The following is an 89,654-nucleotide window of genomic DNA, read 5'->3' on the forward strand; positions in this document are numbered from 1 at the left end:
CAGCGGCCGTGATCAGAAAGCTTCGGCGGGTCCGGATCGTCATAAGGGCACTCCTTTTGGGCGTAGCCGCGGCCAATCCTCATCAAACCGGGGTAAACAGCCGCTTCGCGAAAGTTCATGCTTCGGGCAAAGGGTGACGGGGCCGCTCGAGCTTCCATGTTCCGCTCTCTGCGATCGGCTGACCATGGCGCGACACGTGCGCGTGGCTCAAGGCCGCGAGAAAGGTCCTAGCAGTTTGTCGCCTCGATGATTGAGAGCTGGCTGCTGGGGCCGAACGCCGGATGGACACGGATCACGGACAGTCCCGCCCCCTCCAGGAGCGCTCGGTACTGGAACTCCGTTCGCTCTGCGCCTCCAAAGCAGGCGAGCATATGGAGGTCGAGGACCTTGGCGAAGAAGGGGTAGTCGTCTGGGGGGAGGATCGACTCGACCACGAGCAGCCGGGCATCCCCGCGCATGGACCGGGCGACCGCCTTGAGAATCCTGTGGCAAGCCTCATCGCTCCAATCGTGGAGCACCAGAGAGAGCAAATAGGCGTCGGCCACGGGCAGGTCGGAGTTGAAGAAGTCTCCCGCCACCCACTCCACCCGGCTCTCCCGGCGAGCTTGACGCTCCACCACCGCCGGGCGGTCGAACACCCATCCCCGGACGCCGGGATGGCGGTCGAGGATGGCGGAGAGCAGGGCCCCGCCGCTGCCCCCCACATCGACGATGCGATCAAACCGGGAGAAGTCGTAGGCTTCGGCCACCGTCTCGCTGGTCAGCCGTGCTTGGCAGGTCATCGCCGCGGCGAAAACGTCCGAGTCCTCCCGATGGGCGTCGAGATATTCGAAGTAGGAGCAGCCGTAAACCTCGTCGAACGCGGGCCGACCATTACGAATGCTCTTTTCGAGCGAGCCCCAAGCACGATAGGGCAACTCCAGCGACAGAACGAGCGCCTTTAACGAGCGCGGATGGTGTTCGAGGAGGAGCCGTCCTCGATCGGTCAGCCCGAAGCGACCGAGACTGTCCCGGGCAAACAGGCCGACGCTGGCCAGGGCGCGAAGCAGCCTGAACAAGGAGCTCTCGTCCACGTCCAGTTCCTCGGCCAGTTCCCGAGGGGCGCGATGGCCGGCCTCTAGAGAATCGGCAATCCCCAGCCGCGCGGCCACTAGGATCGCCTGCGACCACCAGTAGCCGGCTGCCATCTGGAGGACGGAAAGCATGTCGCCGGGGTCGGTCGAGCCCATCAGAGATCCTCCGGCATCAGTCCTGGGATCGAGGTCGCTCGGGACGCCGCAGAAGCGCTTGCCGCCTCAGTCGCAAGGGGGAAGGATGGGCCCATAGTAGCGATCAAGGGCATGGGGCGATTGCGTCCAGTAGCTCTCCCGTGCGAAGGGATAGGTGGGCGTGCCTCCCAGCTTGCCGGACGCGGTTGGGATCAGGAGTCGGCTCCAATCCCCGCGAGCCCCCGCGAGAAATAGCCTCCGGCTCGCTTCGCCCAGGGGGAGTCGCGATCCACCCTCCAGCGAGACCAACGTCCCGGGCCGGCCGCGTAGCACGGCCGCCGGCACCATGGCCGAATCCGCCATCACGACGACGACTTGATCCTCCAGGATTTCCTGGAGCGCCGGTTCGTCGACACGCGTCGGCGGTTCTCGCGGACGGCCGGCTTCCAGCTGCCAGGCCAGGCAGTCCGTCGACACCCCGCCTGCTCCCGGCTCCAGTCGCGACCATGCCTCGGCCAGGGTCAACTCTCCGAGCAAGTAGCGGGCGGCAATTTGCCCGGAGCCAAACGCGAGCAGCCTTAGAGGCGAGATGCCGACCCCCGTCCAGCCTTCGAACAGGCACACGGCAATGACGAAGGCCAGGCGCTCCCCGCTGGGACCGCCGGATTCTTGCGGACGGATGGCGGTCAGTGATTCGAGCTGCGCCCTCTGCGGACCGGGCAGTGAGTCGGCCAGATGTCGCAAGGCGTCGACCGCCGGAGGGTGAGCGTCCCACAACCACCAAGCCTGGACCCCGGGCTGGGAAGCACAGTCGCCCGGCACCACGAAGATTGGGTGGCTTGCCTTGGCGATCATGGCCCGGCTGGGCACCGCGTAGCCGGGCGGGGTGGACGCGCCGCTCGCGAACTCCCGGAGCTGCCGAACCAGAGACGCCCCGTCCTCGCCCAACAGGGCCAGACGATGCGCCAGGTGCGCCCGCCCCGACAGGACCGTGTTCGCGATCTCCAGCATGTAATCCGCGTGGGCCTCCGAGAAGTCCGCCATGGCCGCGGCGGACTCCCTCAAGGCCGTGGGCGTCCGCGCGGAGAGGAATAGCGGGACCGGCGGTCGTTCCTCGCCCACCGACCGGCGGGATGCACGAGCCGGTTCCTGGAGGACGACATGGGCGTTGGCCCCGCCGAGTCCGAAGGAGCTCACCGCGGCTACCCTTGGGCCCTTGGACCGCCACGGCTCAGCGCAGTCGAGCAAACGGCATGGCACGAGCGCGAGCTCGGGCAAGGGCGGGTTGCCGTGCAGGTGGGGAACGAGCTCCCGGTGGTCGATCATTAGGGCCACTTTGATGAGCCCGGCGATGCCCGCCGCGGCCTCGACATGCCCGATGTTGCCCTTGACGGAGCCGAGACAGAGCGGCTGCGCTGGGTCTCGCCCGGTCAGAAGCTCGGCCCGGATCGCCTCGAACTCGATGAGGTCCCCCAGAGCAGTGCCCGTTCCATGAGCCTCCAGGTAGGTGACCTTGGCGGGCGCAACTCCAGCCTGGGCCAGTGCGCTCCGGATAACCCTACCCTGTGCGCCCGGGTTCGGCGCGGTCAGCCCGTTCGAATGGCCGCCGTGATTGATGGCCGATCCGCGGAGCACGGCGTACACGTGGTCCCGGTCGTCGAGGGCGTGAGACAGGGCCTTGAGCACCACGGCTCCTCCGCCTTCGCTCCGCACGAAGCCGTCGGCTCGGTTCGAGAAGGCCTTGCATCGGCCGTCGGCGGCCATCGCACCGACCTGAGAGAAATAGATGGTCGGGCCGGGGGAGAGCATGAGGCTGATGCCGCCCGCGAGAGCGATCGAGCAGTCGCCGGCCCGTATGGCCTGGCAGGCCAGATGCACCGCCGTCAGCGAAGACGAGCAACCGGTGTCGATCACCATGCTCGGTCCCTGCAGGCCGAGGAAGTACGAAACCCGGTTCGCGACGATGCTCAGAGAGATCCCGGTGCCGTAGAACTCATCGATCTGGTTCGGGTCGCCGGCCTGCAGCTCCAGGTAGTCGTTCTGATACGCCCCTACGAATACTCCCGTGTCGGTTCCGGCCAGGCCGTCGGGCGCCTGACCGGCGTCTTCAAGGGCCGCCCAGGCGAGCTCGAGGAAGATCCGCTGTTGAGGATCCACATGAGGCGCCTCGCGTGGCGAGACGTGGAAGAGGGAAGCATCGAAATTGTCGATCTTCTCCAGGACGCCTCCCCGGCGGGTGTTCATGCGTCCCCGCCGCGGCGCGGAAGCTTCATATAGCGCCCCCGTGTCCCAACGACTCGAAGGGATCTCCGCGACGCTATCGATGCCCCCGCGCAGGAGACGCCAGTAGGCGGAGAGGCTCTCGCCGCCGGGAAACCGGCAGGCCATGCCCACAATCGCGATGTCCTCCCCCCCGCCCGCGGATGGAGACTTCCTCGGCCCCCTCCGGGGGGCGGGGTCGACGCCCGCCGACGCTCTTGGCTCGGTACGCACGAGGCTCGCGGCGATATGCTCGGCGATGGCCAACAGGCTCGGCCGCTCCCAGGGCACGGTCCGACCCACCGGCCGTCCCAGCCAGGTCTCGAGGCTCTCAATGAGCTGCAGGGTGCGCAGGGAATCGAACCCGTAAGCGGCCAGGGGACGATCAGCATCGATCGACTCCTCGGGCCGGACCGCGTGCGCAGCCACGCGGGCGACAACAAACTCCAGGACCTCTTGGAGCGAAGTTCCCCCCCGCCCCTGCGATTCCTCACGGGGTGCCGGGTCGGGTGCGCGAACCGCTCCTTCGGCGGCGGCTAAGCTCGAGGGCTGCCAGACCCGGAGCGCCTCCCGCCAGCCCTCGCGATGGCGCCGACTCGCTTCTCGCCGTTGAAGCTTCCCGCTCGAGGTCTTCGGGATCGCGCGCGGCGGCAGCAACACCACGACATAAGGCTCGATCCCTTGGGTCGCGACAACCTCCTCGTATATCCGTGAGCAGAGACGGCCCGAATCGGCCTGGAAGTGTTCCGCGTCGCGGGCCAGATTCACTTCGCAGCAGATCCCGAGGCGCTCTTCCTCGTCCACCTCGAGGGCAAATGCCGCTGTGCACCCGGCACGGAGCGCCAAAGGATCGACCGCCTCCACCGTGCTCTCGATGTCCTGCGGATAGTGGTTCCGTCCTCGAATAATGATGAGGTCCTTGATCCGACCGGTGATGAAAAGCTCCTCCCCGTCTAGGAAGCCAAGGTCACCGGTTCGCAGGAAGGGCCCGGTGTCACCCAGGCGAGCCCCGAAAGTCCGGGCGCTTGCCTCTCCCCCCCTCCAATAGCCGCTGGCCACCGAGGCGCCCCTCACCCAGATCTCCCCAACTCTCCGCTCGGCGAGGGGTTCGACGGTGTCGGGATCGACGATGCGAATCTCCTGATCGGGAAGGCTTCGGCCACAACCCACCACCGAGCGGGGGGGCGGGTGCGCTTCGACGTACACCACGCGCCCTCTCTCCAGCTCCCGGGGATCCACGCCACGAACGACGGGGGCCTCCTCGGGCCGTCCCCCGGACACGGTCGCGCACGCCTCCGCCAGGCCGTAGGACGGCCAGAACGCCTCCCGTCGGAACCCTGCGCGCACGAAGGCCTCACAAAAGCGGTTGATGGTGGCGGCTCGCACAGGCTCGCCGCCGTCGATGACGAGGCGCCAGGTCGAGAGGTCGAGAGACTCGATGTCCCCGGGGGCGCACTTGCGGGTGCAGAGGTCGAACGCGAAGTTCGGAGCGGCGCTGACAGTCGCCCGATAGCGGCTGATGACTTCCAGCCAGCGAATCGGGCGTCGGACGAATACCTCAGGCGACATCAGGACCGCCGGCATCCCGACGAAAGCGGGAAGCAGGTGTCCAATCACCATGCCGAGATCGTGAGACGGAGGAACCCACGAGACGATGCGGTCTTCCCGCCTCATTCCCGTCAGGGCGACGATTCCGGCCAGGTTGTGGAAAAGGTTCCGGTTGGTGAGTACGACTCCTTTCGGCTCGCCTTCGGAGCCGGAGGTGTATTGCAGAAGGAGCGCAGTGTCGGGGGAGGAGTCCGGACGGCGCCAGGCCCGAGCCTCCGCCTCCGAGATCCCGCGGATGTCGATCATCCGCATCTCACGCGTAAGCGGATTCCCCTGGAGAAGGGGGACGAGGTGCTGCCCGGCCTCCGGGGTCGTCAGCACGCAGGCTGCACCCGCGTCGTGGAGCGTCCTCAGGGTTCTGGGGAGAGTGCGCGCCAGGCGGTCGGGTTCCGGGGGGTAGGTCGGAACCGCGATTGCCCCCGCGTAGAAGCAGCCATACAGGCTAACCAGGAAGTCCGGTCCCGGCGCGAGGAAGAGCAGGACCCGATCACCGGCCTGGACCTCCTGCTGAAGTACAGCCGCCACCGCCCTGGACCGCCGATCCAAATCGGCCATGGTTAATCGGCTGGTCGCTTCGCCCGGCTCTATAAACTCGAATCCCCCCGTCCCGTCGCGCTCGGCGGCCTCTTCAATGAGAGTCGACCAACTCTCAGGTGCAGAGGTACGCCCTCCGCCATTCCTGGCGGCGAATCCCCTTCGCCCTTCAAGCATAAATATTAACGTGGATGCTAAGCTCCTTCGGCCCGCTGCGCAAATCGCAACCACCGCTAACCACTGACGCTCATTGCGCAAATCGGCCCCCTGTGTAGACCATCTGGAGGAGAGCGATTGCCCACCAACCTGGCTATCGACGACCAGCTGCTCGCGGAAGCCCTCCGGGTTGGAGGGCTGCGACGCCGCCGAAAGGGCGAGGCGGAGCAGGTCTTGGCGCGGAAGGTAGACGAGTTGCTACCGAGCGACGAACAGGTGGCCGCCCCTGGAATCGTCCTTCAGGAATTGCTGGGCGGAATCGCGGAGCGCTCGCAGTACGAGAGGGTGCTGGCAGGGGTGCGGGCAAGCTTTTCCATTGTTCTGGCCACCGAGGGCGATCACCTGAAGGCAGCGGACATCGTCAACGGAGCACCGGCCAAGGCGGTTGTGCGTTCTGCTCCGGATGCCCTCATCGCTGCCCAGGCGCCGAACCGTCGAGGCGGCCTGCTGACTAGGGACGCCGATTTCGCCAAGGTGACCAAGTTTGCCTGCCTCCGGTTCGCGTAAGGTACGGCTCACAGATCGAGGGGAAAAACGGCCGTGTCAGGTGTCTACGCCGTAGGAGGTTTCGAAGCACTCAAGCCCTTGCGCTCTTGAGAGTTCATGAGTCAACCATCAGGTCCTCATCGCCGGTGTGTCTCGTTGGCTTCCAGCCAGGCATAACAGCGCTCCGCTGAATAGGAGATTGTCGACCGGAACATTCAGTCCACTGCCTACGTCAAAGCCCTGCTGGACGAGGAACGGCACACAGAAGAGGATCGCGGCCAAAAGAACAAACAACCCGCTCCATGTCGCCGCCAGGCGTGCCGCCTTGTTGATGAGCAGGCAGATACCGGCAACTAGGTAGACCAGACCGGTCAAGTAGCCCCACACAGAATGGCCCGGAACAAGATTGGGCGTCAGCTCCCCACCGGGGACCCCCGGAAGAAATGCGGGGTGAAGAAGGTACTCCGCGGCGAAGAACGTTAGGACAATTCCAATAACCATGCGGGCCGGAGAGATAAGCCGATGCGCGCCCCTTGTCCACCAGTCCTGCGGGTGCGTCGCGGCAAATGCCAAAGCACCACAGCTGAAAGACAGGTCCCTAAGAGCCAGCGCCCAGCGAAGGTGGTTGAGAGGGGCGGCCACTACGCTGGGGACATGCATCAGTATCTCAAAGCAGAGAAGCATGACTCCGAACAGGCCGGCGGACAGCCCCGCGTTTTTCTGGACCACGATGCTCAAGCCCCCCAGAATGAGGCACGTTCCCACGAGATAGACCCAAAACGCGTGGGCCGGAATCCAGGCAGGTATGATCCGGCCTACTCCGATGGGATCTAGATAGTGGTCTATGCCAAACACGGCCATGGGCATGGCGATGAACACGGGACCACAAAGAATGATCTTATCCAACGCGTTCGCGTGCGGCGGGGCCTTCTTAGTCGCTATGCTCACGCCCAGAGCCAACAGAAACACTGCCGCGAAATAGGGTGCCAAGGGGTCCCAAGAGAGCCAGAGAGGCAAGCCCAATAGCGCGAGATACAAGAGCGAGAGAGTTGTGAAGCTCACGTTTGACGCTCCTTCCTTCCCTTCATCGGCTTAGCAGTGCTCCCGAGCAGAGACATCCAGGTAAGCCTGGTCCCCTTAGACCCGTCCCTCCGACCTCGTGATCCAGTCGTCTAGACGAGAAGCGACGTCACTATAGAGTCGCGCGTCAACGGTAGCGAGTTCGCAGGCGGCGACATGGCATATACCCCAGAGAGCATGTCACGCAAAAGTCCGCCGCTTGAGCTTCGGTCGCAGATGCTCTGCTTCCGGCGGCGGGCTGGTTCGCTTGACGAACGCCTCCCCCGGGCGGTGTGGCCGGCTTGCAGGGCTTAATCCCGCGGGCCGCGCTGCTGTCGATCCATGCGTGAGTCGAGGGTGCCAGTTCGACCAGCTGGCTGAATGGAGTGTCAGAACATGGACGGCGTGGCGTGGATCCTCTTCGGCGGTGATGAGAGGGGGCCAGCGCTCTTGCCCTAGGATGACGCACTGCTCCTCCCCCTCACCGCAGATACACCTATGTACGTATATGCGTTAGCCGTTCTACGTATATAGGTTAGAGCAAGAACGCATCGATGTGATCTTCCGCCCTTGACCGCGACTAGCCCCTCAAGCACCATGCATCAAGGCCGACGAGTTTCCTCCGACCGCTGGCCGCCGAGGACAGTTGAGCGAGGCTGGCGAAATTCTGCGGTCTTACATCCGCCTGGTCGGGCGGCTCAGCGGAGCCGCGTCGGTCTCCCTCTACGTTCCTCCTGGGTCGGGAGGCGAGAGTGAGATCCTCATTCACGAAGGTCGTCTCGAGCCCCTTCCCGAACTGACCGACGCCAAGAGGGCCGAGGAGTTCCAGAACCGCATCGGCGCCGAGACAGCCAGCCACGACGAAAGCACGATTCGTCTAACCAGCCGACTCGCCGGAGGCATCCTCTGTCGGATCCCGCTGCGGTGGGTGACGCTGCGTCCTGAAGAAGAGGTCCAAGGGCCGGAGCGACGCAAGCGTGATGAAAGACCTCGCGAGGAGATGACAGCCTTGATTGGGATGCGGTTCGAGGCAGATGCCGCCACGGACCCCGGCCCTGGCCGTCCAGGGTTCCCCACCGCCACTGACAACCTCGGCGATGAGAGTTGGTGGAAGGAATTTCTGGGCATCGCCGCCGCCTTCGCGACTCATTCCCGCACGCTCTCCAGAACGCTCCTCGATCAAGTGACAGGCCTTCCGGAACGGCCCGAGTTCCAGGCCCAGCTGGAGGCAGCACTCACTCACGCCAAGAGGACAGGCCTACCGAGCATCCTCCTGCTCCTCGGGCCGGACGACTTCGGCTGGGTCAACGAGCGGCTGGATCGTCGCTCCGGTGACATCGTCCTGCGGGAGATCGCGACCGCGCTTCGAGCAGGCCTTCGTAGCCATGACCATGTCGCGAGGTACGGCGGCGCCATCTTCACCGTCATCCTGCACGATATGCCGATTGCCGATGGTCGGATGGTGGCGGAGAGCCTGGTGCATCGGTTGGGCGATCAGCGATACCACGGCGGCCTCCTTCGTTTGGAGTTCAGTGTGGGAGTGGCGGTTGGCGACCCGGAGATTCCTCCTCCGGAGCTACTCCGACGCGCAGATCAAGCGCTCAGCGCGGCCAAGCGTGGCCACGCCGGCAGCGTCCGCATCTGGGAGAAGGGGTCCGACGTTGAGCACGCGGGGAGCCTAGACCGGCTGCAGGGGATCTTCACCGGCGACAAGGCCAAAGACTACCGGAACATGGGCCTCCTCCTTGACTCGGTGGTTGCGGTGGCGGCCTCGACCGACAGCGCCCAGCTGGCGAGAAGCTTCACGGAGCGGCTCTTCGGGACACTCAACGCTCGGCGGGTGGCTGTGCTCGAACGCTCCGCGGGGGGCACCCTCGAGCTGCTCAGCGGCATGGAGAAGGCAGGCGAAGGCGGTCAGGTGTTCCAGGTAACCGAGCGCGATCTCGCCATCGTCGAGCGGGCCTGCCAGGATCGCAGTTTTGTCTCTGAGACCAGGGCTGAGGGGGAAGGACTGTTGCTCTGCGCGATTCCTCTTTCCCTCCGGGACCGATGCCTCGGCGGCATCGTACTGGAGGTGGCGTCCGCGCACCTCTCCTTCGAGGGTTCAGACCGGCGGTTCCTTGATGCGCTGGCCTCACAAATGGCGGTGGCGCTCGATCGCGCGCGGCTCATCGAGCGGGAGCGTCAGCGGCAGCAGCGGGAGAAGGAACGTTTGGAGACCGAGGTCAAGGACCTTCAGCGTGTCATACACAGCTCTCGGCTCGCGTATCGGTCGCCAGCCATGGAGTCGGTCGTGGCTACGGCACGGAAGGTTGCGTCCACCGACACCACGGTGCTGATCACGGGAGAGAGCGGCACGGGGAAGGAGATGCTGGCCCACACGCTCCACGAGCTCAGCTCACGCAGCGAGAAGCCGTTTGTCGTGATCGACTGCAGCGCCATCTCCCCCACTCTCATCGACAGCGAGCTGTTCGGGCACGAGAAGGGGGCGTTTACGGGGGCCCATGCCCGGAAGCCGGGCCGGCTCGCGCAAGCCCAGGGGGCAACGGTGTTCCTGGACGAGATCGGGGACCTCCCCCTCGACCTGCAAAGCAAACTCCTGCGGTTCGTGCAGGAAAAGCAGTTCACGCCCGTCGGGAGCGTGGTGGCGCGCACGGTCGATGTTCAGATCATTGCCGCGACCAACGCCGACCTGCGGGTGAAAGTGAGACAGGGCAAGTTCCGCGAGGATCTTTTCCACCGTCTGAACGTTGTGTGGTTGCACGTGCCGCCGCTGCGGGAGCGCCGAGAGGATATCCTGCACCTAGCGGGCATCTTCCTGCACCAGTTCGCTGCCCTGTACCGGCGGCCGGCTCATCACTTTACTAGCAAGGCGGAGCGGGCCCTCCTAGCTCACCCGTGGCCGGGCAACGTGCGCGAACTCGAGAATCTCATCCTCACCTCGGTGCTGTTTTGCGACGCTCCGGAGGTCGATGAGGACGATCTGGAAGGTCTCCGTTCCACGCATGGCCCCCCCCAACGCGGACCGGCTCGGATGACGGCCCCGCCTGCTCTGACCTCCTTCGGAGAGGCTGTGGTCAGGCCGGAATCCTCGCGCGACGGGTTGGAACCGGCGGCCCGGCTACGGAAGGCCTTGGCGGACGAGATTGCCGCGGCCCTCAGTTTCGGGCAGGCCGGACTCATTCCCATCGGAAAGTGGCTGGCGGAGGACTTGATTTTGACCGCCGACCGACTCGCGGGCGGCATCTCTCGGCGCGGCGCTGAGCTCCTCGGACTCCCCGACACGACCTACCGGCGCCAATTGCAGAGCGCGGCCAGAAACCGTGCAGCCGGAATCTCCGTCCGCTCCGCATGTTGGCCCGCAGTGCTGAGCGTGCTTGAAGACTTCATCCAGGCCCGACAGGCAGGGACGGACGCGTGCCAGTGGGCAGAGGCCTGTCTGCTGGTCGAGACCAAGTCCGCGGCACCCGGCGATCTGCAAGCGGCAGCCGCCCTTCTCGGGGTTACCGAGCCGACGCTGCTGCGCCGAATGACACAGCTCGCCCACCATTTCTGAGAATCGGCGCGCCGAAATACTGGCGCATTGCCCCCCTCCCCCACCCATCCCCCTCATCACCGCCAACCCCTAACTCATAAGCCGGTTGCGGGATGTTGCTCTCTGGTCCGAGCTCAGGGTCGTGGCACCGCTCTTGCTTCCTGAGCGCTCGCCAGGAAAGGACCAATGAACCAGAGACCCCGAGGTCGTAGGCAATACTTTGTTGGCGGCGTCGTTGCCCTTCTCATCTCAGTTGGGGCTACCCATGCCCTTCCCGCCCACGGCCACGGGTACTCCCACCGGAATCGGGAGAAGATCAGCGCCAAAGCTTCCGAGCAAGCAAACGAAAAAGGGGCCTCCACGGTCGACGTGATCGTGCGCTTTCGCCAAGCCCCGGGAAACCCCGAGCACGAGCTCGTGAGGGGGTTCGGGGGCAGGGTCGGGCACCACTTTCGTCCCTCCTCCCGCTGGATGGCGGTGCGCATCCCCGCCGCGAAGCTTGAAGAGCTCGGGCGCCACCCCGCGGTCGAGTTCGTGGCCAGCGATGCGGCGGTGAGGTCCAAGCTGGACGTGGCTCGACAGGCCGCGGATGCGCCCCCGCTGGGCGTGGCCGAGAACGTCCTAAAAGGCGCGGGAGTCACGATCGCCGAGGTCGATTCCGGAGTTGCGCCGCACCCCGGCATCCAGACCTTGATTGCTGCTGTTGACTTCGTTGGGAGCTACGATCCGAGCTTCTCTCCCGCGAATAGCGTCGACCCAAATGGCCATGGCACCCACGTCGCAGGGATCCTAGTGGGTACGGGCAGCAACTCAGACCAGAATCGCCTCGCGGGCATCGCCCCCCAAGCGAGTCTCGTCTCGGTTCGGGTACTCGATGGCAACGGCGGCGGCAAGGCCTCCGACGTCCTCGCCGGCCTGCAGTGGGTCCTCGCCAACAAGAGCGCCTTCGGCATCCGGGTCGTCAATCTGTCGCTCGGGCACCCCGTCTACGAACCAGCCGCCCTCGATCCCCTCGTTCAAGAGGTGGATAGCCTCTGGGACGCTGGCATCGTCGTCGTGTGTTCGGCTGGAAATGACGGACGCTCCGGAGACGGGACGATCAGTAGCCCCTGCAATTCCCGCAAGGTCATCACCGTCGGCGCCCTCAACGACCAGCACACGCCGGATACCGCGGACGACACCGTCGCCTCCTACTCTTCCCGGGGGCCCACACGCCTCGATCTCGTGGCCAAGCCTGACCTCCTCGCCCCGGGGAACAGGATCGTCTCCGCTCGCGCGGCCGGTTCCTACCTCGACCTAATGTTCCCCGACCGGCGGGTGGCGGGCGATCCCGCCCAACCCAACGACCTCCAGTACTTTGAGCTCTCCGGGACGAGCATGGCGGCACCGATGGTCTCGGGGACGGCCGCTCTCATGATTGAGCAGGAACCAGGCCTGAATCCGGGGACGGTCAAGGCGCGGCTTATGCTCTCGGCCACAAAGGCGGCGGTGGGGAGTCCCTTTACGGTCGGAGCCGGAGCCCTGGATATCCTGGGCGCTCTCCGCGCGACCGGACAGGTCGCGGATGCTCCCTCCCCGCTCGTGTCCGCGGACGCCGCAACCGGCCAACTGGTGTTCGAGAACCCGGCCGTGCTGTGGTCAAACAGCTCTTTCTCCCTCATGACGCTTTGGTCGCCGGCGATCCTCTGGACCGACCCCACCCAGTGGAACCAACCCCTGGTTTCTTCCTACGGCGTGCTCTCGCCGGACACTACGGTATCCCCGTACGTCCCCATGTTCCCGACGGTCGTGCCCACGGCCACGATCTGGCCCGAGAGCATCCTGTGGAGCGAGGCCGTGATCTGGCCCGATGGCCCCGCTGACATGCCCGTGGACAGCCTGGACGTGTTGGTCGACGATCCCTAAGCAGCGCGCAGAATCATATCTGAGAGATGGTCATCCGTCGTTTCGAGGCGCAACGTGACACAACCCGCGATGGCAATACTAGACACAATTAACGTGCTGGCGGGCCGTGCGAGCTCCCCCCAGCGGCGCTTGGCCCTGCTCGCGGGCCTCGAAGGCTCAAGCCCCAAGGGCCCGGGCCGCTGGCTTAGCAGCTCGGGCTTTGAGGTGGTCAGCGCCGACGACTTCGCGCACGCTCTCGAGCTCTTCGATCGGCTCCGCCCGGATATCGTCCTCGTGGACATGACCTTCCGCAACATCAACGCGCAGGGCCTCTGCCGGGCCTTGCGCCAGCGGCCCGACCGCTCGGACGTGCCGGTACTCGCGTACTGCGCAGGCCGCCAAGACGTCGAGGCTGCCTTGGAGGCGGGCGCCAACGATGTCCTCGAGCGCCCCTTCCACGGCCGCGTGGCCTGCCTGCGAGCCCTACAGCTCGTCCGGCTCGCCCAGGCATCCTCCGAGTTGGGTGGAGCGCGGGCGGAGATAGAGCGCCTCCGGAAGGCCAATGAGGAAGAGCGTCGCGAGAGGTCGTGGCGTGAGCACTTCGATGCCCTCACCGGCCTGCCCGACGGCGAGCGCTTTGAGCGCGCACTCGAAGGCGCCCTCGGGGCCGCGTCCGAGAAGAGTCAGGTGACGGTGGCGCTCTTCGACATCGAGCATCTCGTCATCGTCAACACCCGGCTGGGGCGCGCTCGAGCCAATTCCGTTCTGCAGCAGGTCGCACAGCGTCTCGTGGCCGGGCTCCGCTCCGAGGAGGTGTTGCGCTCCACTGCCGGCCCGTCGATGTCGATGGCGGCTCGCTTGGGGGGTGGACTCTTCGCGGCCCTGCTCACGGGGCTACCGGGATGGCAGGAGGCCAAGGGCATCGTCCGCCTCTTGCTCGACCGCCTCTCTGGCCGTTATGTCGCAGGAGCAGAGGAGATCCTCCTGTCCGCAAACGTTGGTGTAGCCGTCGCCCCCAACGACGGGCTGACCGCCGAGAGCCTGCTCCAGAAGGCCGAGCTGGCGGTTCGGGAGGCCGGGGAGAGCGGCGGTGCAATCCGCTTCTATCGACAGTCGGCTCACCGCATGACGGAGCGCAGCCGCGCTATCATCCGGCTGCTCCCCAGTGCGCTGGCTCACGGTGACCTTCGGCTGCATTATCAGCCCTTCGTTGAGGGGTCGTCGTCGCGCATCTGCGCGGCGGAAGCGCTCCTCCGCTGGGAATGCCCGGAGCTTGGCCAAGTCCCACCGGCAGAGTTCGTCCCCCTGGCCGAAGAGGCCGGCCTCATGGTATCGATCGGCACCTGGGCGCTCCGGACAGCTTGCCACCAGGTCCGGAGCTGGCTCGACCAGGGCCTCTCTCCAAGCCGGATCTCGGTCAATGTCTCGCTCTGTCAGCTCATGCGCGGCGATCTTGCGCAGGTCGTGCGCGAGTGCCTGGACGAGACCGGCATCGACGCCTCCCTGTTGGAGCTCGAGCTGAGTGAGCGCGGGGTACTGCGAAGCGATCCAGAGATCCTGCGCCAGTTGCACAGCATCCGCGATCTTGGGGTGCGGCTAGCCATCGACGACTTTGGCACCGGAAACTCCGCGGTCGTGTACCTCAAACAGTTCCCCATCGATGTCCTTAAGATCGACCAGTCGCTGATACGGGGAGTTGCGAGCTCCCCCGAGGACGCTGCCATCACGAGCGCCACTATCGCCATGGCCCGCCAGCTTGGCCTGCGGGTGGTAGCGGAGGGCGTGGAGGAGGCGGGCCAGGTGGACTTCCTGCGCCGCCACGGGTGCAGCGAATACCAGGGGTTTCTCTTCTCACCTGCCGTCCCTGCGGAAGCCTTCGCCGGGTTTCTGCGGAATGGACTGGCTTCGGATCCCATTTCATGACCCGTCTTGAGAGGAACGGAAAGATGACAGCCGCTCACCCTCGCGTCCGAATCCTGGGATCCCTGGCCCTGACCACTCTGTGGTTGGCCGCGCCCGCCGCGGCCGCTTCCCTCCGACCCATCCGCTTCGATCACCTCTCTTTGGAGGAGGGGCTCTCGCAGTCCACGGTCATGGGGATCGTTCAGGATCAGCGCGGGTACATCTGGCTGGCTACCGAGGACGGCCTCAACCGCTTCGACGGCGTCTCTTTCAAGGTGTACAGGCACGATCCGGCGGACACCGCTTCCCTGCCGAGCAGCTTCGTGTGGGGAGTGGAAGAGGACGCCTCCGGTGACCTATGGGTGGCTACGAGCGATGGTCTGGCCCGGTGGCAGAGGGCCACCGATCGCGTCGTGCGGGAAGAGAAGCTGGCCGGGCGACATATCCGGGCGCTGCGCTTTGACCCAAAGAAAAAGGCGCTTTGGATCGGCACCCGCGATACGGGGCTGCTCCGACTCGATGTCACTTCTGGTGAGCTGCGTCATTACGCGCACGATGCTGCCGACTCAGGGAGCCTCAGCGACGATCGGATCTACGCCATCTACCTCGACGGCCAGAGTCGGCTCTGGGTGGGCACCGACGGCGGCCTCAACCTCCTGGGCGACGACGGCAAGCGATTCGAGCACTTCATCCAGAACCCAGCTGAGCCCTCCAGCTTGAGTGATCCCAAGGTGCGGGCCATCTTGGAGGACGACCGGGGCGCGCTCTGGGTAGGCACCTCCACCGGCGGTCTCAATCGCCTGAATGCCGCCACCCGTCGCTTCGATCACTTCCGGCACGATCCGAACACCCTCGGGAGCCTCGCTCACGACCAGGTGCGGGCGATCCTTCAGGACGCGGACCATCGCCTATGGGTAGGCACCGGCCAAGGCCTCGACCTGTTCGAGCCGAGCCGCCAGGCGTTTGCTCACTACCGTCACGATCCCACGAACCCGTCAAGCCTGGCCGATGAGCACGTGCTGGCCCTCGCCCAGGACCGCGGCGGGGTGCTGTGGGTGGGGACCAGGCTAGGGGGGGTGCACAAGTGGAACCCCTTGAGCTGGCAGTTCGGCCACGTGGCCCCCGATGCCGAGAACCCGACCGGACTTGGCAGTGGCCACGTCACGTCTTTCTCCGAAGACCGGACGGGCCGCCTTTGGATCGGAACCTTCGACGCCGGGCTGTACGTCATGGAGCGCACGACGGGGGAGATGGCTCCCTATCGTCACGACGCGAAGAACGAGCGCAGCCTGGGCAGCGACCAGGTCATGGTCTTGCGGCACGACCACCTGGGCAATCTCTGGATCGGCACTCTCGATGCCGGGCTCAACCGGTTCGATGCCGCTAGCGGCCAATTCAAGCGCTATCGGAGCGATCCCAAGCAACCGGAGGGCCTCAGCGCCAACGGCGTGACCTCCATCCTGGAGGACCGCGAGGGTAAGTTGTGGCTCGGGACCTATGGTGGGGGTCTGGAGCAGTTCGAACCCGAGAGCGCGCGTTTCACTCACTTCCGGTTTGATGCCCGGAACGCGGCGAGTCTGAGCGGAGACCGGGTCTCAAGCCTCGCGGAGTCGGCTGACGGCCATCTGTGGATAGGCACCATGGAAAAGGGGCTGAACCTGCTCGACACCCGGACGGGCCGCTTCCAACGCTTCGGGCACCGGGCAGGGGACTCCGGCAGCTTGGCTTCCGACGCCGTCCACACCCTCTTCGTGGATGCGGCGGGTGGCCTCTGGGTCGGCACGCACGGCGGCCTCAGCCACCTCCCCCCAGAAGGGACGTCCTTCCAGACCTTCACGACCCGGAACGGCCTCCCTAGCGACGTCGTCTATGGCGTGCGCAGCGACCAACAGGGTCGTCTCTGGCTCAGCACGAACAACGGCCTCTCGTGCTTCGATCCTCGCAGCGGCCAGGTCACCAACTACGACGTGAGCGATGGGCTTCAGAGTACGGAGTTCAATTTCGGCGCTTGGCACCAGAGCCCGAGCGGGGAGCTCTTCTTCGGCGGCCTCAACGGATTCAACGTCTTCCGGCCCGACCGGCTCCGCCGTACGGCCGTGGCGCCACCGGTCGTGCTGACCTCGGTGAGTGTGGGACATAAGCCGGTTGCGGGTCCGGCCGATGAGACCAGACGCCTCAACCTGGGGTTCCGCGACAAGGTCGTGGGCTTCGAGTTCGCTGCCCTCGATTTCAGCGCGCCCCACCGCAACCGGTTCGCCTACAAACTCGAGGGCTTCGACCCCGACTGGGTCCCCCTCAACGGGCGACGGAGCGTCACCTACACCAACCTCAATCCCGGCCATTACAGCTTCCGCCTGCGCGCGGCGAACCGTGATGGTCGATGGAACGAGGACGGACTGGCGGTAGGGATCGACGTGGCAGCGGCGCCCTGGGCGACACGCTGGGCGTTCACCGGCTACTTCCTCTTGCTCGGCGGGAGCGTGCTGGGACTGGTCCGCATTCAGCAACGAAAGCTCGACCGGGAGGCCGAATACGCGCACATGCTCGAGGTCCGGGTCGAGGAGAGAACGCGCGAGCTATCCGAGCGGCAACTTGAGCTGGAGCGAGTGAACCACAACCTCGCCCAGGCCAGCATCACCGACTCCCTCACCGGCTTGGCCAACCGTCGCTTCCTCACCGAGTACCTCGAGAAGGAAGTGGCGCTCCTCCACCGCCGCTACCGCCGGCTAAGCGAGGAGACACCGCCGGTGGAGCTGCTCGATCTCGCCTTCCTAATGATTGATCTCGATCACTTCAAGACGATCAACGATTCCGTTGGCCACGCCGCGGGTGACGCGGTCCTGCGACAAATGAGGGAGCTCTTAGAGTCCGTCAGCCGCAGCTCGGACATCATTGTCCGCTGGGGAGGCGACGAATTCTTGCTGGTGGCCAGGGAGCTGAGCGGCGACGGTCTGGCCGAGTTGGCGGAGCGGATCCGTCATCGGTTGGCGCAACACGCCTTCGACGTCGGAGAGGGCCGAGTGGTGAGGACCAGCTGCTCGGTCGGCTTCGCCTGCTACCCGTTCTTCAAGGAGCAGCTCGACGCCCTCAGTTGGGAGCAGGTGATCAGCGTGGCCGATCGGGCTCTATATGTCGCCAAGGCCAGTGGTCGCAACTCGTGGGTCGGCTTCCACCCCGGCATCGCCGCTCTCCCCATCCAGAGCCTCTTCAGCTCGATTTGCCACGGCACCCAGCAGCTGGTGCGGGACGGAGCCCTGCGGGTGTCGAGTTCCCTGACCGGCCTCCGCAATCTCGTCTGGGAGACCCCGGCCCGGGAAACGGCCAACGGCTAGGTTCCTCACGCCCTAGGCTCACCGAAGGCCCGCGCTTAACTGGATAGGTACGGGTCCAATGAGATACTTGCGCGCGGTTCGCTAAGCGGGGCCGCGCTCCGTGCCACCCATACCAGGACGTGGACGACGCCAAGGAGCTCGGCCCTGGGCTTGGGCGGCACCGCGGTGCAAGGGCCGGGAATCGTGATGGCGTCTCTGGGCCCGCATCAAGGCCAGGCGCTGGCCCAGAGGAATCTCCAGCTTCTCGGCCGGCTTCATGGTGTAGTCGAAACCGGGGAGCGTGACCCGGGGGAGACGGGTGCCGAGGACCCGTTCGATGCGGCTCACGTTGGCTTCTTCCTCGGGCGACACAAAGAGGAAGGCGTCGCCCGTCAGCTCGACCCGGCCCGTCCGTCCCACGCGATGGACGTAATCCTCCGGGGAATTGGGGACGTCGAAGTTGATGACGTGGGAAAGCGCCTCCACGTCGATGCCTCGGGCCGCGATGTCGGTGGCGACCAGAACCGGGAACTTGCCGGCCTTGAAGTCGCTCAGGGCCGCGGTCCGTTGGGCCTGGCTCCGGGTGCCGTGGATGCGCCCGGCGGACACGCCGTTGCGCGCCAAGTAGTCCGCCAAACGGTTGGCGCGGTGCTTGGTTCGGGTGAAGGCGATGACGCTCCGGATCTCCCCTCGCTTGATGAGCTCGACCAGCAGTGCGGACTTCAGCTGAGCCGGCACGGGGTAGGCTGCCTGCGTGATGCCCACCGCCGGGGTCACCTTGCGCTCGAGGCTGATGGTGGCCGGGTCCCGAAGCAACTCCCGGGCCAGGGTCACGATCTGCGGAGGCAGGGTGGCCGAGAACAAGAGCGTCTGCCGCTTGGCCGGGATGTGCTTCAAGATCCGCTTGATGTCGGGAATGAAGCCCATGTCGAGCATGCGGTCGGCCTCGTCGAGGACTAGCGTCTCCAGGCCCTGGAGGCGGGCATACGGGAAGCGGAAGTGATCGAGCAACCGGCCCGGGGTAGCGACGATGATGTCGACGCCCCTGCGGAAGGCATGCTCCTGGGGGCCCATGCCAACGCCGCCGTAGATGGCGGCCGCCGAGAAAGGCGTGTGCACGGCTAGGGCCTTGGCATGGTCGGCGATCTGCTGGGCCAGCTCTCGCGTGGGGGTCAGAACTAGGGCCCGAGTCGTTCCCCGCGGCTTGCCCGAGAGGCTGTGGAGGATGGGCAGGAGGAAGGCCGCCGTCTTACCGCTCCCGGTGGTGGCGCAGGCGAGAACATCGCGACCCTCGAGGGCCGGCGGAATGGCCTCCTGCTGGATCGGTGTGGGACGCGGAAAGCCGAGCGTGCGGACGCCACGCACCAAGTTGTCGTGGAGACGGAGTTGCGCAAAGGGCAAGGGAGTAAGACCTTTCGACATGACCGGCCATTGGGTTTGAAGAACGGGGGAGTGCCGGGAGGCCGCCGTCCGCGCGGCTCCCTGATGGAGCGCGAAGCACCGTCAGTATCTCACATCCCCGGGCCCAACGCGAATTCGACGGCTGGGGGGCTCAGTCCGGAAGCCACGGTCGCCCCGTCTCAAGAATCGGGTCTACCTTGATCGCCTCGAATGGTCCCTCCCCGATCAGGCCTAGGCGGCGATCACCTCGGAGGGGCGGAGGAGGTGCTGGCGGTACTCACGCCGCTCGGCCGGACCGAGAGGGCGTCGGGGAGCGGGGGCGCGTCGGCAGTGACGGCCACGTTGAGCCGAGTACCGCAACTGCTTGTTCTTTTGCATAGCCTCCGGACACGCTATCCTCTGTGCGCGGCAAACCAGTGTCACCAAAGGCAATATCACCCGTAGAGACTCCCCACGCAGGGCTTGCCCGCGCGGACCCAGCCCGGAACGCGGGGGGGGGGTTGCTCCTCATGGTGACCGTCGTTGCCAGCGTTCTGTTAGGGTTCCGGCCCGGAGTCTCTCCCGCGCAGCCCGGGCTTGATCCTTCTTGCGCGTTTGCTGCCAACTACGCAGCTGTGCGAGGCCAGCGTTGGGGACAAGAGTTCATTTCCACTCGCGGGCCATACGGCTGGGTCCTGCAGCCCGTGGATCTTGGCGACATTGCGCCGTACTGGTTCCTAACCCAGATGGTTCTCGCCGCTGGGCTAGGGGTCGCGGCGGGAACCTATGTGTGGTCGGCGCCGGGGTTGGGGAGGGTCGGGCGCGTCCTGATGGGCCTGTCCCTGACCTACGTCGTGCACCTTGCCTTTTGGGACGAGTACCGCTGGTTCGCCTTGTTTCTGCTGCTCTTCCTCTTGGGTGTTCATGGCCAAGGCCGAGTGGGCCTCTTCGCGTCTGCCTTGGCCAGTGTCCTGGCGGGCTTCTTTCTCCTCATGAGGGTCTCGCTTGGCGTGGGCGCCCTCTTGGCGGTTGGCCTAGGCTGTCTGCTCCAGCGACGGGCCTCAGCAGTTATCTCTCGTCTGCTGTTAGTCAGTGGGTTTTTTTCCGCTGGCCTGCTGGTTCCCTGGGCGGCGCGATATGGCACTACTCGCGGTCTGGCGACTCATCTCGTTGTGAGTAGGGCGATTGCTTCAGGCTATTCCTCGGCCATGAGCCTCGCCCTGGAAGGTTGGGAGGTGGCGGCCGGGAGCTTCCTCGTCTTCTTCCTGCTTCTGGCCGCGTGGGCCGTCTTTCAGAGGCACGGCCGGGCATGTCTCTCGCTCGCCGGGTGCAGCTTCCCACTGCTGGTGACCTGGAAGCATTCCGTGGTTCGCCAAGACGTACACGCGAGAGTCCTCGTCCTTTTCGGGCTTGTCATCGTAGCTGTGCTCATCACCGATTCACTGACCGCGGAGCGTAGGTGGCGTGCTTCGCCCATCCTCGCCGGGGCTGTTGTGTCTTTGCTTGTGGCTTGGCTTCACTCTCCTGTCGACGACGGCCCTCCGGTGCAGACCTTGGTAAGAGCGCTGACCCAACCCCTCGGCCTGCCGGGGGTCGCGGGCTTGGAAGCCCTGGTTCAACTGCAGCATCATCGTGCCCATCTTGCCCAGCTTTCGATAAGAGCGCTCGAGCCGCTCGTGCTACCTACGGCTGAACGCGCGGTTCTCGCAGATTCCACGGTAGACGTGTACCCCTGGGAAGCTAGCTATGTGGCCGCCAATCATCTGAATTGGGCGAACCGCCCGTTTCCGACCTCCTTTCAAACCTACAACCCAGCGCTCGATCGGCTGAACGCGTCATTCTTCGACTCCCCGCGCCGACCGCAGCGGTTGCTGTGGCACAAGACCCCGGGCGAGCTTCTCCGCACACCGGGCGCAGCCGGCGTCGCCAGCATCGATGGCCGACACCTCTTTTGGGACGAGCCGCTCACCCTGGTGTCCATATTGAACCACTACGAGTTGGTGAGCGCCGGGAGTGTGTTCCTGCTTGCACCAAGGGCGGAACCGCGCTTCCTGTCAAGACGGCAGATCGCGACGCTCACGGTCCCGTGGGGGGCCTGGACCCCGGTCCCCGACCGGCCCGGCGTCATACTCGCTGAGATTGGCCTTCGACGTCCCCCATCCGCTCAGCTCCGGCGTTTGCTCTTTCGGGAGGAGGAGATGTCCATTGACGTTCGATTCAGAGCCCGGCGGATGATTCACTGCCGCTTCATTCCGGACCAGGCTGCCAGCGGGCTGTGGATCAGCCCGCTTCCCCACAATGCAGCTAGCCTGGAGGCCCTGCTCAGCGGGGCACTCCCCGAACAGGGGCAGGTGGCAGAGATCCGGTTCTGGAACGGGTGGCGAGGAGTGTCGGCACCCGATCTTCGCATCTCATGGGTGAACTTGGAAACGCGGGCTTTCAGCGCGTCGAGTCCCCTCGCCGTTTCCGACCGAGTGACCCCGTGAACCGGCAAGATCCTCGGTGCGGCTGCAATTGAGGTACTTCGCCCCCGAGGATGATCCCCCCAAAAAGGAATCAGTCCCCTCAACACCTGCAGCCAGGGGCGGGGATGGCCGCACCTCCCTCAACCCTCTGGTTGAGGCTAGTCGGCACCAATGCAGCCCCTCGGGCCGCACTCCACGAGAGGCCAATGGACTTCCAGCGCCGGATGCCATTCACATCCCGAGTCCGCCGGCAGCTCCTGCCGTCCTTCCGGATGCGTCGGGCGAGAGACTCGACTAAGATTCACGTCGACCCGACCCCTCGGGGGGCGAGCCACTCGAGGCGCGCACCCTCCGCGGGCGCGTCCACCGGGGACGGGCGGGCGGGGCCGCGAACGGCGGCCCCTCAGTCACGAGCGGGGTTACCTGGCTCAACGTGCACGCCATCACGGACGGTTCGGGCGTTGCCGGCACCGAGTTCACGCGCTTTGCGGCACAGGGCGCGGCCGTGGGGCTGTGCTGCTCGGTCACTGGGTAGCCCGTTTCATTGCTCGATTTGCGAGAAGCCGCCGGAATCGATTCCAGATCCGTGGCGGGGCACTGGGCTGGCCTCCCCGGTGGAGCGGAGCCACCGATCAGCGCCTACTGCGGGCTGGGCAGCCCAGGCGGAGCAGGAAGGCCGGCCGGTCGATTCGTCGATTCATCAAAGTCCACCGAGCAACGCACCCTTTGCTTCCTGAAGGCGATGTCATGAAGACCAGTTACCCTCAACAAAGCTCCGCACAAAGGCGACTACGCTAGCGCGCATGGTATCGCGCTCCCTTGTCGAGACTCTGCTTCCGCGACGGCCCGAGCTCGACCGTGCCGCCCGCGCGCGAGTTCTCTCCGACGTCACCGACTTCGTGCAGCAGGCACTCGCCATGGCGCCTTGGCATTTGCGCATTGGCGTTAACGTTCTCACGCTGTGCCTAACCGCCTGGCTCTCAATCTACCTTGGCCTCACGCGTCTCCGCGCCATCACCCACGACATGGGAGAGCGTGCAATCGAGCTCTTTGAACGCATGCCGAATCCTGCTCCGGGTCTGGTCCGGCTCTACCGCTCGCTAGCCATGCTCGCCTTCTACGACCATCCAATCGTGATGGCTCTAATGGGGATCGAGTCCAGCGAGGAGCGTCAGACCCGCTTTCGAGAGCTACGCCGAGGACTGGACGCAGGGATTCGATGAGCCCGTCTTATCGGCTTGATGGACCGGTCGAGACCGCTTGCGATGTCGTCGTCATCGGCTCCGGTGCCGGCGGAGCGTGTGTTGCCGCAGTGTGCGCGGAGGCCGGTCTCGACGTCATCATGCTTGAGGAAGGCCCTTTCGTGCCTACCGAGCAAAAGCCGGCCCGCCTCACCACCGCGCTGCTGCGTCAGTGGCGCTGCAGCGGGCTCACCGCGGCACTCGGGCCGACGCCGGTGGCCTATGCCGAGGGTCGCTGCGTTGGCGGGAGCACGGAGATTAATGCCGCGGTGTTTCAGCGGACGCCGGACGAGCTGCTTGAGCGCTGGGCCCAGGACTATCGCATCGCCGATTTCGGCGCGGCAGCGCTGGCACCGCACCTCGATCGCGCGGCGAGAGTCGTTAACTCTTCTCTGACCCGGGGTCCGCTCGGTCGCGCTTCCGAGATCCTGCATGAGGCCGGAAGGAAGTTGGGGTGGCGTGCCACCCCCCTCGAGCGCGGCCAGCGGCATTGCGTCGGCACAAACATGTGTGCACATGGCTGCCCCACCGGCGCCAAGCAATCGATGAGCAACACACTACTCCCGGAGGCCCTGGCGCGGGGTATGCGCCTCTTCGCGGAGTGCCGCGCGACCCATCTGGTCGTGCGCGGTCGCCGGGCGATCGCGGTCGAGGCGATCGGAATGGGCGCGGACGGGCGGCGCCACCGAGCCACTTTACGACCTCGACTCGTGTTCCTCTGCGCGGGGGCCATCCACACTCCGGCAATCCTTCGGCGGAGCGGGCTCAAGCGCCACGTGGGCGATACCCTGAGGATGCACCCGACCCTGAAATGCGTGGCGCTCTTCGACAAGCGGGTCGGGGCGTCTGACAGCCGGTTTCCCCTGTATGCGATCAGCGAGTTCATGCCGGATCAGCGACTGGGTGGGTCGATTGTGACGCCCGGATTCTTTGGCATGATGTTGTCGGATTACTGGCAACATCGGAAGGATCTGGTTGCGGCGATGGACCGGGCGGGGGCGTATTACGCTATCGTTCGGGGTCAGGGCGTGGGCCGCATCAGGACGCTGCCGGGGGCGGTCGAACCAGTCGTTAGCTACAGGCTGGCGCCCCTTGATTGGGAAAACCTCGCAAAGGGGCTTGCCCGTATCGGTCGCGCCATGTTCGCGAGTGGCGCCACCGTCGTCTATCCCAGCATACGCGGCCACGCCGGGTGGCGCCGGCCCGAGGAGTGCGACGAATTCAATGTCAGGGGGCTACCGCAAAATCGAACCAGTCTAATGACGGTCCACCTGTCCAGCTCGTGCCCGCTGGGAGGTGACGATAGGCGCTCGGCAACTGACTCCTTCGGCCGCCTTCATGGCCACGAGAATGTCATCGTGGGCGACGCCAGCCAGCTTCCGGAAGCGCCCGGGATCAATCCCCAGGCGACGGTCATGGCGCTCGCTTTTCGAGCCGCAGAGCATGCCTTGGCTGGAGGACACGAGTTGTCTCGTCGCGCTTCTGCAGAAGCCAACCGGTGAGCGATCGGAGGATACTCGCCCGGTACGACGCGATCACGGTGGTGGAGACCGATCTAGACCGCGCAGAGCACCGCGGCGGTGGCCGCCGGGTGGGTCTCACGAGCCCGAGCCCGCCGATGGCACTGCTGACGACCGTCTAGACCAAGCCGGACGCCCCTTCGAAACCCGAAGTAGCGGGAAAGTAACGGAACCGCCCGCCCCCCCCGTTCTCGAGGAGGGACTTGAAAGCTGTGACTTGAAGGCTGTTGACATTCTCGCCCGCCTTAGGCTATAACCTGACTCCTCCCTCCGATCGCTTTAGGTCTTTAATCGTCCGCGGGTGGACGGCGTGATGGGACGACGCGCTAACCCGACGACTCCCCGACGAAACCCCGCCTCGCCGTTGCTGGCCGTTGGTCTCGTCTGCTCTCTTGCCCTCGCGGGGCCCTTCGAAGTGCGGGCCGCGACGCCCAGCCCTGCGCCGTCAGGCCCCACGTCTCCGGGCTTGGGGTCCGACGAAGATCCCGACATTCCGCCCTTCCTCCGCGACATCGACAAGGAGACCTACCTACGCCTCCGCGATGCCTTCATCGGGATGCTGCGGGGGTTCGACGACGCGAAGCTGCTCCCCTACAACCCGCGCCAAAGAGCGCTCGAGTTTTTGGAGCGCCAGCCCAAGTTCAGCGTGACCGCCCGTCCCACCACCCTTCCTCTGGCCAGCACCACGACCTGGACCGCGATCGGCCCCGCACCCATCCCCAACGGGCAGACCGAGGGCGTGTCGAACCCCGTGACCGGCCGCATGACCGCCCTCGAGATCGATCCCACCAATACCAACCGGATTTATCTCGGCACCGCTTTCGGAGGCGTATGGCGGTCCCTCGACGGAGGGACGAACTGGACCCCCATCTTTGATAGCGCTCAGTCCCTCGCCATTGGCGCCTTGGCTCTCGCTCCCTCCGACCCTACGATCCTCTACGTTGGCACGGGGGAGGCGAACGGCTCGCTAGACAGCTTTGCCGGGGTGGGCCTCTACCGCATCGACGCCGCTCCCACGACGGCGACCCTCGTGGGGCCGATCAACCCCGTCCGGAACTACACCGCCGGCGACGGCACCACGCCCATAAGCAACCCTGTCTTTAACGGTCGGTCCGTCAGCCGGATCCTCGTTCACCCCACGGACCCCGCCACCCTGTTCGTGGGCACGGCAGGGGGGGTGATCGGTGAAGGGGGCGACGTTGCTTTGGGCGGCAGCATCCCCCCCCTGGGCATGCGGGGCCTTTACCGCCTGGGCAACGCCACGGGAGTGCCTGCCTCGGTCACGGTCGTCAAGCTGGCCGTCACCACCGCCGGCAGTGGCTTCGACACCCCGAACACCGGAAACCGGAACGTTTCCGATCTCATCTTCCCTGACCCCGCGGATCCCAATCAGCTCGGGGTCTGGATCCAGGGCACGGCCAACCCCAGCGACGGGGGCATCTACCGCTCCAGCAACGCCCTGGCTGCCACCCCCACCTTCAGTCTTGTTCAGGGCACCACGGCGCCCGGTTCGGGAACCGTGCGGGGAGTCTTCGCCGGCTACAAGCAGGCCTCCACCCCGAACCTGGTCATCTATTCCGCGGCCGGCGAGTCCGTGACGGGGACGGGCTGCAACGTCGCTGGAAACGCGGGCGCCCTTAGAGTCTCGATCGACGGGGGTCTCACCTGGTCGGCCAAGCTCGCGGGCGGGGGCGGTTTCTGCGGCAGCCAGTGCTTCTACAATTTTGGCCTGGACGTAAGGCCGGGCCCCAGCGCGGCCGTGACGGACGACCTCCTCTGGCTCGGTGGAAACATCACGGGAGGAACCACTCCCCCCTGCGCCCGTCTCCACGCCAAGTCGACCGATGGGGGGGCCACCTTCACGGATTCCGCCACCGGCCTCCACGCGGACACCCATTTCATAAAGGTCGATCCCGGCAACCCCAGCGTGGTCTATCACGGCAACGACGGGGGCATCTTCAAGTCGACCGACGGGGGGGCCTCCTGGGTGAGCCTCAACAGCAGTCCCTTGAGCGCCACGCAGTTTCAGAGTGTGTCCACCCACTCTGCGGACCCCAAGTACTCGATCGGCGGCACCCAGGACAACGGCACCAACATGTACACCACGGCCGCGGCCTGGAACCGTATCGACTTCGGGGATGGCGGCTACGCCCGCATCGACCAGAGCTCGGCTTCCACCTCCACCGTGACCATGTACCACACCTATTTCAATGCGACCAACCAGCTGCTGGGCTACGCACGTGTGAACACGACCAGCTGCGCAACCGACGGCGGATGGTCGTTCAAGGGGCAGTATTCCGGCGGCGTTGATGCGACCGTTCATTGCGATGGCAGCACCGACACCTTCAACGGCATCAGCCTCGGCGACAACGTGAACTTCTACGCGCCTGTGGAGCTTGGCCCGGGGAACCCCAACACAGTTTACTTCGGCTCGGACCGTCTCTATCGTTCGACCAATCGTGGGGACACGGCCACACTGGTGAGCCAGGGGCCGATAACCGCCAACGTTCCCATCGACACCATCGCCATCTCCCGCAAGAACGACAGCTTCCGGATCGTAGGCCTGGGCCTTAACGTCACCACTGGGGTGGTAAACGGCCACGTCTGGGCTACCACCACCGGCTCGAGCACGCTGACCGACGTGACCACAAACTTGCCGACTCCACTAAAACAGGTCCTGCGAGCGGTCTTCGATCCCAACGATGCCAGCGGAAACACGGCCTATGTGTCGCTCGGTGGGTACTGGGGCAATGCTACCGGGCACGTCTACAAGACGACCAACCTGACCGCGGGCGCGGCGACGACCTGGAGCAGCGCCTCCGGCGGCGGCCTCACCAGCATTCCCGACGTGCCCGTTAACGGGCTGGCTATCGACCCTTTCAACTCCAACCACATCTTCGCCGGCACCGACATCGGGGTGTACTACTCGGCCGATGGGGGCGGGAGCTGGAACCCTCTTGGCTCGGCGCTCCCCCGCGTGCCCGTCTTCGAGCTGACCTTCAACAGCGACACCAACCCGGCGACGCGGGTACTCCGCGTCGCCACTCACGGTCGTGGCCTCTGGGAGATCATCCCACCTCCGGCCGCGACCGCCGATCTCTCCATCACCAAAACCGACGGCCAGACCACGGCCGTGCCCGGCAATCCCCTCACCTACACGATCGTGGCCGCCAACGCCGGCCCCGACCCCGTGACCGGGGTGACGGTCACGGACACTCTGCCCGCCGCCCTCCTGGGGGGGGCCTGGACCTGCGCCGGGGCCTCCGGTGGGACCTGTACTGCGAGCGGGGCCGGCAACATCAGCGACCTCGTGAACCTGCCCAATGGGGCGAGCGTCACCTACACCGTGAGCGGGACGGTGAACCCGGCGGCCATGGGGACCCTCGTCAACACGGCCACGGTCACGCCCCCGCCCGGGGTGCTCGACCCCAACCCCGGCAACAACTCGGCCACCGACGTGGACACACTCACGCCCCAGGCCGACCTCTCCGTTAACAAGACCGACGGTTTGACCACGGCCGTGCCCGGCACGAGCATCATTTACACGATCGTGGCGGCTAACGCCGGCCCCAGCACCGCGAACGGGGCCGCGGTCAGCGACACCCTCCCGGCCGCCCTCACGCTGGCGACCTGGACCTGCGCGGGGGCTTCGGGGGGGACGTGCACTGCGGGCGGGGCGGGAAACATCAATGACCTCGTGAACTTGCCCCCGGGGAGTCACGTGACCTACACCCTGACCGGCACCATCGACCCGGCGGCCACGGGGAGCCTGAGCAACACGGTCACGGTGGCGGCCCCGGCGGGAGTGACCGACCCCAACCCCGGAAACAACGCGGCCACCGACACCGACACCCTCACCCCCCAGGCGGATCTCTCCATCACCAAGACCGATGGCCGGACTACGGCCGTGCCAGGCACGCGTCTCACCTACACCATCGTGGCCACCAACGCCGGCCCCAGCACGGCCAACGGGGCCACCGTCACGGACACCCTCCCGGTAGCCCTCTCCGGGGGGACCTGGACCTGTGTCGGGGCCTCGGGCGGGATTTGCACGGGGAGCGGGACCGGGAACATCAACGACGTTGTGAACTTGGCAAATGGGGCGAGCGTGACCTACACGCTCAGTGCGACCATCGACCGAGCGGCTCGGGGAACCCTGACCAACATGGCCACGGTGGGGCCCCCCGGCGGGGTGACCGACCCCAACCCCTTGAACAACACGGCCACTGACACCGACGCCCTGCTCAAGAACGAGCGGCCGGTTGACTTCGACGGGGACGGTAAGTCGGATCTGACCGTCTTCCACGGTGCCGACGGCCTCTGGTACATCAAGAGCTCCTCGACCGGCACCGTAACCACCGTGGGCTACGGCGGCTCCGGATACGTCCCCGTACCCGCCGACTACGACGGGGACGGGAAGACCGACCTCGCTGTGTACCATCCCCCCTCTGGGCTCTGGTTCATCCGCTCCTCCTCGACCGGCACTGACACCTCCACCGGGTTCGGGGGAACGGGCTACGCGCCGGTGCGGGGCGACTTCGACGGCGACGCCAAGACGGACCTGGCTGTGTTCCACGATGCCACCGGCCTGTGGTTCATAAAGTACTCCTCCACGGGAGCCGTAATCTCGCTAGGTTATGGGGGCTCCGGCTACATCCCGGTGCCCGGCGACTATGACGGGGACGGGAAGACCGATATCGCCGTCTACCATCCTCCGACCGGGCTGTGGTTCATTCGCTCCTCCTCGACCGGCACTGACTCGACCACTGGGTTCGGAGGAACGGGCTACACGCCGGTGCGGGGTGACTTCGACGGCGACGGCAAGAACGACCTGGCCGTGTTCCATGCCGCGAGCGGCCTGTGGTTCATCAAGTACTCCTCCACGGGGACGGTGGCCACGATCGGTTACGGTGCGACTGGCTACATCCCCGTGCCAGGGGACTACGACGGGGACGGCAAGACGGACATCGCGGTCTACCACCCCCCCTCCGGTCTGTGGTTCATCCGGCTCTCCTCAACGGGCACCGACATTTCCACCGGCTTCGGGGGCCCCGCGTTCACCCCGATCAACTAGCCCACCCTCGGGTCGACGCCGCCCTCCTCGACTCCCGACGCCGCACCGGCAGCGGTTAGAGGCGGGTACTCCTTCGTCGCAGTCGAGGCAGCGAGCTGCGCGGAGAGCCTGGCGGAAAGCGGGTGGGAATCGAAGGCACCTGAACTCGTCACACCCGACGACACTAAGTCACGCGAGACACAAGAGTCAGGGCGTTAACCCTCGTGCGCCTGCACCACGTGACACCGCTTCGCACTACGAACCCCTACAGAACCCGTACACCAAGTGGGTGCGTACCGCCCCGGCGCTCAGGTCCTCCCCCCCCGCCTGAAGCGGTCCGGCGCCGGACCCTGGGTCGCGCACCGTGGTCATCGCATTCGCTCTCGCAGCGAACTCATCAAGCCGGAGCCGTTCTCCATCTGCAGGCCATGCACCAGCAAACACCGCGCGTCGCAAGCCCACAACGACCGCGCCGACCGCCAAGTGTGTACACTCTGTCTCGGAGGTGAAGATGCGGATCTTCCCTATCCTGGCGGTACCGACGTTGTGCGTGTCCGTCGTCTCGTTCGCGTGGGGCGACAAGAAGCTCAACGACGTGATCGCCAAGGCCGAAGCCCAGTTCGCCAGGGGCAAGGAGGACGAAGCCATCAAGATCCTGCAGAAGGCAGCCACGCAGGCACCTCGCGACCCGGAACCGAAGCTTGCGCTCGCGCGTCTGTTCCTGAGGCTGGGCAAGCTGGATGAGGCCAGCAGGGCGCTCGGCGATGCCCTGGCCTCGGACGCGCCGCCGAACGTGCGGGCGCGCGTCCTTGCCGCCCGGTCCGCTCTCGCGTTGCGGGGCGGGACCGCAGCGGACTCCCTCACCCTCGGCCGAGAGGCAGTCGAAGCCGAGGCCATGATGGACAGCCTGGCCGCCCTGGCCGGCGCCCAGGCTCGCCTCGGCGATCCCGCCGCCCGCGAGACGGCTGAGCGGGCCGCACAAGCGGCCCCGTCGTCCGCCGCCGCCCAGATCGCACGCGGCGACGCCCTGCTAGCGGCACGGATCTTCCCCGACGCCGAGGCCGCATTCCAGCGCGCCTTATCGTTCGACGCACGCTCGGGCGCCGGAGCAAGGCTCGCAGTTGCCCTCGCCGCTCAGGGAAAGGCCACCCCGGCCCTCGAGGCGGCTCGCGCGGCCGTCCAGGCGGACGCGCATTCCGGGGAAGCCCTAGCCGCGCTGGCCCTGGCCCAGCTGGCCAAGGATCCGCTCGACACGGCGAGCGAAGCCATGGCCGCGGTCCAACAGGCCGCCTTCCTCGAGCCGAAGAACCCAGTGGTCGAGTTCACCGTGGGACGCGTCTTCGAGAGCCGCGGGCAGCTCGCGGATGCCGCGGGCGCTTACGCCAAGGCCGCGGGCCTCGACCCAACCTGGGCCGCGCCGCCGGTCGCGGCCCTGGCGCTTCTCCTTCGGCAGGGCGACGCGACTGCCGCCTTTGCCGGCCTGCGCGTGCTGTCCGACGACCTCAAGTCCTCGGGAGAGGCGCAATGGCTGCTCGGCCGGCTCCTCCTGCGTAAGGAAGACTGGCGAGGCGCAAAAGCAGCGCTCGACGTGGTCACCGCCGCCATGCCGGGCGTGGCCGAGGCGCAAGCGGCGCTCGGCACGGCCGCCTACCACGTCGGCGAGCTCAAACTCGCCGCTAACGCCTACGGCCGGGCGGTCGCGCTCGAGCCCGAGAACCTCACCTATCTGTCGAACTACGGGCTGTTCCTCGGTTACGACGATCGACTTGACGACGGCCTGGCCGTTCTGCTGAAGGTCACCGGACGGCCGGACGGTCAGGACGCGGGGGCGTTCATCAACCTCGGCTGGATCTACCGCCACTTCCGGCCACCCCGCGTCACCGAGGCCGTGGCCGCCTACGAAAAGGCGCTGAAGCTCGAGCCGAAGAACGCCAAGGCGGCCCTGGGCGTGGCCCTCAGCTATCGCGCGGGTGGACAGTGGGCGCGCGCGATCACCGCCTACGAGCGCGTGTCGCAGGTCAACCCCCGGCTCGACGGCGAGGCCCTGCTGGGCACTTCGTGGTGCTACTTCCGCGCTCGCGACGACTACAAGGCCCGCTTCTTCGCGGGCCTGGCGGCGAAGGCGGGCGTGGACGTTGGCCCGCTCCGCAACGCGCTCCTGGGCCCGGCGAATGCGGGGGCGGCGACGCTGAAGACGGCGGACGAACTCAACGAGCTCGTCCTCCAGCTCGACGAGAAGAACGCCGGCGAGCAGGCGCTCGCCGCGCAGCGACTGCTCGGTTTCGGCCGGCCTGCAGTACCCTACCTTGCCTCCGCGCTGGGTCACAAGGACACCGCCATCGCGGTGCGCGAGACGATCGTCGCCGGCCTCGGCAAGATGGGGTCCGCCGCGCGCGCCGCGCTGCCGGAGCTCGACCGGTCGATCAAGGCCGGCCCGCACGGGAGCGGCTCCGAGGCCTCGCCCGCGGAGAGAGCACGCGAGGCGAACCTGATTAGCGCCATGCAGGCGGTCTCGGTGAAGATCCGGGAGAATTGACGTGAAGATGAGAGCGCCGAACCGGCGCAACTACCCGGCTTGGGCGCTGGTGGTCCGTAGCTAAATAGAAGAGCCAGGGTCACCTCGAACGGCATGAACCGCCCGAGGTTTCCTACCATCACCCAGCACCCGTGAAGGAGTTCTGGATCGCGAGTAGGCCTTCCCCGCGTTTAAAGCACCATTGTCGAGCAGCGCTTATAATATACGGGCTGCCGGGCTGCCCTGGGCGGTCTCCCGCCCAGGGCTCCCACGGATCCTGGCGCGCGAGAGCCGCATCCGGCGGGTGGCCGACGGTCCTCTACGAGGTCCAGGTCACCTCGACGCGGATGCTCCTGGGCACCGAGGATCTCGAAGGCAGGTGCTCGGCAGCGCCGTAAAGGAGGCCCAGTGAGGGCGGCGTTTCTGCTCGGTGTTCTCGTGACGCTCGCGGCCACGGCCGCCGCCGTCTTCGTTTACTTCGCGGGAGGCTTTGCCCCCGTTGCGACCGGGGCGGCGCCGATGCCCTTTGAGGAGACGCTGGCGACGAGGGCGCTTCACGCGCGGATCAAGAGAGAGATGCCGAAGGCGGTGCCCATCGACGCGAGCGAAGCCAATCACCTCGCGGGCGCTCATCTGTATCTTGAGCACTGTGCCGTGTGCCATGGCCTTCCGAGCAAGACAGTGACTGCGATCGCGCGCGGTGAGTTCCCGAAGCCCCCCCAGTTCTTCCACGGCAATGGCGTGACGGACGATCCGCCGGGCGAGACCTATTGGAAGATTGCGAACGGCATCCGCCTGACCGGAATGCCGGGCTTTGACAACAGCCTCACCCAGACGCAGATATGGCAGATGTCGCTTCTGCTCGCGAACGCGGACAAGCTCCCTGCTTCCGTTACCGCGCTCCTGGCGGGGCAGCCCCAGGCGCGACCCGGAAATTAGCGCTACTCGGACGATCGCGGCCAGGGGCCCATTGTGGTACGGCGCTTCCTTTGCAACAGTGCTCGGAGCAGCGGGGTCTCACGGTGGCGAATCGCGAGAAGCGGCAAGGGGCTCCTTTCTTTCGGGCAAAGTAGAAGAAGCCCTCCGATCGAGTACTTCGAGGGAGGAGCCCTATGATCAAGTGTGCGCTAGTCATTGCCGTGTTGCTGGCTCTTTGTTCGTGCGCTCTGAATCCGTTTGTCCTCAAAGACTACCCGCCTCAGCTCGGTTGTGAGCAAACGACGGTTCCCCCGAACCCGGATTGCAAGCAAGCAACGGTTGAGATTCAGTTTTTGGGTGTGGATGGGTTTCTCGTTCGGCGAGGTGAGGACAGCTTTATAACCGGGCCAATGTACTCCAATCCGTACCTCCTCGAAGTTGGTTCACAGAAGATCCACACCGATACCCTTTTAATCGACGCACTTCTCCCGGACGTAACCAAGGTGAGCGCGATCTTTGTGGGTCACTCGCACTATGACCATCTCATGGACGTGCCCTATATAGCGGACCGCTACGCTTCAAACGCGACGATCTACGGAAGCGCGACAACGAAGCACATCCTCATGGGGGATCGCGGTGTTTCGAGCTCCGGAGCGAAAAGCCTTTACGACACACCGGACCGAGTGCAGGTAGTCGACCCTGTCGCATACCGTTGGACGCCGGCCCCTCAAGGCTCGGTCCAATGGACCGCAGTGAAGAATGCCTCTGGGCAAAGGACAAACATGCGGTTCCTCGCGATCGAATCCGAGCACTCGCCGGTGTTCAATCCGCGCGTTCTGTCACAAGTCAAACTGTTTGGGTTGATTCCACTGCGGCTGCCAGCTCCAGTCAAAGGCGAGAAATACACGCCATGGCGAGGGACGCTCGACCACGACCTAACCGAATTGCCGGAGACCGCTGCGGAGTGGGTGATGGGGCCCGTCTTTGCTTACCTGATTGATTTCTTGGGCTCCGACAGCAAGCCGGTCTTCCGCGTGTATTTTCAGGACTCCCAGGCGCGAAACCCACGCGGGTCCATTCCTCGCGGACTCATAGATGGGAAGTCGGTCGACGTGGCCATCCTGTGCGTGGGTGGTGCCCGTTACGTTCGTGGAGCACCACAGGCCATTATGGAGAATACCCGAGCCAGCTATTTTCTCCTTGGGCACTGGGACGACCTATTCGTCCCTCAGGCAGCTCCGCTGCCGGGAACGAGCTGCCCGGTACCCGCGCATTACCGAGAGTTTCCGACAGAAGACACAGGTGGTTTTCTGGGGGTGGTCAAAGGCGAACTCGCACACTTGAAAGAGAGCGGGGTGAAGAGCGGGTTCTGCGTACCCTACCCTTGTGCCCGACTATTCTTCAACGATTCTGGCCAGCGGCTGGGGGCGGGTAGAGAGTATTGCCAGAGTACTGCTGAGTAAGGCTATTTGCTGCGACGAAGCAAGCTGCCAGGTCACAAGTAGAACCCGCACCGAAAGCACACCAAGAGGGGTGAGAGCTACGAACGCTTCGCCGTCGCACTCGTTGAGTCAGCAGGTTGCGCGGAGAGCTTGGCGGAAGCGGGTGGGAATCGAACCCACCGCTCCGGGGGTCAGCCCGGAGCCGAACGGCTTTGAAGGCCGCGCGAGTCACCAGACCCGAATCGCTTCCTCAGGGCGACCTAGTCTAGCAGGGCAAGGGCGGCTACAATCGTCGTGGCCCAACCGATGGCGCGCCCTCCTAAGAAGCTCAGCCGAACCCTACCCCCGCATCGCCGGGCCAAGGGAGCAACCCGATCCAGCCTCATCCGTCGCTTCAGAATGTCTAGCCGTCGCAATGCGATTGCCCCTGCCGTCGAGCGTATTGTGAAGGCGGTGAGGGGCGCGGGCTTGAGCCATGACCAGCGGCTCGACCTCGCGGTCGCGGTTGCCGAGGCCCTATCCAACGCTGCCGTCCACGGAAACCGGCTGCGGCCGGGGTCCCAGGTAGGGATCACGGTTCGTGTCACACCTCGCCGCCAGGCCGTAGTGGAGATCAAGGACTCAGGCCAAGGGTTTGACGTTCTGCATGTCTCCGACCCCACTGATCCCTCCCACATCCTGAAGCCGGCGGGGCGGGGCGTCTTCCTCATGCACCGCCTTGTCGACCAGGTAGAGTACGATCCGCCCGGCAACCGCGTCCGCCTGGTCGTGCGGACCAAACCTTAAGCCGTCCGGTACTACGTCGTACCGAGACGTACCCAGCGACCGGGACCGCGGCCGGGGCCAGACGACAGGAGCGGCAGCAACTTGAGAACCTCGCTGCCTTGCCAACCCTTGGCCCCGTTCCCTCCGCTCTGAAGAGGCCCTCATGCAACAACGCTTCCAGTTCTTGACCATCGAGAACGACGGCGTAGCGGCTCGCATCATCCTTCGCCGCCCGCCCCTGAACGTGCTGCACCTGGAGATGATCCAGGAGCTGAACCGGGCTCTGCGCGGGGTCCGGCCGGAAGGGGGCCTGCGCGCGATCGTTTTCTCCGCCGAGGGCAAGGCCTTCAGTGCGGGAGTTTCGGTCGAGGACCATTTTCCGGGTCGTGCGGCGGCGATGTTGGACGCATTTCACGAGATCTTCCGCCGTCTCCAAGCTCTCTGCTGCCCGACGATCGCAGCCGTGCAGGGGGCAGCGCTGGGTGGCGGCTGCGAGCTGGCCGGCTTCGCGGACTGGGTAATAGCCAGCGAGACCGCCACCTTCGGCCTCCCCGAAATTAGGCTCGGATCCCTTCCTCCGCTGGCGGCCGTGCACTTCCCCCACCGCATCGGCCGCGCCCGCACGTTGCAACTCATGCTCTCCGGCGAAACCCTGGGGGCGCGAGAGGCGGAGCAAATAGGCCTCGTTGACCGCGTGGTCCGTCCCCAGCGGCTCGGGGCCACTGTGGAAGAGACGGTCGAGCGCCTTCGGGAAAAGAGCGGACCCGTCCTCCGCCTCGCCAAGCAGGCCGTGCTCCTCGCTGAAGGCCAAAACTTCGAGCATGGCCTCTCCAGAGTGGAGCACCTCTTCCTCAAGAAGGTCATGAAGACACGCGACGCGAAAGAAGGTCTGCGCGCGTTCCTCGAGAAACGCCCTCCAGAATGGACGCACCGGTGACGGCAGTTGGATGGGTGGACTCGAGACCGGGGCTTTAGGTCAACCGACCACTTCGCGCGCGAAGGCCTGACCCAGCTTCGCGACCAAAGGGGCCATTCTCGACGCCGCTTCTTCGCTTAGGCTTTGCTGATCCGCCGGCGCGCTCGCTTCCCTCATCCACTCCCTCGCCATGGCCGCCGTGGCCTCCACATGGAACTGGAGGCCCAAGGCGCTCCCCAGACGGAAGGCCTGGTGTGGGTAGAGCTCGGAGGAGGCAAGCTGGACTGAGCCCTGGGGAAGGTCAAACGTGTCCCGGTGCCAGTGGAGGGGCGCGAAGCGCGACGGCCAGTCCGCAAGCCACGGATCCTCGGCCAGGCGAATTACCGGCCACCATCCGACCTCGGGCGCAGGCCCCGCGTAGACCCGTGCGCCTCCGGCCGCAGCGAGTAGCTGGCTGCCCAGGCAAACGGCGAGGGTCGGAAGCCGAGCGTTCAGGGCCTCGCGCAGGAGCGCGATCTCCAGCGAAAGGAAAGGAAAGCGGTCGGCCTCGTAGACGCCCATGCTACCGCCCATCACGATGAGCCCCCCGTAGCCGCCGAGGGAGCCCGGAAGCGAGTCAGGAGCGAGACGGGTGTCGGTCCTGAGCCCGGCGGCACCGATGGGCTCAGCGAGCGCGCCGAGCGGCTCGGACTCGCTGTGCAGGACAACCAGGATGCGTTTCACGGACGGGCAGCCTCCGGGATCACGCCTCTCGTCAGAAGGCCTTCGACAGCCCGGTCAGGAAGGCTACCCGGGGACCGAGCTGGCCCTCGTTGACGTAGCGATAAGGGACGAAGAGAACAAAACCGTAAAGCGAGACCTCGCGGGACACGTTCAACCTTAAGCCCGGCGTCAGGTAGACAAACGTGCTCCCGGTCGAGGGGACACCCTGGGCCAGGTACCGGTTTCGATCCTCATGAAAGAGCTTTGCCTGCAGCGAGGCGGAAAGGCTCTTGCTAAGGGCGCGAGCCGCGCCGGCGACCACGATAGCCTGGTTGCCGAACCGGTAGTCCAGGCTGTTGGTGGTGGTCGCCTGGTACGAGCCGGCGAGGGACCATCGGAGGTGCATGAGCTCGGCAGGCAGAGAGTATTGAAGCGAGGCCACGAAGTCCACGGAGCCCGTGCCCGGCTGGAGGGTGGGATCCTGTATTCCACCGCCGAATTCCCCGCCGATCCGGTAGGGCCCGGTGGGGAACTTGATGGAGAGACCACCGACCATGCCTCGGAGGCCCAGGGCGGAGCGAAGACCGAGGAGGACATCCCCCACGCCGGTCGTACCGTACTCCTGCTGCAGACTCCCGTGTGAGACCTCGTGCGCGTGCCAGGTGGCAACGGGCAGGGAAGCCACCAGATTGAAGCGGCTTGCGAGGCCGTATACCGCGTCGAACTGGACTATCCGGTCGTAGCCGTTGATGTCCCGGTGGAAGGCGGGAAAGATCAGCTGATGCTCAAGATCCACACGCGGCCGAAAGACGCTGTCGACTTCCTGGCTCCCCCGCAAGAGCAGCCCTTGGTCGGTGTAGCCGAAAGACAGGTCCAGTCGAAGTTTCTTCTTGGCGATCAAGCCGTTATCGCCCCGGGTGAGGAGAGAGCAACTTGAGGAGTCGCAAGGCAGCGCCGGGGATCCGGCACTCAATAGCCCGATGCCCAGCACGGTCACGAAGAGGGCTCTGCCTTTCGGCGTCACCCGAGATGGCCCGTCTGTTCCCATCCGTCTTGTCATTGCCGTTCCGCTAGTGGATGACGAGCAACCCCTTGAAGGCGAAGTTCGTGGGTGCCCCGGCGTCATGGAAGGCGCAGATGATTCCGCTCCGCGTGATCGTCACCGTGCCGTTTTGCCCCGGTTCCAGCGTCGGCAACTGGTTCATCTCCGGGCAGTCCCCGTCGCCCAACTCCAGCGCCGCCTCGAACTTATGCGCCACATGGTCTTCATTCGTGACCTTTACGCCCACCGGTGCATCAAGATGCAACGTCTGGGGATCCACGCCGGCGGCGGACACGGTCACGGCCGGATTGGGGGACCTCGGCTGGGAGGGATCGAGCAGGGAATTCGTGGGCGGCGCCGTTATGCTGGAGCCGCAGGCGGTTGAACAGAGAAGGGCAAGCACAGCCGGCGCGTGGCGGGGGCGGATGAGCTTGGCCGCGGAGGCTCCGCGGCCGTGCCGGCCGCCGAGGACAAAAACCCAATCCACGGACACAGGATAGCCCTTTCTGGGCACGGCCACACGCGCGTCGCCGCCGCTTGCGTCGCTCCCGCCCTGGAACTACTTCGCGGGCATGTCCGTCTTCAAGATCCGAAGCAACAACTGAAAACGCGAGCGGATCCGCTGCAGCTCGCCCCGGTTCGCCATCGCGACCCGAAGCAGCTTTGCGTTTCCGCGCGGCGTCAGCTTCACGTAGACGCGCCTCCGGTCGTCTCGCCCCTCCTCCCGTCTCACCAGTCCCAAAGAGGCGAGGCGGTCAACGAGGCCGACGGCACTGTGGTGCCGAACCTGGAGACGTTCGGCCAGTTCACCGATGTTGAGTCCCTTGCCCCCCCGGAAACCCCTGAGGGTCAGGAGGGCCAGGTACTGCTGAGGTTTCAAACCTGCGACGCGACCGGCCTCTTCGCTGAAGCGGAGGAATTGGCGGAGGGCGTAGCGGAACCCGGCGAGGGCCTCGTACTCCGCCTGGCTCACCTTGGGGGCCCTCGTCAACATGGTTCTCCGCGGCCCTCCCACCCTGCGCCGCCCATTATAGGGGAGGCGGGGCCACCCCGGATTTGGGGAAGGAAGGGGTGAGGGGCCCTTGTCATCATATCGTATTCCGATATATATTGAGCATGGACATGAAGAAGGATGGAGGGGAGCGGCTGGGCGACTTCACGACCACGCCCCGGGTCCTTCTCGTCTCTGCCATCGCGCTTGGGATCGGCGCCCTGAGCGCCTTTGTCGCCCTCGCCCTACTCCGCTTGATCGGGCTCTTCACCAACATCTTCTTTTTCCAGCGCTGGGATGTCGCCCTCGTCTCCCCCGCGAGGCACCACCTGGGGCTCCTTGTGATCTTGGTGCCGGTCCTGGGGGCGCTCGTCGTGGGTCTGATGGCCCGTTACGGCTCCGAGCGCATCCGGGGTCACGGCATTCCCGAGGCCATCGAGGCCATCCTGCTCAAGGGCGGGAGGGTGGAGCCCAAGGTCGCGCTCCTGAAGCCTCTCTCCGCCGCAATCTCGATCGGATCTGGAGGGCCGTTCGGAGCGGAGGGGCCCATCATCATGACGGGAGGCGCCTTTGGCTCGATGGTGGCTCAGCTCTTCCACCTCACCAGCACGGAACGGCGCACGCTGCTGGTCGCGGGAGCGGCCGCGGGGATGGCGGCCACCTTTGCCTCCCCGTTGGCGGCGGTACTGCTGTCGGTCGAGCTGCTTCTCTTCGAGTGGAAGCCCCGCAGCCTGATCCCGGTGGCCATGGCCACTGCCATCGCGACCGCGGTCCGGCACCGCCTCCTCGGCGAGGGCCCCCTCTTTCCCACCCCAGCCCACCCGACCTTCATCGGCTCCGAGGGCCTGCTGGCCTGCGCACTCGTGGGTTTGCTGGCCGGCGTCCTCTCCGTCCTCTTGACCCTCGCCGTATACGCAGCCGAGGATGCGTTTGCCCGCCTGCCGATCCACTGGATGTGGTGGCCGGCGCTGGGAGGCCTCGCCATCGGGGTGGGGGGCCTGATCTTCCCCCAGGCCCTGGGGGTCGGCTACGAGACGATCGGCGGGCTTCTCCAGGGCGACGTGCCCCGGCAGGTGATCCTGGGGGTCCTGCTCGTGAAGTCGGTGATCTGGGCGGTATCGTTGGGCTCGGGCACTTCGGGCGGGGTCCTGGCCCCCCTCCTCATGATGGGGGGGGCGCTCGGCGGGCTGGAGGCCGCCTTCCTGCCTGGGGAGGGGGCGGGCTTCTGGCCCCTGGTGAGTATGGGGGCCATCTTGGGCGGAACCATGCGCTCCCCCCTCACGGGCGTCATCTTTGCGATCGAGCTCACCCACGACCTCAACGTGGCCCTCCCCCTGCTTCTTGCCGCGGTGGTCGCCCACGCCTTCACCGTACTCACCTTGCGCCGCTCCATCCTCACCGAGAAGGTGAGCCGGCGCGGCTATCACCTGAGCCGTGAGTACGCGGTCGATCCCCTGGAGATCCTATTCGTGCGGGAGGTCATGCGCACCAACATGGCCGCCCTGCCCGCGCGCATGAGCCTTCACGAACTGGCGCTCTCCCTCCACGGCGCCCACGATGGGCGGGGCCAGCGCCTCTACCCGGTGGTGGACCAGGTGGGCCGCCTCGTGGGGGTGGCCACCCGCAGGCGCCTCCAGGAGCTGATCCGGGCGGCGGGGTCCGAGGCCTCGAGCCGCCGGCTCGGAGACGTGGACCTCACCAAGGCGGTCGTCGCCTACCCCGACGAGCCGTTGCGGGTGGTTGTCTACCGGATGGCGGAGACCGGGCTCACGCGCTTTCCGGTCGTGGACCGGGAGGACCCCGGAATGCTGGTGGGCCTGATCTCCCTGCGGGATCTGCTCAAGGCCAGGGTCCTGAACCTGGAGGCGGAACGCCGGCGGGAACGCGTCCTGCCCCTGCACCTCCTCTTCCCGCGGCGCTCGCATTCGCGTACGGCCGTCAACCCACAATCGCTCAACAAAGGAGGGTGAAAATGGAACACGTGCTGCCGAACCTGCCTTATGGCCTGAACGCTCTCGCCCCCCATCTCTCGGGGGAGACCCTCGAGTACCACTGGGGGAAGCACCACCGGGCCTACGTCGACAACCTGAACGCACAGATCATCGGGACCCGCTTTGCCCGCTACACGCTGGAGGAGATCGTCCGCCGGTCCGCGGGAACGATCTTCCACAACGCGGCCCAGCACTTTAACCACAGCTTCTACTGGAACTGCCTGAGCCCACAGGGGGGCGGCGAGCCGGACGGGCACCTCGCGGATGCGCTCCGCAAGCGCTACGGTTCGTTTGGGGCTTTCCGCGCCACCTTCGCCAAGAACGCTCTCGCGCTCTTCGGTAGCGGCTGGTGCTGGCTGGTCTGCAGGGAGGACGGCAAACTGGAGATCGAGGAGGCGCCGGATGCAGACTGCCCGCTCACCTCGGGCGCCACTCCCCTGCTGACCTGCGACCTTTGGGAGCACGCCTACTACATCGACTACCGCAATGCGCGCGCCCGCTACCTCGATGCCTTCTGGAGGTTGACGAACTGGCGCTTCGCCGAGGAGAAATTCGTGGCCGCCGAGCAGACCGCCGAGACCACCCGGGCTTAAGGGCGTCGCCGTCCCGGATAGGCTTGGAAACGAAGCTCCCGTCAAGCCCGAATTCGCGCGGCAGAGCGGGGGACTAGCAACTCCCACCGCGGGGAATCGTGAAGACACCTCGTCCGGCCGGGACCGGTCCAGAGGGGCCGGGAGCCCGTGTTTGGCTTCCCGCCCCCGGGTGAACCCGCCCCCGACTTAACCCTGAACCGGAGCCGGCGGCTTCCCCGGAGCCTCGGGGTTGGGCTGCCCGTCCTTTTGGCCGCCGCGCCGGCCGCGGTGGCGATGGGAGTGGTGAGCGGCCTTGAACGCATCAAACTTCGTCTTTTGGTCGGGGGTCAGGGTGCTGGCCAGGCGGGTCTCGAAGGCCGTGTGCGCGGCCTTCATCTTCTCCCGATGGTTCTTCAGGGCCAAGGTGGCCTCCCCGACGGCGGTGGCATCGGGATTCTCGGCGCTCATCGCCGCCTTCAAGCGCTCGTGCAGCTGTTGGTGTTCCTGCCGCAGGGGCTCGACCTCCGCCTTGTGCTGTTCGAACAGGGACTTCCAGGTCGCCTGCTGGTCCGCGGTCAGACCCAAGTAGTCAGCAGCGCGCCCCAAGCGTCGCTCCCCGCCGCGGCTTTGGCCGGTGTCCGCCGGGGCCCCGGCGCTCGCCGCCATGACCGGGGTCACGGCCAGAGCGACCCCCAAAATACTGATTCCAAAGCTCTTACTATTCATTCTTCTCCTCCAGCACCATTCCTTTAGACACGGGGACCGCCTATCGCGTTGAAACACATGCAGGATTACCCGGACGGGGAACACCAGGTTCGTGGGGGAACCTTCCTAAATCGCTGGCGCGCAAGGCGTTTGGCGAGAGCTCAGGGGCGGTCATTCAGGTATTTTAGCCAGCGGGTGACGAGCTGATGTTGCGGGCCTTTGGCCGCCTCGTAGCTCCGAGCGTAACGGGCGAAGCGCTCGCGCTCGCTTGCCAGGGAATTGGCTCTTTCACCCGTCGCCTGGGCATCGAACATCAGCCTGAGCGCCACGAAGAGCGCCCCGAGGTCGTCGCCCTGGGCATCGAGGTGCCGGTTCAATGAGGTGAGGGCCTCCCCTCGACGCCCCGCCATGGCGTAAGCCAGGCCGAGGCTGCGGTCGAGCCCTCGGTCGCCCGCCGCTTGCGCCTCGCCCAGCAGCTCGACGGCCGCGTCGGGGTCGTCCGTGCGCAGGAGCGCCTCCCCCAGCAACCGGCGGAGCCGGGGCGCGCCGCTCTCCACGGCCAGGGCCGTCTGCCAGGCGCCCACCGCCTGGGCGTCGTCCCCCCCCGCGGCCCGGCAGGCGCCCATGAAGAACGCCGCGGCCACAAACTCGGAGGATTTCCGCAGCGCGTGTTGAAGCTGGGTCTCGGCCGGGCGAAGCTCGCCCCGGGCAAGGTAGGCGAGGCCGCGCAGGAACGCGACGTCGAGGCTGTCGCTGGTGACGTCCTTGAGGTCATCCAGGACCGCCTCGAGGCGGCCAGAGGCCGCGTGGGCCCGCGCCTCCTGGACGGCCCGGGTGGCGGGCGGACCGACCAGGGTCTCCAGCCGCCCCAGGAAATACGCGACCACCTCGGGCCGCAGAGCGTCCGTACGATCAAAGCGCGGAAGCACGGGGCCGAGCTCGCGGGCGGGCATGCGCCGCGCGGGCCCAACCTCCCCCTCCACGGAGGCGAGCCGCGCTCGCACCTTGAAGGGGCGCAGGGAGCTCACAGCCGGATGATCCCCGACCGAGAGCGAGGCGCGCGCAAAGTAGTCGCCAGGGGGAAGCACACCGACGTCCAGAACGGCTTGGAAGGGACGGCGGCGGGGCGCCGCTTCGGGCGGGCCCTCCGGGGCTTTGACCTCGAGCAAGGGAGGGCCTTTGGGCTCCTCCGCGACCTCGAAGGTCACGCGCGCCCCGGCCAGGGGGGCCGCCTCCCGCGCATAGATCTCGACGAAGGCCAAAAGCTTTCCGTCGCTCTCGGGTGCGATTCGCACGCGCAGCTCGGTGCCCTCGCCGGGCTCGGAAAGCACGAGGTCGCCCATTTCGATCCCGGAGACGGCCTGGAGCCCGGCTTTCAAGCGATGCTCCACGCTCCCCCGTCGGCCGCGCGCGTCGAGGGCGGCAACCTTGAGTGTGTAATCACCGGCCGGAACCTCGGCCGCGGCCAGGAACGACCGTGATTCCGGGAGGGCGGCCGTGCCGCTCGCAACCGCCCCCCCCTTCCCGTCGAGGAGCACGTAGGCAAGCTTGACCGAGCCCGCACCCGCTTCGCCGCCGACCTCGGCATTCAGCAGAAGGCGTACCCCTGGCTTTGCTGGATCGCGGCCGTTGTAGGCTGTGACCCGCAGGGGGAGCTCGCTGACCGCGAAGGGCGAACGCAGCAGGCGGCCCAGCACCTCGCTCGCATTGACCAGGGACGCGGCGTGAGGGATCCGCACAAAGGGTCGGGCGCGGGCGCTCAGGCCGCTCCCCCCCACCCGAACCCGCACCTCGTGGGAGCGATCGTCGCGGTCCGCTTCCTCCGGCTCGAAAGCGAGCACGTAGTAGCCCGTCAGCTCGCGCGCGATGCGATCAAAGACTCCCTCGCCCGTGCCCGCGATCCTGAAGACGCGGCCGCGGGTGAGGGAGGCGAGGGCGTCCAGGCCCTGGCCCAGGTGCTGCGCGTCTTCCATCTCGCCGGTCGCGGGAGCGGCGCGGCTGGCGTCGGCCACCGCATTCGGCTCGACGCGCACGACGTAAAGGGTGACCCGGCTCGCCTCCGCGGTCTGGGCGATCTCCCGGATGGCCGCGGCCCGCTGCGGGTCTAGGCCCTGGGACAGGAGCACCACCGTCTTGGGGCCCTCGAGGCCGCCCAGAGCCGTGAAGAGGCTGCGCAGGGTGTCGAGGGCAACGTCGGAATTGCGGCGGAACTCGGTGGAAAGCCCGCGCGCCTCCTCCGTGAGGATGGCGACGCACGCCTCGTGGTCGCGCAGGGGCAGGGTCGGCGGGCACTCGCGGACCAGAACCTCGCTCCAGCGGGAGGGATCGTCGTCGAGAGCAAGGGACTCCGTGAGCCCCAGGCGCCTCCCCGAGACTTGTCCGCGGGCGACCACCCGCGCGAGAGCACGCCGCACCTCGGCGTGCTCGGCGGTGAGCTCTACCCGGGACCCGGGGGGAGGGAAGGTCAGAAGGCCCACGCGGTCTGCCGGCGTCAAGCGGTCGAGAAGACGGTCCGCAGCGGCCGTGACCGCGCGCAGGGGGCCGGGGCGCGTGCTTCCCTGGTCGACGGCGATGACCACCAGCCGCCCCCTCACCGCACCCTCGTTGGTGCTGTAGGCGGCGGGCGCCGCCTTATCCGTGGGCCCCGTGACCCCTTCCTCGCCTAGGGGGACGAATGCCGCGGACACAATAGGCCGCGACCGGCCGTCCACCTCGAGCCGGAAGTCCTCCGGGGTGAGGTCGCGCACCGGGCGGCCCCGCGCATCCACCACCGAAACTTCGACCAGCACGAGCGCCGCCTCGGCGGGAAACGAGGGCGGCCTGGAGGGCTGCTGGGCCAAGGCGGCGCCGCTCAAGACCAGGCTCGCCCAGAGCGGGCCGGCGGCGGCCGCTCCTGCCACCCCCCTCATCGGCGTCCCTCCCCCGCCCGGTAGCCCTGGCGCGCCCGCACCAAGCGCCCCGCCCCCACTTCCACCCGGATCGTGCGCCACCCGCCGTCAAGGCTGGTGTTGGTGCCCGAATAGGCGAGCACGTACTGGCCCGAGAGCTCATCGAGGATCCCCGTGAAGACCCCCGGCAGCTCGGCGGGATCGTCGGTATGGAAGGCGCGTCCGCCCCCTATCCGCGCCAGCCGGCCGAGGATGTTCTTGAGGGTGGGGTCCTTGGTCCCGCGGCCCTGGCCGATCATGTAAAGAGGGGTATCGCTGCGCTCGACCCGCCGCTCCACGTCCTGGATGGTGGCGCGGCTGGACTCGTCCTCGCCGTCCGTGAAGACCACAAGCGCCTTCTTCCCCTTCCGGGGATCGAGAATCTCGTAACCCTTGAGAATGACGTCGTAGAGGGCAGTGCCACCCCAAGCGGCGAGGCGATCCACGGCCCGAACCCGCGCGCCGGGCTCACTCTCTCGCCGTGCCAGCGTGAAAATGCCGTCGTTGAAGGCGATGAGGGTCACCCGATCCTCGGCCTTGAGTGCGCCCAGGAAGCCCTGCACGGCCCGCCGCACCCGCGGCATGGCCGGAGCCATGCTGGCGCTCATGTCGACCGCAACCACGATCTCGCGTGACGCGTCCTCGCCCAGGAAGTGGCTGACCGGCTGGGGGACGCCGTCCTCGAAGACCCGGAAATCATCCGCCTTCAGGCCCCGCAGAAGTCGCCCCTTGGAATCGGTCACGATGGCTGTGACCTGCACCAGATTGACGTCGACGGCGAAGGAGAGGTCGATCCCCGCGGTGCGAAGGCTCGCCACCAACCGGGCGCCCGAACGCAGCGTAGCCACCGCCCTCAGATGATGAGGAACAATGCCCGCCCCCGCGTCCCACGCGCACTCGAAGGGCGACTTCTCGAGCGAGCACGCGATCTCGCCGTCGACGCTCAAGGTGAGCCGCGTGACCTGTGCCCCGAGCTCCTCCGGCTCGAGCTCGGCTCGGAGCGTGGTGGGCCCGGAGATTGCGGTCTCGGGCAGGGGCGACGTGAACCGCAGGGAAGCGGCGGAGGCGGGAGCGAGGCCCAGGCCGCCCGCGAGCACCACCGCGAGCGCCGCGCCGGAGAGCCTCAGAATCGGGCTCCGCCGGGGTCTTGCACGGGTACGAGCGGCCCCGCCACGGCCAGGGATGCGATGGCATCCTCGATCCGCTCCCGGGACAGCGTGGCCGCGAACCGCTCGAGGGTCGCCCCGTCCTCGCGATCCACGGGCTCCGCCCCGTCGATCACATCCTGGACGATCCGCCCCACCACCGCGGGGGCGAGCGACGCCGGAAGCCCCAGTTCGGCGAGGGCGTCGAGAGCTCTTAGCGCCGGGTCCATGAGCCGCGCCGCCGGGAGGCCGTCCTCTCCGGTGCCCGTGAGGTCGCTCCAAGGGCGCGGTGGGGGCGCCTGCAGGCACAGAGGCCCGCCCCGGGGCAGGGCCAAGGCACCCCAGGCGTCGCAGGCCGGGGGGGCGGGGCGGTCACCTAGAGAGGCGAGCTCGGCCAGCGAAAAGAGACGCTCCGCCTGAACTCCGTCGTCCAGCCCCCGCGCGCACCGCGCCGCGCGGCCCTCCCCCTCCGCGACCAGCAACTCGAGAATCGTGTCCCCCCGCTCGTGGTTGTGGCACACCCGCGCGATCCGCGCGCGGCCTCGAAGGAGCGCCCCCGCTACAGCATCGCGATCCGCATCCCGGAGGGCGAACGGGCTCATCAGGGCCGCGCCGAGGGCGAGCATGCGCGCGGTCCCCGGGTCGACCACGGGCGCACGCTCGGGCAGCTCGCGGCGGAGGTGCTTCAGGGCCGACAGGGCCAGCCCCGCATCAAGGCCCAGGAGCGACCCGCGCAGCCGCCAGGGTCTTCCCGCCCCCCAGATCGCATCCGGAAGAGCCCAGGCCGAGCGAGCGCGGGCCTCGCGACTAGAGGCGGCCGAGAAGAACTCGTGGCGATCCGCTAGAGTCGCCAGCTCCGGAGCCGCCGCGTGGGCGGCGTAAACGAGGGCGATCAGGGTGGCTCCGAGCAGCATATCGGGGTCGCGGGCCGGGCCCGCCCCTCCTGGCTCTCGCGTCGCGCTGCCACGTGCACTGACGGGAGCCTCCAGGCGGGGCCGTTCGGGGGACGCGGGCCGCCCGGCGCCCGCGCCCGGCGCACGCTCCGCCCCCTCCCCGCCCTCCGTCGTTGCCCGCGCGGCTCGCTCGAATGCGAGCACCTCATCAAGAGCCGGGCCCTGTTGCTGCCGCCGAGCGGCCTCGAAACGGAGCTTCTCGGCCAGGGAGGGGTCCACGCGGTAGAGCAGCCCCTCCCAACGCACGAGCGGGGCCGCCGGAGCCTCGCCGGTCATGCCCGACACCGCCCGAGCCACGACCTGCTCGGCCGCCTCCGGCGGACCGCCCACCGCGGCGCTCAGAGAGGGAAGCAACTGCCGCTCGATCCAGAGGGCGATAGCTCCGTGGTAGGCGCCGTCCTTGCCGAGCGGCACGCCGAGCAGGGAGACCGCCAGGCCGACCGCGGTCTCCGCGCGGAGGGCGCGCGACCAACGGGCGCGGGCCACCAGGGCGAGCGCGCCTTGCAGCTGGGCGAGGCCCGTCGCGGCCGTCGCCGTGTCCCCGAGCTCCGACAGCTGGTCGGCGGACCGGGCGCCAGCCGCGTACGCTGCCTCCGGCGCGGGTCCCAGTTGCTCAAGCGTGAGCGCGAGAGAAGGCGCGGTGGCGAACAGGCGCAGCGCGGAGAGCGCTCGCCCCGGCTCAAGGCCCGGGTGAGCCTCCAGAAAGCGCTGCGCAAAGAGAAGGCGTTGCAGCCGCTCGCGGGCGACGGGAGCGGCTGCGAGCCCGACCCGCTCCACGAGCCAGGCGGCGTCCGTGGGCTGGCCGTCTTCTCGGCCTGCCGTCTCCCGGCCGGAAAAGACCGCGTCCCAGAACCCTCGCGAGTCCGGGCCCGCCAATTCTCCCTTCGGCGTCACGCCCACGTTCAAGAGGACGAATGCGGGATCGGCCAGATGCCGTGGACGTCCGGTCAGCCACCAGGCCCGCGCCTTCGCGAAGGCGCCGCACAGCGAAGCCAAGCGCTGCGCGCGCGGGCTCGGATCGGCCGTCGAGGTGCCGAGGAGGAAAGCGCGGTGTGGCGGATCGGCGCGGGCGACGGTGTCGAACAACCACGCCCGACGGCCGTTGTCGGCGGAGAAGAGGGCGCGCAGGAGGGGCCCGGGCGGGCTGACCTCGCGCGGCAGGCCCCACAGCGGCGCGCTCTCGGGTCCCCCCGGCAGCTGAACGACCCCGCCGCGGACATGAAGGCAGGAGGCAAATGCAGCGAACGCGGCGGCGTGTCGCTCGTAAAGGCGGCTGACTGTCCCTGGATCCTGGGCGAGCGCGGCCAGCGTCTCATCATCCAGCGCGAGCAGCCCCCGCGCCAGCAGGGAGGCGCGGCGGTCGGCGAGGAGGGCACGCAGCCGGTCATGGTCCGAGAGTGCGCGCGGAAAAAAGACGCGATCCCAGAACTCGCGGGCCAGCGGCAGCTCCAGCCTCTCGACTCCCTCGGATTCCGGAAGGCTGCCCTCGAGGTGGGCCAGCACGCGGGGCAACACGGGGGGGCTCGGCCCGTTGAGCGGATGCAGCCGGCGCACCAGGGCGGGAAGGGCACGCCAGTGCTCGGTCCCGGGATCCAGTCCCGCGGCCTCCAGGAGGCCACGGAGACCCCCCGGAACCGCGAGATCATGACCACGCTCCGGCGCCGCGCCCGCGAAGGCTGTCAGCAGCGACAACCCGAGGAGCGACGAGAGGCGGCTTGCCAACGAGCCCGTTTGCATGGGTCGAACGCCGCAGTATAGCTCCCGACGCGGGCCGACCCCGCCCCAAGCGGCCAGCCGGATGGCCTATCCAAGCAATTGAACCCAGGCTCTAAGGCGGGTTGTCCCCTTTTACCGCTGGACCGCCCCGAGGATCAGGCTGTTTAGCCCTGAGGCCGGCAGCCGCCGGAAGGGTGCTCGCGAACTTGCGACCGCGGCAGCTCCGGTCGCGCACCCGCCCGCGCCTCTAGGGGGTGTCGGCGGAGAGCCGGCGGGCTCCCCCTTGGACCTTTGCCAACGCGACGGTGGGGAGGGTATCGTTGAGCGATGGGTCTCTCTCTGGCCAGGCCCGACCCATTCTTCACCAAGGAGGGCCCCCCGCGTGCGAGCGCCGAGCCCCGACGCCCTCGGTGCTGACTCGAACGGGGGCAGGGCATGCTCAAGACCAAGTCGGTATCGAGCCCAATCCACGGAAGGGGCGACGGCCTGCGAATACTCGCGACCCGATTTCGCGGCCGGGGCATGCCCAAGAGCCGCTACCACGTGTGGATGGCCTCTCTGGGGCCCAGCGAGCGCCTCTTGAAGGCCGTCCAGCAGGGCCGGATGTCGTGGGCCCGGTTCGGTCGGGAATACCGGGCCGAGCTCTTCACGGGAGGCGGCATAGACGCCCGCAATCAGACCATCAAGAACCACGGTCAGAAATTCACGCTTCGTCTGATAGGGGCGCTGGCACGGACCGGTCCGGTGACCCTCCTCTGCCATTGCGCGGAAGACCAACCACGATGTCACCGGCACATTCTGCGCCGCCTCATCTTGACCAATCGGCTCTGAACGCGAGCCCTCCCAAACCCTCGGGCGCGGCGGGAGGAGTCCCGGCCCGTGCGACTCCGAGGCGGCCTCGGCAAGACCCCTCTCTGATGAATGATTACACCCACTTCCACCAGAATCGGCTCAACCTGGCCATCCACGCACTCATGGTCCCCGTCTTCGTGGCGTCGGCCTTCGCCCTGGCCGGGAACCTCCTCACGGGACGGTGGCGGGGGGCGCTGGCACTGGCCGCCGGCCCCATCTTGTCGCTCGCCCTACAGGGCTTCGGCCATCGCAGGGAGGTCCATCCGCCCCTCCCCTTCGCCGGCCCCGGGGACTTCCTGGGGCGCATCTTTACGGAGCAGTTCTTCAGGTTCCCCGCCTTCGTGCTGAGCGGGGAGTGGAAGCGGGCCTGGCGGCGGGCGGGGCGGACGCATTGACCTTCACCCACGACGCGGCCATTGCCCTGCGGATCGCGTGGGCGGCGCTATCCCGCAACACCCTCCGCGCCACCCTGACCGCCGTCGGGATAACGATTGGGACGAGCGCCGTGATCTCCACCGTCGCCATCGGGGAAGGCGGAGCGGCCCAGATCCACGAGCAGCTCCTCTCGCTCGGGGACAACTTGATCTGGGTCGAAGCGGGAGGACGCAACGTGAACGGCATCCGCACCGGGACGGGCACCACCCCCACCCTGGTGCTGTCCGACATGCAGGCCATCCTGGACTCCGTCCCCGCCCTCAAGACCTGCTCGCCCCAAGTCGACGCGAGCATCCAAGTCATCCACGGAAACCAGAACTGGCGCACGACCTACCGCGGTGTCTCCCCCGAGTACCTGAGCATCCGCCGCTGGACGGTGGTGAGCGGGGACGTCTTCTCGCCGCAACAGGTCGACACCGCGGCTACCGTGTGCTTGGTGGGACACAGCGTGGCCACGCGGCTCTTCGGCGAGGAGGAGCCGGTGGGCCAGACCATCCGCGTCCGGGACCTGCCCTTCCGGGTGATCGGCAGCCTGGCCCCCAAGGGGCAGTCCGCCCAGGGGACTGATCAAGACGACTTCATCCTGGTGCCCTTCACGACCTCCATGCGAAAGCTGAAGGGGGTCACCTGGCTCGACGACATCATGTGCTCGGCGGTGGCGCCCGACCTGAACCCGACGATCGAGGGCGAGCTCATTCGGCTCCTGCGCGACCGTCACCACATCGTCCCCGGCCAACAAGACGACTTCAACATCCGCCAGCCCCAAGAACTCATCAAGGCCCAGGAAGACATGGCACGGACCCTGACCGGGCTCCTGGCGGGGGTGGCCACGATCTCGCTCGTGGTGGGAGGGGTGGGGATCATGAACATCATGCTCGTCTCCGTGACGGAGCGGACGCGCGAGATCGGGCTCCGGATGGCGGTGGGGGCGAGGGAGACCTCCGTCCGCCTGCAGTTCCTGGCCGAGGCCGTGCTTTTGTGCCTGGTGGGCAGCGCGCTGGGCGTCCTGACCGGCATCTTGGCCTCGCGTGGGATTGCCGAGGCGATGCAGTGGCCGATGCTGGTCTCCCCGTTGGCCGTGGGCATCGCCGCCGCCTCCGCGATCGCGACCGGGCTGGTCTTTGGCTACTACCCCGCGCGGAAGGCCTCGCGCCAGGACCCCATCCAGGCGCTGCGCCATGAGTGAGCGGGGCCGGGTGGATCCAGGCGCCCTCACCCCCTGAGGTCGCTCCTCCCGGGCTCCTCCCGGCTCGACCCGGAGGCCGTGGCCGATGTACCCTGAGCCACCCAGGTCCCCTGCCGCCTGGGGTTCGTGAGGGCTCCAGAGAAGGATAGCGAGGCGACGGTTGCAGAAGCGGGTGGGCGATCTCTCGGTCCCATTCCTCACCAACCGAGGGCCGCGCGCCCGACGCGGCGCCTGGCCCCCCGTCGCGGGCTGAGGGAGCGAGCCATGCCTGGGGAGACGATCCTGGTCGTGGACGACGAGACCGCGGTTCGCGAGCTCTTGGACGAGATCCTGAGCCAGGCCGGCTTTCGCGTGGTCACGGCCGGCGACGGCCGGGAGGCACTGACCGTCTTCGCGCAGGTGAGACCCCAGCTCGTGATCTCCGACGTCGGAATGCCCGGGATGGACGGCTATCAGCTGTATGAGCACGTCCGGAGCCGGCCGGAATGGGTCCTGGTCCCCTTCGTCTTCCTCACCGGCCTGGGCGATGCAGAGGACGTCCGCCGCGGCAAGGGCCTGGGCGCGGACGACTACCTGGTCAAGCCCTTTCGGGAAGACGACCTCCTGCTCGCGGTGCGCGCCCGACTCGCGCGTCACGCCCAGTTGGAGACGGCCCGTGAAGCCCAGGTCGAGGAGCTGAAGCAGACGATCCTCCGCACGCTCAACCACGAGCTGCGCACCCCCCTGACCTACCTCTCCGGATACGCCGAGATCCTGCGCGAGTCGGGGGCGGAAATGGGGGTGGTGGGGCCCCTCAAGCAGGCCATCGACGGCATTCTGGCGGGGAGCGACCGCCTGAGCCGTCTCGTGGAGGACCTCCTCACCCTCGTGGAAGTGGACTCCGCAGGGGCTCAGCAGGCGCACGAACGCCGGCGCCGCCCGCTTGCCGACCTGCCCAACCTTTTGAAGTCGGTGCTCCAGAGGGAGAGGGTGAGCGCGGAGGTTCGCCACATACAGCTCCTGGCCGACGTGCCCTCGGAGCTGCCTCCCATCGTCGGCGATTCCGAGTCCTTGGGGGGTGCGGTCCGGCGTCTCCTGGACAACGCGATCAAATTCTCGAAGGAGGGCGGTGAGGTCACGCTGAGGGCGCGGGCCGCGGATGGCCGTCTCCGCATCGAGGTTCGCGACCATGGGGTCGGCATGCCGGCTTCGGAGCTGGGGCGGATTTCCGACCTCTTCTACCAGTTCGACCGCCACACCCAGGAGCAGCAAGGTTCCGGCCTGGGCCTCACCATCGTGCGCGGCATCGTCGCCCTCCACGGGGGGACCCTCGGCTTCGAAAGCCAGGTCGGCGTCGGATTCACGGCCACCATCGAGCTACCCACCTCCGCCTGAGCTGTCATGGCTCGGCTCCTGGTGCTGTCGCCCCTCCTGGCTTTCGTTCTGGCTTACGCGCCCGACATGGGACGCGGGTTCATCAAGGACGACTTTCGCTGGATTGCTGAGAGCCGGGCCGAGGGGGTGGCGGAGGCGCTGGCCCTCTTTGGCCGGGACAACGGCTTTTATCGGCCCCTGGTGGGCTTGAGCTTTGCCGCCGACCACGCCCTCTTCGGCGTTCGTCCCTTCCCTTACGCGCTCACAAATCTCCTCGTGATCCTGGCCGCGGCGGCGGTGCTTTACGCCCTCGCCCGAGCGCTCGGGCTCTCCCCCGGGGCCGCCGCCCTCGCGGCCGGCGCCTTTCTCCTGAACCCCCACGGTATCAAGGACGCCATCCTCTGGATCAGCGGGCGCACGTCGGGCCTCTTGACTCTGCTCAGCCTGCTCGCGGCCTTCGCCTTTGTCCGGGGGCGGGTCTTTTGGGCCGCGGGAGGGGTGCTGCTCGCCCTCTTCTGCAAAGAAGAGGCGGTGCTCCTGCCCGCCATCCTGGCCGCGGGGGCGCTCATCCGTGCCCCTGGGGGCCCCTCCACCCGCCTCCGCGGCGCCCTCCTCTCCTCCTGGCCGCTCTTTCTGCCCCTGCCCCTCTATTTCGCGCTCCGCTCCATGACAAGCGCCTTTCTGCCCGCCACCGCCCCCCCGCACTACCGTCTCTCCCTGGATCCCGGGCTCATCGCCCGCAACGTCTTCGAGTACACGGACCGAGCCTGCACCATCCCGCTCGTGGCCGTCGCCCTCATCGCTCTCGCGGCACGCTCCCGGCCGAGGGTCGACGCGGGGGAGCGCGGGGTCCTCCTTTGGAGCCTGCTCTGGATCGCGGGGGGGTACGGCCTGACCCTATGGCTGCCGGTTCGGTCCAGCCTGTACGCTGTCCTTCCCTCGGCGGGGGCGGCCCTGGCGGGGGCGGCCCTCGCCCAAGCCCTCTGGAGGGAGGCGGCTCCGGGCCCGAGGACAAAGCTCCTGGTGGCGGCCGCGCTGGTCCCGCTGCTGATGGTACCCCTCTTCCGGGACCGCAACCGCCGCGCCGTGAGCGAGGCGGAGCTGAGCACGGCCGCCCTCGACGACCTCGCCCGCGCCTTCGCCGATCACCACCCCAAGGCGACTTTCGTGCTGGAGGACGACCCCCAGGCGCAGCCGAACCTGGAGCGCTCCTTCGGGACCCTTCTCGAATCTGCAGTCTTCCTCAGAACGGGCCGGGTCCGTTTGGTGCGCTACTTTCCCGCCGGCACCACGTGGACAGTGGCCGAGATCGCCCCCTATCGGGCCACGGGCGAAAGGGCGGTGCTCGCCCTGAGGGGCGGTCGGCTGCGGGAGGCGGAGTGACGCCTAGCGAGAGGAGGCCTGGGGCGGTCGGCGCCACTCGTCGATGAGGGAGGCGACGAGGGCCGTCCAGCCCGTCTGGTGCGAGGCGCCCAGGCCCTCCCCGCTCTCGCCGTGGAAGTACTCATGAAAGAGGATGAGGTCCCGCCAATGGGGGTCCTCGTGGAGCTTGCGCCGGTTCCCGTGGAGCGGACGGCGACCGGCGGCATCGCGGGTGAAGATCCGGATCATCCGGTTGGCAAGCTCCTGCGCCACGTCCCAGAGGCTCAGGCTCGTCCCCCCCTCCCCCATCGGCACCTTGAGGGTGGGGCCGTAGGCCGTGCCCAGCTTGCGCAGGGACTCGATCATGAGGAAGGCGGTGGGGAACCAGACGGGGCCGCGCCAGTTCGAGTTGCCCCCCTTGATCTTGTCTTCGGACTCCCCCGGCTCATAGCGCACCTCGCGATCCCCGAAGCGGAAGGGATGAAGGGCGTGGTGGCGGGAGAGGGTGCGCAAGCCGTAGGGGGAGAGGAATTCCTCGGGGTCCAGGATCCGGTGCAGCAGGGCCTTCAACTGGTCCTCGTCCACGATGGCCAGGACGTGGACCCGCTGCCCATCCCTTTCCAGGGTATGGCAGACGTTCTGGACGATGTGGCGCTTGTTGGTCAGGAACCACTGCATGTTGCGGCGGAACTCCTGGAAGGGGAGGATCCAGCGATCCTCCAGCCGCTCGACCGCGTAGAGGGGGATGAGCCCCACCTGCGAGCGCACCCGGAACTTGTCGTAGCTGCCGTCGGGGTGGCGGAGCACGTCGTAGAAGAACCCGTCCTCCTCGTCCCAGAGCTGGTACTTCCTTCCCCCCATCCGCTTCATGGCCGCGCCGACGTAGATGTAGTGCTGGAAGAACTTGGTGGCCAGGGCCTCGTAGACGGGATTCTCCCGAGCCAGCTCCAGGGCGATGCGCATGAGGTTCAGGCAGAACATGCCCATCCAGCCGGTGGCGTCGGACTGCTCGAGCACGGTCCCCCCCGGCAGGGGCTCGCTGCGGTCGATGACGGCGATGTTGTCGAGGCCCAGGAATCCACCCTCGAAGACGTTGTTTCCCTCCCGGTCCACCTTGTTCACCCACCAGGCGAAGTTCATGAGGAGCTTGTGGAAGCACTTCTCCAAGAATGCGCGGTCGGCCCGGCCGGAGCGGATGCGGTCCATGTTGTAGACGCGCCAAACCGCCCAGGCATGGACAGGGGGGTTCAGGTCCGAGAACTCCCACTCGTAAGCGGGGAGCTGGCCCGAGGGGTGCAAGAACTGCTCGAAGAGCAGGACCCAGAGCTGCTCCTTGGCCAGCTCCGCGTCCAGGAGGGCCAGGGTCACGCATTGGAAGGCCAGATCCCAGGCCGCAAACCACGGGTACTCCCACTTGTCGGGCATGCAGAGCACCCGCATCGAGTTCAGGTGCCGCCAGTGCACGTTGCGCAGCTGCAGCCGGGAGGCGGGGGGCGGGGAGCGCGGATTGTCGCCCTCCAGCCACTGGTTGACGTCGAAGAGGTAGATCTGCTTCGACCAGAGCAAGCCCGCGAAGGCCTGGCGCTGGACGAGTCGCTCCTCGTCGCTGGCCCCCGGGGGGTGGATGAAGGCGTAGAACTCGTCCGCCTCCTCCCGGCGCTTGGCGAGCACGCCCTCCACGTCGCCAAGCGGCGTCTCCAGCCGGTCGGGGGTGAGCCGCATGCGGAGGGTGACCGACCCCCCCGCGGGGACGAGGTAACGGTAGTGGGCGGCTCCTTTGGTCCCGATCTCTTCCGGGTTCACCGAGTCCTCGCCGTGGATGATGTGGCCGTGGAAGGCATCCTTTACGTAGGGCCGTCGGCTGCGTGCGCCCACTCCCCCGACCCGGAGAGCATTGGTCTCGTTGTAGGTGAAGAGCAGCCGCCCCCCGGGCTCGAGGTAGAGGTGGCGGGTCCCCAGACGGTATTCGAAGGCGAGGCCGCGGAGCGGCTCCGCCGTGCGGTCGTCCGCGACCAGGGTCATCCCGCTCCCGTCCACGTTGCCCGTGCGTAGGATGGGCTCCGAGGTCGCCTCCGCGCCCCAGGCCCAGGTGTTCCGGAACCAGAGCTGGGGGAGGAGGTGGAGGGGGGCCGCCTCCGGGCCGCGGTTGTGCGCGACAACGCGGATAGCGATATCCTCGGGCGAGGCCTTGGCGTACTCCACGAAGACGTCGAAGTAGCGGTCGTCATCGAAGATCCCGGTGTCCAGGAGCTCGAACTCGGGGCCGCGGCCACCGCGCCTGATGTTCTCCTCGATGAGCCGGCGGTAGGGATACTCCTGCTGGGGATACTTGTAGAGCCACTTCATGTAGGAGTGGGTGGGCGTGGAGTCGAGGTAGAAGTAGCACTCCTTCACGTCCTCCCCGTGGTTGCCCTCCATGGGCACGAGGCCGAAGAGGCGCTCCTTGAGGATGGGATCACGCTCGTTCCAGAGGGCGAGGGCGAATACCAGAATCTGGTAGCGGTCACAGATCCCGGCCAGGCCGTCCTCGCCCCACCGGAAGGCCCGGCTCCGGGCGAGGTCGTGCGGGAAAGAGTCCCAGGCCGCGCCGTCCGCGCTGTAGTCCTCGCGGACCGTTCCCCACGACCGCTCCGCCACGTAGGGCCCCCAGCGGCGCCAGCCGCTGTGGTCGTCGTGGAGGCCGGCTAGCCGCTCGTGCTCCCGGGTGGGCGGGGTCGGGGGCATCTTCAGTTCCAGCGAAAGAAGCGCAGACCGGCCGCGAAGCTCAGCCCGCCCCAGGCGGCAAGGATGAGCAGCCGCACCCCCTGCGAGGGCAGGCTCGCCCCCTCGAGGATGACGGCGCGCAAGGCGTCGTTGAGCGCGGTCAAGGGCAGGGCGCGGATCACCGGCTGCAGGGCGTCCGGGAAGCGGTCGGGGGAGAAGAAGATCCCCGAGCAGATGAACATGGGCATCATGATCACGTTCATGAGGCCGGTCACGGTCTCGATGCGCCGCGCCCGCGAAGCCACCAGGAGCCCGATCCCCCCGAAGGCAAGGGCCCCCACCGTGCCCACGGCGAGAACCGCGGCCACCGAGCCCCGGAGGGGAACCCCGAAAGCCAGGCGCCCGAAGGCGAGAAGGAAGGAAACCTCGAGGGCCATGAAGACCACGCGCACCGCCATCTGCGCGGCCATGAAGTCCGCGCGGTGCATGGGGGTGGCGGTGAGGCGTTTCAAGAGCTTCTTGATCCGCATGTCCACCAGGTTGAAGCCCACGCCCCACATCCCGCCGCTCATGAGGTTCATGCCCATGATGCCGGGGATGAGGAAATCGATGTAGCGGCCGCCCGGCTCCAGGACTGGCCGATCCAGGCTGGCCAGGGGGTCCCGGCGCCCGGCCGCCCGCTGCAGAGCGTCGTCCACCCGCGCGCGGGCCACCGCCGCCTCCGGCCGTGAGGGATCGAGCCGGTACTCGAGGCCGCCCGCCCCCGGGGTGAGGGGGGCGGGGCCCGCGACGACCACCACCTCCACCTTTCCCATGGTCAGGGCGCGGGAGGCCTCCCCCTCGCTGAGGACGGCGATCCTGAGCCCGGGGGCCTCCTTTAGGCGGGCCGCGACCTCGGCCGCGCCCGGCCCCTCCACCACGGCCGCGCTCAGGACCTCCGCCGGCCGGTTGCGGAAAGCGAGCCCGAGGGAGAAGGAGAGGATGATCGGGAAGATGAAGCTCCAGAAGACGACCTCCGATTCCCGGTAAAACTCGCGGAACCGGGCCTGGCACAGGGCGCCGAAGGCCCGGAGGCGGGGGCGGTCACGCATCGCGCAGGTGTCTCCCGGTCAAGGCCACGAACACGTCCTCCAGGCTGGCGTGGCGGGTGGTGAGGCTGGCCAGCTCCCAACCCCCCTCCTGCAGCCGGTCCAGGAGGGCGGGGATGGCCCGGTGGGGCTCGGTCACGGTGAGGAGTAGCTGGCCGGCCTCGGCGTGGACGGCCCTCACCGCGGGCAAACCCTCGAGGTCGGGGGGCCGGAGGGGGCCGCGGGCGCTCGGGGCGGCCGAGATCTCTACCACGTGATCCCCCCCCAGCGACGTGACCAGCTCGCGGGGCGATCCCTCCGCGATGATGAGCCCATGGTCCACCACCGCCACCCGATCGCAGAGGCGTTCCGCTTCGTCCATGTAGTGAGTGGTGAGGAGCACGGTGCGGCCCCGGGTCTTGAACCCGTTCACGATCTCCCAGACCTGACGGCGGGATTGGGGATCGAGGCCGGTGGTGGGCTCGTCCAGGAAGAGCACCTCGGGATCCCCCACCAGCGCGCAGGCCACGGCCAGCCGCTGCTTCTGGCCGCCGGAGAGCGTCCCCACCCGGGCCTTTCGCTTCTCGGAGAGACCCACCTCGGCCAGGACCGCTTCGGGCTCCCGCCCCTCCCGGTACAGGCTGCGAAAGAGCTGCATGGTCTCGCCCACCTGCAACTTCTCGGAGAGAACCGTCTGCTGGAGGCAGACCCCGAGCCGCTCGCGTATCTCCCGGTCATCCCTTCCCCAGCGGCGGCCGAGGACCACGACCTCGCCCGCGCTCGGAGGCAGCAGCCCCTCCAGCACCTCGATGGTGGTGGTCTTTCCCGCCCCGTTGGGGCCCAGGAGTCCGAAGCACTCTCCGGCCGCGATCTCGAAGGAGATTCCGCGGACCGCCTCTACTTCGCCGTATTCCTTCCGGAGGTCGCGCACGGCGACGGTGGCTTCAGCCATTCGGGAGCGCCTCGTGACCGGGCGGTCAGAGGTAGGTCTCGATCCTGGCCTTCGCGCGCAGGGTGTTCACGAGCGCCTGGAGCGCCTCTCCGCGCCGCTGCTGGAGGATGTACTGCTTCACCGCGTCCTGGTCCCGGGGGAAGGAGGCCGGCTCCGCGGGAAGCCTCGCCTCCAGTTTGATGATGTGGAACCCGGCGGGGCTCTCCACGACGTCGGAGATCTGGCCCGGCTTCAGGGCGAAGGCAGCGTCGTCGAAGGCACCCTCGATCGCACCCCGCCCGATCTCGGGGAGCTGCCCTCCTTTCGGGCGGCTGTCCAAGTCGTCCGAGAACTGCTGGGCCAGGCCCGCGAAGTCCTCTCCGCGTCGGGCCCGCGCGTGCAGCTCTTCGGCCCGCTCGCGTTGCTGCTTGCGCTGGGCGCGGCTCGCGGTCGAGGCGACCCGAACCAGGATGTGCCGGAGCCGCAGGCGCTCGGGGCGGGTGAAGGTCTCCGGGTGGCTGGTCAAGGCCACCAGCGCTTCCGCGTCGGTCACGGGGCCGACTTTGGCCGCCTCCTGGGCGACCAAGGCATTCACCGTCTCCTGGGCCCGCAGCTCGTACTTGAAGGCCTGGGGGTCCAAGCCCCGCTGCGCGAGCTCGCTCGCCCACTGCGTCTCGTCGCGGTAGTCGAGGCGCGCCTTGTCGTAGGCCTGCTCGAGCCGGTGCTGGTCGGCGGCGAGGCCCCGGGCGAGGGCTTCCTGCAAGAGCAGCTCCCGGATGATGTACTGGTGCATGGCCTGACGAAGGGCGCCCGGCTTGTCCTTCTCCCGGTCCTGGCTCCGGTCCAGAGCCTTCTTGGCCAGGGTCACCACCTGCCCCAACTGCACCGGCTGTCCGTTCACCCGCGCCACGATGTCGGGGAGAGGGCTGGGGAGGGGCGTGACGCGATCGATCTCGGGAGGCCCTCCCGAGGGGGGTGCGGAAGGCGTTGGAGAGGGCTTCGGAGGGGACCCGGAGCAAGAGGCCGCCAGCACCGCGCAGCCCACCCATGCCCAGCCGCACCCCTTTGCCATTCCCGCGCCTCCCCGAGCCAACGCCCGGACGCCCACCGCAGGACAAAACACTAGGGTGCACGTTCGGCGAAGTCAAGACGATTGCAGTAGGATGGAGGTGAGGTCGCGTTGATGATGTCCCGGCGCCGTTTGCTTTCCCGAATCTGGCAGGAGTGGCTGCGCCCCCTCCTCGTGGTGGGGACCCTTCTCGGCTCCTTCCGATCGGCGGTGGCGGATTGGAACGACGTCCCCAGCGGCTCCATGGAGCCGACCATCCTGGTGGGCGACCGCGTGTTCGTGAACAAGGTGGCCTACGACCTCAAGGTCCCCTTCACCAGCTGGCGACTCTTGCGCTGGGGCGACCCAAGGCGAGGGGACGTGGTTGTCCTCTGGTCGCCTCACGACGGCCGCCGCCTCGTCAAGCGGGTGGTCGGCCTGCCCGGCGACCGCGTCGAGGTGCGGGGCTATCACCTGTGGGTCAACCGCGAGCCCGCGGCCTACGGCCCCCTCGCCGAAAACCTGATCCGCGAGCTGGGCCGGGAAGGCATGCCCGCGGCGTCCCTGGCCAGCGAGACCCTCGGGCCCCGGACCCACCCCGTCATGGCCGCCGGGCGCTCCGGCCCCGGCAGCGACTATGGGCCCGTCACCGTCCCCCCGGGCCACTACTTCCTCATGGGCGACCATCGCGACAACAGCTTCGACTCGCGGTTCTGGGGCTTCGCGGAGCGGGGGGCGATCGTGGGGCGGGCCTCGGCGGTGGTTCTCTCCCTCGATCACCAGCGCTTCTACCTTCCGCGCTGGCGCCGGTTCCTCAGCCCGCTGCCCTGAGCCGCATGTTCTCGGCCCGCACGCGGTGGGAACTGACTCCCAACCGCCTGGCTCGGATCCTCAAAGCCAAGCGAACGGCGGGTTGCCCGGTCATCGACATGACGGAGTCGAATCCCACGCGGGCGGGGATCCCCTACCCCTTGGACCTCCTCACGCCCCTGGCCGATCCCGCCGGCCTGCGCTACGAGCCCAGCCCCTTTGGTCTGGAGCCCGCGCGGGAGGCGGTGGCGGCCGACTTCGCGCGCCGCGGGTTCCCCCTCCGCCCCGACCGCGTCCTGCTCACGGCCAGCACCAGCGAGGCCTACAGCCTCCTCTTCAAACTCCTCTGCGACCCCGGCGACGAGGTGCTGGTCCCGCGCCCCGGCTACCCCCTCTTCGATTACCTGGCCGGGCTCGAGTCCGTGCGCGTGGTTTCTTACCCGCTGGAGTACGACGGCGGCTGGCGGCTGGACGTGGCCGCCGTGGCCGCGGCCGTGACCGCGCGCAGCCGGGCCGTGGTGACGGTCAACCCGAACAACCCCACCGGCTCTTACCTCAAGCGAGACGAGGCACGCGCGCTTAGGGCCCTCTGCGCCGAGCGCGGCCTGGCCTTGATCTCGGACGAGGTCTTCGCGGACTACGCGGTCGGGGAGGACCCAAGCCGGATGGCAAGCGTGGCCGAGGACGGGAGCGGCCTGGCCTTTGCCCTCGGCGGCCTCTCCAAGTCCTGCGCCCTGCCCCAGCTGAAACTGGCCTGGATCGCGACCTCGGGGCCGGAGGGCCTCCGCGACCAGGCGCTCTCCCGACTGGAGGTCGTGGCCGACGCGTTCCTCTCCGTGGGGACCCCGGTCCAACTCGCCGCACCCTCCCTGCTCGCGCGCCGGGCCGAGCTGCAGGCCCCCATCCAGGCTCGCCTGCGGGAGAACCGCGATGCGCTGCGCGCACATCTCGATTTGTCCTCCCCCGCCCGCCTCCTCGAGGCGGAGGGAGGCTGGTACGCGGTTCTGCGCGTTCCCGCCACTCATCCCGAGGAGGAGCGAGTGGCGCGGCTCCTGGAGCAGAGCAACGTGCTCGTCCACCCGGGCTACTTCTTCGACTTCCCTGGCGAGGCCTACCTCGTGCTCAGCCTGCTGCCGCCACCCCCCCTCTTCGCCGAGGGCCTGGGCCGGATCCTCGACTCCCTCATGCTATAAAAGCTCGTGGAGGTGGACGCAATGACCGTCAAGCGTGTTTCGCCCGAGGAAGCCCGCGACTTGCTGGAGAAGGAGGGTTACGTCTATGTGGACGTACGCTCCATCCCCGAATTCGAGGCGGGCCATCCCACGGGAGCGTACAACGTCCCTCTGCAGCACCTGGGGTCGGGGGGCATGACCCCGAACCCCGAGTTCATGGCCGTGATGGAAAAGGCCTTCCCCAAGGAAGCCAAGCTCGTCGTCGGATGCAAAGCGGGGGGGCGGTCGCTGCAAGCCACGTCCCTTCTTCTCTCCGTTGGCTATCGGAACGTCGTCGACCAGCGCGCGGGGTTCCAGGGGACGGTGGACCCCCAGGGCCGGCCGGAGCCGGGATGGGGACCCAAGGGCCTGCCCACGAGCAAGCAGGCGGAAGAGGGCCACGCGTATGAGGCCCTGCGGAGCAAGACGCGATGAGCTTCCCCCGCGGAGTGGTGGTCACGGGCGGGGCCGGGGCCCTGGGGCGGGCCGTGGTCCTAGGCCTCCTGGAGCGGGGGGCGCGGGTGGCCGTGCCCTATCGTTCGCCCGCGGAGTGGGACGAGCTGCAGCGGGCCGCGGGGCGAAACGAAGCTCTCCTCGGCACGCGCGCGGACATCGCCGACCCGGAGGGGGCGCGGTCCTTCGTGGACGAGGCCAGTCGCTGGCTGGGCCGGCTCGATGGCCTGGCCGCGGTGGCGGGAGCCTACACGGGGTCGGGTAGCCTGGAGGCGGCTCCGGTCGAGGAGTGGGAGCGGATGCTCCAGGCCAATCTGGGGACGGCCTTCGCCGTCTGCCGGGCCGCCCTCCCCCATTTGCTGAAGCAGGGCGGGAGCGTCGTCACCGTTGGCTCGCAGCTGGCGAGCGCGGGGGGAGCGGGGGCCGCCGCCTACGCCGTCTCCAAGGCGGGGGTGGAGGCCCTGACGCGGGTCCTGGCCCTGGAGAATCGCGACCGCCGCGTACGCTTCAACTGCGTGGTCCCCGGCATCATCGACACCCCCGCCAACCGTCGAGCCATGCCCCAGGCGGACGTCTCGCGCTGGACATCACCGGCCGCCATCGCGCGCGTGATCCTGTTCCTGCTTTCGGCCGAGTCCGCTCCGACCACGGGCGCGATCGTGCCCGTGGACGCCCCCGCCTGAAGAGGCGCCTCAGGGCACGGTGAGGCGGCGCAGGCTCAAGAAAAACAGAAGCATCGACACCAGGATCAAGCCGACCAGGAGGAGCGTGCGACTGAGGGGCGGCGCCACCTGCCGCCGGGGCGCGCCCGTCCGCGGCCCAGGAACGCCCGCCGCCAGCACTCGCTCCTGACACCGGTTGCAAGCGGCGAGGTGGACCGCCAGCGCCTCCGGCCCTCGCCCGGGGGGAGCCGCGACCAACGCGGCTATGGCCGCCTCGGTGAGACAGCCTTGGGCATCGAGGAGGGCGGTCGCGGGATGGGTGGGGACGCTCATGGGGCAATCCTCGGTCGCGCGCCGGGGGGGATGGCCTCCGCGCGCAGCAAGTGCTGGTCGCCCCCGCTCGCGGGCCGCGGGATCTTGAGGCCCGCGGCGGCGAGGGCGTCGAAAAGGTGTTCTGGGGGGTCCACCCGGCGTCGGAAGGGCCGGCCCTTCTCGTCCACGTAGACGGGGCATCCGGTTGCCTCGCAGCTGTCGGAGACGTAAGCCGGCTGGCGGTCGAGGTCCTTGTGCCCGACGATCGCGGCTTCGGTCAGGCGCCCCTCCGACATGTCGAGCAGGGCCCGTAGGAGCCAGACCAGGGTGAGAACCTGGGGGCGGGGGAATGGGTCTTGGCTGCGCCCGGAATGCGACACCTCGATCCCGACCGTGTCGTGGTTCGCGCCCTGGACGTGCGCGTAGGCGGGGGCCGCCTCCTCGGCGAGCCGGCGGCGCCACTCCTCATCGGCGGGGCCGTCGCTGGGAGGCTGGCGGCCGGGGGATTCACCCGGCCGGGGGTGCCGGGGCCAGAGGGAGCCGTCGGTCCACACGATCCAATGGGCACCGAAACTAGGCTTGCGCCAAAGGGCCAGGGTCCCCGATGGGGACAGAAAGACGAAGCGCATCTCTGGTCGACCGTAGAACGGCCCTCCAGGCGTGTGGAGGACGATTCGCTCGATACGGGCGGGCAGGGCGACCCCCCCCGCGCCCATACCGGGCAGGAGCAGGAGCGCGACCGCCAGAACGGACCTCACGCGCTCGTGCCCGCCCTCGCCCTCAAGTCCGGGCGCCATCCTACTACGCCGGAGTCGGGGTCCTCGACGTGCCGTTGACGCTTCCCGCAGCATCCGCCAAAACGCAGGCGGGGGTCTCGACGCTCCACGTGCTTTACCTCCGGCCCTCCTGGCCGTAGCGCTCGTCATGTGGGCGAGTCAGGATGCCACCGTACCACGAACCGACGCCGAGTCAGGTCCCACTAACCTTGGGGAGCCTCTCGGCCGCAACCGGCGGCCGGGGGTCGCGCTCGGTCAAGCGCTCCAAGGGGGGAGGAGCGGGTCCAACGGGCTCGAGCCGCCTCGGCTGATCTCGCGCTCGATCGAGGGCTCCAAGGTATACTCCTCCGCCGTGGGCTTCGAAACCACTCCCACCCGGCTCTGGAAGCGCCTCTCTCCCGAAGAGCGGCTGGCCGCCGCCCTGAGCTTTTGGCGAGAGCCGCCCTCGGAAGTGATCGGGACCGCGCTCGGACTGATCGTGAAGGCCCGCCACATGCGTCCGCAGGCCGTGCGGGCCTTGGCTCCCGAGGCCCGGGCCCGGGCCTTGGCCCTCGTCCTCGATCCCGGCGACGCCCTGGCCTCCGCGCTCCTCGTAGCCTTGCACATGGGCGAACGCCGGCCTCTGCTCGGAGTGTTCCTGGATGCGGTGGGTCTCCGCCACGAGGACGGCATCCTCAAGGACGAGCCGCCCGAGGTGGCGCCCCTGGGTGAGGAGTCGGCCCGGGCGGGGGTCAAAGCCCTTCTCGCCGCCTTCCCCCGGCCGCAGGTGGAAACCTACCTCAACACGCTCTGGCTGCAGGACCCCGAGCGCTGGGCCGTGCTTCAGCGACAAGATCTCCCCTGATCTACTCCAAGCCCACCGCCGTGGGCAGGTGGGCCTCCATCGTCTCCTCGCGGGAGGGCAGGAGCAGCCAATAGCGCTCCGCGTGGTCCCGGGTGCCCAGCCTTCGGTCGTAGGCGGCGGCCATGCGGATGAAGCGTTCCGCCGCCCGCCGGTCCGCCGGGAGCAGAGCCGACACCGCCGCGCGGAGCAGGGGCAGGGTCTCGGGGTCGGACGCCTGTACGACGGGCTGCATCTTGGGCCCAAACGACCGCTGGGGGTTCCAGCCCCGGGCCAGCCGCCACTCGCGGGCGGCGGGGCCGGTGGAGCGGAGCCGGTCCGACCACCCTCCGAGGTCTCCCCGGAGGGCGGCCGCGACGTGAAACGACATGAGGTAACGGGCGAGCCCGGCCCGATCGGCGGCCTCCGTGGCCCCCGGGGGCAGCCGCACCCCCAGGAGGCCTAGGCGGATCCGGACCGCCCCCGGCACGAACGCCTCGGGGCGCTCCTCGTAGAAGAAGAGGTTGCGACCGGGCTCGCCCGCGAAGGCCCTGAGCGCGGCCTCGTAGGTGAGCCGGTGGTCGACGTGGCCGCCCACGCCCAGGGGCGCGTAGATGTGGCGGGGGCGGATGCGGGGACCGATGTCCGCCAAGAGCTTGACCGCCCTCATCAGCCAGGTCTCATGGTCCGGAGGGTGGCCGAAGGCCAGGGAGTCGAAAGCAACGGCTCCGGGCTGGCGGCGGCGGGCAGGGGGCAGGCCGGCCACGACGTAGTCGGCGCCTAGGCGGGTCAGCGTTCCCACCAGATCCCGCGGGCCGCCGGGGGGCGCCGCTTCGTCGGCACGGGACTCGAAGAGCCCGACGACCAGAACGCTCTGGCCGCGAAGCTTTTCCGCCCGGATCCTTCCCGTGCAGGAGAAGGCCACGTCGTCTCCGTGGGGGGAGAGATAGAGGCTGTCGTAGCGGCCGAGCCGATTCAGGTCCAGAGTTGGCATGTTCGAGGGTAAGTCCGGAGGGGGACGTAATGGGTCAACTGTTCCCGCCACGGTTTCCTCCCTACCGCAGGCGAACCAGCCGGGTTATGGGGGGTAGGCAGCGCGCGTCGTCGCAGGCCTGGTAAGTCAGCTCCAAAGAAGGGGCTCCGCCCGCGGGGGGCTCAATCTCACCCTGGAGCGCCACCCGCCCCCGGTACACGGAAATGGGCTCGGCGGCGGGGCCGTAGGGCTCCCCGGCCGGATAGCGCAGGCCCCGCAGCTGGCCGAGCACGGGGCCGAGGGAGGTCGCGACAAGCGAGGGGAGGCTCGCGGGGTGGGCGTTCAGGTGCCAGCCCGGGCGAATGGCCAACTCGACCACGAACGGCCGCCAGGGCCCGGTGCCGGCCGCGAGCTGACCGCCCACCTCGACCACGTCACGGGCCGTTTCCTCCAGGCCCGCGGCGGCTACGGGCGCGGCCCCGGCGGGGACGGGGGCTCCGGGCGTGTCGCGGGACCGGTGCCAGGCCCGGACCAGGCTGACGTGGCCGAGGGGCATGGCGCTCATGGCTCCCCCGAACGCGCCCAGCACCCCCTCCGCACGGGAGAAGAAGGAGGCATCCCCGGTCAGCCGGCCCAGTTGGATCAGGTTCAAGGCCGCGACGCCGTTGCCGGAGGCGACCGCCCCGTCAAAGGCCGGCTTGGCCCGGAAGAGCAGCCGGGGATCCTCGCCGGCGGCGAAGTAGCCGCCCGCCGGGCCCCCCAGCCGGCGCTCTTGCTCGGCGGCGAGGCGGGTGGCCTCCGCCTTAAAGCGCTCCTCCCCCGTCACCGCCTGCAGGGCCAGCAGCCCCGAGATCAGGAACGCATAGTCGTCGAGGAAGGCGGGGATCCGCGCCCGGCCCGCGCGCCAGGCATGGAGGAGCGTGCCCCCCTCCGGATCCCGGAGCCGGGTGAGGACAAAGTCCGCGGCCCGGCGGCCAGCCTCGACGTAGGCCTGCTCGCCCAGGCGGTCCCCGCCCCGGGCCATGGCTTCGATCATGAGGCCGTTCCAGTCGGCCAGGACCTTGTCGTCAACGAGGGGCCGGGGCCTCTTCCCCCGGGCCTCGAACAAGGCTTTCCGGCCTGGTTCCAGGCGCGCGCGCAACTCCGCCTCGGAGAGGCCGTGGGCACGGGCCGATTCCGCCAGCGGCCGCGCGAGGTGGAGGACGTAGCGGTCGGTCTCGAAGGTCGGCGGCCCGTCCAGGCCGTAAACGGAGGTGAAGAGCCCGCGGTCCTCGTTCGGGAGCAGCGTCTCCAGCTCGTCCTTGGTCCACGTGTAATAGGCCCCCTCGTGGCCCCCGGTCTCGGCGTCAATCGCGGAGAGGAAACCGCCCTCCGGACCCGTCAGCTCCCGCAAGACGAAGGCCAAGACGGAGCGAGCAACCGCCTCGAAGCCGGCCTCGGGAGCGAGCCGCGCGGCCTCCGCGTAGAGCACGGCCAGGGCGGCGTTGTCGTAGAGCATCTTCTCGAAGTGGGGGACGAGCCACTGGGCGTCGGTCGAGTAGCGGTGGAAGCCTCCCCCCAAGTGGTCGTGGATCCCGCCTTCGGCCATTCCCTCCAGGGTCTTGAGCAGCATCTCCCGCGCTTGCCCGTCGCCCTCTCCCGCCCGGTCGAGAAGGAAGAACAGGTTCGAGGGAGAGGGAAACTTGGGAGCGCGGCCGAACCCCCCAAAGGTCCGGTCAAAGCGCTGGGCCAGCGCGGCCTGGGTCTCCTCCCCCAAGGCCGGCTCGGGCAGGCGGGGAGGAGCGGAGCCTGCCCCGAGCTGCTCCCGCATCGCCTCCGCCACCTCCTCCGCCTGGTCGTGGACCTCGTCGCGCCGCAGCTCCCAGGCCTCTCGCAGCGCGGCCAGGACGCGCGGGAAACCAGGCCGCCCGAGTCCGTCCTGAGGCGGGAAGTACGTTCCCGCGAAGAACGGCTTCAGGTCGTGGGTCAGGAAGAGCGAGTTGGGCCAGCCCCCGGAACGCGTGATGAGCTGGGTGGCGGCCATGTACACCTCGTCGAGGTCAGGCCGCTCTTCACGGTCCAGCTTGATGGAAACGAAGCCCTCGTTCATTTGCCGGGCGATCTCCGGGTTCGAGAAGCACTCGCGCTCCATCACGTGGCACCAGTAGCATGTCGAATAGCCCACGGAAAGGAAGATCGGCTTGTCCTCCGACCGGGCCCGGGCAAAGGCCTCCTCTCCCCACGGATACCAGTCCACGGGATTTTCTGCGTGGAGCAGAAGATAAGGGCTCGACTCTCGAGCTAGCCGGTTGCGCACGTCAGCCAAGTGAGCTTGCCTCTTTTGAATACAGTCTACAGCCACTGCTGGCGCCCTGGGTGAATGTAAACGTATACTGATAAAACTCTAAACGTATATGTTGCTCTAAATGCAATTCCAGGCTAGGCTTTGGCCCCATGCCGCTCACCCTCCGGCGGCGCTATTTGCTGGGCGCGCTGCTCGGCCTCTGCGGGCTGTGGCTCAACGAGGTCACTGTTCCCTTGCTCACGCAGGGAACGCCGCAGTTCGTCTTCGGTGGCGCCGCGGTCATGGTCTGCTTTGTCAGCCTGGGCACGGGGCCCGGGCTGATGGCCGCCCTGATCTCGCTCCTCCACCTCCTCGCACCCCGAAACGCCGCCGCCCTGGCCACGCTCGTCTACGTTGTTGAGGCCTGGGCAGCCTGCCTGCTCTACCGACGTTACGGCAGCCTGGTTTTCGCGGTCACCGCCTTCTGGTTCAGCGCCGGCTTCATCCTGGATTTGGTCGTCTACGGGGGAATGGTCGGCCTTACGCAAGACTTCCTTACGCTGCTTTTCATCAAGCAGGTCTTTAACGGAATCCTGAATGCCCTGATCGCCGAAGCGGTATTGCGCTTGCCCGGGGTGAGGCTTTGGCTGCCGGCCCGCGACTCCATCCTGCCCGCCAGCCTGAAACAGTACGTCTTCAACCGCGTGGTCTTCGTGGTCATGATCCCGGCCCTGGCCCTGGCCATGCTGTTCACCCGCACGGCCTACCAGGGCCACATCCTCCAAGCCCAGGCGCGGGAGCAGCATGCCGCGCAGGAGCTGAGGACGGGCCTCCGCGAGTTCCTGCTCGGCCGAGCGACCGCGATCGGAGGCCTCGCTCGGAGGCTGGAGACGGATGGGGCCGCCCAGCGAGTTGCCGCGCAGAGCCGGCTGGACCACTTCCGCCAGGAGAGGCCGGAGTTCCAGAGCCTCAGCTTCACGAACGCCCAGGGCGTGGAGGTCGCGGGCAGCGCCCCCTCTGGTCCTTTCGGGGGCGCCCTCGATGAGGTGACCCGGTCCCTCATCTTCAAGGAGGCCCGGGCCGAAGGACGGACGATCTACACCTCGCTCGCCGCCGGCCCCCACGGGGGCAGGGAGAACCCGGAGCCGCTCCTGATCGTCACCGAGCCGCTGCTGGACGGGCAAGGGCGATTCCGGGGCACGATCTCCGGGACCCTGGGACAGGCGGCCTTCGCTCCCCTCTTGGCTTCGGTCCGCGCGCACCCCGACGAGATCGTCACCCTCTTCGACCAGGACTACAACGTCATCTTCTCGTCGGACCCCCATCGACGCGCCGGGGACTCCCTGAAGGGATATCCCCCCGTGGAAGACCTGTCCGGACCCGCCCGCAGCTTCGCTTACTTTCCTCGCCCCGACGGCACGCTGGAGAGCGAGCTGGCCATCAATTTGCGCCACGCCTCCTTTCAGCGGGACACGCTTTCCGGCCTGGGCGCGCTCGTGGATCTTCCCGCCCGCAGCCTGCATCGGGACATGATGCCCACCGCCTACCGGATCCTCCTCTTCCTGGTCCTGACCCTGCTCTTGCTCTACGCGGTGGTGACGCGGTTCGCGCGCCGGGTCTCGGAGCCCCTGCTCGCCATCAACGGCGCCGCCAACGACATCGCGGCCGGTCGCTTCCCCGTGGAGGCCTCGCTCGAGGGCCTGGCGCGTAACCCCATCGAGGAGATCCAGAGCGTGGCCTTCCACTTCCTCACCATGCGCGACGCCCTGGCCTATCGCGATACCCTCACCGGCCTCCCCAACCGTCAGCTGTTCCTGGACCGCCTGGGCCTGGCCCTCGTCCAGGCCCGTCGGAGCCGGGAGGGCCTGGCCGTGCTCTACCTGGACCTCGACCGCTTCCGCCTCGTCGAGGACTCCCTGGGCCACGCCACCGGCAACGAACTGCTGCGGATCGTGGCCGAGCGGCTGCAGAGCAGCGTGCGCGAGGGGGACACGGTGGCCCGCCTCGGCGCGGACGAGTTCGTGGTCCTCGTCCGGCAAGTCAACCACGGGGAGGACGCGGCCCGGGTGGCGCGCAAGCTCCTGGACGGCCTGCGCCCGCCCTTCGTGGTGCAGGCTAGGGAGCTCATGGTGACGGGCAGCGTGGGCATCAGCTTCTACCCCAGCGACGGCGAGGAGGCGGAGACGCTGCTGAACGCCGCCCACATGGCCATGCACCGGGCCAAGAGCGAGGGCTGGGACACCTACCGGCTCTACACCGCGGCCATGAACGACCGCGCCCTGGAGCAGCTGGCCCTGGAGGTGGCCCTCCGCAAGGCCGTCGGCCAAGGCGAGTTCGTGGTCCACTACCAGCCCCTGCTGGACCTGCGCAGCGGGCGGGTGGAGGGGGCGGAGGCCCTCGTGCGCTGGCAGCACCCGAGCTTGGGCCTGCTTGGCGCCCACCAGTTCATCTCCCTGGCCGAGGCCTCGGGGCTCATCGTGTCCATCGATTCCTGGGTCCTCCGCACGGCCTGCGCGCGGGCGGTGGCCTGGCGTCGGCAGGGGTGGCCGCACCTCAGGGTCGAGGCCAACCTCTCCGCTCGCCAGTTCCAGCAGCGCGATCTGGTGGACGAGGTGACCCGCTGCCTTCAGGACACCGGCCTTCCCGCCGAGGCTCTGGAGATCGAGATCACCGAGCGCATCGCCATGCAGGACGTGGCCCGCTCGGTCGAGATCCTGCGCGCGCTCCGCCGCCTCGGCGTGCGGATCTCCCTGGACGACTTCGGGACCGGCTACTCCTCCCTGAGCTACTTGAAGACGCTCCCTGTGGACACGGTCAAGCTTGACCAGTCTTTCGTGCGGGACATCACGACCGATCCCGGGGACGCCGCCATCGCCACCGCCGTGATCGCCATGGCCCACAGCCTGGACTTGCGGGTGGTGGCGGAGGGGGTGGAAACCCGGGAGCAACTGTCCTTCCTCCGGGATCAGGGCTGCGACTCCTTCCAGGGCCACCTCTTCAGCGCCGCCGTTCCCGGCGACTTCATCGCCGGCCTGCTCGAGCAAAGCCTGGACTCCCTGCTCAGCCAGGCCAGCTGACCCCCCCCGCCCCTCCCCGGGGCCCCGGCTTGACATTGGCCTCAGATATGTATATTAAGTATTCATATTGAGCCTGGAGGCGCCATGGGGTCCTCAGGGGCGGCGGGTTCGGCCGTATTTCTTCAATGGGCTTCCGAGACGGGTGCTCACGGAATGCCCATACCGCACGACTTGGAAGGCCGCGGCTGGCACCGGCTGGCCGAACACCCGCTCTTCCACGGAACTTGGCTGATGGAAACGGAGACGGTGTCTCTCCCTCCCTCGCCGATCACCCCGACCCGTCCCCGTCGAAGGCCCCGGTCTGGGCCCGCGCTGATCTCGCGGCGCTAACCGGGAGCCGTCCGGGCCCCGCGCGGGGTCGGTGTCCCGCAGTGCGGGCAGAGGCGCCAGAGGGGGTTCAGCGCCTGCCCGCAAGAGCAGGTCATCTCCGCCGTCGAGCCCGGTCTCCCTGGGGCAACCGCGGCCTCTGAGGGGGCCTCGCCCCCCGGCCTCCCTTGCTTCCCGACCGCGGCCGCCTCCGCCCGGCGAACCGTCTCGTCGTGGGCATCGAGGTCGGTGCTGCCGAAGAGGGAGGAGAGCATCGCTTTCCCCACCACGTTCATGAGGAGGCCGAAGAGGGCGAGGCCAGCAAGCATGGTGGCGCCGGCTACGACCTTCCCCGCGGGGGTGGCAGGGACCATGTCCCCGTAGCCGGTGGTGGTGATGGTCACGATGCACCACCACATGGTCGCGGGGATGTGCACGAAGAGGGTGCCCGGAACCTGCTCCTCCGCGTAGAACTCCAGGGTGCTGAAGATCGTCACCGCGGAGAAGAGGGCGATGAAGTAGATCTGCAGGTCCATGCGGAGGGTGTTGAGGCGCTGCTCCTTGCGCTTCTCCAACTGTTGGGCGGCGACCTTGGCCAGCTTGAGCACGCGCAGGATCCGCATCAGCCTCAGGAAGCGCAGCACCCTGAGAACACGGGCCACCTTGAGGGCCCGTATGTCCAGCATGAGGAGGATGGTGGGGGCGATGGCCAGGAAGTCGATAATGCCCCAGCCGAGAAGGTACTTCTTGCGGTCTTCCGCCACGTAGATATTGATGAGGAACTCGGCCGTGAAAATGGAGACGATCACGATCTCCGACCACTCGAAGATCAGCTCGTACTGGACGTAGAGGTCCTGCATCGAGGCCAGGGTGACGGATATGACGGAGACGAAGATCAAGACCATGATGAAGGCGTGCATCTCGCGGTAGAGCGCCGAGTGCTCGTTGGCGAAGCCTTCGCGCAACGCGTGATCGATGCGCTGGCCGGCCCGGCGGAGAGCGTTCATAGCGGTCCTCCTAGGGAACCACCCTCACGGTGTAGGTCTTGCACTGGAAAGGATGCAGCAGAGCGAAGTCCAGCCCCGCGTCGGTGACGCAGAGCTGGGGCGAGAAGAGGCCGACCGGGTAGGTGTAGTTGCGGCGGCAGTTGGCGCCGGTCGGACCGTGCACCTCCTGGTGGCCGTCACCCAGGAAATCCATGGTGAAGTAGAGGTTGTCGCCATCCAGATCGTGCGACCCGCACATGGTGAACTGGACCAAGAGCGGGGCCACGCCGGTGATGACGTCGCGCGAGCTGGCCGCGGGCGTGGTCTTGAATATCGCCACCGCCGGCTGGTTGGGCGGGGGCGCGGGCGCGCTCACGCTCACGGCCGTGGAGCAGCGGGCGGACTGAGTCGCCGAGCTCACGGTGAAGGAGGCCGTGAACATCCCCACCCCGGTGTAGGTGTGAGCGGCGTTGGGGTTGCTGCCCGTGCTGCCGTCTCCGTAGTCGATGGCGACGGTGAAGGATCCTGGCGATCCCACCACGTTCAAGTTGAAGCTCACGGCGAGGGGGGCCGGACCCGAGGACGGGCTCGCGGAGCAACTCGCGGAGAGGGTGGGGGCGGTGGGGCTGCTCTTATGGCAATCGGCGAGGCCGGCCAAGATCGGCAGAGCGAGAGCGGTGCCAGACGCCAGAATCTTCCTCATGGCCGGATGTCAATTTTCGGTGAATCATACACGCCCCGCGGCGCTTGGGGAAACTAAGGAATCTTCTTTTATTCGCGGAAAGGCACCCCTCTCCCCGTTCGGGGGCCCGGTCACCCTCGGGGCGGAGGCGGAATGGGGCGCGCCCGCCCCCGCCGCCGGCGGAGGCGGCCCTCGGGAGTCGTCCACCTCGGCAAACGACTCCCCCACTCCCTCGGCGGAGAAGAGCCGGTGCCGGTGCGCCCCTACGGCTTGTAACGCTCCAGGAAGAACTTCTTGCTATCGAGGCGCCGGCCGGACTGGTAGACCACCCACTCGCTCTCCAAGTGGTCGGCGTCGCGAAGGTTGATCCGAGCCGAGTGCATGTGGGTATCGACGTCCGGCTTCAGGTTGGCTCCCCCCGCAAAATCGAAGACGAGCTCGCCCGCGTCGCTGGTGGTGAGGCTCATCCGGGGCTGATTGCCCATTGCGCAGTAGTGGGTGAGAACGAGCGCGTCGCCGTCCAGATGATAGATCGTGATCATCTCGTGGCTCGTGCCCGGAAAGAGGTCTTCTAGGACCGCGCTCCCGTTCGAGGTGGTTCGGTAAGTGACCGTCGCCGGCGGACCGTCCTTGCTTTGGACCGTGCCCCGCCATTCGCCGTTCAGCGCCTTCAGCTTCTCGAAGGCGGCGGGACCGGCCCCCCCTTTTCCGGCGGTGCTCTTCTCCCCCGCCACCAGCAACCCGCAGATCCCCATCGCGGAAAGGGTCATCAAGAGCGTAGCTTGTCTCTTCATAAGCGCGTTTCATCCTCCAAACACACTGTTACACCTTGCCCTGAGTTCCTTTAGGCACGCACGGCACGGTGCCCTAGGTGCCACCAACCGTCCAAGCGAAAGCCCGGGGGGGAGGCAGGCTCCCGCAGGGCTACTTCAGGGCGTCCGCGCCCGCCTTGGCGCACTGGCCGTCTTGCTGGCTGGTGGCGCCCGACACTCCGATCGCGCCCACGATCTTGCCGTCCATGAGGAGGGGGAAGCCACCATCGACCGGCACCGCCCCTTCCAGGCGCAGAATGCGGAGACCCTCCCCCCCCGCGGCCAGAGCGTCCTGGAAAGCCTTGGTCGGGCGCTTGTACAGAGCCGCCGAACGCGCCTTCTCGATCGCCACTTTGACGCTGCCCGTCTGGGTGCCGTCCATCTTCTCGAAGTAGACAAGGTTGCCGGCAGGGTCGACGATGGCCACCGCCATCGTCCAGCCGTTCTTGCGCGCCTCGGCCAGCGCGGGACCGGCGGCGCTTTTGGCGTGCTCCAGGGCGACGGGCAGACCGTAGGGATTTGGCAACTGCGCCCATAGCGGCGACGCGCACAGCGCCAGGGTCAGGGCCACGACCCCCTTGACGGCGATCCGCAGTGACATGCTGGCTCCTCTCTGGACTCGACGCGGGACGGGAAATTCCGACCCGTTCTTACCTACGCGCCCTCACACCAACTCGAACCTCAGCTCGCCCAGCTTCTCCAGGCTGCAGGCAACCTTGTCGCCGGGCTTAAGCCATACCCGCTTCTCCGGGGGGCGGCCTTGGATGACGCCCTGCGGGGTCCCCGTGAAGATGATGTCGCCGGGTCTCAAGGTAATGATGCGCGAGATGTAGCTGATCATCTGCCGGCTGTTGAAGATGAAGTCACGGGTGCTCGAGGATTGCCGCGTCTCCCCATTGACTCGGCACTCGATCTTCAGGTTGTCGGGATCGACCTGATCGGCGGTGACGAGGTAGGGCCCCAAGGGAGCGAACTGGTCCGGCGTCTTGCCGATCATCCACTGGCCGCCCGTCTCCAGCTGCAGGTCTCGGGCCGTGAAGTCATTGCCGGTACAGTACCCGGCAACGTAGGAAAGGGCATCCGCCTCGCTCACGTTTCTCGTCTCCTTACCGATGACCATGACGAGCTCGACTTCGTAGTCGAACTTCTCCGCCACCGCGCGCGGGAGCTTGATCGTGCCCTTATGAGAGTTGAGGGCGTTGTTGAACTTGTTGAACAACACCGGCTGCTTCTGAGGCGACATCCCTATCTCGAGGGCGTGCCCCCGATAATTCAAGCCCACGCAGACGATCTTCTCGGGGCGAGTCACCACCGGTCCGTATTCGATGCTCTCCTCGTTGACCAGGGCCGGTCGAACCTCGACGGACTTCGTTGCCGCCTCGACCAGCGCATTCAGGCTGGGGCCATCCTCATTCTGAAGCAGATCATCCATGGTGGCGGGGGCGGGCAGGTGGAGGATTCGGGCCGCCTCTTTCACGTCCAGAATGCCCTTCTCCGTCTTGACGCCCAGACGGTATTCGCCGTCGCGGCGCAGAGTCAGGAGGGTCAGCCCCCGCGCCGTGCCCCGGACCCGGTTGCGGAGAGGCTTGGGCTCGCCCTCTCCTCCCGCCAGTCTGGCCGTGGCGGCAACGGCGCCCGCGGCCCCCGCCCCCCTCAGAAACGTCCTGCGATCCTGCTCCATGGCGGCACCCCCGGATTCGTTACCCGGTCGGATCTTCGCGGGTAGGACGGACATTGGGCTGGCATTCTAACCCGGCCCGCACCGGGGCTTCGCAAGGGGACGGGGCCCCGCAGGCTCAAACCGAGCGGCCTGGGATCCGGGGGCAGGAAAGCCAAACCCGGGCACCGGTGGAGCGGTGACCTGATGCTATCCTTGCGGAGAGTGCGGGGGCCCCCGCTTGGGGGGAGAAAGGCGCCCGTGTCGCAAGTCTCGGACATCCTGTCCGCGGGACAGGAATGGCCATGGCGGTGACAACCGGCCAGCGGCCTCTTCTCGGCGGGCTTCGGGCAAGGCACTTGCCGCGCGTCCCGGCACGTCGGTTGCAATGCAGCGGCCCTGGATCCAGCGCACCCGATGATCCGCAAGACGCTCGTGTCCATTAGGAGGTCAATGATGCACCGGCTCTGGGCAGCCCCCGCGGTAGGCTTGCTTTCCCTGCTCTACGCCTGCGGCGGGACTTCATCCCAAGGCGGCGCACCCTCCGCCTCCGATTGCAGCGTGGCCGGCGAGAATGCGCAGGTCCTGTCGGTCATGCAGTCCTGGTACTACTGGTATCAGTCCCTGCCCAGCAACGTAAATCCCGCCAACTACGCGAGCCAGAACGCCCTCCTCGACGCCATTCGCCAGCAACCCCTGGACCGGTTCAGCTACATCACCACCCAGGCCGCCAACCAGTCCTTCTATGGAGCCGGCCAGTATGTCGGCTACGGCCTCGGCTTCGGCCTGAGCGCCAGCAACAACCTGAATGTGAACCAGGTCTTTCCGGGCAGTCCCGCCGACCAAGCCGGCATCACCCGGGGCGATACCGTGACCGCCGTGAACGGCGTACCCGTGCCCACCCTGGTCGCCAACAACCAGCTGGACAGCGCGCTCGGCGCCGCCACTCCCGGGGTCAGCAAGACGTTCGCGTACACGAGCCTTCAGTCGCAAACCTACACCGTCACGCTGACGTCCGCGGTGATTACGCAGCCGAGCGTGGCGCAGGTGAACGTGTTCGATGACGGACGGGAGCGCATCGGGTACTTCCTCTTCAACAGCTTCATCGATCCCTCCAACGCCGAGCTCGACCAGGCCTTCGCGCAGTTTGCAAGCCAGGGAGTCACCCACGTGGTGATCGACGAACGCTACAACGGGGGCGGCGAGGTGAGCGTGGCCCAGCACCTGGCCTCGCTGATCGCGGGGAACAGCTACGCCGGGAAATCGCTCGCCACCCTCACCTATAACGACAAGCACACGAGCCAGAACCAGACGATCACGTTTCCCAGCATCGCCGGCCCCTTGAGCCTGACGCAGGTATTCTTCATCACCACCGAGTCGAGCGCCTCCGCCAGCGAGTTCATCATCAACGCCCTCAAGCCCTTCATCGACGTCGTCACCGTGGGCGCCGCCACCTTCGGCAAGCCGGTGGGAGAGGACGGCTTCAACGTCTGCGCCGACGTGCTCTACCCCATCACCTTCAAGATAGAGAACGTCAGCGGCTACGGCGATTACTTCAACGGCCTCCCCCCGACGTGCCCGGCCGCCGATGATGTGGAGCACGCCCTGGGCGACCCCGACGAGGCCTCCCTGGCCACGGCCCTGAGCTACATCCGCACCCAGAGCTGCCCCCAGGCGGCGACGCGACCGAATGCCAGCCGCGCGACCTCGCCGCACCGCCGAGTGGCGCGCGACGGGTGGCGCCAGCTGATCAACGCATACTGATCCCAAAACCGGGGTTCGCCTACCCGCGGGGCGCCTCCCATCGGTCCCGTCCAGGCCGGTGTGGATCGGTCTTGGGCCGGGGATGGGCTTGTGCGCCCGGGCCGGCGAACCCATGCCGAGTCCCGGGTCGGGCCTAGGCGGACAGGGGGATCTAGACCGCTCTGACCCGCGGCGGCGAGGCTCGGCGGGGATGGCCCCGAACCCCCCCGGCCCTCACCTCCCGACGATGAACAGGCTTCCCGCGTTCAGGGTGTAGATCTTGCCATCGGGCCCCAGGGAGAGCGGGGTATAGGCCGCCCCGATCGCCTCTTTGAGGAAGAGCGTCTGCTGGGGGGCCGTGAAGACCCCGCGGTGGCCCTGGGGGATCGCGTAGAGGTTGCCGTCCTCGCTGTTGGCATAGACCAAGCCGTTGGCATCGATGGCGGGAGCATTCACACACCACTCAAAGCCGTTGGGGTTGGAGGGCGGGCGATTGGTGTTCTGGAAGCTCCACTCGACGTTCAGTTGCGGTCCGAGCTGGGTGATGTAGAAAGGCCCGGGGGGGACGGGCTCGCAGAGAGGGTTGCCGTTGAAGGAGCAGTACAAGCCGGCGCCCCCGTAGTGATTGTCCTTGATGACAATGGAGTAGGTGCCGTCGTGCACGTAGACCGCCGGGGTCGAATCCCACCCAAAATCAAACGCCCCCACGAATCCGCCCTCCGGATCGAACTTGAAGAGGTGCCCGCGGGAAGCGTTGTAATTGGTCATGGCCCCGAAAACGACGCTGCCATCGGGAAGAACGGCGGGAGAGGAGGACGCCTGATCGACGACGGAGCCCGAGCCCGAGTCATTCGTGGTCGGGTCGACCCCCGGCCGGGCGCCCACGCGACAGGTGTTGGGCTCGCCGGCGGCGGTGCCGATGGGCACGATGACGCCGCAGCCATCGCTCAGGCGCCGTTGCAGCGTGGCCTGCCACCTGGGGGTGAGATCAGGGTTCACGGCCAGGAGATAGGCGACCGTGGCGTCGAAATGCGCGCGGCTCACCGTGTAGACCGTTCCATCGGGAGCCACGGCGGGAGCGACGTTGACCCCGGGGCGCTGCGAACCGCAAGGCTGGGGCGGCGGCGCGGCGGTGGGAGCGGGGGGCCAGGGCAGGGAATTCTGGTCCGCGAAGGCGCCCGGGCAAGAGGAGGCGATCCCGGGCGGCGCCCCCGGCACCAGCGATCGATACGTGGCGACGGTGGCGGCGTCGTTGGGGGACACCTTCACGAGCCACGCCCCCTGGACGTCCGTGGCCAGCCAGGGATCGGCAACGCGAGGGTCGCCCAGAAAAAGGACGTTGTAGTAGATGTTGCCCCCGGCGTCAGCGGTGAGGGGGCCCGACACGAACGTATTCCTGGGATCGGGGTTAGCCCCCGCGAAGGGGTCGATCTTGGAGGCCGACTTCCCCGAGTCCTTGTCAACCTTCCACAGCGCCCCCGAAGCGCCGGGAGCATAGAGGAAGCCGTTCGCGAGGACGGGCTGGAAGACCGGCTCCCAGCCGCTCAGACCCAGCCCGTTCGGCTCCGGCTTCCAGTCCGTCGAGAAGGCCCAGACCTCGGCCGGCTGGCCGCTCTCCCAGGTGTAGCGCTTCACCGTCCACACCAGCTGGTTCCACGCGTTGGGGCCGCAGGTGCTGCCGTTGGCCCAATCCCCGGGGGGACTGCACGAGGGGTAAGTCCCCGTCTTGACCTCCATGTAGAAGTCATTCCCGTCGATCAAGGGCACCGGGTAGTGGGACAGGAGCGATCCCGAGAACTCCGCCTGCTCCTGGGTGACGAAGGGGTCGTACACGATCATGGCCAGCTGATGATCCAGGGGCTGCCCCGCCACCATCACCCGGCCCGTGTGCTGGGGATTCAACCCCCACTGCGGCCAGAAGGGATTGTTCGAGGCCGGAGGGGTGGCGTGGCTGCTCGAGGAGCCGCAACCGGGGATGATGAGACCCCCTCCAACCAGGGCGGTCGCGATTGCCAGTGCGCGCAGCGTGTCGCCCTTGCCACTCTCCGCCATCGAGCTCCCCTCTTTCCCTGATCTTGCCCTGGGATTCGTCGGGCGCCTAACCCGGCTCCCGACCGCGAGGCCACCTGCTCTGGGACCCCTTCTTCGGAAGCGAGCGCGCTCGTTCCCAGCAACGACGCCACGCGCGCTCGGTTAGAGCGTCGCGACCGCGGCCACGGCTGTATCGACCTCCTCCGGCGTGTTCAAGAGGCTACCCGCCAGCCGGGCGAATGGCGGGAAGTAGGGGCTCGTGGATGCGATGATCCGCTTCTCCCGCAGGCGACGGACCACGTCCTCCGGCTTCAGGCCCCCCACCTCGAAGGCTACGAGTCCGGCCGACATGCCGGCCTCGCGGGGCGTATGCACCACCACCCGGCGGAGCCCGGCCAGCCCTTCCTTAATGCGTGCGTTCAGTTCCTGGATGCGCGCCGCAATCCGGGCCCTTCCGATCTCCCGATGGAAAGCGAACGCCGCCGGCAGCGCCCACATGTGCTCGTAGGCGTGGAACCCGCCCGGCGAGACCCACCGCCCCTCCGTTACCCCCGGATCCCGGCCCTCGCCCCACGCCACGTAGGGCCCCGTCTCGAACGCGGGCACGGTCGGCTGTACCTGCTCCCAGGCCTCACGCCGTCCCCAGAGGACTCCGGTCCCCCGCGGGCCGAAGATCCATTTGTGCGCCCCGGCGGCGAAGAAATCGCACCCGATCTCCGCCACCGCCTCGTCCTCGACGCCGAACCCGTGCACGCCGTCCACCACGAGCAGGATGCGGTCGCTCGCCTCCCGTGACCGGTTGGCGTCCGCGATGACCGAGGCCAGCGCCCGCAGGGGGAGCTTGACCCCGGTCGAGGAATGGACCCATGTCACCCCGACCACGCGGGTGGCCGGACGGATGGCCCGGCGGAGGCGATCGACGGCCTCGTCCGCGCGGGCGCGGCTGCCCGTGTCATAGAGCGCGATTCTCCGCACCTCCGCCCCCGTGCGCTGGGCGGCCAGCCGGATCGACTCGTGGTGTGAATAATGATCGTGCAGGGTGGTGAGGATCTCCTGGCCCGGTTTGAGGCGCAGGCCCGAGTAAACGAGGGCGAGTCCCTCCGTCGTGCAACGGGTCAAGGCCACGTCTTGGGCTCGGCCGCCCAGGTATTCGGCCGCCGCCGCGCGAACCTCGTCCGGCCTTTGGAACAGATTGTGCTCCACGGTCTCGAACGGGTTCTCGTCCAGGGCGCGGCGAAGCTCCTCGATAGCGTCGTGTACCGGCCGTGGGTGGGAGGTGATGAAGAAGGCGGAGAAGTGAGCAAGGTCGCGCGCGACCGGGAACTGATCGCGGACCCAGGCCCAGGAGCGCGGCGGGGAGGGCGGGATCGCCACCTTTGCCGTCGGCAACGATTGCGTCCACGTGGGGCGTGCGAGAGCACCGGCGGCGATTGAGACCCCGGTCGTCATCAGGAAACCGCGACGGTTCATGGCCATGGGGCACCTCCTCCCGGAGCCAAAATATTAAAGCAAAACATGGGGACCGCGCGCGGCTGGTTCAGCCGCGTGCGTCCCCTTTGCCTGCCGGTAGTCGAGGGGTCCGGGATCGGTCACGAAGGGCGGGTAGGCCACGACCCTTTGAGGGGGCGGCGCTCTTGGGAGGGGGCGCAATCTCTGCCGAGCACAGATCGCGAGCGACCGATTGTTCAGCCCGGGGCCGGGCGTCCCCGGATGAGGGCTGGTCTCAGGACTACCCCCCCGCGAAACCGATTTCGCTCAGGATAATCACCCGGGACGGCGTGCGGTCGAACAGCAGCCGGATCGTCCCGATCCTCGAGGGATCGAAGCCCTTCGCCTGTTCCGCGAATGCAGAGAGTGGAAGCTCAAAGGTCTGGAAGGCGGGCTCGGAGTCCTTCTTGTATTGCCAGCTGTCCATCCGCGCCAGCTTGGTGAAGCGGACCTTGAAGGGGGGCGGAAGCGTGCCGAAACGGCTCAGGGGCAGGCTCGACGTGACCCCATCGACGGTCCGCATTTCGATCGTGAAGTCGGTGGCCTCCTCCTTCGCGTCCTTCTTGTCTTTCTCCTTGGCCTTGTCCTCCTTCTCCTCATCGTCCGGCTTCTTGCCCGGCGGTGGTGCTTTCTCATCCGTCACCGCGAGCGACATCGAGAGGATGGAGTCTGGGCTGAGCGTCCAACGGGGCGGCCTTGTCTCCGGCAGCGAGATCGAATAGACGGGCAGAGCCGGCGGTGTCCCGTCCTTCTGCGCGGAGCGGTTCCATCCGAGAAACACGCCGTTGTAGTCACGGTCGCCCTGGCGAAAGGGAATCTTGCCCTCGCGCCAGACGGACAGATTCTCGGCGGCAATCCGCCCTCCCGAAACCGTGGTGGTCGTAGGGTCGGGGTCTTCACTGAAGTCGCTGATGACCCTGTAGGAGGCGTCCTGATAGCGGCTCATATAGAGGGTAGGGGGTAGCCAGGAGCGGACACGGCGATAGTCGCGGAAGAGGGGCAGGTATTCGCGGCGGTCGTGGAGGGTGGTCTCCAGAAACGCGGAGATATAGACCTTGGCGATGCGCCGCTGATCCTCTCCGCTCAGGAGGGGTTTCAAGTTCAGGAAGTGGCTCATGGGCTGGCCGACATCGCTTCTGCCCCAGCCGGTATTAAACTGGCCGTGGTTAGCGCGGTAGACGTAGACCTCCGCCTTGAACCAGGGGCCCGGTTCCGTGTAACGCACGTGGTCCCATTGCCGGCTCCCCATGAAGGACGAGACGTCAGCGTCGTTGGCGCCCTGCAGAGTCAGGTAGCTCACGTTGTCGATATACCGCCATTGCCCCGCGGGCTTGTACTGTCCGTCGGCGGGGGCGATGGCGACGACCGACTTGATGGGATAGCCGTAGCTGAACTTGATGTTGGCGTCGTCCGGATAGCACGGCAGCCGGTTGAAGAGCGCCGCCGTCGCCGCCGCTTCCCCGCCCCGAGAGTGGCCCATCAGGGCTACGTTGTCCACGTCCACCTTCTTGTAGAAGGGGTTCCCCGGTGTTCCGTTCCAGGTTCGCCAGAGCTTGAGGTGCTCGAGCAGCATCCAGCCGCGCACGGCCTGCTGCTTGGGTGGGTCGTGAAACAGACCGCCGTTCAGGAAGTTTTCGTCGAGGGAAGCGAGGATGAAGCCACGGCTTGCCAACAACTCCCCCAGGTACTCGTATCCCGGGTCGGAGAAATCGGACATCGTATGGTTGCCATGGACGATCAGGGCCAGGGGAAACGGACCGTCGCCCTCGGGATACCAAACGCGTCCGTTCAGGGGAAGCTTGTCCATGCCAAAACCCCAGTACGCTCTCCGGAGCTTGGCCTTCCAGCCCTTGAAGTCTTTGAAGAACAAAGAAGCATCTACGGTATCGGTCTTGATTGCGACCGACTTGCCGTATTCAGGCCGCCGGATATCCGTCCCGCTGCCGTAGAGCAGCGACCTGGTTTTGTAGGGTCCTTGGTCGGCCGGGTTCGGAGCCGACAGGGGGGCGGGAGAGGGAGGGCTCATGTCTGGGAGCTGGAGCATGCCTTTCTCCGTCCCCTCGCCCATGATGAAGTAAAGGAAGGCGGCATTGGCCGCGAGCGCGGCCACGAAGAGGGTGGTCGTGAAGACCTTCTTGCTGCGCGGCGCCGTCTGGAAATGGCCATGGACGAGGGTCGCGATCGCAACGCCCAGAACTCCCTCCACCAGGAGGACGGAGACGCCCAGGATGAGACCCAGCTCAAGGGGCCACTGAATCACGATGAAAAGACACGTGCCGACAACAATGCCGGTGGCGAATCGGGGCAGCTTTCCAAACAGGGTCAGCAGCAGGCCTACGCCGAGCGCTCCCAGCAAGACGACAAGAGCCCCGACGGCAAAGGCGAAAACGAAATCGATCAAGAGGCCGAACCCCGAGCGCAGGTAGTAGCCGCCGATGATGGCGGCCACGGCCCCGGTTATCCAGGACGCCCAAATGACGCCGTTCAGCGCCTCCGGGCCGGGGCGGATCGTCGACCACGTATGGGCCCACCAGCGCCATACCCTGCCCCACCGATCCTTGATACGGAGCCTCAGGGGAGGGCGACTCTCATCGCTTATCGGGGCGGGCGGCACGGGATCAACGGTTGAAGACACGGTAACCCCCTAGGACAGGCGAACCACTCATTCCGATGTCAACGTCGATAGTCAACGTCCTTCACGGCTCTCTTCCGGAGCACACTTCTCGGAACGATCTCGGGTGGCCGAGTTCGACCCCCATCCTTTGACGCTTCCGTTGCCGTCAGCGTTTGCAAGTCCGTCGCCGTTGGCCGCCCCGAGAGATGTCCAGCTGTGGCCCATCCCCCTCCCTCCAAGGGCGTGGATCTACGGAGGGATCCCGGTCCCCGCTTTGTAGGCTCTTCGCCTTTATCCCGGGTCTACGTCCAAGCGGACCCTGGGGCCTCTGCCTCTTGCGCTCTACACGCGCGGGCCCGACCGTGCGATCGCGGGCGTCCGACGCGAGGGCGGGGGCGACCTCCGCTACCCCGCAACCGGCTAGAAGCGTGTTCACGGCGCCCCGGCGGGAGAACCCGCGGGGAGGGCCCCCCGTGCCACCAAGGCCAACGTCACGAAGTAGAGGCCGGCGCCCACGAGCAGCGTCCGGTCGAACCCCCACAGCATGGCCAGGGCCACCGCGGCCGACGAGCCCAGGACGGAGGCAGCGCCATTGACGCCCCAGGCCCAGGGAACAAGGCCTGGGGCCCCCCCCGCGAGAAGCCGGAGGCCGGCGGGCATGGGCACGCCGAGCAGCAGACCCAGCGGGGCCAGGAACGTCACGGTCAGGGCGACCCTCGAGGCGGCACCGAGGTGGACGAGCCCGTAGAAGGCGGGCCCGAGCCAGAGCACGTAGGCCACGACCAAGGCGGCCACCGCGGGCAGGAGCCACATGAGCAACGAGGGGAGCCGCTCCCGGGGGATGCGCGCGGAGAGCGCGCTGCCTAGGCCGCTAAACACGAGCACCGAGAAGAGGACCACGGTCAGCGCATAGGCGGGATGTCCGAGGAAGAGCACGCACTTCTGCACCATCACCAACTCGACCACGATGAAGCCCATGCCCAGGCAGGCAAAGTACAGGAGCGCGCCCGCCCTCCCCGGCTGGTCCTCCAACCGGGCCCGCACGAGCAAGAGCGGCCCGAGCACGAAGAGCGCCACCAGGACGGCGCTGATCCCCACCAGGGTAACGAGCACGACGGTGCCCAGGTTGGTCTTGCGCCACTCCCCCCGGGCCCAGCGGGGGTTCAGGAGACGCCCGGGCCGCACGGACTGGAAAAAGAAAGGGCGGTCGTCGCGCGGGGGGGAGATGTCGCTCGGGAATGTGGACCAGAACCCTTGCGGGTCGCGGGCTTCGATCAGGAGGGAGATGGGGCCGCGGGGACGCGTGCGGGGCGTGTAGAGCACCTCAAAGCCGAGCCGCTCCGCAAAGGCCTCCGCCCGCTCGACCTCCGCGTCCGTGAAGGGAGTCTTCTTGAGGAGGAAGGTGGCGGTGGCCAGGGGCTGGCCCTCCTCGGGCAGGCCCCGGACAAGGATGAAGTGGCCCGCGGCATCGGCAACCCCGGACGCCATAAGGGCTGCGCGCCCGAGGGAGACGAGCCGCAGGAGCTGGTCGGGCGGGTTCTGGTACCAGCGAGTCATGCTCAGAATGCCGCTTGGGCTGAGGCGGCTGAGGTAGTCCCGGAAGGCCTCCTCGGTATAGAGGTTGTTCTCGGCGAGGGCAAAGGCGCCGGCGGAAGTGGCCGCCCACGTATCCACCATGGTCCCAAGGATCAGATCGTACTTTTCCGGCGAGCGCCGGATGAAGCTCCGTGCTTCGTCCACCACCAGTTTCACCCCCGGCTGCTCGTAGAGTCGGCCCGAGAAGCTCCGGAAGGGCTCCGCCGACACTACGTCCCGCGCTACCAGGGGGTTCACCTCAACGGCCGTAACCTCCCGTGCACCGAAGAGGCGGGCGATGATCACGTCCACCCCCCCTCCCGGTCCGATCACCAGCACCTTGTCCCGCCCTCCCAGGTGGTAGGCCAGGGAGTCGATGCGGTTCCCTTGCCGGGCATGACGCTGGCTGTCTGCGGCGTCGCGGTACAAGAGGGTCCCGGCGTCGGCATCGATGAGGATCAGCAGGCGGTCGCTGTCGCCGCTGCCGGCCACGGTGACCCGGGAGAAGGAGTTCCACTTCGAAAAGAGGAGGCCGGTCTCGGGGAGGCCCTTGGCTTCCCGGAGGCGGATCCAGTGGTACGTATGGTTTCCGACCAGGAGGGCCAAAGTCCCGGCCGCCACCACCGCCACCGAGATGCGAGCCCCGCGACCCGCGTCCGGGCCCGCGAACACGACGCCGGCAAGCCCGGCCAGAGCCGCGACCAACAGGACCGCATCCACCGCCCCCAGCACCTCGAGCGCGGGCACGAGGAGCAGGCAGCCCGCGGCCGCGCCGGCTAGGTCGCAGGCGTAGATCCGGCTCGCTTCGGGGGCCCACACCGTGAGGGCGAGCGTGATCGTGCAACCCGAGAAGAAGAAGGCCAAAGCGGCCGCTCCGTAGATCGCGGCCAGCGGCGGGACCGTCTGCGGGCCCGGGCTCGCGGGCGGGATGGGGTTGGCCAGGACCACGAGCAGTGCGGCCACGGTCGCGGCCGCGAAGAGCGCCGCGAAGAGGGCGAGGGCTCGGCTGGGGACGGGGGGCCGGAACCGCATCGCGTAGAGTGCGACTCCGCTCGCCCCCGAGCCGAACAGAGCCAGGGACACGGCCAGAAAGGCAAAGTGGTAGAACATGGTGGCCGAGAAGAGGCGGGTGAGGGTCAGCTCGAGCAGGAGGGTGGCGAGGCTGGTGAGGATCACCCCGGCCAGGGCACGACGCGAGCTCATGCGAGACCCAGAAAGGCTCGCATGCGGTCGAGCCCTGCCTCGAGGTCGCGCTTGAGGCCGCGATCGCGCGGTGGGTGCGATTCGACATGACCGAACCGGGGCCAAAGCCGACCGTTCTTGACGAAGAGCTTGCCCCCGCCGATGTCTGCCGCGAGCTCGTCACGAAGCCGTTGGCGACGAAGAAGCCCTCCTCGATGCCCAGCTTCGCGTGGCGCCGTTCGAGGCCCCCCGCTTGGTAGCCCTTGACGCGATGGCGCAGGGTAAGGTCCTGAGCGGGCGCGGGAGCGCGGATCGGATCGGGCTGGACAAAGCCCAGCCGGGGCGGGGCGCGTTTCAGCGCTGGGCTCGAAGACGCTCTGGGCGACGGCAAAGCGCCAGAGGTGCTCAAAGAGGATTGGATTTCGCCTGGACATATCGGTCGAGGCCGAAAGCGGAGGCGCCCCGGGGACCCTGCTCAAGCGCTCCCGCCAAATGACGTCGGGTCTTTTCTTAAGCGGCGTTCTTGATCCCGATCTGGTCCTAAAGCGTTCAGGCGCTTATGATGGTTACGGAGCTGGAGTTGTAGCCGGCGGGAATGTCCATGGTGAATCGTTCGCCACAATTGGGACAATACAGTACGACAAGCACCGGGCCGTCGCTTCCATTGGGATCCGCGATCACGATGAATGCAGCCTTGCATTTCTTGCAATAGTCCGACTTCTGCATCAGCGACTCCTTCTGGGCGCCTTTAAGAGCGACGGTGCCGAGAGCCCCACCGCGGCTGCATCTCGCCTGCCTGGTCTTGGCCTGGCCGACATCTGGGCTCGTCCGGCCTCGTTGTTGCCTCGCTACAGCCGGAGAGCGAGGTTCACTGTCGTCAGGGCTCTCACCATGGCGGCCCTCTCCAAGAGGGCCCTAGAGTATCGCAATCGCCGAGCTCAGAGGGGAGGCTCATCGTTTAGCGCGGCGTCGCGAGGGACCGTTAGTCGAGCGTATTAGAACCACTATCCTTGGAACCACTAACCGCGCAAGCTGAGCGCGCCGCCAGTCGAGACGGTCACGGACCGCGCTTTGTCTCCGCCGGGTTAGACGCGGGCAGGCGGGACCCAGACGCAGAATGCCCTAGGGGGCACGGGAGCGAACGCAGTACAGGCGGAAGCGGTCAGCTCGGCGATCAGGTTACAACCTGTGTCGGCGGCGAAGGCACGCCGTAGTGCTCAGGATAGCGAGCCATCGCCGGCTCGTAGAGCGACTGCAACCTCGCCAGGTCCGATTCCATGTCCCCGCTCGGATCCAACGCCGGGTGGAGACGCACAGTACGCGTCCGGTAGTCGAGCGCCACTGGCCAAATGGGCACCCCCGCCCCGACCGCGATGCGATAGAAGCCGGTCTTCCATCGTTCCACGCGCTTCCGGGTCCCCTCGGGCGCGAGGGCGAGGACCGTCGGCTCGCCCTCACGGAGCGACGACACTGCCTGCTCAACCACGCCGTCGGGGGTAGCCCGATCAACGGGGAGACCGCCCATCCACCTGAGGAAGGTACCGAGCGGAGGCCGGAAGAGCGTGTCCTTAGCCAGGAAGCGGCCGCGCAAACCCAGCGCCAGAAGAGCGGCGAGGCCCACCACGAAGTCCCGGTTCGACGTGTGAGGCGCCACGATTGCCACGCAGCGCGGGACATTCGGAACCTCACCCTCGAGGCGCCAGCCAATGCCCCGGAGGGCGAGACGGCCGACGCCGCGCGAGAAGGCGTTGCCTCGCCGCGGCACGGAGGGCCCGATGGGCGGAAGCATCAAGTCTGGCAGCCCGGGTCAGGCACAGATGGCCGAACAGTACACCAAGAACAGTTGCTGGCCGTGCGGCTCATCCCGGATACCTATGATTTGTTCGAGTTGAAGACTCGCTCAGAACCACGTTTCCTGGCCGTGGGGAAGATCCTGACAGGGGCAACGTTCGCGCATTTGGCAGCCATAGACCGGGCGTTCTTGGCCTCGCCCGACCCACCCGGCACCAGCTAGAAACCGAGCTGCCGGGCGATCTCGACAACTTGGTGCGGCGACCAGGCCACGTAGTCGGGCTGTTGTGTCCAGGCGCCGGGACCGGCATGACCACCGAAGCAAGCGGCCACGCTCACCACCTCGACCGCGAGACCACTCGCGGCAAGGGCTTGCTGTGCGTTGCGAGCACATCGAACATCGGTCTCGTGGTCCCCGACGTAGAGGGCGCGACCGGGGGCGAGCTCGTTGAGCTGCTTCAGACAAGCAAGTAGCCCGTCGGGCTCCGGCTTCTGGCGCTTTATGTCCACCTCGTCGTAGCCCACGATCACCCGGAAGTGCTCAGCCAGCCGTGCGCCGGCGAGAGTGCGTGCGATCTGGTCGCGGGCGTTCTGGGACACGATTCCGTGCTTTGCCTGGCGCAGCCCTACCAGGACCTCGCCGATGCCCTCGAAGATCTCGGTCGGTGTATCGTCCTTGAGCTGGTACGCCGCCCACAGGCGGCCGAGCCGGTCGGTTTCGTCCTCATTGAAGCCGAACTCCTGAGCATAGAGCTCCCGCCAATTGAAGTATCGCCGGTTCACCTGGTCGTAGATCTCGGGAGAAGCGAGCGCGGGAATGCTATCGAGTGCTCTGCCCGTAGTCTCGGCGATCAGCCGACGGACGACGTTGTAGTTCCGCCGCCGAGTGTCGGCCAGGGTGCCGTCGAAATCCCAGATGATTGCGGTCGGGGTGGTCATACCTGAGCTTCTTCCAGTAGGACAAACAGCGCAAGCAGCGCGGCTTCCCCGCGAGTTAGCCTAGGGGCTCGAAGCGTCGCAGACCGACTCCGAGCTCTTCCGGCTTGTGAATCTCGTCACGATACTGCCTGTCCGTTGCGCCCGGCAGGGACGCCCGACGCACACGCCAATGAGTTGCCTACTGTGCTGTCGTCACAACAAGACCAGCCTAAACCACGTCAAACATGAGCGAATGGCCTAGTGCAGCCATGCACTAAGGCAACATATCGCGGAAACTAAGGCATATCCCCAATATCGGCGGTGCGGTCATAACGGCTACTTTGTTGGCGGAAACAGGGTAGCCCCTTCTCAAGAGAAGGATGAGCCCCCGGGCGCAAGCGGGTTGGCTCCTCAAGGCAGACGGCGGCCTCCTGGATGAAGGAGAACCGATGCCTTTGGGATTCCCCTCGTGTCAACGTGCGCTCGTCCTTGGCGTCGGTCTTGCGATCGCTTCGCCGGCCACGGCCGCCATCCTCCCCCCCGATCGGCTCACCACCTGGAACCCCGGCGTGCCCGGCGGTGTCCCCGCCCGGACGACCGTCTGCGCCACCGTG

The 89,654-nt window shown here is 67.5% G+C and carries 60 protein-coding genes, 1 tRNA gene and 1 pseudogene; 29 read left to right on the forward strand and 33 right to left on the reverse strand.

Annotated elements, in window-relative coordinates:
• Positions 1–227: 227 nt before the first annotated feature.
• Entirely contained in the window at positions 228–1,229 is a 1,002-nt protein-coding gene (locus tag VN461_04790; protein ID HXB54077.1) for a methyltransferase, read from the reverse strand.
• Positions 1,230–1,295: 66 nt separating this feature from the next.
• Positions 1,296–5,786 carry a beta-ketoacyl synthase N-terminal-like domain-containing protein gene (locus VN461_04795; GenBank protein HXB54078.1) on the reverse strand — a complete coding sequence of 1,497 codons (4,491 nt, stop codon included), beginning with the start codon at positions 5,784–5,786 and terminating at the stop codon, positions 1,296–1,298.
• A gap of 117 nt (positions 5,787–5,903) precedes the next feature.
• On the opposite strand from VN461_04795, the gene VN461_04800 reads away from it, so the two are divergent.
• Positions 5,904–6,332, forward strand: coding sequence for a PIN domain-containing protein (locus tag VN461_04800; GenBank protein ID HXB54079.1), 429 nt, complete (start codon positions 5,904–5,906; stop codon positions 6,330–6,332).
• 108 nt (positions 6,333–6,440) lie between these two features.
• Here VN461_04800 and VN461_04805 read toward each other — a convergent pair whose 3' ends face one another.
• Positions 6,441–7,373 (reverse strand): hypothetical protein, encoded by a 933-nt coding sequence (locus VN461_04805; GenBank protein ID HXB54080.1) that lies wholly within the window; start codon positions 7,371–7,373, stop codon positions 6,441–6,443.
• A 643-nt stretch (positions 7,374–8,016) separates the two neighbouring features.
• On the opposite strand from VN461_04805, the gene VN461_04810 reads away from it, so the two are divergent.
• From VN461_04810 to VN461_04825, 4 genes are all read left to right on the forward strand, one after another.
• Positions 8,017–10,926, forward strand: coding sequence for a sigma 54-interacting transcriptional regulator (locus VN461_04810; protein HXB54081.1), 2,910 nt, complete (start codon positions 8,017–8,019; stop codon positions 10,924–10,926).
• Positions 10,927–11,091: 165 nt separating this feature from the next.
• Positions 11,092–12,810, forward strand: a complete 1,719-nt coding sequence (locus VN461_04815) for a S8 family peptidase (GenBank protein HXB54082.1) — start codon at positions 11,092–11,094, stop codon at positions 12,808–12,810.
• A gap of 69 nt (positions 12,811–12,879) precedes the next feature.
• Complete coding sequence (locus VN461_04820) at positions 12,880–14,712, forward strand: EAL domain-containing protein (protein ID HXB54083.1); 1,833 nt, start codon at positions 12,880–12,882, stop codon at positions 14,710–14,712.
• A 23-nt stretch (positions 14,713–14,735) separates the two neighbouring features.
• Complete coding sequence (locus VN461_04825) at positions 14,736–18,023, forward strand: two-component regulator propeller domain-containing protein (GenBank protein ID HXB54084.1); 3,288 nt, start codon at positions 14,736–14,738, stop codon at positions 18,021–18,023.
• Positions 18,024–18,104: 81 nt separating this feature from the next.
• Here VN461_04825 and VN461_04830 read toward each other — a convergent pair whose 3' ends face one another.
• Complete coding sequence (locus VN461_04830; protein HXB54085.1) at positions 18,105–19,424, reverse strand: DEAD/DEAH box helicase; 1,320 nt, start codon at positions 19,422–19,424, stop codon at positions 18,105–18,107.
• 788 nt (positions 19,425–20,212) lie between these two features.
• On the opposite strand from VN461_04830, the gene VN461_04835 reads away from it, so the two are divergent.
• The 8 genes from VN461_04835 (at position 20,213) to VN461_04870 (ending at position 34,557) form a co-directional block, all read left to right on the forward strand.
• Complete coding sequence (locus tag VN461_04835; protein ID HXB54086.1) at positions 20,213–21,868, forward strand: hypothetical protein; 1,656 nt, start codon at positions 20,213–20,215, stop codon at positions 21,866–21,868.
• A 782-nt stretch (positions 21,869–22,650) separates the two neighbouring features.
• Complete coding sequence (locus tag VN461_04840) at positions 22,651–23,070, forward strand: hypothetical protein (GenBank protein HXB54087.1); 420 nt, start codon at positions 22,651–22,653, stop codon at positions 23,068–23,070.
• Positions 23,067–24,590: a GMC family oxidoreductase gene (locus VN461_04845; protein ID HXB54088.1), complete on the forward strand. Its 1,524-nt coding sequence runs from the start codon at positions 23,067–23,069 to the stop codon at positions 24,588–24,590. Before VN461_04840 ends, VN461_04845 begins: the two co-directional genes overlap by 4 nt.
• Positions 24,587–24,730, forward strand: a complete 144-nt coding sequence (locus VN461_04850; GenBank protein HXB54089.1) for a hypothetical protein — start codon at positions 24,587–24,589, stop codon at positions 24,728–24,730. Before VN461_04845 ends, VN461_04850 begins: the two co-directional genes overlap by 4 nt.
• Before the next feature lie 344 nt (positions 24,731–25,074).
• Positions 25,075–29,682 (forward strand): FG-GAP-like repeat-containing protein, encoded by a 4,608-nt coding sequence (locus VN461_04855; GenBank protein ID HXB54090.1) that lies wholly within the window; start codon positions 25,075–25,077, stop codon positions 29,680–29,682.
• A 490-nt stretch (positions 29,683–30,172) separates the two neighbouring features.
• Positions 30,173–32,197, forward strand: coding sequence for a tetratricopeptide repeat protein (locus VN461_04860; GenBank protein HXB54091.1), 2,025 nt, complete (start codon positions 30,173–30,175; stop codon positions 32,195–32,197).
• A 387-nt stretch (positions 32,198–32,584) separates the two neighbouring features.
• Complete coding sequence (locus tag VN461_04865; protein HXB54092.1) at positions 32,585–33,115, forward strand: c-type cytochrome; 531 nt, start codon at positions 32,585–32,587, stop codon at positions 33,113–33,115.
• Positions 33,116–33,288: 173 nt separating this feature from the next.
• A complete protein-coding gene (locus VN461_04870; GenBank protein ID HXB54093.1) occupies positions 33,289–34,557 on the forward strand; it encodes a hypothetical protein in 1,269 nt (422 codons plus the stop codon).
• A gap of 130 nt (positions 34,558–34,687) precedes the next feature.
• Here VN461_04870 and VN461_04875 read toward each other — a convergent pair.
• Positions 34,688–34,786 (reverse strand) — tRNA-Sec (locus VN461_04875).
• Between the two features lie 149 nt (positions 34,787–34,935).
• On the opposite strand from VN461_04875, the gene VN461_04880 reads away from it, so the two are divergent.
• Together VN461_04880 and VN461_04885 are read left to right on the forward strand one after the other, a co-directional pair.
• Positions 34,936–35,322 (forward strand): ATP-binding protein, encoded by a 387-nt coding sequence (locus VN461_04880; protein HXB54094.1) that lies wholly within the window; start codon positions 34,936–34,938, stop codon positions 35,320–35,322.
• A gap of 142 nt (positions 35,323–35,464) precedes the next feature.
• Entirely contained in the window at positions 35,465–36,238 is a 774-nt protein-coding gene (locus VN461_04885) for an enoyl-CoA hydratase/isomerase family protein (protein ID HXB54095.1), read from the forward strand.
• A gap of 39 nt (positions 36,239–36,277) precedes the next feature.
• Here the strand turns inward: VN461_04885 and VN461_04890 are convergent, their stop codons facing one another.
• The 4 genes from VN461_04890 to VN461_04905 form a co-directional block, all read right to left on the reverse strand.
• The gene (locus tag VN461_04890) at positions 36,278–36,940 is read right to left on the reverse strand and encodes a gamma-glutamyl-gamma-aminobutyrate hydrolase family protein (GenBank protein ID HXB54096.1); all 663 of its coding nucleotides are present in this window, start codon (positions 36,938–36,940) and stop codon (positions 36,278–36,280) included.
• A gap of 31 nt (positions 36,941–36,971) precedes the next feature.
• Positions 36,972–37,820: a hypothetical protein gene (locus tag VN461_04895; protein HXB54097.1), complete on the reverse strand. Its 849-nt coding sequence runs from the start codon at positions 37,818–37,820 to the stop codon at positions 36,972–36,974.
• Between the two features lie 169 nt (positions 37,821–37,989).
• Complete coding sequence (locus VN461_04900; GenBank protein HXB54098.1) at positions 37,990–38,262, reverse strand: hypothetical protein; 273 nt, start codon at positions 38,260–38,262, stop codon at positions 37,990–37,992.
• 258 nt (positions 38,263–38,520) lie between these two features.
• On the reverse strand, positions 38,521–38,955 hold the full coding sequence (locus VN461_04905; GenBank protein HXB54099.1) for a MarR family transcriptional regulator: 435 nt from the start codon (positions 38,953–38,955) through the stop codon (positions 38,521–38,523).
• Between the two features lie 128 nt (positions 38,956–39,083).
• On the opposite strand from VN461_04905, the gene VN461_04910 reads away from it, so the two are divergent.
• Entirely contained in the window at positions 39,084–40,922 is a 1,839-nt protein-coding gene (locus VN461_04910; protein ID HXB54100.1) for a chloride channel protein, read from the forward strand.
• A gap of 2 nt (positions 40,923–40,924) precedes the next feature.
• Complete coding sequence (locus tag VN461_04915) at positions 40,925–41,536, forward strand: Fe-Mn family superoxide dismutase (protein ID HXB54101.1); 612 nt, start codon at positions 40,925–40,927, stop codon at positions 41,534–41,536.
• A gap of 186 nt (positions 41,537–41,722) precedes the next feature.
• Here the strand turns inward: VN461_04915 and VN461_04920 are convergent, their stop codons facing one another.
• From VN461_04920 to VN461_04935, 4 genes are all read right to left on the reverse strand, one after another.
• Complete coding sequence (locus VN461_04920; protein ID HXB54102.1) at positions 41,723–42,241, reverse strand: periplasmic heavy metal sensor; 519 nt, start codon at positions 42,239–42,241, stop codon at positions 41,723–41,725.
• Positions 42,242–42,381: 140 nt separating this feature from the next.
• Positions 42,382–45,129: a VWA domain-containing protein gene (locus tag VN461_04925; protein ID HXB54103.1), complete on the reverse strand. Its 2,748-nt coding sequence runs from the start codon at positions 45,127–45,129 to the stop codon at positions 42,382–42,384.
• Positions 45,126–46,247 carry a VWA domain-containing protein gene (locus tag VN461_04930; GenBank protein ID HXB54104.1) on the reverse strand — a complete coding sequence of 374 codons (1,122 nt, stop codon included), beginning with the start codon at positions 46,245–46,247 and terminating at the stop codon, positions 45,126–45,128. Before VN461_04930 ends, VN461_04925 begins: the two co-directional genes overlap by 4 nt.
• 23 nt (positions 46,248–46,270) lie before the next feature.
• Positions 46,271–48,967 carry a hypothetical protein gene (locus tag VN461_04935; protein ID HXB54105.1) on the reverse strand — a complete coding sequence of 899 codons (2,697 nt, stop codon included), beginning with the start codon at positions 48,965–48,967 and terminating at the stop codon, positions 46,271–46,273.
• Positions 48,968–49,483: 516 nt separating this feature from the next.
• On the opposite strand from VN461_04935, the gene VN461_04940 reads away from it, so the two are divergent.
• The 5 genes from VN461_04940 (at position 49,484) to VN461_04960 (ending at position 54,170) form a co-directional block, all read left to right on the forward strand.
• Positions 49,484–49,792, forward strand: coding sequence for a DUF488 family protein (locus VN461_04940; GenBank protein ID HXB54106.1), 309 nt, complete (start codon positions 49,484–49,486; stop codon positions 49,790–49,792).
• An 86-nt stretch (positions 49,793–49,878) separates the two neighbouring features.
• The gene (locus tag VN461_04945; GenBank protein ID HXB54107.1) at positions 49,879–50,208 is read left to right on the forward strand and encodes a terminase; all 330 of its coding nucleotides are present in this window, start codon (positions 49,879–49,881) and stop codon (positions 50,206–50,208) included.
• The gene (locus tag VN461_04950) at positions 50,169–51,434 is read left to right on the forward strand and encodes an ABC transporter permease (GenBank protein HXB54108.1); all 1,266 of its coding nucleotides are present in this window, start codon (positions 50,169–50,171) and stop codon (positions 51,432–51,434) included. The genes VN461_04945 and VN461_04950 overlap by 40 nt, the downstream gene beginning before the upstream one ends.
• A gap of 264 nt (positions 51,435–51,698) precedes the next feature.
• Positions 51,699–52,808, forward strand: a complete 1,110-nt coding sequence (locus tag VN461_04955) for a response regulator (protein ID HXB54109.1) — start codon at positions 51,699–51,701, stop codon at positions 52,806–52,808.
• A 6-nt stretch (positions 52,809–52,814) separates the two neighbouring features.
• Positions 52,815–54,170: a hypothetical protein gene (locus tag VN461_04960; GenBank protein HXB54110.1), complete on the forward strand. Its 1,356-nt coding sequence runs from the start codon at positions 52,815–52,817 to the stop codon at positions 54,168–54,170.
• A gap of 3 nt (positions 54,171–54,173) precedes the next feature.
• Here the strand turns inward: VN461_04960 and VN461_04965 are convergent, their stop codons facing one another.
• The 4 genes from VN461_04965 to VN461_04980 are packed head-to-tail and all read right to left on the reverse strand — an operon-like array spanning position 54,174 to position 59,922.
• Complete coding sequence (locus VN461_04965; GenBank protein ID HXB54111.1) at positions 54,174–56,873, reverse strand: glucosidase; 2,700 nt, start codon at positions 56,871–56,873, stop codon at positions 54,174–54,176.
• A 2-nt stretch (positions 56,874–56,875) separates the two neighbouring features.
• The gene (locus tag VN461_04970; GenBank protein ID HXB54112.1) at positions 56,876–57,943 is read right to left on the reverse strand and encodes an ABC transporter permease; all 1,068 of its coding nucleotides are present in this window, start codon (positions 57,941–57,943) and stop codon (positions 56,876–56,878) included.
• Positions 57,936–58,871, reverse strand: a complete 936-nt coding sequence (locus tag VN461_04975) for an ABC transporter ATP-binding protein (protein ID HXB54113.1) — start codon at positions 58,869–58,871, stop codon at positions 57,936–57,938. Before VN461_04975 ends, VN461_04970 begins: the two co-directional genes overlap by 8 nt.
• Before the next feature lie 25 nt (positions 58,872–58,896).
• Positions 58,897–59,922, reverse strand: coding sequence for a peptidylprolyl isomerase (locus VN461_04980; protein HXB54114.1), 1,026 nt, complete (start codon positions 59,920–59,922; stop codon positions 58,897–58,899).
• A gap of 111 nt (positions 59,923–60,033) precedes the next feature.
• Here VN461_04980 and lepB point away from each other — a divergent pair, with 111 nt between their 5' ends.
• From lepB to VN461_05000, 4 genes are read left to right on the forward strand one after another with little or no spacing between them, the layout of a single operon-like run.
• Entirely contained in the window at positions 60,034–60,729 is a 696-nt protein-coding gene (lepB, locus tag VN461_04985; protein HXB54115.1) for a signal peptidase I, read from the forward strand.
• 5 nt (positions 60,730–60,734) lie between these two features.
• Positions 60,735–61,901: a pyridoxal phosphate-dependent aminotransferase gene (locus VN461_04990; GenBank protein ID HXB54116.1), complete on the forward strand. Its 1,167-nt coding sequence runs from the start codon at positions 60,735–60,737 to the stop codon at positions 61,899–61,901.
• A 21-nt stretch (positions 61,902–61,922) separates the two neighbouring features.
• Positions 61,923–62,354: a rhodanese-like domain-containing protein gene (locus VN461_04995; GenBank protein HXB54117.1), complete on the forward strand. Its 432-nt coding sequence runs from the start codon at positions 61,923–61,925 to the stop codon at positions 62,352–62,354.
• Positions 62,351–63,055, forward strand: a complete 705-nt coding sequence (locus VN461_05000; protein ID HXB54118.1) for an SDR family oxidoreductase — start codon at positions 62,351–62,353, stop codon at positions 63,053–63,055. The genes VN461_04995 and VN461_05000 overlap by 4 nt, the downstream gene beginning before the upstream one ends.
• 9 nt (positions 63,056–63,064) lie before the next feature.
• Here VN461_05000 and VN461_05005 read toward each other — a convergent pair whose 3' ends face one another.
• Positions 63,065–63,367 carry a hypothetical protein gene (locus VN461_05005; protein HXB54119.1) on the reverse strand — a complete coding sequence of 101 codons (303 nt, stop codon included), beginning with the start codon at positions 63,365–63,367 and terminating at the stop codon, positions 63,065–63,067.
• Positions 63,364–64,104, reverse strand: a complete 741-nt coding sequence (locus VN461_05010) for an N-acetylmuramoyl-L-alanine amidase (GenBank protein ID HXB54120.1) — start codon at positions 64,102–64,104, stop codon at positions 63,364–63,366. Before VN461_05010 ends, VN461_05005 begins: the two co-directional genes overlap by 4 nt.
• Positions 64,105–64,474: 370 nt before the next feature.
• On the opposite strand from VN461_05010, the gene VN461_05015 reads away from it, so the two are divergent.
• Positions 64,475–64,966, forward strand: a complete 492-nt coding sequence (locus VN461_05015) for a hypothetical protein (GenBank protein HXB54121.1) — start codon at positions 64,475–64,477, stop codon at positions 64,964–64,966.
• Position 64,967: 1 nt separating this feature from the next.
• On the opposite strand, the gene VN461_05020 is transcribed toward VN461_05015, so the two are convergent.
• Together VN461_05020 and VN461_05025 are read right to left on the reverse strand one after the other, a co-directional pair.
• Positions 64,968–65,936, reverse strand: coding sequence for a PIG-L family deacetylase (locus VN461_05020; protein HXB54122.1), 969 nt, complete (start codon positions 65,934–65,936; stop codon positions 64,968–64,970).
• A gap of 61 nt (positions 65,937–65,997) precedes the next feature.
• Entirely contained in the window at positions 65,998–68,211 is a 2,214-nt protein-coding gene (locus tag VN461_05025; GenBank protein HXB54123.1) for a DUF255 domain-containing protein, read from the reverse strand.
• A gap of 137 nt (positions 68,212–68,348) precedes the next feature.
• Between VN461_05025 and VN461_05030 the strand changes: the two genes are divergently transcribed.
• Positions 68,349–71,255, forward strand: a complete 2,907-nt coding sequence (locus tag VN461_05030; protein HXB54124.1) for an EAL domain-containing protein — start codon at positions 68,349–68,351, stop codon at positions 71,253–71,255.
• A 326-nt stretch (positions 71,256–71,581) separates the two neighbouring features.
• Here the strand turns inward: VN461_05030 and VN461_05035 are convergent, their stop codons facing one another.
• The 5 genes from VN461_05035 to VN461_05055 form a co-directional block, all read right to left on the reverse strand.
• Positions 71,582–72,568: a potassium channel family protein gene (locus VN461_05035; GenBank protein HXB54125.1), complete on the reverse strand. Its 987-nt coding sequence runs from the start codon at positions 72,566–72,568 to the stop codon at positions 71,582–71,584.
• 10 nt (positions 72,569–72,578) lie between these two features.
• Positions 72,579–73,250 (reverse strand): PKD domain-containing protein, encoded by a 672-nt coding sequence (locus VN461_05040; GenBank protein HXB54126.1) that lies wholly within the window; start codon positions 73,248–73,250, stop codon positions 72,579–72,581.
• Between the two features lie 242 nt (positions 73,251–73,492).
• The gene (locus VN461_05045) at positions 73,493–74,023 is read right to left on the reverse strand and encodes a hypothetical protein (protein ID HXB54127.1); all 531 of its coding nucleotides are present in this window, start codon (positions 74,021–74,023) and stop codon (positions 73,493–73,495) included.
• Between the two features lie 130 nt (positions 74,024–74,153).
• Positions 74,154–74,642: a heme-binding protein gene (locus VN461_05050; protein HXB54128.1), complete on the reverse strand. Its 489-nt coding sequence runs from the start codon at positions 74,640–74,642 to the stop codon at positions 74,154–74,156.
• 63 nt (positions 74,643–74,705) lie between these two features.
• Complete coding sequence (locus VN461_05055; protein HXB54129.1) at positions 74,706–75,776, reverse strand: fumarylacetoacetate hydrolase family protein; 1,071 nt, start codon at positions 75,774–75,776, stop codon at positions 74,706–74,708.
• 375 nt (positions 75,777–76,151) lie between these two features.
• Here VN461_05055 and VN461_05060 point away from each other — a divergent pair, with 375 nt between their 5' ends.
• On the forward strand, positions 76,152–77,462 hold the full coding sequence (locus tag VN461_05060; GenBank protein ID HXB54130.1) for a S41 family peptidase: 1,311 nt from the start codon (positions 76,152–76,154) through the stop codon (positions 77,460–77,462).
• A 213-nt stretch (positions 77,463–77,675) separates the two neighbouring features.
• Here the strand turns inward: VN461_05060 and VN461_05065 are convergent, their stop codons facing one another.
• From VN461_05065 to VN461_05095, 7 genes and pseudogenes are all read right to left on the reverse strand, one after another.
• Positions 77,676–79,493, reverse strand: a complete 1,818-nt coding sequence (locus VN461_05065; GenBank protein HXB54131.1) for a hypothetical protein — start codon at positions 79,491–79,493, stop codon at positions 77,676–77,678.
• A 141-nt stretch (positions 79,494–79,634) separates the two neighbouring features.
• Positions 79,635–80,948, reverse strand: coding sequence for an aminotransferase class V-fold PLP-dependent enzyme (locus tag VN461_05070; GenBank protein HXB54132.1), 1,314 nt, complete (start codon positions 80,946–80,948; stop codon positions 79,635–79,637).
• Positions 80,949–81,201: 253 nt separating this feature from the next.
• Complete coding sequence (locus VN461_05075) at positions 81,202–83,595, reverse strand: hypothetical protein (protein HXB54133.1); 2,394 nt, start codon at positions 83,593–83,595, stop codon at positions 81,202–81,204.
• 411 nt (positions 83,596–84,006) lie between these two features.
• A complete protein-coding gene (locus tag VN461_05080; GenBank protein HXB54134.1) occupies positions 84,007–86,352 on the reverse strand; it encodes a hypothetical protein in 2,346 nt (781 codons plus the stop codon).
• A 187-nt stretch (positions 86,353–86,539) separates the two neighbouring features.
• Positions 86,540–86,765 (reverse strand): annotated as a pseudogene (locus VN461_05085) (winged helix-turn-helix domain-containing protein).
• Between the two features lie 740 nt (positions 86,766–87,505).
• On the reverse strand, positions 87,506–88,120 hold the full coding sequence (locus VN461_05090; GenBank protein HXB54135.1) for a lysophospholipid acyltransferase family protein: 615 nt from the start codon (positions 88,118–88,120) through the stop codon (positions 87,506–87,508).
• A gap of 221 nt (positions 88,121–88,341) precedes the next feature.
• Positions 88,342–89,061 (reverse strand): HAD-IA family hydrolase, encoded by a 720-nt coding sequence (locus tag VN461_05095; GenBank protein ID HXB54136.1) that lies wholly within the window; start codon positions 89,059–89,061, stop codon positions 88,342–88,344.
• Positions 89,062–89,654: the final 593 nt, after the last annotated feature.

This window comes from Vicinamibacteria bacterium, from assembly GCA_035570235.1.
GTDB lineage: Bacteria > Acidobacteriota > Vicinamibacteria > Fen-336 > Fen-336 > DATMML01.

Bases quoted from the DNA above. Each gene is read 5' to 3' on its own strand.
- VN461_04790 (HXB54077.1), bottom strand. From the start codon at position 1,229: ATGGGCTCGACCGACCCCGGCGACATGCTTTCCGTCCTCCAGATGGCA.
- VN461_04795 (HXB54078.1), bottom strand. From the start codon at position 5,786: ATGCTTGAAGGGCGAAGGGGATTCGCCGCCAGGAATGGCGGAGGGCGT.
- VN461_04815 (HXB54082.1), top strand. From the start codon at position 11,092: ATGAACCAGAGACCCCGAGGTCGTAGGCAATACTTTGTTGGCGGCGTC.
- VN461_04820 (HXB54083.1), top strand. From the start codon at position 12,880: ATGGCAATACTAGACACAATTAACGTGCTGGCGGGCCGTGCGAGCTCC.
- VN461_04825 (HXB54084.1), top strand. From the start codon at position 14,736: ATGACAGCCGCTCACCCTCGCGTCCGAATCCTGGGATCCCTGGCCCTG.
- VN461_04830 (HXB54085.1), bottom strand. From the start codon at position 19,424: ATGTCGAAAGGTCTTACTCCCTTGCCCTTTGCGCAACTCCGTCTCCAC.
- VN461_04835 (HXB54086.1), top strand. From the start codon at position 20,213: ATGGGCCTGTCCCTGACCTACGTCGTGCACCTTGCCTTTTGGGACGAG.
- VN461_04840 (HXB54087.1), top strand. From the start codon at position 22,651: ATGGTATCGCGCTCCCTTGTCGAGACTCTGCTTCCGCGACGGCCCGAG.
- VN461_04845 (HXB54088.1), top strand. From the start codon at position 23,067: ATGAGCCCGTCTTATCGGCTTGATGGACCGGTCGAGACCGCTTGCGAT.
- VN461_04860 (HXB54091.1), top strand. From the start codon at position 30,173: ATGCGGATCTTCCCTATCCTGGCGGTACCGACGTTGTGCGTGTCCGTC.
- VN461_04870 (HXB54093.1), top strand. From the start codon at position 33,289: ATGATCAAGTGTGCGCTAGTCATTGCCGTGTTGCTGGCTCTTTGTTCG.
- VN461_04880 (HXB54094.1), top strand. From the start codon at position 34,936: ATGTCTAGCCGTCGCAATGCGATTGCCCCTGCCGTCGAGCGTATTGTG.
- VN461_04885 (HXB54095.1), top strand. From the start codon at position 35,465: ATGCAACAACGCTTCCAGTTCTTGACCATCGAGAACGACGGCGTAGCG.
- VN461_04905 (HXB54099.1), bottom strand. From the start codon at position 38,955: ATGTTGACGAGGGCCCCCAAGGTGAGCCAGGCGGAGTACGAGGCCCTC.
- VN461_04910 (HXB54100.1), top strand. From the start codon at position 39,084: ATGAAGAAGGATGGAGGGGAGCGGCTGGGCGACTTCACGACCACGCCC.
- VN461_04915 (HXB54101.1), top strand. From the start codon at position 40,925: ATGGAACACGTGCTGCCGAACCTGCCTTATGGCCTGAACGCTCTCGCC.
- VN461_04920 (HXB54102.1), bottom strand. From the start codon at position 42,241: ATGAATAGTAAGAGCTTTGGAATCAGTATTTTGGGGGTCGCTCTGGCC.
- VN461_04925 (HXB54103.1), bottom strand. From the start codon at position 45,129: ATGAGGGGGGTGGCAGGAGCGGCCGCCGCCGGCCCGCTCTGGGCGAGC.
- VN461_04940 (HXB54106.1), top strand. From the start codon at position 49,484: ATGCCCAAGAGCCGCTACCACGTGTGGATGGCCTCTCTGGGGCCCAGC.
- VN461_04945 (HXB54107.1), top strand. From the start codon at position 49,879: ATGAATGATTACACCCACTTCCACCAGAATCGGCTCAACCTGGCCATC.
- VN461_04955 (HXB54109.1), top strand. From the start codon at position 51,699: ATGCCTGGGGAGACGATCCTGGTCGTGGACGACGAGACCGCGGTTCGC.
- VN461_04960 (HXB54110.1), top strand. From the start codon at position 52,815: ATGGCTCGGCTCCTGGTGCTGTCGCCCCTCCTGGCTTTCGTTCTGGCT.
- VN461_04965 (HXB54111.1), bottom strand. From the start codon at position 56,873: ATGCCCCCGACCCCGCCCACCCGGGAGCACGAGCGGCTAGCCGGCCTC.
- VN461_04970 (HXB54112.1), bottom strand. From the start codon at position 57,943: ATGCGTGACCGCCCCCGCCTCCGGGCCTTCGGCGCCCTGTGCCAGGCC.
- VN461_04975 (HXB54113.1), bottom strand. From the start codon at position 58,871: ATGGCTGAAGCCACCGTCGCCGTGCGCGACCTCCGGAAGGAATACGGC.
- VN461_04980 (HXB54114.1), bottom strand. From the start codon at position 59,922: ATGGCAAAGGGGTGCGGCTGGGCATGGGTGGGCTGCGCGGTGCTGGCG.
- lepB (HXB54115.1), top strand. From the start codon at position 60,034: ATGATGTCCCGGCGCCGTTTGCTTTCCCGAATCTGGCAGGAGTGGCTG.
- VN461_04990 (HXB54116.1), top strand. From the start codon at position 60,735: ATGTTCTCGGCCCGCACGCGGTGGGAACTGACTCCCAACCGCCTGGCT.
- VN461_04995 (HXB54117.1), top strand. From the start codon at position 61,923: ATGACCGTCAAGCGTGTTTCGCCCGAGGAAGCCCGCGACTTGCTGGAG.
- VN461_05000 (HXB54118.1), top strand. From the start codon at position 62,351: ATGAGCTTCCCCCGCGGAGTGGTGGTCACGGGCGGGGCCGGGGCCCTG.
- VN461_05005 (HXB54119.1), bottom strand. From the start codon at position 63,367: ATGAGCGTCCCCACCCATCCCGCGACCGCCCTCCTCGATGCCCAAGGC.
- VN461_05020 (HXB54122.1), bottom strand. From the start codon at position 65,936: ATGCCAACTCTGGACCTGAATCGGCTCGGCCGCTACGACAGCCTCTAT.
- VN461_05030 (HXB54124.1), top strand. From the start codon at position 68,349: ATGCCGCTCACCCTCCGGCGGCGCTATTTGCTGGGCGCGCTGCTCGGC.
- VN461_05035 (HXB54125.1), bottom strand. From the start codon at position 72,568: ATGAACGCTCTCCGCCGGGCCGGCCAGCGCATCGATCACGCGTTGCGC.
- VN461_05040 (HXB54126.1), bottom strand. From the start codon at position 73,250: ATGAGGAAGATTCTGGCGTCTGGCACCGCTCTCGCTCTGCCGATCTTG.
- VN461_05045 (HXB54127.1), bottom strand. From the start codon at position 74,023: ATGAAGAGACAAGCTACGCTCTTGATGACCCTTTCCGCGATGGGGATC.
- VN461_05050 (HXB54128.1), bottom strand. From the start codon at position 74,642: ATGTCACTGCGGATCGCCGTCAAGGGGGTCGTGGCCCTGACCCTGGCG.
- VN461_05055 (HXB54129.1), bottom strand. From the start codon at position 75,776: ATGTCCGTCCTACCCGCGAAGATCCGACCGGGTAACGAATCCGGGGGT.
- VN461_05060 (HXB54130.1), top strand. From the start codon at position 76,152: ATGATGCACCGGCTCTGGGCAGCCCCCGCGGTAGGCTTGCTTTCCCTG.
- VN461_05065 (HXB54131.1), bottom strand. From the start codon at position 79,493: ATGGCGGAGAGTGGCAAGGGCGACACGCTGCGCGCACTGGCAATCGCG.
- VN461_05070 (HXB54132.1), bottom strand. From the start codon at position 80,948: ATGGCCATGAACCGTCGCGGTTTCCTGATGACGACCGGGGTCTCAATC.
- VN461_05080 (HXB54134.1), bottom strand. From the start codon at position 86,352: ATGAGCTCGCGTCGTGCCCTGGCCGGGGTGATCCTCACCAGCCTCGCC.
- VN461_05090 (HXB54135.1), bottom strand. From the start codon at position 88,120: ATGCTTCCGCCCATCGGGCCCTCCGTGCCGCGGCGAGGCAACGCCTTC.
- VN461_05095 (HXB54136.1), bottom strand. From the start codon at position 89,061: ATGACCACCCCGACCGCAATCATCTGGGATTTCGACGGCACCCTGGCC.